The organism is Methylophilus sp. Leaf416, from assembly GCF_001424665.1.
In the GTDB taxonomy this organism is placed as follows: Bacteria; Pseudomonadota; Gammaproteobacteria; order Burkholderiales; family Methylophilaceae; genus Methylophilus.
In genome coordinates this window covers 287697-403039 of record NZ_LMQS01000003.1, presented here as the reverse complement: position 1 = coordinate 403039, position 115343 = coordinate 287697, and the positions used below count along the sequence as shown (strand labels likewise).

Genomic DNA, 115343 nt, shown 5'->3' with positions numbered 1-115343 from the left:
GTTGCTTCTGACAGTAATATTGCCGCGGTAGGTGATATTAATGTGCTAGGTAAGGGCTACATTGTTGGCGCGAGATATATCCACCCATTGCCTCTTTCTGAAGGTTTTTATCATAGCCTGACATTTGGCCTAGATTATAAAATCTTCAAAGAGAACTTGTTCCTGCTCGGGGCGGATACCAGCATAGACACCCCTATTTCTTACTGGGCAACATCCATCGGTTATGACGCCAACATCCAGTCAGGCTATGGACAGACACAGGCCAGTATCGTGCTTAACATGGCGCCGCGTTTGATGGGTAACACCGACGCCGAATTTAACCGTAAGCGTGACCAGGCACAGGCTAACTATGCCTACCTGCGCGCCGATGTGAAACAGTTGTATACCTTTGATTCCGGTTGGGCAATGCAGGGCAAACTGGCGTGGCAGCTGGCCAGCCAGGAGCTTATTTCTACCGAGCAGTTCACCATAGGCGGCGTCGAGTCGGTGCGTGGTTACCTAGAGTCCAGCCGCCTGGGGGACAGCGGCGTTTCCGGTACGCTGGAGTTACGCACGCCACCCTTGGCGCAATATCTCAAGCACTACCAGTTCGCCAACTACATCAAGGATTTTTACGCCTATGCATTTATCGATGCGGGACGCGTTCAGGTCAAGAATCCTGCTGGCCTGGAGCCGCATTATGAATTGTATTCCGCCGGCCTGGGTTTCAAGCTGAAGACCAACAATGGCTGGTTCTCTTACCTGGACCTGGCGCAGGCAATGAATGATGCGCCTGAGGTGGAAACGGGTGATTTCAGACTGCATTTCCGTGCAGGCTATGAGTGGTAAGTGGTAACAATCTGCAAGTGAATGGAGTGAAGAAATGAATCAGGGACTATATAAACTAGTATTCAGTAAGATCCACCGTGCGATGGTGGTGGTGTCCGAGATTGTTTCTTCACGTAGCGGGGATGGGCGCAGCCGCACCCGCCATGCGCGGCGCACAGCTGTCATCTGCCTGGCACTCAGCATGCTGCCCGGGCCATGGATGGTCATGTCTGCCTGGGCCGACCTGCCTGGAGGCATCAGTATTCGTGATATAGTCACTCCGGCGGGAGCTATCAGGGATGCTGCGCAAGTTAACGTTGCAAATATAGTCAGTTCCAGCGCAAATCACCTCAACCTTCAGCAGTTGATCCCTAGGGCCATTATCAATTACAACAAGTTCGACCTGGCTAACGGACAATCCTTTTTCGTTGATATGCAGCCGGGCTGGTCACTGCTGAATCGTGTACATAGTGTAGATCCTAGTTACATCAATGGTAATGTGACTGGCGCTGGCAATATTTATTTTATTAATGCTAACGGTGTCATTATCGGCAAGGATGCGGTATTCAATGTCGGCTCACTCTACGCCGGCACATTAAACATCGCCGATGATTTATTTAAAGCGGGATTTATTAACGACACTGGTTATAACAGTGTTTTTGAACTTGTTGGTGCAATCGATCCTGTAGAAGCCAGCAGAATATATAACGGCGAAGTTCGAGTGGAGTCTGGGGCGCAGATCAATGCCAGTAAAGGTGGTAAGGTGATGTTGTTTGCACCTAACGTGACGGTTGAAAAAGATGCTGTGATCAGGACGCCGGATGGTCAGACCATACTGACGGCAGGCAGGAAGATCTACCTCAAGTCCAGTAAGGATCCGGCAGGCATGCTGGTGGAGGTCGCCTCAGGCGGCACCGCGACCAACCTGGGCAAGATAGTCGCCGAACGCGGCAATATCACCATGATGGGGCTGGCGGTGAACCAGATGGGTACCTTGTCGGCCACAACCTCGGTGCGTGCGAATGGCAGCATCAAGCTGTTGGCGCAAGAAGATGTGAGTGTGACCGGTGGTCAGGAAACACTGAACCGTAACGGTATCGTCACCTTAGGGACTGGTAGTGTGACCGAAGTCAAACCCGATATGACAGATACAGAAGAGGTATTGGCTTCGCTGGCTTTCACGCCTTCGGATATCACGATACAAGGCAGCCTGATCAATATCGATGGCCTGGTCAGTGCCAAAGGCGGCAATGTCAACTTGAACAGCCAGTTTGACGCCGCAGCCGTGCTCAACAGCCCGGTCACACGACGCATACACCTGGGCCAGAACGCCACCATAGATGTATCAGGTGTGGATGCCATTGCGCCTATGTCGCGCAACCAGGTGACGGTGCAGCTGAACTCGGATGCCTTGAGAGACAATCCGATCTTGCGCGGCTCTAACCTGTTTGGCAAGACGGTTTATCTTGATGCGCGTAAAGGCACCAGCCTGTTCAACCTGCAGCCGTATATCAGCGCCACGCGTATGGCAACGGTGACAGAAAAAATGACCAATGCCGGTAAAGTGAACTTGTCAGCCAAAGAAGTCGTGGCTGAAAAAGGCTCGGTGATCAACGTTTCCGGTGGTTCCACCACTTACACCGGCGGTGCCCTGAAAGAATCGCAGGTGCTTTACAACGGCAGACTGGTGCCTATTTCACAGGCGCTGCCCGGCGTACAGTATAACGGCATCGGTGATACGTTGACTGTCACCGACAGGAAATGGGGCACGACAACCACGCTGACCCTGGGCAACCTGAGTTATAACGTAGCCGGCTTTATGGATGCGGCCAATGCTGGCACTATCTCTATCACTCCCAATGCCGGCTCAGATTTTGTACAGAAACTGGTGCTTGATGGCTCACTGTTAGGGAATACCAAAATTGGTGCGCAGCAGTTGCTGGATGGCAGGATTCCTCAGGGCGCTACCTTGCAGGCCAGTGCGCGCAACCTCGACCTGGTCGCTTCAGTACAAAACCTGGCACCTGACTTTGAGTTCGGTGATGTGTTGGCCGATGATGATAATTTTATCTCACGTATAGGCACAGGTTTTCTGCGCCAGGGTTTTAACCACATCAACTTCACAGATGTGCTTGTGCTCAATGTCAATACTGCACTCAACCTGGACCCCAAAGGCGAGATCGCCATGGGTATCTTAGGCGGCACGGTCAATATCAATAAAGATATCATTGCGCGTGGTTCTAATGTGGCACTCAATGCCCAAGTGACCAATATTGCAGATAATGTCAACATTTCCACCGCAGGTAATTTCGTCAATAACCGCACCGGATTGCAAGGTGCAATGACCAAGCAGACCGTAGAAGATGCAGGGGATATCAAGATCGGCCTCGCGGTGTTTGGCAAAGGGGTCAAGCTGGATGCTTCTGCCGGTGCGTATGTGGATAGCAAAGGCGCTTTGCATACTGGTCAGGCTGGAGATATCGGTTTTAGTACCGAAAGCCAGTTACCTGGCGACCTCAGCCTGAGTGCCTACGGTTTCGATAAAGGCGGCGAGCTTAATATTCAGTTTGCTCCGGGCAGACAGTACAACCTCCACATAGGCGCTCCCAGTGTCATCGCCGATGGTTCAAATTTCACGCTGGCAAACAGTTTTTTCAGTCAGGGCGGCTTTTCCAAATATCATCTGGGTGGCTTTAATATCCATGTGGGTGCAGACAATGCCGGCAGCAGCCTGGTGTACGGTGTAGCGCAAACCCTGCAGATGAGGTCTGGGTATGACGTGCTCTCCAGCACAGATAATATATTTGGGCTGACCCGTCTGATCACGCAGCCGGATTATCTGCGGCAAGCAGTGTCATTCGATTTTGCCACTTTTATTGCCAATAGCGCGCTTGGTGTGCTGACAGTACATGAAAACGCCCATATCAAGACCGATGCCGGCGGCAGCGTACAACTGGCTGCGGAAAAACAACTCAATGTGCTGGGCGATGTGACTGCCCAAGGTGGCAACATTACCCTGAAGATCAATGATGTGGATGCCACTCTGCCTGAAGACACTAGCCAAATGGTATTCATAGGGGATAAGGCCAGACTGGATGCCTCAGGTACCAGTTTTGCGCTGCCTGGTTCCCGCGCCGGCCTGCCGCTGAACAAGCTGGTCAATGCCGGCACCATCACTGTCAATAGTACAGAGAATGGTGCCAAAGGTGCGCTAGTGATCAAGCAGGGGGCAGTGTTGGATGTTTCTGCTACTCAAGTAACGACGACTACCCTGACCAACCGCAGCTATCTGACCGAAACCTTGTATGGCGATGCCGGCTTTATCAATCTGTATGGCTATGGCAGCCTGCTGGTAGATGGCACCTTGTCCGGGCACGCGCAGGGCACTGGCCGTGGCGGCAGCCTGTCCATGTTGTTTGAAGGCGTAGATTTTACTTCGGCTGATCCTTATCTCAATGAAAGTGGCCGCTTCCATGTGACCAATCAACTGCAACTGCTGGCTTCGGGTATCCAGGCCGGCACTGCGTTGAAAGATACTAGCGGCCCGATCACGCCTGCCAGTGGTCAGTTGCAACGCGCACAGATCTCTGCGCAACAGATAGAATCCGGCGGCTTTGACAATGTACGCCTGGGCAGCTTTATCAGGAATGCTGATAATAGCAACAGCCGCCTGTCGCTAGCCGCTGATCTTGACCTGGCCATCGCCGGCAATCTGCGTCTCGATAGCGCTGTGCTGCAAGTGCTTGGCAATGGGCATGCCCAGATTAATGCTGGCCATTTGCAACTGTATAGCCGCAAGCAAGCCTTGGATCCTTCAATACTCACCGGTAGTGGTGAACTCAGCCTCAACGCAAACCAGATCTATATTGATGGCCTGGTTGCCACCAGTGGTGTCAACCGTACCAACCTAAATGCCATGCGTGATATCCACGGCCAGGGCGCGACCTCCTTTGCCGAACTGGGCAAGACGGCGTCCGATTCAGGCTTGACTACTCAGGGCGAGCTTAATCTGGTGGCCAGGCAGGTGTACCCGGATACCGGCGCCAAGCTCACATTCAATGCTCAAGGTGCCAATAGCCGTATTAATGTCCGCTCCAGCGGCCTGGCACCAGTCAATGTATTATCCGGTGGCGGTATCCTCACCTTGCAGGCCGATCATATCCAGCAGGATGGTGTGTTAAAAGCGCCGTTCGGCCAGATAAACCTGATAGGCAACCAGAGTCTCACCTTGGGTGCAGGTAGTCTGACATCGGTTTCCGGCAACGGCATGATCATCCCGTTCGGGGTCACCAGATCTGCGGGTGAGGTATTCAACCCGGATGGCGGGGCGACCCGCAACCTTGTAGAAAAAGTAGTCTTGATGAAGGCACCAAACACCCAGACCAATGAGGGCGCCGTCATAGACGCCTCGGGTGGCGGTGACCTTTTTGCCTATGAGTGGATCGAAGGCGGCGTCGGTGGTACCAGAGATATACTGGCTGACCCGAATACCTATGCGCTGATACCCGGCATGGTTGGTGAATACGCGGGCATGGACCGTAACTTCACCAACGAATCCAAAGGGGTGGTAGAGTTCGGCCAGACCATCTATATCACTGGCGTCGCCGGTATCCCTAGCGGCAACTACACCCTGTTGCCTGCGCGTTATGCACTGGTCCCGGGCGCGTTTGTCGTCCAGCGCAGCGATGCCAGCCTGCTACGCGGGCAGACTACCGCCCTGCAGGACGGCAGCATGCTTACTACCGGTTACATGGCTGACCTGAATACCGGTGCTAAAGATGCCAACTGGTCCACTTTCCGCGTAATCAATGGCAATGTGTTCCGCCCGGCAGACGGCACGGTTTCTCAGGCGCCTTCGCAGTATATGCTCACCAATGCCAGCACCTTTTTCTCTGACCCCTTGAACACTAATGGGGTAAATGTGAAAACGACACAGGATGCAGGCACACTCAGCCTGGAGGCGCAACAGCTCACGCTCGCGGCAACCGTAGTGGCCAACAGGATCACCGGTGCTGACGGCCTGATGGTCGACATCAGTTCAGACAATATCCGTGTTGTCAGCGACGTGGACAGTGCCGACAACACCAGCCTGCAATTGAAGGCCAGCCAGCTGAATGCACTCAATGCCGAGAGTATCCTGCTTGGCGGCACGCGTAGCCAGGGTAGTAACGGCACCAACATCACTACCGTTGCCAGTAGCGTCAGCGTGGAGAATGATGCTGACCATGCCTTGAACGTAGTAGAGTTTCTGGCTAGCGCAACCGACAACATTAGCGTGGCTACCGGTGCAGTGATCAATACCGGTGCCGCTAATGCCAATGCCAAAACAGTGAATATCAACACCAGTGGCGATGGCGCTTTCCTCGGCCTTTCATCAGGTAGCACCTTGTCATATACCCGCAGAGATCCAACGCTTAACTCTGTGACCGGCACGCTGAATATCGCCGCCAATGCCCAGCTAGGCGCAGGCAATGCGCTGGTGATGGATGCCAGCCGCACCGTCAGTTTTGCTGGCGATATCACCCTGGCCAGTGGTGCGCACGTCACCCTGGGTTCCAATCGTATCCTGATCGGTAGTGCACCTTCTTCTGTATCCGGCCTGCATGTCGACGACCAGACCCTGGCGCAACTGGATAATGTGTCCAACCTGACCCTGAACAGCTACAGCACAGTGGATACCTATGGCAGTGTCGATTTCGGCAATGACAAGCTGAACCTGACCGTGAACGCTGCCGGTATTGCCGGTCACCTAGCTGATGGCGAAGTCAGTGCCCCGGCTAACCAGAACGTCACTTTCAACACCAAGAGCTTTACCCTGAAAAATACAGTGGATGCCAGTTACACGGCGCCAGCCGACCCGTCAGGCCGTACCCTGCAGATCAATGCAGAAACGGTTTCCCTGCAGGGTGATCGTAGTGCGGTGTTGAATAACAACACCGTTGCCAGCGGTGACCGCAACACCCTAGGCGGTTATAACGCCGTGCGCATTGACACCAAGACGCTGACTGTGGCCGAGCGTGGCGCGCTGGATCTGCAAGTCAACCAGACTACCCTCAATGTCGGCAGGATCAGCGCCGAAAGCAGCGCCAATTACACCGTGGGCAGCAGCGGTACGCTGACCACCAGCCAGGGCAACACCAGCGGTCTTGCCGCCAATAGCAATATCGGCGGTGCATTGACCCTGCAGGCGAATAACCTGCAGGTAAACAGCCGCATAGAGACCCTGGGTGGCCAGGTTAACCTGCAAGGCACCAGCCAGCTGCAGCTGGGTAGCCAGGCGGTTGTTTCCGCCGCTTCCGCCAGCAAGACCTTTGCTGATAAAACCCTTTATGTCGATGCCGGTAAAGTGCAGTTGAACAGCAGTGGCGGCAATATCAGCGTGGATAACGGGGCGGTGGTGGATGTCAGCGCCCGTGGTGATGCCGACGCCGGTAAGGTCAACGTGTCTGCTGCCAACGGCAACCTGCTGTTGCAAGGTCAGCTGGATGGCCGCGCCCATGGTAGCGGCCACGGCGGCGCATTAGCTGTTGATGTGCACAGCCTGCCTTCCATCGCTGCGGTTGACCAGCAGGCGCAGGGTTTCAGCCTAAGTCGCAGTTACCGTGCCCGCACAGGTGATATCGCTATCGATGGCACCGGCAGTCAGGCGCTGACCGCCCAGCAGGTCGCGGTGAGCGCAGACCAAGGCGCAATCACAGTATCCGGCACTATCAATGCCAACAGCTACAAGCAGGGTAGCATCAGCCTGTATGCACATGATGACCTGACCCTGCAAGGTAGCGCGCAACTCACGGCCAATTCCTCCACGGCTGGCGCCGAAGGCGGCAAAGTACTGCTGGCGACCAGCAACGGTGCGCTTAACTTGGAACAGGGTTCCAGCATACAAGTGGCCGCTGGCAGCGGCGGTACCGGCGGTAGCGTACAGTTGCGCGCACCACGCACCGGTGCCGGGTCGGGTAACGGCGTCGCGGTCAACCAGCTGGCTACCAGTATCAATGGTGCACAATCGGTAGTGCTGGAAGCTTTCCGTGTCTACAATAATGTAGACACTATCAGCAGCAGTGGTGGCGCAGCCGGAAGCAATATTCTGGATCACGCCATGCTAGCCACAGATGTGACTGATTTCATGGCTAACCAGGCCAGTATCCTGGCAGCCCTAGGCAAGGGCGGCGATAGCACTTTCCACCTGCGTGCAGGCCAGGAAGTGCGTTCCAGCGGAGACCTCACCATCGATGCCGACTGGGATCTGTACACGACGTCGCGTGCTGGCAATGAGCCGGGCGTACTCACTCTGCGAGCAGCCAATAACTTGTATATGAATGGTTCGCTCAGCGACGGTTTTGCAGGGAGCGACAGCAGCGCAACCATAGGTGAAGGTAATTCCTGGAGCTACCGTCTTGTAGCGGGTGCTGATCTGGCAGCGGCCAATATGATGAACACAGTGCCTTCAGCTGTGGACAGCACCGGTAACAGCGTGACCGGCAAACTGGTGCTGGCTGACGGCAAGCTGATCAGGACCGGTACCGGCGATATCGAGATTGCTACCGGTGGTGACCTTACCATGACAGGCGTCAGTTCCGTGATCTACACCGCTGGGGTACAGGCTGCCACACTAACAGGTTTTACCTTACCAGCTGTAACACAGAAGCCACTCTACCTTGATAACGGTGGCGATATCCGGCTGGATGTAGGAGGCAGTATCTGGGGTGCAGAAACCGATATCAGTGCCGACCGCCAGGTGATCAACCAGTGGCTGTTCCGCCAGGGCTTCAATGGTACGACCGTCGCTTCAATCCGGGATACTTCGTGGTGGGTCAGGCCTGACCTGTTCCAGCAAAGCTTGGCGGCGCTGGGCGGTGGTAATGTCACTATTAACGCCGGTAACAATATTGCCAATTTCTCGGCCTCGGTACCTACTACCGCCCGCTATGACAACTTCGGTGCTGGTGCTACCGCTAACAACATAGTCAACGGCGGCGGAGACCTGGCGATCACTGCTGGCGGCAATCTGATGGGCGGCACCTATTTCATAGGCAAAGGCGCAGGTAGCATTAAAGTCGATGGCAGTATAGATCTGCAGGCAGATAAACAATATGGCACCATACTGGCGATGATGGAAGGTCGCTGGGATGTCAGCGCCGCCAAGGATGTCCGTATCGAAGCCACTATTAATCCTACTCTGCTGCCCCAGTCGAGCACTAATTCAAATACCAGCAATTCCAGCTATTTCAACAGTTACGCTCAATCTGCTGCTGTGCATGTCGAGTCTGTGACTGGTAATGTGCGCTATGCCTACGACACAGACCAGTTGTATAAAGACTCAGGCTTGCATTCGGCAATCGGTGGCCAAAACGTAAACCCGGGTACTCTGGACCTCACTTCAGTGAATGAGGGCATCAGCCTGGGCACAGCTTACCTGGTACCGTATAGCCAGGGTAATGTCTCATTGCTGTCAGAAAAAGATGTGAAAATTGGCGTACTGATGATGTCTGATGCCAACTGGAGCGATATCCCCAGCATTCATAACCCGGTGCGCGCCAGTTTCTTTAACGACGCACAGAGCAATTTGACTAGTCGGGAGTATCAATATTTTAACAACCATGCCACCAGCCTGGTGCATGCCAATGATACGCAGTCATCCTATATTGTTTCCCGCAGTGGCAACATCGAAGGTAATCTCAGTCCAACCGAGCAGACTATAGTGCCCGGATTGATCTATATCCCTGAGAAGAGCCGGATCGTTGCCGGGCAGGATGTGACCCAGGTGAATATCGCCCTGCAGAATAGCCGTAGCAGCGATATCAGCGTGGTGGCTGCCGGTCGGGATGTGAATACTAAGAACATCGTGATTGCCGGTCCCGGTGAGTTGCTGGTTCAGGCCGGCAGGAATATAGACCTGGTTTACAATGATATTACCAATATCCAGGCCACCGGCAACACCGGTACCAGCAATGCGGTTTTCGAATATACGCCGGCCTTACGGGCCAATACCTCGTTGCCTGAGGGCGGGGCCTCCATCAGCCTGCTGGCCGGGGTAGGGCCAGGGGGTAATGTGCAGGATTATATAGATTTGTATATCTCACCCACAGGCGCTGGTCCGGCTTTGTTGGCGGGCAATGGCAGTGGCTTGAGCAGCTACAGGCAGGCTACCGCCGCCTACCTGCTGGCATTCATGCAAAAACTGACGGGTAATGTGAACCTGACAGCCGCCGGTGCTTACACGCAATTCCTTGCGCAGCCGGATGCTATTAAAACCGTGTTCGTCAACCGTCACCTCACCAGTGAGTTGGTGAATTCCGCTGAAGGCTTTGCCAAGGCGGGTAATCACCAACGTGCCTATGATGCGCTGGATACCTTGTACCCTACCAAATATGCTGGCGATATCCTGATGTTTAACTCCAAGATATCCACCAACAGCGGCGGTAGCATAGACCTGATTACCCCAAGCGGCCTGATCAACGTCGGTGTGCCTGGGAAAGGTGGAGACATAGGCGTGATTACCGAAAAAGGCGGTGAGATCCGCGCCATCGCAGATGGCGATTTCTCGGTCAACCAGTCCAAGGTCATTACCCAGTTTGGCAGTGATATCACTATCTGGTCCACTAACGGCACTATTGATGCCGGGCGTGGTTCCAAGGCGGCTACCTCGATACCGGAGCGCATCGTGCAAACCGATGTCTACGGCAATACGCGGGTAGAAGTGCGCGGCGTGGCTTCCGGTAGCGGTATTCGCGCCCAGAACTATGACCCGGATGGGCCGAGTGGCAGGGATACTGGTCCTAATGATGGGAAGGCAGGTAACGTCATCCTGATTGCTCCGGTAGTGGATGCGGGTGAGGCAGGTATTGAAGCAGGTGACTTGTTTATTGTCGCCCCCGTCGTGTTGAACACCGCTAACATTCAGGTGCAAGGTACTTCTTCTGGTGTGCCGGTTGCCGCTGCTAACAGCCTAGCCGGGGTAAGCACCGGATTATCACCCGATTCAGTCAATGCTGCCGCACAAGCGGTCGCTCAGAACGTAGCTAATTCGGCCGCCACCAGCACTTTGTCCAAGCCGGTATTGCCATCTATTATTTCTGTGGACGTTATCGGGATCGGGCGCTAAGTCATTTAGTACTTCAGTCCATAACAAAAACGCCCTCAGTTTAAGTGAGGGCGTTTTTGTTTACTTTAGTGAACCTAAGTAGATAGTGGGTATTTATAAAGTAGCAAATGCCTTGCGCAGTTCACCTATCGCAAACACCTGCGCTTCCCTGGCTTTGGCAACCACATCCGCCATACCAAAAAACTCATGGGTAACACCGGTATAGTGACGGTAAGTCACTGGGATACCATCACTTTCCAGGCGTTCGGCAAATTCTTTGCCTTCTTCATACAGCGGATCAATTTCTGCGGTAATCACTGTCGCTGGCGGCAGGTCTTTCAGTGAACTTGCTTTGTCCGGCAATGCATAGGAACTGTAAGCATCAATGGGTTCACTGTAATGTTTGAAGAACCAGTTCATCATTGCCGCGTTCAGCGGTTTAGCGTTTGCGTTGTCAATGTATGAAGAGTTAAACACATTGTTATTCACCACCGGATAGATCAGTAACTGGTGCAACGGCTGTGTCACATCCTTATCACGTGCCATCAATGATACGACTGCGGCCAGGTTGCCACCTGCACTCTCACCGGCAACGGCGATACGCTTGCGGTCACCATTGATTTCTTCCGCATGTGCCAACAGCCACTGGTAAGCGGCAAACGCTTCGTTCGGCTGAGTTGGGAATTGATGCTCAGGTGCCTGGTGGTAATCCAGTGACACCACTACTGCCTGCACGCCTTGGGCAAGCGCAATGATTGACGCTTCATAGGTTTTGGTATCAGCAATTACAAAACCACCACCATGGAAGTACAGAATTACCGGGAAAGGACCTTCGCCATGCGGGGTATACACTTGTGCAGGCACACTACCCAGTGGACCGCCTGGAATACTGATTGTAGATTTAGTATATAACTGGGTTGGTGACTGATGACCACTTTCAGTCAGCAGTTTTTTCACCGCATCGGTGGGTGTGGGTTGCTGGCGTGCTTCCTGGGGCGATAAAGTCTCAATCGGCTTACCCCCAAGTGTAGCGAGTGCGTCCAGCACTTTTTGCATGTCAGGATCAGCAGCAGGAGGCTCACCGCCCAAGGCTTTTTTGATTGCTTCAACCGGGCCTGATCCCTCAATCGCAGGGAGGATACCCGCTACTTTATTCAGTAAAGTGTCATTGTTGGATGTTGTCGCCATAACTTTTCCTTTCATTGGCTGAGAGTAAATATGCTGAAAACATACCTTAGCCAGTTAGCAACTATGTTCCTATCAGGTATAGCGCCAAATTTATGTAGGAAAAGCTCTACAAGTTAATTTCATCCACTACAGTTCCAGTGACGAAATGCAGGGAGCCAAGATTAATGGCTGCTAATAAAAACTGCAGACGTCAGACTAACTAGTCTGCAAGTCTGGTCGCTGACCTAAAACTGTATTAATCCCATTGCCTTTCAGGCCTGTTCCATAGTCCGACCTACCTAGTTTTGTGGCAGCAAACTTAATAATTTCCCCTCGCTAAATTGCTAAATTAATCAGGCTTTTATTCAAGTCGAAAACTTGCGGAGTCCGAGAAATGAAATTAAAAAAATTACAGTGGTTGCTGGCTTTATCCGGGCTGGTTCAAATGAGCCTGACAGCCCAGGCCGGCGTTGTCATTAGCCAGATTTATGGTGGTCAGGGCAATGTCTTTAACCAGGATTATGTGGAGCTGTTCAACAACGGCAACGCTGCCGTTGATATCAGCGGCTGGTCTGTGCAATACAGCAGCGCCACCGGTACCGGTAACTTTTCTGCCAACGGCGTGACAACGCTGTCTGGCCTGTTGCAGCCTGGCCAATATTACCTGGCGGGTTTAAGAAGTGCTGCCAATGGCTCAGCACTGCCAACGTCTGATACCAGCAATAACGCGACTGACATGAGCGGCACCAACGGCAAGGTGGTGCTGGTAAACAGCAGCACAGGTTTAGCCTGTAACGGTGGTTCAACCGCTTGCAGCCCGGCACAACTGGCACAGATTGTTGACCTGGTAGGTTACGGTTCAGCCAACTTCTTTGAAGGCTCAGCCGCTCCTGCGATCAGCAGCAGCACCGCATTGTTGAGGAAAAACAATGGCTGCCAGGACAGTAACCAGAACAACAACGATTTCTCCACCGGCACACCGGCACCACGTAACAGCAGCAGTGCGGTGAATGTATGTGGCGGCGGTAATCCAGGTAACCAGCCGATTGTGACCTCCTGCCCGGCAGTTACTTTGCAGGTAGGCGAAGCGGGTTCTGTATTACTTCAGGCTTCTGATGCAGACAGTATTGTTAACGCAGCGACGCTGTCTGCCACTGCACCAGCCGGTGTGACATTGAGCAATTTTATCGCAGCAGGTAGCGATGGCCAGCCAGCCAGCGCAAGCTTGCAACTGGATGGCAGCCTGCCAGCCGGGACTTACGCGGTTGACGTGAAGTTTGACAATAACGAAGCGCAAACCGCGACGTGTAGCGTGAGTGTTACGGTGCAAAGTAGCAGCATTACCCGTATCTTCCAGATCCAGGGTAGTGGATTAGGCGTTGCTTCAGTTAGCCCGCTCAATGGTCAGAACGTGACCACAGAAGGCGTAGTGACTGCCGTGTTCCCGGGCTTGAATGGCTTCTATCTCCAGGACGAAGCCGGTGACGGTAACCCGCTGACTTCTGACGGTATTTTTGTTTACCTGGGTTCCGGTGTGACACCGACTGTCAGCAAAGGCCAGAAAGTGCGCTTGAATGCCAGTGTGACCGAGTTCAATACCATTACCGAGCTGATCAATGTCAGTGGTTTGCAGGTACTGAGCAGCAATAAAGTCATTCTGCCAACTGACATTATCTTACCGGAAGTGACTGAAGGTGACCTGGAAGCCTATGAAGGCATGCTGGTACGCATTACCACCCCATTGACCGCTTCCCAGAACTACTTCCAGGGCCGTTATGGTCAGGTGACTCTATCTGCTGAAGGTCGCATGATCAAGCCGACCAATATTCACCCGGCCAACTCAACAGCTGCGGCACAACTGGCTGATGACAATGCACGTCGTCGCCTGGTGCTGGATGACGGCAGCAGCGTGCAAAACCCTAACCCGATTCCATTTATTGGTGAAGACAATACCTTGCGCGCTGGCGACATTGTGGAAAACCTGGTTGGCGTGATTGACCATGGTTTGATCACGGCTTCCAACCCGGGTCCACGTGACTACAAGCTGCATCCAACCGAGCCAGTGCAATTCAGCCGTGAAAATGTGCGTACTGCGGCCCCTGCCAGCGTAGGTGGTAATGTCAAAGTTGCCAGCTTTAACGTGCTGAACTACTTCACAACGTTCACTAACGGCGCAACAGCCAGCGGCCAAAGCGGCCAAGGTTGCCGCCTGGGTAGCAGTGTGTCTGCCTCTAACTGCCGCGGTGCCAATAACCTGATGGAATTCAACCGTCAGCGTAACAAGATCGTACGTGCACTGACAGCGATCAATGCTGACGTGGTTGGCCTGATGGAAATCCAGAACAACGGATCCACGGCTGCGCAAGATCTGGTCAATGGCCTGAATGCAGTGTTGGGTGCCAATACCTACGCCGTGATTGCTGATCCGGCCAACGGTACCGGTACCGATGCGATCAAGGTGGCCATGATTTACAAACCCACTCGTCTGACACCTACGGCAGCAGCTTTATCTGATAACAACAGCATCAATAATCGTCCAACCCTGGCACAAACGTTCCAGGCTGCCAACGGTGAAAAGTTCTCTGTGCTGGTGAATCACCTGAAATCCAAAAGCTGCTCCGATGCAGGGGGTGCAGACGCAGATCAAGGTGATGGTCAAGGTTGCTACAACTCACAACGTCTGGCACAAGCTAACCAGTTAGTGCAATTCATCCAGACCGTGAAAAACCAGGCTAACAATCCAAACGTGATGGTGATTGGTGACTTGAACGCTTACGGCAAGGAAGACCCTGTGCTGGTGCTTGAAAATGCCGGTTTGCAGGATCAGATTGCACGCTTCAATGACCAGGCCGGTTACTCCTATGTGTTTGATGGTGAATCCGGTTACCTCGACCACGCACTGGCAAATGCTGATCTGGCCGCGAAAGTTACAGGCACTGTGCACTGGCATATCAACGCCGATGAACCCTTTGTCATTGATTACAACACCGAGTTCAAACCACAAGACTTGTACACAGACTCACCATACCGGTCATCTGACCATGATCCGGTAATCGTAGGTCTGCAACTGGTGAAATCGATACAAGGTTCTGCTCAGCGCGACACATTGATAGGTACTGCGGGTGATGACGTACTGACCGGCGGTATCGGTGCTGACACCATCACCGGCGGAGCTGGCCGCGACCTGTTCGTGTATCAGAGCATGCGTGATGCGACTGACACCATTACTGACTTTACGCCAAGTGAAGATCAGCTGGATATCCGTGAATTGCTGCAAAGCATCGGCTATCAGGGCGCACAACCGTTCGATGATGGCGTGGCACGCTGGGTCAGCGTTGCCGGCGGGACGCAATTACAGATTTCAGCCAAGCCACTGGTCACCTTAAGAGGGGTGACACCGGCCAGCCTGAATGCGCAGCGCGACGTACGTTGGTAAGTAAGTTTGCGTTCATAAGTCGGCGTGACCCAAGTATCACGCCGACAAACAACAAACCATGAAATAAGCGGTTATTAAAATTTACATTGAGAGAGGATTTATCATGAAAAAAATCAGTTTAATCGTAGCACTGCTACTGTCCACACAAGCTAACGCGGCATTAAATGCCGGTGACATCCTGTTCACGTCATTCAACGCTGATGAAGATGGTCTGTCATTTGTGACTTTAGTTGATATCGCTGCCAACACCACGATCTACTTCAGCGATAACGAGTGGACCGGTAGCGCATTCAACACAGGTGAAAGCTACAACCAGTGGGTTTCCAGCAGCGTTGTGACTGCAGGTACAGTGGTGCGTTTTGCAGAATACGACAAAGCCACTTTGTCAGCCTCAACCGGCATCTTGTCTCGTGCAACCGTTAGCGGCAACAGCAACTGGGGTCTTTCCAACTCAGGGGAAACGGTTTATGCCTATGTAGGGTCTGGCGCCACTGCACCAACGACATTCCTGTCAGCCATCACTAACGGTACCTTCGCGTCGAATGGTCCGTTGACCAACACAGGCCTGATCAATGGTGTGAACGCTATTGAACTGACTGCTAAAGCCGGTGCTTCCAGCGAGCCAGACTATGCAGAATACAACGGTGTACGCAGTGGCTTGAACAATTTTGCTGATTACAAGGCGCAAGTCGCTGATGTGAATAACTGGAATATAGACACTGTGAATAACAGCGTGTCAGCCGGTGTCGTGCCTAACACGACTGCATTCACCATTAACGCAGTGACACCAGTGCCGAAAGCAGACAGCGCAGCGATGTTGCTGGCTGGGTTGGGTTTATTGGGTCTGGTTCGTCGTCAATCACGTTAATACTGAATAAAGAGTGCCGTGATTTTCGCGGCACTCCATGGAGAAGAACATGTTTAAACTGAAACAATTAACTGTATGCGTTGCGCTGGCATTCACTGCCGGTAGCGCCTTGGCAGAAGGCGTGACTGTATTACACGTAGGTGACCAGGAAAGCTGGTTATTGTCTGCACAAGGTAACTTGCGCGATGACGCCGGCCAGGCCATTTCGTTTTACGGTGGCGTTGACCGTCTTGCCTCTGTGATTAAAAATGCCGAAACAGCTGCTGTGGCGCAAAGCCGTACAGTACTGAAACTGAATGCCGGTGATGCATTTTTGCCAGGCCCTCGGTTTACGGCCAGCTTGAATAACCTGGCTAACAGCTTTAGCGATGGAGGCCAGGATTTTTATGATGCGATTGCTTTACGCCAGATTGGTTTTGACGCCATGGTGTTCGGTAACCACGAATTTGACCTCGGCCCGCAAGTGGCTGCGCGTTTTGCGAAAGTATCCGGCAGCACTTATCTTTCCAGCAACCTGAATTTCAATGCCACCTCAGAATTCAGCGCATTGAAAGCCAGCGGCCAGGTAGCACCTTCCAAAGTGATCACCACCACTGCCGGTCATAAAATCGGCTTGGTAGGCGCGACGACACCGTTATTGCCAAGTATCTCATCCCCTGGTGCAGTGAATGTGATTGGCTACGATGCCAGCAATACTGAAGCACAAAACCTGCAAGCGCTGATTCCTATTATCCAGGCCGAAATCACCCGCCTGCGTAGTGAGCAAGGTGTGACGACAGTGATTTTGATGAGCCACCTGCAAAATGCAGCTAACGAGATCAATGTGGTGATTCCGGCGCTGACCGGTGTTGACCTGGTATTGTCTGGTGGCGGCCATGAGTTGATGGTGGACCCTGATGATGCGCTGATCAATGGTGGCGTAGCCGCCACGTTCACTTCACACCCGGTAAATGCTGTGGATGCGAACGGCAAAACAGTGCCGGTATTAACCAGCCACTTTGGTAACCGTTATGTGGACCAGGTCAATTTCACGATTGATGACAGCAATGGTAAATTTGTGTCGATTGAATCCAGCAAAATGATGCGCGTGACTGGTGCTGCTGCCGATGCAGACCGCGTAGCCGGGGATGCAACGATTAAAGCACAGGTAGTGACGCCAGTGCAGAACTATATTTCTGTGCTGAATGCTCAAATCATTGGCACGACAGCGGTTAAGTTGAATGGCCCGACACACACTACTTGTGCTGCTTTGCCATGCACATTTGTGGCCGGTGTTCGTAACGCAGAAACTGGCCTGGGTGACCTGGTTGCCGATGCAATGCGCTTTGCCGGTAAAACCGAGGTCGCGATCCAGAACAGTGGCGGTATCCGTACCAATATTGCTGCCGCTGGTAATGTGTCTGTTGGCGACACGTTCAATATCCTGCCATTTACCAACCTGGTCAAACGCGCACCAGCAGTGAATGCCACGCAATTGAAAGATTTGCTCGAACATGGTTATGGCGACACCAGCCCGACAGGTCGTGCCAATGGCCGTTACCCGCAAATCTCCGGTATGCAAGTGATTTACAACAGTACCAATGTTGCCAGAACGACTAAAGGCACCGGTAACCGCGTGCAACGCGTGGTGTTGGATGACGGCACTGTGCTGATTGATAACGGCGTCGTTGTCAACAACAGTCGTACCTTCTCGTTCACAACGATAGACTTCACTGCCGCTGGCGGTGATGGCTTCCCTTTCGCTGCTAACAACGTGGTATTCGAAGACAGCCCGTTCACCATCACCTACCAGGAAGCCCTGGCCAATTACATTCAATCACCCAAAGCTGAAGGTGGCCTGGGTCGCCTGAATAATGCCGATGGCGATGAAATCACTGTTAACTTCTACGGCCTGGAAAACCAGTATGACAAGGGTGGTCGTCTGATTGACCTGGCGATTGCAAAAACCACGCCTGGCGTGACACGTACTGGTACTGCCAGCCGAGATGTACTGGTGGGCACTGGCGGTGACGACATCATTAATGGCGGTTTGGGCGTAGATACGCTGACCGGCGGCGCAGGTAACGATGTATTCGTCTACAACAGTATGCGTGAAGCTGGTGACACCATCACTGACTTTACCCCATATGCCGACAAATTACAGTTAAGCGCATTGCTGGCTTCGCTGGGTGTTTCAGCCAATGCCGCGATTGCAGACGGATATATCAAGCTGCTGGATGTGACAGGTGGCGTGCAGGTGCTGGTGGATACCGATGGGGCTGCAGGCACGGCTGCCGCTAAAACACTGGTTAGCCTGAAAGGGCTTACCGCCAAGCAGGTTGCTCCTGCCAGAGACTTTATTCTTTAATTTTTGCCGATTAATTCTTTCTAGAGGAACATATGATGAAATCTTTAATTAAAAAAGCAGCACTGGTCGCGCTAATGAGCAGCATGTTACCTGCACAAGCGGCCATCCAGTCCTGGCAAGTATCGGGTGCAGTGGATTCCGGTCATTACAACGGTACCACTTACCAGGGCCAGTTCAGCTTTGATGATGCAGGCCTGTTGTCTTCCGGTACTGAACTGCTCAACCTGAGCAGCCTGCAATTCAACTTTGGCAGCACATTGTTTGATCTGAGCACAGCTGCACTAGCGCCAGCCACTGCAGTATTCCAGGATGGCGTGTTTACCGGTATCGAATGGTCAGTAGATGCTACCAATCCAGCGATTGGTTTCAGTCTGATTGCTGGTCTTTCAAACACCGGCGATGCATTCTTTGCTTACGATACCTCACTGGGTTTATCCGGTGCTGGCAACCTGACTTACACATTGTCAGCAGTGCCTGAGCCAACACAGTCCGGCATGATTCTGGTCGGCCTGGGTCTGATGGGCTACATTGCAGCTCGCCGCCATCCAAAATAAAAGGGTTTAACCTACTTTTACTACGACCTGTGTAACAGGCAGAAACGCCTACCTTGGCCCGGCTTTGCCGGGCTGTTTTTTTATGAAAATAAAAAAACTAGTCCGCCTAGTCCGATCTTAATTTCTCTGCAACATTCGCTCTATAGACTTGCACCTCGAATTAACTCGACTGCGATGGATATGAAGAAGTCTACCCTTGGTTTATTAACCAGCCTCTGTTTGTTGACCCTTGCTTTACCGGTGAAAGCTGCCTGGAATGCAGACTGGGCAACACAACAAAAAATCACGATTGATACCGCCAATATCAAGGAAGCCGTGAACCAGGCACCGGTGCTGGTTCGCCTACATTCAGGTAATTTTGACTTTACCGGCGCCAATGTAGATGGCTCGGATATCCGCTTTATTGCCGCAGATGACAAAACAGAACTCATGTTCTCATTAGAGAAGTATGACGCGGTGAATGAGCTGGCCGTGGCCTGGGTAGTGCTACCGCAATTATCTTCAGCGAATAAAGATCTGGCGATTGGTTTGTATACCGGAAATGAAAGCGCTAAAGCCACCAGTGATGTACAAGCTTTAAATGATCCGGCACTGCTGGCCCGTTTTGCTTTTTCTGATAAAGCCTTATTGAAAGATAGCGGTCCTAGCCAACTGACGGCCAGTGGTAATGCGACCCAGCAAAAAGCAGGCTTGATCGCAGAAAGTGCAACCCTCAATAATAGTCCGCTGACGATTACTTTGCCGGCAGCACCGCAGTTAGCCAATGGCGCCACCTGGTCAGTCTGGTTGAAGCCGGCCAACCTGCCGCAAACCGCAGAAGTATTCAAGAGTGGCAACGTCAGCCTGAAACTGAATGGCAATGCCCTGGTATTACAGGCTGGCGCAGCGACTGTTAACGGCGGGGAGTTGAAGCCAGGTCAATGGCAGCATATCGCACTGGTGTTCCAGGGCGGCCAGGCTGTGCTTTATATCAATGGTCAATCGGTCGGCCAGGCGCCGGCTAATGATGCCCAGGCGGCAGCAACATTGACGGTTGGTGATGCATTGAATGCCGAGATTGATGAATTGCAACTGGCTTCCACTGCACGTAGTGCCGCCTGGTTAAGCCTGGTTGCACAGTCACAAGGTGCCGATGCCAAACTGGTCAAAGTCACACCGGCTGGTGAGAGTGAAGGCGAAGAAGAAGGGGAAGCCAACTATATGGGCATCCTGATCGACAGCCTGACAGTCGATGCCAAGGTGGTGATTGCGATTCTGGCGGTGATGTTCGCTATCAGTGTCTGGGTGATGTTCAGCAAGGCCCGCCTGGTCACTATTACCGACAAGGATAATGCACTGTTCCTCAAACGCTTCCAGCAAGCTTCTACCCAGGATCTGCTGAACCTGGACAAGACTGGCACTTATAAAAACTCCAACCTGTTTGGCCTGTATAAAGCCGGGCTGCGTGAAATCAAGAAGCGTGAGCATGATGGCAAAGTGTCCCTGGGTGGTGCCTCCATCGATGCGATTAAAGCTGCCGTTGATGCCGACCTGGTACGTGAAACGCAGCGCATGAACAGCATGATGGTGTTACTGACCATCGCGATTTCAGGTGGCCCTTTCCTCGGCCTGCTGGGTACGGTGGTGGGTGTGATGATTACCTTTGCCGCGATTGCGGCTGCGGGTGATGTGAACGTCAACGCGATTGCGCCTGGTATTGCGGCTGCGTTGCTGGCTACAGTCGCCGGTCTGGGTGTGGCGATCCCTGCGCTGTTTGGCTACAACTACCTGGCCAGCCGTGTGAAAAACATCACCATCGCCATGCAGATTTTCGTCGATGAATTCATTACCCGTACCGCTGAACTGTACGGTAAGGAATAAGGCCGCGCGATGTCAGAAGGCGTCAAGGAAGAGAACCAGCTTTACGATGAAATCAACATTACGCCCATGCTCGACCTGGCTTATGTTTTGCTGGTGATTTTTATCATCATGACCACCGCGTCAGTACAGGGCGTCAAAGTTGACATGCCACATACCGTGAACTCTGCTGCATTGGCAAAGCCGCAAATGCGTGCCATTACCGTGACCAGTGACGGCAGCGTTTACCTCGATGCTTTTCCGGTAGATATGGCGCAACTGGAACAGCGTCTGGCCGAATATAAAGGCAGCAACCCCGAGTTGCCGGTAGTGCTGAAAGGTGATGCGGCTGCACATTATGAAAAGGTGTCTGAAGTGCTGGAGATCTGCAAGCGGCTGGATATTACTGAAGTTGGCCTAGTGACTAAGAAGGTTGTGGAGTAAGCATGCAAGTCCAAAACGACGCACAACCCTACGACACCATCAACATTACGCCCATGCTGGACTTGGCCTATGTGCTGCTTGTGATTTTTATCCTGATGACGACAGCTGGGGTGCAGGGCCTGACCATGAATCTGCCCAAACCATCCAACAAGCCAAGCACCGAAAAACACGATATGAAGATCGTGCAGGTGCAGCAGGGCGGCACGCTGACCATTAACGGGGTAGGTGTCAGCATGGCGGAGCTGGAAACACAGCTGAACCAGGCCAAAGCGATGGACCCCAAGGTCAACATCATGATCAAGGGCCAGGCACAGGCACCTTATGCCGGCGTGATTTCAGTGATTGACCTGGTCAATCGTCTCGAAATTGAAAATGTCGGCCTGGTCACGGGCAAGATCGGGACCTGATTTATGGATCTGCAAGATTTAAACGTCACGTCTGACCAGGTGCAGGTGTCAACTGCGCGTGTCTGGATCACCCGCATGGCAATCGCCTTGCTGATCCTGGCAATTCTGACGGGCATCGGTTATGGCATCAAGAAATTGCTGGGTGGTGGTCCAGCCCATAAAAAGCAGATCACCACTGTGAAACTGCTGCCGGATACTCCGCCTCCGCCACCACCGCCACCTCCAAAAGAGCCGCCAAAGGAAACGCCAAAAGAGCAGCCCAAGGAAGCACCTAAAGAACCAGAGCCGAAACCCGCTGAGACACCTCCGGCCGAGACTTTAAAAATGGAAGGCGCGGCCGGTGATGGGCCAAGCCCGTTTCAGTCTGGCGCTGTCAATAACGAATACAAAGGTGGCGCGGTAGCGACGATAGGGTCTGATGGAGGTGTCAAATTCCGCTGGTATGCCGGGCTGGTTAAATCACAGATTGAACGTGCCATCGAGCGCGACAAAAAACTGACCCAGGGCCAATACAAAATTGTGGTTAGCGTCTGGTTGAAACCTAACGGCCAATTTGAAAGATTGTCTGTCGACCAGTCTGATACCACGCCAGAAATCGAACAAGGGATACGTGAAGCCCTGAATGATTTACCGGCCATGCAGGACAGCCCGCCTGAAAATATGCCGATGCCTATCCGCTTGCGGATATCGGCAAAAAAAATGGGCTAATTCATGAATACACATTACAAATGTGCCAAACCAAAACACTGTGAGTGAGGATATGCAGACTCTCAATACCCCCTTAAAAAGAACGACCGTTGCCGTTTGGCTGTTTACCCACTTGCTGGCGACAGGGAGTGCGCATGCGGGCGAACGCGAGTCGCTTGAGCAACTGCGTGCTACGACGACTAACCTGATTGAATTGCTGGTGCAGGAAGGCGTGTTATCCAAGCAGAAAGCGGATGCCTTGCTGCAAAAAGCGGCTGCCGATCCCAAACAGGCTACTCAGCAGGCTGAAGTGAGTGATGATGTCAAAAATGAAGTCAACAAGGCCATGGATGAAAAGACCGTGCGTGTGCAATATATTCCGCAGCACGTGAAACAAGCCATGCGTGAGGAAATCGAGCATGACGTGATGGAAAAACTGAACTACAAGACGGGTGAACGCCTGGGTGTGCCTGAGTGGATAGACCGTATCAGCTTCCATGGCGATATCCGTTTGCGGGGTCAGGCGGATGAGTTTGAAGAAGATAACACTGATATCTTCCGTCTCAATGATGTTAACCGGAACATGAATGTGTTGAACTCCACCGACGAGCGTCGTCGTGCCCGTATCCGTGCGCGCCTGGCTGCGGATATGCAGATCAACGACTGGCTGAGCGGCGGCCTGCAGTTCGTCACCGGACAGCAGACCACACCGGTTACTCCCAACCAGACTGAAGGCATCGCCCAAGGCAAATACATGTTCACGCTAGATCGAGCCTTCCTGCATGCCAAGCTGAATGACTGGGCTAGCGTGACAGGCGGCCGTTTTGCTAACCCTTTTATGTATACCGACCTGTTATGGGATCCTGACCTGGCATTTGATGGAGTTGTCGCGCATGTCACCCCAAAATTCAACGAGCGCTGGTCAGCATTCGGTACAGTGGGCGCATTCCCTATTGAAGAAATAGAGTCATCTGTCATTAATAAAGCCAGGGATAAGTGGTTGTATTCCGCCCAGGCTGGTATCCAGTGGACGGCACCTAACAAGTCTTCAGTCAAACTGGGTGCTGCCTACCATGACTTCAAGAACGTTGAAGGTCAGCTGAATACACTGGGCTTGCGTGACTATGATGATACCGCCCCGCAGTGGCGGCAGCGTGGTAACAACACCTTCGATATTAATGCCAATAACCTGGGTGCAACTGATCCTACCATCATTGGCCTTGCTTCCAAGTTCGAACTGGTCAACCTGATGGCACAGGTCGACCTGATGAACTTTGATCCGGTGCATGTCACCTTTACTGGCGATTATGTGAAGAACATCGGTTTTGACAAGGACGAGATCCTGCAACGTACCGGCAATGAGTACAAAGAAGAAAATGAAGGTTATAACTTCAGGATCGATGTGGGCAACACCAGTTTTCTCGGCCCTTATGTACAGAACGTGAACAAACACGAATGGCAGGTATCGTTAGGCTATAAACGCCTGGAGGCCGATGCAGTCATGGATGGCTTCACCGATTCCAACTTCAGGCTGGGCGGTACAAATGCCAAGGGCTGGTATGTGTATGCTAACTATGCCATAGACAAGAATGCCTGGATCGGCGCACGTTATATGAGTGCAGATACTATCAGCAGCCCCACCTCATTGCTGAACCCCGCTAACGACCCGTGGAAATACTCGGTGGATGTGTTGCTGATTGACTTGAATGCACGCTTCTAGGAGGTAATATGAAATCCACCTTATTGTTAATCACCGCTGTCTTTCTCGCGATTATGCAAACTCCGGCCTGTGCGGCCGAAAAACAGGACAAAGCGGCCAAGCGTGCCAACATTCTGATGCAGAAAATGAAGCAGGATATGGAAGCCGAGAAGAGCGCCTTGCAAACGCAGTTCGAGCAGGAAAAGAAAAGTATGTCAGATGCCCTGAATCAGGCACAGAGTGCTCAGCGTTCGCATTCCGTACAGTTGCAAGGGCAAACCCGGCGCAACCAGCAATTGCAGTCTGAGGCACAGAAGCTGACACAGGAAAAAACTGTGCTTTCCGCTCAATTACAGCAGTTGCAGTCGCAACTCGCTGAACAAACGCAACGCCTTGAGAGCATCGAACAACAACTTAAGCTGGCCAAATCTGACCTGGACGTGAATGATCAGCAGCGCAAGAAACTGCTTGCCAATGTCAGCACTGCTCACCAGCAATTAGTCTCATGTGAAGAAAAAAACAGCCGACTGTATGCCTATGGCAATGACCTGATTGGATTGTATGCCGATGCCAGCACTTACCAGAAAATCATGCGTGCTGAACCTTTCTTCCAACTGAAGCGGGTTGAGCTGGAAAATATCCTGCAGGATAAACGGGCGCAACTGATTGAAAATAAAGTTGATACAATAGCGACGCCCTGATCCTGTTTCCAGGTCGGCGTCCTGTTATTTTAAGTATTGGCTAAAGTATGTTTCCCCGACTGCTTTCATTTTTTACGCTGCATGAGCGTGCCCGCATTTATCCGTTTATCGGTTTTATCCTGTTGCTCGCCTGCGAACCTTTGCTTGCCTTAGGCCTCACGTGGCTAGGGCTGGGTACGCAACCAACCTACCTGTTACGCACGCTGGCAGCTGTCGCCTTGCTTCTTTATTACCATCGCCATTATGTTGAGTTTTCGCTGACGCCAACTTTCCAGCAGGTTGTCATCGCCATCCTGAGTGGACTGCTGGTGTTTGTCATCTGGATATTGCCTTATCCAGAGTGGATGGGCGGCTACAGTGCTGGTGATGGTAAAGCCATGCCCATGCACAATGGAATCGATATATTCTGGCTGGTTTGCCGCTGGACTGGCTCTGCGCTGGTTGTGCCCATCATAGAGGAATTGTTCTGGCGCTCGTATTTGATGCGCAGGCTGGAACATAGCGAGTTTATGTCTGTCTCACCAGCCCATGTGGGTACTTATGCAGTGGTGGTAAGTAGCGTATTATTTGCAATTGAACATCAGCTCTGGTTAGCAGGGCTGTTGGCAGGACTGGTATATGCCTGGTTATACCGTCGATTCCAGGTGCTCTGGATACCTGTATTGGCCCATATGATTACCAATGCCGTGCTTGGCGCATGGGTGGTGTTTGGCGGGCACTGGCAATACTGGTAAAAAGAGTGTGTTAACATGCATTGTGAATAATTGAGCATACTTAGATGAAATGAAGATGCTCAGGTGTAGGCGGGGAGAGCCCGGTACGCCAGCAATATAAACACAATAAATACGAATTTATTTTAAAGGGTGATAATGAAAAAAATCGCATTGATCGTACCGGCTTTGATGCTGGTGATGGCAGGATGCAGCAAGCACGAAGAAGCAGGCAAGGGATCTACGCAGGTGGTTGCCAAGGTGAATGGAAATGAAATCACGGTGCATCAGCTAAACTTTGCGCTGTCTAAAGCCGGTAAGATCGACCAGGCGCAACTTAAACCAGCTTCAGAAAAAGTCTTGCAGCAAATGGTAGACATAGAGTTGCTCAAACAAAAAGCAATTGATGCGAAACTTGATCGCGACCCGAATGTGCTACAAGTGCTTGAGGCTACCAAACAGCAGATACTGGCGCAAGCCTATATGCAAAAAGTGTCTGCCAAACAGGCCGCACCTTCAAGTGACGATATCAAAAAGTTTTACGATACCCATCCTGAGCTGTTCAGTGAGCGTAATGTCTATGTAATTCAGGAATTTGTCGTTAAAGACGGCAATCAGCATTCCAGCGAGATTGAAGCCGGTATCAGTGCTGCAAAAACTGCTGACGACCTCGGTAAATGGCTGAAAGACAATAACTATGTATTTAATGCCAATGCCAGCAGAAAAGCAGCTGAACAGTTACCACTTGATTTGCTGAAAAAACTTAATACGCTTAAAACCGGCGATACACTGATTGTCAAAGGACCTGATGCGCTGGTGCTTTTGTTCCTCGCCAAAGTCGACAGACAGCCTGTAGATGTTGAAAAAGCCAAACCGGTCATCCAGCAATACTTGGTGAATTCCGGCCAGCAAACACTGATTAAAAATGAAGTGGCCGCACTGCGCAAAGAAGCCAAAGTGGAATTCTATGGTGATTTCTCAAAACTGACATTGAATAACAGTGAAGCTGCTGTGCCTGGAGCGACTGCCCCAACTGCTGCGAAACCTGAGTTGCCAGTGGCTTCTCCAGCTGCTGAGCCAGCAACCGAGCCTACACACAACAAGGCGATTGAAAAAGGGTTGTCTGGTTTGTAACTGATAGTACTTGATGCCTAAAGCCCTGGTTATGCCAGGGCTTTTTCTTTGTGAGGGCGCTTGGTTAAGATAGGTGCTTAACAAACTAGAGTTATAAACCAGAATTACTGGCTTTCCCAGTGTGAAAATGACCGTATGCATATTGCGGAAGTTTTACTGTGCATCAAGATATTTGTTGCCACAGTAATTCATAGCAAAAGCTAGTGCTGATGCTTCCTGCGCCAGGTGAGCCAGCCTGCCAGGAATAACACTGCCGGCAGGCCAAACTGGAAACCGTTAAACAGGATCATTAACCAGGTTTGTTGAGACGGTAGCAAAATGATGCTATCGCGCAACGGTGCTACAGGCAGGGTGATGCTGGGTTGGTTATTCACGACCCATTGCAAGCTCTGCATGGTAAATGCGAGATTGCCACCTCTTTGCTGCTGCGCATTGCTAAAAAATCCCGCGCTGCCTATCACCATAATTCTTTGCAGCTCGCCTGAGGGGCGCGTTTTTTCCAGGGCCAGGGCAATGGTTGCTGGGCCCTGGCTATCTGTTTCCGAGTTAAAAGCAGGTAACTTTTTGGGCTGTTCAGGATGATAGGTCTTGCTCGTCCAACCACGTTCTGCCGCCGCAACCAGTGGCAAGGTACGCCATGAGTCTTCTGGCTGACGATAGCGCACGATGGCATGTGCCTGGTCAAAAAATGTGCGCAGGGCAAACTCCTGTGTTGGCCCTTGCCCGGAATAGCGTTGCGTACTTAAGGCATGCAAGGGGATATCGAACTGCCTGTTGGCGGGATCTATCACCATGCCTTCACTGATATTAAGTGCCAGGCTTTCTGCTAAAGAGGCCAGGCCCTGTGTGGATGGATTATCTACCAGCCAAATCAGGCTGCCGCCTTTACTGATATGGGATTGAATAGCTTTGACCTGAACCGGTGTGTAGGGATGTGTCGCGCCAGCGAGCACCAGTGTCGGCAGTTTTTTTATAGGAAAATTTTTTGTTGCCAGATTTGTTTCTAACGTTGAATCGTGTTCAAAACCAGTGCTGCTGATTACCTGCAATCCGGCAGCACGCATCGCCTCTGCCAGATGACTGGCACCATTGGCTGCTTCATTATCCAATGCCGTTTCGCCAAACCCGGTGGAGAATAACAATGGCGCACGCTCGCCATGTTGTAGTTGCAACAGCACATTGGTAAAAGCTTCTTCGGTGTATGGCAGGTACATGCGCTTTAGTTGCCCGCGATAGCGGATGATCATTTCGCCTTCTTTTTTGACCTGATGCTCGCGCGCCAATCTCGGCGAAATGGAAGGGTCAATAAACTGCAGATGCATAGCATGGTGAACATGCTGGTAGCGTTGTACCAGCGCCAGAATCGATTTCCTGAAATAGCGGCCTTTGTAAGGGCTATTGCTGCAAAAAGCACTGATTTCTATCGTTCCTGGCAATGCTTGCAACACCTCGATACTTTCTTTGGAAAGCGTGTTGCGGCGATTGTTGGTGTGATCGGTAATGATATTAAAATGCCAGGCCAATATGCCCAGCGCCAGGGTTAGCAGTAGTAATCCCGGCACCACAAGACGATGCTGCCATGCCTGCGTCAGGGATTGCCTGGTTTTGGATAGTCTGGATGAATTAGCCATACAGTCGATCAGCATCTAAACGACGGATAGATAACAGCACAAAAAACGTCGAGAACAGTACAAAAAATAACACGTCGAAACTATTCAACATGCCTAGCGCAAACTGGCGGTAATGCTGCATCAGTGAAAAGTCGTGAAACAGCACCTGGTTATTATCTGCAAAAAACTTGTCCAGCAACAGGCAGATGGTGAGCGCCGACAGGCTACCAAATGCCGCCAGAATCGGGTTGGCGGTCAGGCAGGAGACATACAGGCCAAGCGCACTGCTGGCGACCACTAACAGCCATAACCCGAGCGCGTGCGTGAGCAGATATGGGATATCTATTTCAGCCCATGGCAACATCATGGCAATCATTAGCACCATCGTCACAATCAGCAGGCTCAGATAACTGACGATGCCCAGCAACTTGCCCAGAATCAACTCGCTCATTGATAATGGCGAGCTAATCAGCAAAGCCATGGTTTGGTTTTTGCGCTCTTCACTGATCAATTTCATGCTCACCAGCGGTACGACAAATAGCATCAATATCGCCGCCACGCCAAATACACCTTCTGCCATAAATTGCGTGATGCCAATCCGTTGCACCTGCCATTGTGCGCTCTGCATGATTTCAAAATACTGGTTAAAACTCAGGCTGTAATAAGTGCCGACAATGGCCTGGAAAATAGCCAGCACCAGCCAGCCCATCGGGGTGGCGAATAGACTGCGCAGTTCTTTGCGGGCAATGACCAGAATCATATTGGATATCCAGAAGACGGCGCTACAGGCCTTTGATAATGCCGAAGCGTACCGCGATATGCACCACCTGGCCGGTGGTTTCCACCCCGAGCTTTTGCCGGACATTGGTTTGAATATTGGCCACGGTTTTGTAACCGATATGCATACCCTTGGCGATGGCAGCCAGGGCTTCTCCCTGTGCAATGCGCCTGAACACTTCAAATTCGCGCGGCGACAATCTTTGAATCGGATTTTCCGGGCTCTCCAGGTGATACATGGATAAGCTTTGTGCTAGGTCGTTATTGATGTAACGTCCGCCTTTCAGTATTTTTTGCACAGCTTCCAATACGATTTCCGGTGGCTCTGTTTTAGTCACATAGCCGCGTGCACCGGCCTGGATGGCGCGGGTCGCATAGATGCAATCATCATGCATGCTGAACACCAGCACCCGCATTTGCGGTTTGCGGTGCAATATACGTTTCAGTGTCTCCAGCCCACCTATGCCTGGCATATCCAGATCGAGAATTAATAGCTCGGGATGATGCTTTTCTACCAGAACGCAGGCTTCTTCACCATTCAGCGCATCGGTGGTCACGTCGTGATTAGCCTGCTCAAGCAAGGTACGCAGACCTTGTCTCAGCATGGCATGATCATCAGCAATCATTACTTTTGCCATACGCGCTTATTTCTTGTTGGCAAAGGTAATGTTGACGCACTTGTCATTGGCGAATGTCAGTTCGGCGGTATTGAAGTACTTATTGGGTGCGTACTGGATTTTGCCGCGGTAATACCACATTTCGACATTTTCACCATTGCCTGAAATCGCCTGGCCTTTTTCCTGCAAAATCTGGTCTGCATTGTGCGGCTTGATAGCTGTTTCTTTTTTGACCGGTTTGCCCAAATTTTCTTCTACATACTGGCGTGACCTGCCACTGTAAGCATCAAGAAAAGGGCGCTCTTCGGTTTTTAATTCTTTGGCAGAGACCATCAAAGGCAAAGCCAGCGCAATCAAAGCTAACCATTTAGGATGTGGCATATTCATTTACTCCTGAGTCAGACGGTAAAGTGGCGGGCCGGGACGATGACTGTCTTTGCCCTTGTAACGGAATCAATCCGGTGATCAGCGTGCCGGCATCCAGGCCGCTCATCAGTTTGAAGCTGCCTTGCTGTGACTCAATGCGTTCGCGCATACCAACCAGGCCGACCCCTTCGGTAGATTGCGTGGTATCCATGCCTTTGCCGTTGTCACGAATTTCGATCTGCAGCATAGGCACTTCTTGCCGCTTGATTACCTGAATGTCTATCCATATTTCGCTGGCATGTGCATGACGCGTGATATTGGTCAACGCCTCTTGCACGACACGGAAGGCAACAATATTAATATCTTCGCTCAACACATGCTCGCTGGTGTCCAGTTGCACATGGCATTCCACCTGCGTATTGAGTTTTTTCCAGTCATTAATCAGGCGCTCAACTGCACCGATCAAGCCAAGTGAATCCAGTGCCGGTGGCCGCAGATGCTTGATCAGCACGCGAATGGATTGCTGCACATGCTGGGTATTCGAAGCGATCCTGACGGCAATCACATTGGCTTGCGCCGGGGTACTTTTTTGCAGAGCCAGCGCATCCATGCGTATCGCAGTCAGATACTGGCCGGTTTCATCATGGATTTCACTGGCGATGTATTTGCGTTCCTGTTCCTGTACCTGCATGGCATGGCGCGCCAGGATACGGTTTTCATTCAGGGTGCGTTCCAGATCCAGTTCTACCAGGCATTGCTCAGTCATATCGACCAGGTAACCGTGGATTGCAGCACTATTTTTTTCGCTGGTATTTCCCTCTGCCGGGACATATACAAACCGCGCACCGACATAGCAGGGCAGGCCATCAGGACGCTGGATCTGCAGTTTGCTGAAATTGATTTCCTGATGCTGCTGTAATTGGATGACAAATTCTGCCCAGTCAAAGGCAAACAGGCGGCGGGCATTGCTGTCTGTGTCGAGCAAACGGCAGATACGGTCAAACGCGCGATTATGCATGCCGATATTGCCATTTAAATCCAGCACGACATTGCCGGTTAAATCACCGTCGAATAATGTTTTATACAGCAACTGGCTGTTACTTAATTGCAACTCGGTTTGCTTGCGGCGCTGGATTTCTGCATTAATTTCGCGCATGCGCCGCTGACCAAACCACACACTCAACAGCACAAATACAAATAAAGTCAGCGGGATTTCATCCAGTTGAGCGTATTCATAGGTAAGTAACCACGCATTGATGCGCTCGGCCAAATCAAACTGTGAGGAGAGAAAGAACGTCAGTATCACGCCCGCGATCACGATGAGCGTGTCCTGGCCTGGGCGGCCTAATGTAAACCTGCCCAATGTTGGTGTGGCGATTTTTTGTTTGCCGAATTTATGAGTGACATCAACCACAGGGATAGACCGGTTATAAGAATGCATAACTAAAGGACCAAAGACTTAAAAACTGCGCTGAGAGCATCTTGCTCCCGACTTGCGCAACTATAGACCACATCCATCGCCAGCACCCCGTGAAAAATTCCCGTTAATAGCCAGTCTTCACGAATGAATTCTTGAAGCCATCATAGGGAATCTTTCATCTATTGCCTTTGTTGCAAATTATTAACAATTTCGGTCGTGAACTGCGGCATTCGGGGGGATGCCCGTGACACCACGTAAAACGCATTCTTGAGAGATTAGGAGAAAGTATGAAAGTAAAATCATCTGGCGCCATTATTGGTGCTTTGGTCGGAGGCTTGTTCGCCAGCTTTTCCGGCCTGGCCATGGCAGATGCAGACCTGGACAAGGTGGTGAATACCCCGGGTGCATGGCCGATTGCAACGGGTGGCTATTATAGCCAGCACAACAGCCCACTCGCGCAAATCAACAAATCCAACGTTAAAAACGTAAAAGCGGCGTGGTCATTCTCCACCGGTGTACTGAATGGTCACGAAGGTGCGCCATTGGTCATTGGTGACATGATGTACATCCACTCTGCGTTTCCTAACAATACATACGCATTGAATTTAAGCGACCCGGGCAAAATCGTCTGGCAGCATAAACCCAAGCAAGATGCTTCAACCAAAGCAGTGATGTGCTGTGACGTGGTTGACCGCGGCCTGGCATATGGCGCTGGTCAAATCGTGAAGAAACAGGCCAATGGCCGCTTGCTGGCGCTGGATGCTAAAACCGGTAAAACCAACTGGGAAGTGGAAGTATGTGATCCAAAAGTGGGTTCCACACTGACACAGGCACCATTCGTCGCTAAAGACACGGTACTGATCGGTTGTTCAGGGGCTGAGCTGGGTGTACGTGGCGCTGTGAATGCCTTTGACCTGAAAACAGGTGAGTTGAAATGGCGTGCATTTGCGACCGGTTCTGATGACTCTGTGCGTCTGGCAAAAGACTTCAACAAAGACAATCCACACTACGGTCAATTCGGCCTGGGTACAAAAACTTGGGAAGGCGATGCCTGGAAAATTGGTGGCGGTACAAACTGGGGCTGGTATGCCTATGATCCTAAATTGAACCTGTTCTACTACGGTTCAGGCAACCCGGCACCATGGAACGAAACCATGCGTCCTGGCGACAACAAGTGGACCATGACGATCTGGGGCCGTGACCTGGACACCGGTATGGCTAAATGGGGCTACCAGAAAACACCTCATGACGAGTGGGATTTTGCTGGTGTGAACCAGATGGTGCTGACTGACCAGCCGGTCAACGGCAAAGTGACTCCGCTGCTGAGCCACATCGACCGTAACGGTATTCTGTACACATTGAACCGCGAGAACGGCAGCCTGATCGTTGCTGAAAAAGTGGATCCGGCCGTGAACGTGTTCAAGAAAGTGGACCTGAAAACCGGTACACCAGTCCGTGATCCTGAGTTTGCCACCCGTATGGACCATAAAGGTACCAATATTTGTCCATCAGCGATGGGCTTCCACAACCAGGGTGTTGATTCTTACGATCCTGAAAGCCGTACCTTGTACGCAGGCCTGAACCACATTTGTATGGATTGGGAGCCGTTCATGCTGCCATACCGTGCAGGTCAGTTCTTCGTGGGCGCAACCCTGGCGATGTACCCAGGACCTAACGGCCCGACCAAGAAAGAAATGGGCCAGATCCGCGCATTTGACCTGACGACTGGTAAAGCTAAATGGACCAAGTGGGAGAAATTCGCGGCCTGGGGCGGTACTTTGTACACCAAAGGCGGCTTGGTCTGGTACGCAACACTGGACGGTTACCTGAAGGCTTTGGATAACAAAGACGGTAAAGAACTGTGGAACTTCAAGATGCCATCCGGTGGTATCGGTTCTCCTATGACTTACTCCTACAAAGGCAAACAGTACGTTGGCAGCATGTATGGTGTTGGCGGCTGGCCAGGTGTTGGTCTGGTATTTGACCTGACTGACCCTAGTGCCGGTTTGGGTGCGGTTGGTGCGTTCAAAGAACTGCAAAACCACACACAAATGGGCGGTGGCCTGATGGTGTTCAGTCTGTAATCAGACAGTGAACCTGTTGATGTAGTGTACAGGATGGCCGTCAGACGCAAGGATGGCCGGTCATCCTGTTCTCTAAGTACGGAGAAGAGAGCAAATGTTTCCTGAAGTTGAAAAAAATCGTCGTACCTGGTTGAGCATTTGCCTATCAGTCACACTAAGCGTGTTTGCATTCCCAGCACATGCTGCCAGCGCACTGAATATCTGTGCCGGCAAATCCGAATTACCTTTTTCCAATGACCAGAAGCAAGGCTTTGAAAACAAGATTGCGGCGGTGATTGGCAAATCATTGAATGTCCCGGTTAATTATTTCTGGTGGACCAATCCGCTGACGCTGCAGAAAGACATGGAGGAGGGCAAATGCGATGTATTGATTGGTACCGACCCGAGTGACCCACGTGTATTGACCACTAAACCTTATTACAGCTCCGGGTATGTGTTTATCACCCGCAAAGACCGTGAGATCGATATCACTTCCTGGGACCACCCCTATTTAAAGGAAAAGAATTTCCGTATCGGTGTCATGCCGGATAGCCCTGGCAAAAACATGTTGCTGCAAATCAACCGTTTTGACGATATGTTTGATTACTTCACCGAAATCCAGAATTTCCAGTCCACGCGTAACCGTTACGTGCACGTCGAGCCATCGCGGCTGGTGAATGATGTTTCAAATATGCACCTGCATATGGCGATGTTGTGGGCGCCTGAAGCCGCACGCTACGTGCGCGCCTCTGAAGTGCCATTGAATATGGTGATGGTGGAAGACACTGCCAAAAAGACCAATGGCGAAAAAATTCCCATGCATTACAACGTCGCCATGGGCGTCAGCAAACAGCATCCTGAACTGGTAGAAACCCTCAACCGTGTCATTGACACCCAGGGCGCTGAAATTACCGCCATCCTCAAGGATGAAGGTATTCCGTTACTCAATATTAATTAATCACGTTTTTGGAGTTTGAATTGAAAGAATCTCAACAATCCCCGTCGCAAAGTTCTCAATCATGGCGCGTGAAGCAACAACTGGCGATGACGTTTGGTGTATCGGGACTGGTGATGGCGGCTTTCCTTACCGTTGCTTGCGCCAAAGATGAATCACCTGCCAAGGCGGACAGTGCTGCCAGTAAACCTGCTGCCAAAGTGGTGTTGAAAGATGGCCCGGCACAGGAGTTTCGCGGCACGCTTTCTGGCGATGTGCTGGATCTTTCGCCAATGGAGGGGGAAACCTTTACGCCTGAAGCGAAACACTTTATGGCCACCGGCGATAACCCCTACCGCGGCGATGCGGAAGCAGTGAAAAAAGGCTATACGATTTTCTCCACCGCCTGTTCCGGCTGCCATGGTCATCTGGCCGAAGGCAAGCTGGGCCCGGCGCTGGCGGATGATTACTGGACTTATCCTAAAAACGAAACCGATAAGGGCATTTTTGAAACTATTTATGGTGGCGCTGCCGGCATGATGGGCCCGCAGCAAGGCCGGATGACGGTAGATGAAATTCTGCTGGTGATTGCCTGGATCCGCCACCAGGCCGAAGAAAACGTCAAAAACGGTGGCGCAGCGCCACACGGTTGATCCGATTATCGGATTGTTAGGCTGGTGGGCAATCCGTTAATAGAAAACAATACACCAGCTAATTTGTGATGAAGGAGAAAGTGATGAAACACGTATTAGCATTACTGGCAGTTGCCAGTGTGTTTTCAGTGTCCAATCAGGCTCTGGCTTATGACGGTCAAAACTGTAAAGAGCCAGGAAACTGCTGGGAAGCCAAACCTGGCTATCCGGAAAAAATTGCGGGTTCGAAATATGACCCGAAACATGATCCGGTTGAACTCAACAAGCAAGAGCAGTCGATTAAAGCGATGGATGAACGTAACGCAAAACGACTTGCAAATGCAAAATCCAGCGGTAATTTCGTGTTTGACGTGAAGTAATCTGAAGTCTCCCCCCAAAAAGGAAGTACTGGATAGTTGAGCGAACGTGTAAAGGGCAAAACGCAGCACGCAGAAACCGAAGTGTACTTATCGCAGTTTAGATATAAGTACATGAGGGTTTTGAGTACCGCGCAACGCTGCAATTTGCATCTGTAGCCAATTATTCAGTGTTTCCCCAGACAACTTGCGTTATGTCTGTTGCCAGTTTCATTCCTTGGTATGTGGCAAACCGGTGTCGATTGTATGCAGTCGGCAGTGGCCTGTTTCATTAGAGTTGGTGTGTATGCAAAATAAAATTGAATTACCAGCCTGGCGTGAGCGCGCGTTGGCTTTTGAGCAGGCGTTGAATGCAGTGGTTGTCGGGATGCCGGCACAAATCCGTGCACTGACAATTGCCATTTTCTCGCGTGGACATGTGTTGCTGGAAGGCGATGTCGGCGTAGGCAAAACCACTTTATTGCGGGCGGCTGCGCATCTGCTGGGAGGTGGCTATCAGCGTATCGAAGGGGCCATCGATCTGATGCCCAGCGACTTTCTCTACAACGCGTTCATCAATGAGCAGGGGCAGGCCGCGGTTAAGCCTGGCCCGTTACTGCAGCATGAAGAGGCACTGGCGGTGTTTTTCTTTAACGAGATCAATCGTGCCCGGCCACAGGCGCATGCCTTGTTTTTACGGTTAATGGCTGAGCGGTCAGTCAATGCATTTAACCGTGAGTATCATTTCCCGCACCTGACTGTGTTTGCTGACCGTAACCGGCTGGAGCGTGAAGAAACGTTTGAAATACCAGCAGCGGCGCGTGACCGTTTCCTGATGGAGATTTCGGTGCAAGCACCGGATGAGCCGGAACTGCAGCGAGCATTAATGTTTGATACCCGCTATTACGATGTCGATGCGCTCATCAGTCGGTCACCTTCAGGATTAACGCCTTATGACCAGTTGAACATCGTCGCTGAAGCTGTGCAGGCGTCGGTACGGGCAGAAATACCATTGCAAAACTATGTAGTTGAATTATGGCGTGTACTGAAAGACCCTATGGCAGCAGGTATCCAATTGCCCGATGTCGATATGTCGCGATTACTAGCTGGTGGTGCCAGCCCCCGCGGTATGGCGATGCTGATGCGTAGCGCACGCACACGTGCCTGGCTGGAAGGCCGCGATTACCTCACTCCGGATGATATTCGCGCGGTATGGACTGTAGTGGTCAAGCACCGTGTGTTTTTCAATGGCGCTTATGCTTTGCAACACGAGCGACTTGCGCCACTGCTGCTGCAAGCGGTGCTGGATAAAGTCTCTGCGCCTTAATCGGCTCTGGCTTGTTTACTGGCAGTTTCCCTATGGCTATTTCCACACATTCCACGGCAGATTTTTCAGCGATGCAAAGCCAACCTGCTCGCGTACATGCTGCGTTTGAGCCACGCCAGTTTTTCTACAATATTCACTGGCGCTCACGTACTTATCACGCGGGTGCCAACCTGACTTCCCATCACGGCAATGGCAGTGACTTTGCAGGTTTCGCTAATCTGCTGGCCTGTCCTGACCCGAAGCGGATTGATATTCGCGCCAGTGTACGCACTGTGCCCCAGCAATGGCTGGTCAGGACTTACCTGGAACGCGCTGCCGTTCGCGTATTTGCCATTGTCGATGTGTCCAGCTCGATGTTGTTTCAGGGGGAGGCCAATATGCGTCAGCAGGTCACCGAATTCGTGACTGCACTGGCTTGGTCAGCCAATCGGCAAGGGGATGTTTTTGGCATGGCTGCCGCCAATGATGATGTGCAGTCGTCGTGGCAAATCCTGCCTACTTTTCAAACCGGCACCGCACAAGTCGTGGCAGAAAAAATCACGCGATACTGGCAAAGCAATCATGCCGTGTCCGGGCGCAATGCCTCAGCAATCCCTGCGGCAATTGAGGAGATAGGCGCGCAACGGGCGCTGGTGTTTTTAATCTCTGATTTTTATTGGGATACGGCGCTATTACAGCAAACACTTAAAGCCGCGCAAGCACACGATGTGATTCCTGTGGTGCTACGTGACCAGTCTGCGACGGAAGGAATGCCGGCTTTTGGCTGGGCGAGGTTACGGGATATGGAAAGCGGCGAAGAGCGTAGCTGGATGTTGCGTAAGCATTTGCATCAGCAAATCGGTGCTCACCTAGTACAACAGAAACATATGCTCAATTCACAATTCATGAAAGCTGGCACGCGCTCGCCGTTATGGCTCGCGCCACAGTGGCAGGCCGAAGAGATCAGCCGCCACCTGATGGAGACCATGGCATGAGGGTGTGGATTGATTGCAAAACCATGCAGCCATTGATTGGCGGTCTGTTGTTATGCCTGTGTTTATTCAGCAATGCACATGCTGTGGAAAGTAGTTTCCAGTTAAAGGCCGAAAGCAGCACGCGTGAAGCAGATTACACCCTGGGCAGCATCGCCAGGCAACATATCACGCTGCATGTGCCGCCAGGATTTGAACTCGACCCCGCCAGTTTGCCAGCGCCCGCCCAGAACGAGGCTATTGAGTTAAGGAGCGCACACTGGACGACCACTGACTCAAAAACCGAGCGTGTGATACATCTGGACATAGACTGGCAGATATTCGTGGCTGGTGATTCAGTCAGGATCATGCCTTTAAAAAAATTGCATCTTGAATTCAAGAAAGAACAGCAACGCCTGACCATTGATGTGCCGGCAGATAAAGTCATTGTTTCCAGTCTTTTGCCCGCGCGTATTGATCAGGCGCACGTCCAGCTTTATCCGGATTCGTCATTACCTGAATGGGCACTAGCCAAACAATTATGGATACTGGCTGGCTGGTTAAGCCTGGCAGTGCTCAGTCTGGCCTACATTGCCTGGGTCATGGGCTGGATCCAGTTGCCACAAGAAAAAAACATGCCTTTCCGACAGGCATGGCGCGAGATTCGCAAATTAAAAGGCAATCCACAGGAAGCCGCAAAACAAGCCATGCGCCTGATCAGCCGCGCCATGGACCAGTTTGCCGGCGTCGCGGTGACCGCTGAAAATTTAACCCGGGTGACTTCTACGCATACTGTGCTCACGGTTTATCAACCCCAGTTGCAGGCATTTTATCAGGAGATACAGCAGGCTTTTTTCGCAGGCAAGCCGGTATCGGCATCGTTGGCTGATCTAAAGCAGTTGGCTAAGCAGCTGAGCCAGGTGGAGCTTTCCTGATATGTGGGATGAAGGCTTGCAAACAGCGATACTCGCTTCCGGTTTTGGAGAGCATTGGGGCTTGATGCAGCTCTGGCCACTCATTTTGCTGCCGCTGGCAGTGTTGCCCTGGGTATTACAGGACAAACTGAGTTTCTCGCATCCAGCTTTGCAAGGGTTACCTGCCGACCCTTTGTCCGTCTGGCTGGAGCGTTCCTGGAAAGTGGCTGCCAGCCTGTTCATCCTGGCATTGAGCATGGCACTCACGGGTCCATACCTCAAATCACAAATGATAGAGAAAGTAGGCCGCGGTGCCCACGTCATGATCGTGCTGGACCGCAGTGCCAGCATGAATGAACCATTCGTGAAAAAAGGCGATGTGCAGGCGCGCCTGCCCAAAATGCAGGTCGCCCGCAATGTATTGAAAACGCTGGTTCAGCAGGGCCACGATGATTTGATGGGCATGGTGACATTCAGTACTTCACCGATTCTGGCCGCGCCGTTGGGTACGGACAGGGCGTTTGTGCAGGCGGCGCTGGATGCAACAGAAGCCGGTGGCATGGGGTTTACTGCTGTCGCGCGTGGCCTGGGAATGGCGCTGGATTACTTTGCCGATCAGCCGGTGACCGGTGCGCGCGCGATTGTGCTTGTATCGGATGGCGGCGCGCACCTGGATGGTAAAACGCAGGATATGTTACGGGCCATGGTCATGCGGCAACAAGCTTCCCTTTACTGGATCTACCTGCGTTCTGAAAACGGCGTCAGCCTCAAGCAAAGCCTGGGCGAAGATGAAAATATTGATGCCTATCCCGAATACGCACTGCATGAATATTTCCAGACTTTAAATGTGCCGTATCACATGTATGAAGCCGAAAACCCGGAAGCGGTACTGGCGGCGGTGAATGATATTTCCAAGTTAAAAAATAAACCTACCCGCTACCTGGAACCGGTCTCGCGACAAGACTTAAGCCAGTATGCCTATGCCATGGCGTGGCTGGTAACAGCAGTATTGCTAGGGTTAACCGGACTGGAGTTAAAGCGGTGGCAAACATGAATATTCACTGGCAAAACGGTTTGCGACGCGGCTTGCCCTGGGCGGGATTACTGTTGCTGATTGCAGTCATCATGCTGGTCAGGCAACTGATTGAAATCTACCAGGCGCAGGTGTATCGCGATAGCTTGCAACCGCACGTGCTGGTAGAAAGAAACTTGATGGATGCCAACCAGACGCCACAAGCATTATTTGCCAATGCGGTGTTTTATGACCATCAGCGAAAAACTGAGCAGGCGCTTTCGCAGTATGCCGCGCTTGTCGCTAAAGTGGCTGAAGATGACCCGCTCCGGAAACAGGCGTATTTCAATTCGGGGAATATCTACATGCGCACGGCTGTGCGTTTGCTGGAAGAGCGTGGTTTGCCTGCGTGGGATGAAGCAGGGCCGTTGGTCGCGCTCGCCAAAGAAAGTTACCAGAAAGCCTTGCGTATAGATCCCGGTTGGTCAGAGGCGAAATATAACTATCACCTGGCATTAAGGCTGGCACCGACTACCCATGGCATGTCCGGCCCGCAGCAATATGAGGATGAGCAATTAAAAGCAGAGGATGAGCCCAGCGGCTGGCCCGCGATGCCCGGCAATCCAAGAGGTATGCCTTAAATGCAATTCAGGTTTAATGCCTGGGCCAGGCAGTTGAGGATGCTGGTTGGCGCAGATTCCCGGCTGAATGTTTGGCGCAAACTCTCCCTGATCACTGCATTTTGCCTGCTGACCATTGCTTTGCTCAAACCGCATGCTGAATTACCCAACCGTGTGTACGACTGGTATTTCGTTGTGGATATCACGCAAAGCATGAATGTGCCTGATTACCAGGTGGCTGGCAAAAGCATCAGTCGCTTGCAGATGGCCAAGCAAAGCATACGCAAAACCTTATCGGCATTGCCATGTGGTTCGCAGGTCGCCCTGGGTATGTTTACCGAACGCAATGTGGTGAATGTGGTGGAGCCGGTGGAAGTCTGTGCGCATTTCGCAGCGCTGGATCAAACAGTTGCCAGCATGGACTGGCGCATGGCCTGGGCAGCAGATTCGTTTATCGCCCACGGCTTGTATAACGCGCTGGAACAGGCGCCGCAGCTAGGCAAACAGGTGCGGGTAATGTTTTTTACCGATGGCCAACAAGCGCCACCTGCTAATCCTAAATATATGCCGACCTATGCAGGCAAGCTGGGGGATGTGCCAGGCTATGTGGTGGGCATGGGTAAAACCACGCCCAGCAAAATTCCCAAGCTGGATGAAAAGAATGCAGTCGCCGGTTACTGGGAGCAGGAAGAAGTACAGCGCTTTGGCAATTTCGGCATGGCCGAGACCTTGTCAGTCTTGGCGATGGAACACGGTCAGCATGACCGCAATTCGGGTCAAGGCCCCGGCGCGGAGTTACTTAGTAATGCGCACCTGTCCGCGTTGGATGAGCAGAACCTTAACCGCCTAGCAAATGCCACTGGCCTGCATTATGTCCGTTTAGAGCAGGCTGCGCAAAGCAGCCGCTGGGCCACCGGATTGGGCATGACGGCCTGGCGCTGGGCAGATACCGATCTCAGGCCGTGGTTGGCTGCGCCAGCGATTGTGTGCGGATTGCTGTACCTAGTACTGACGTTTGCCGGAAGCACATGGTACAAGTGGATGGCGCAACGCTGGCCTGGCACCACGCAAGCAATGCGGACGCTAAAGATTTCAAGTAAACAACATGTTTAGTTTTTTCTACAAGGAGCAACAATGAAATGGTCTTTATTACTGATTGGATTAATGAGTGCAAATGTGTGGGCGCATGGCCCGACACCACAGAAAACTGATGAGTCCATTCAGGTGAATACATCGGCAGACGCCGTATGGAAACGTATCAGCACCCCCTGCGGCCTGGCGCAATGGCATCCGCAAGTGACTGCCTGCGAAGCCGTAAATGATAGGCAGCAAAAAATAACACTTAAGAATGGCAAGCAGTTGCTGCAAGAGATTGATGAAGTATCAGCAAGCGATATGACGGTGTCTTACCGTTTGTCCGGCGATATAGACCTGGAAGCACTGCCTGTCAGCTCGCTCAACGGCAAAATAAAAGTAGGCGCAGAGGGCGCCAATGCCAAGGTGGTATGGACCGCACGTTATTACCGCGCCTTCACCGGGAATGAACCGCCGGCAGGACAGGATGATGAATCTGCAAAAAATGCGGTGGATACCTTTGTCAAAGACGGGCTGCAAGGCCTGAAGGATGGTCGCAAGAATACGGCAGCTAATCAAACTGGCTGGCGCAATAAAATTTGTGTGACCATGCGCCCGTTGTTCAAAAGTCTGGGTATGTCAGTCTGCGCTTAAGTGATTGCTATGCACATGCACGCTCATCTGTTGGTTGTATGTTTCATCGGCTTCTGTGGCAGCATGCCAGCACATGCTGCCGTCCCGGAAGCGGAATTGGTCACGCTGGTTGAAACAGATGACTCCCTCTGCCTGGCGCATGGCGGCATGCTGGTGACATTGCAATTGACTGAAGTTGCACGAGAAGGCGCGGTTGAGGTCTGGGTAGACCGCTGGTTTATGCAAGTGCAAACCGCAGACCACACCAAACATATGTTGACCGCGGCAGAGCCCGCACATGAACTTGGATGTTCGCACAGCATTGCCGGGCCACAACACTGGACCATCAGTACCATTAAACATCTGCCTGCGGGCAGCCTGCCACCGCGAAAGGAATGATAATGAGCGCCGAAGCAAACATGGTCATCACGCCAGTAACGATAGAGAGCCAGGCACAGTTTAACCAGCGCGTGACCACGCATGATTTCCTGATAGTGCTGTTTACCGCAAAATGGTGTGATCCGTGCCAGCCCTTTGCACCCGTGTTTGCCGAAGTCGCCGCCCAGTATCCGCACGCCGTGTTTGCGACGGCGGATATTGATCTCGCAGCAGACCTGGCTGCCAATTTTCGCGTCACACAAGTGCCGGCCCTGATGGCGATCCGGGAGCGGGTAGTCATTGATATGGTCAACGGCGCCATGCATGCACACGAACTGAACCATCATGTGCAGATGTGGCAAACGCTGGATATGACCACGATCACGGCACATTTTAATCAGCGTTCGTCGCCAGAACACTGATGCTTTTTGACTTCTCCCGAACTGGCGGTGAAAAATTCCCGGCAGCACGCGGGAGTAAGGCTCAATCCTTTTCTGTTGAAAAAAACTACAGTGCACACATGCATCGTCACGCACACTCAGCATTTTGCAGTCCCTTAAAGCCTTACTCTGTTTAGCTGGCTTTAGCCTGCCACTTTGCGGGCTGGCGGCTAATTATGCCTACATTACCAATCAAGGTGAACATACGGTTTCGGTGATTGATATCGAGCAACAGCAAGTGATTAAAACACTGGCTGTCGGCAAAGCCCCGGTTGGCGTCACCATAGATCAGCAACAGCACAAAGTGTATGTGAGTAACGTAGAAGGGCGCTCGCTCTCGGTGATTGATATGCTGAGCCAGCAGGTGATAAACACGATTCCTTTATCGATTTCGCCGGTAGGTATCACGCTCAATAAAACAGGTGACCGTTTATATGTGGCAGACTGGTATCACGCGAATGTGTTGGTGATTGCCGCAGATTCCGGCAAAACGCTGGTTGAAATTGAGGTGGGCAAAGCACCTGGTGGCTTGCAGTTGAGCAGCGATGGTGCAATGTTGTATATCGCTAACCGGGATAGCAATGACGTCAGTGTCGTAGATACGCATACCAATAAACAAATGCATCGAATCAAGGTCGGCCAGCATCCGTTCGGCCTGGGCTTGAGTCAGGATGGTCAGCAGTTATTTGTCGTCAATGTCTATTCAAACAGCATTCATGTGATTGATACGCGCAGCAATCAGGTAGTGAATACGCTGGCGACCGGTAATCACCCTTATTGTGTGACAAAAGATCGTAGTGGACGCTTGTTTGTGACCAATACCGGGGAGGACAGCGTGAGTGTCATTGATCTTGCCAGTCAAAAGCTCATCCGCAAAATTCGCGTACCGGGTACGCCTGAAGGCATTGCTTACGATGCCGAGCATGAACAGGTATTGGTCGCCAGCTGGATGGACAACGTGATAGCAGTGATTGATAGCCAAAGCCTGACACTCAAAAAAGAGATTAAAGTCGGCTCGCAACCGCGCGCATTCGGCCAGTTTACAGGCAGTTTACGTTAAAAACCGACTGAATTTGGTCGCTTGAAAGGCTGCATAACAAGTAGTTGTCGGGAAGTTTTCCCAGTGAAATCAGGAAGCATCCCGCTATTGATGAAAAACCTGAACGCATAACATGCACTATCAATTTAAATTCTTCAATTTAATTGATTTGCATAAAGTATATCTCCATGTACAGGCCGGTTGTTGCAGCAATCGGCCAATTTTTTTAAAAGGCACTCTATGCAAAAAATACTGCAACAATCTCTCATCGCGGCCACTTTCATCAGCCTCTCTTACTCCATTTTTGCGCAGCCGTTCGCCTATGTGCCTAATGAAAAAGATGGCACGGTGTCCGTCATTGACACCACTACCGATGAAGTCATCAAACAGTTTCCTTCTAAAGGCAGGCTGGGCAAAAAAGTCCAGGCAGCCGCGATTCACCCAACTAACCAAAAACTGTATGTCGTCGTGCGGGATAAAAACGCAGTCGCCGTGGTGGATATTGAAAAAGGTAAACAAACCGCCTTGATTAAAGTGGGTGACGAACCGGAAGGCATAGATATTTCACCGGATGGAAAATTGCTGGCCGCCTGCCTGGAAGAAGAAAATGCGGTGGCGCTGGTGGATTTAAACACTAACAAGGTCAAACACACCATCGCTACCCAAGGCAAGAATCCTGAACACTGTGTATTTTCACCCGACCAGCAATGGCTGCTGGCGAGCAATGAAGAGAGTAATAATGTCGATGTAATTAATTTAAAATCACTGAAATCCGAGCATTTGATTGCCGCGACCAAACATCCACGAGGGGTTGGCTTTAGCCCGGATGGCCAGTGGGCGTATGTCGCAAACGAAGCTGCCAGTTTGCTGGAAATCGTGTCTACTACAGCCTGGACAGTGCAGGCCAATATTAAAGTGGGCCTGCGTTCCAATGGTGTCAAGGTCAATGCCGATGGCAGCCGTATCTATGTTAGTAATGGTGGTGACCATAACGTGAGTGTGATCGATAGCACTACACGGCAAGTGATTGCGACCATTGATGTCGGGCAAAGGCCGTGGAATATGGCACTGACGCCGGACGGCAAAAAACTGTATGTTGCCAATGGGCGTAGCAATAATGTGTCGGTGATCGATACTCAAACCAATACCAGATTAAAAGACATCGCCGTAGGTAATTTACCGTGGGGCGTGGTGATTCATTAACCCCTGCATATTCCGGGCACTTGTGCCAACATCTTGTAAGCGCTTTTTGAGGGTGTGATGGGTAAACTGACCCATCCAGTACCAGCTGCTAGCCCAGCTGGTTAATCCTTAAGCGTACTTCAAGTTCATGCCCTACCATCCTATAATAGGGTGGTTTTCTGTTCATGCCTGCGTATGAATTGGGAAAAACTCCCGATAGATTTTGGGCAATAAACTTTACAATCCGCTGAGCATGATGAAATCCTTCAGTTTACAGTTCAAACTCAACCTGACTATTACCTTGTTATTGCTTGGGTTGCTGTTCACCTGGGCGATTTCCGTGATTAAAAATGCGCGGGAAGATGTCCTGGCAGAAGTCGAGTCAACGACCAACCTGGTGATTCATTTGCTGGACGCGCAAATTGCACATTACATGACCGATTTTGGCTGGCTTGACCGCAGTGAAAAAGGCGAAATCAATATTTTCAAGCTGGAAGAGTTAATGAATATCCGGCATTTGAAAGTGGATTTTCTTGACCCTACCGGCCATTTGCGTGAGTCTAACCGCACGACGCGCGTGGAGCATGATGGCGAAGACCCGCCCAGGTGGTTTGTGAGTTTGCTGGATATTTCCAGTGTGTTGAATGAACCCAAACGCAAAAACATTATTATCAATGGCCGCTTCATTGGGGAGCTGGTCATCACCCCGGACCCCAGTTTTGAGCTGCGGGAAATTTGGGAAGATACTTCCGGCCTGCTGGCGATCGTCGGATTTTTTGGTTTGAGTGTGCTGTTTTTTGTTTATCTGGCGGTGCGCACCACATTTAAGCCAGTGAAGCAGATTATTCATGGTTTAAACCAGATCGAACATGGTGAATATCAAAGCCGCTTGCCCAGTTTTGAGCAGATTGAATTACGCGAGATCAGCGACAAATTCAACAAGATGGCGAGTACGCTGGAGCAGAGTATCCGCAATAATCACCGGTTGACCCAGCAGATTATTCATTTGCAGGAAGAAGAACGTAAAAAGCTGGCGCGTGACCTGCATGATGAAATCGGCCAGTACCTGACCGCGGTCCACATTGATGCCAGCGCGATGGTGGCGGCCAAGAAACTGACGGTTGCGCGTGAAAGTGCCACCGCCATTGCGCAGATCACGCGGCAGATGATGTTCACCATCCAGGATTTGCTGGCCCGTTTGCGGCCACGCGTTCTGGATGAGCTGGGATTAAGCCTGGCACTGGCAGAGTTGATTCACCACTGGCATGACCGTAACCGCAACATCATGGTGGTGAATGATATTTCCAATCACCTGATGCAGCCGGATGAATCGGTAGCGGTGACGGTATACCGCATTGTGCAGGAGTGCCTGACCAATATCAGCAAACACGCTGCGGCCAGCCGTGTCACTATTGAAGTGACTGATACCGACCAAGGTCTTTATTTATTGGTTGAAGATGATGGCCGTGGGTTTGATACCGCTGTACCTAGTCGCGGATATGGTTTGGCAGGCATGCAGGAAAGAGTTGAAGGATTAATGGGCACCATGAACATCACCAGCACGCCTGGCCAGGGTACGCGCATAGAAGTGCGTTTTCATAAAACAGATAAATTCCAGGATATAGCGTCATGACAGTGAGAGTTGTTTTAGTGGATGATCATACTGTGGTGCGCTCAGGCTTGCGGCGGCTGTTGGAAAGCCATAAGTCGATTGAGATTGTGGCCGAAGCGGATACCGGTGAAATGGCCTATCAAATCTATGGCGAGGTAGCGCCAGATGTGGTGTTGATGGATATTTCCATGCCCGGCATGGGAGGCCTGGAAGCCGCCAAACGTATTTTGCAACGTTACCCGCAAGCCAAAATTGTGATCTTCTCCATGCATGAAGCGGTTTCGTTTGCGGCACAGGCATTGAAAACAGGCGTGAAAGGCTATGTGACTAAAACAGGTGCCGCCAATGACTTATTGCAAGCAGTGCTGGATGTCTCCAAAGGTAAAACTTTCCTCAGCCAGGATGTTGCGCAAAAAGTAGCGCTGCAAACCTTGATAGGGGAAAGTAATCCCTTGCAACAACTGACTTCGCGCGAATTTGAAGTATTCCGCCTGTTAGCCGAAGGCAAACGGGTTGAAGATGTTGCAGATATGCTCAAAATCAGCCAAAAGACGGTCGCCAATTACTACACATTAATCAAGCAAAAGCTGTCGGTGAACAGCCCGGTGGAAATGGTCAGGCTGGCGATGAAGCATGGTCTGATTGATACAGAGTAACTTGCCAACTTTGCACAGACTTTAAATTCTCCGATCTCTCATCCCATTTATAGCCTAAAGCGAACGCGCCACTTCTTCAATCAGCGAACGTAGCCAGCGATGTGCCGGGTCATGCCGGTACCTGACATGCCAGGCAATATCAATCGGGAAAGTGCCAAGATCTACCGGCGTGGATAAAATTTTCAAGCGTGTGTCATTGGCCAGGCGCCGGCAAATCTGGTTTGGCAACGTGGTGCAATAATCCGTGACTGAAATCACTTCCGGCACCGACAGGAAGTGCGTGACTGACACCGCCACTTCACGCTTTAATCCTTGTCTGTCCAATGCCTGAAACAAGCCCGCACGCATGCGCCCGGGCGGCAGCACGTTCACATGTTTTAAATGCTCATATTGTTCTTTGGTGATTGTATCGCCTACCGTCGGGTGGTCTGCCCTCACCACGCAAGCCAGGCTATCTTCCATTAAGTGCTGCACGATTAAATTATCAGGCGGGTCGATGATGCGCCCCAACACCAGTGCCGTGGTACCGGAAATGACGCCCGTTTCAGCCAGGTCATTGCCGTAAGGGATAATGCGCAATTTGATTCCCGGCGCCTGTTCCCGTAGTTTTGCAACGATAGCGGGCACCAGGACATATTCGACATAACTGTTAGGCGCGACGGTGAATAGCAGGTTGGCGCTGGCCGGGTCGAATGCCTGTTGCTCCAGTACCAGTTCATCCAATTGCCCAATCGCCAGCATGATGCCCGGTGCCAATGCTTCGGCTTTCTGGGTCGGTTGCATGCCATAGCGTTCCCGGATGAACAGCGGGTCCTGGAGGATATCCCGAAGGCGGCTTAATGCATTTGATAATGCGGGTTGCGTAATCCCCAGTCGATCAGCTGCGCGCGTGGCGCTGCGTTCTTCCATTAAAGCGATGAATACACGTAAAAGATTCAGGTCGTAACGCATGTCAGTTATTCCATTTATGAATAACTAAAATATACATAATAAATTTCATAAATGGAATGAAAGAGATCATTATTCTTTCATGTGATTGCTTAGGTAAAAAAGAAAGCCATTACAACTCAACTTAGCTGGCATTTGAATGCCTTATTATTCTCATCCATCAAGGAGCACTTAAATGAATATATTAATTGTACTGACCTCGCATGACACCCTTGGCGACACAGGCCGTAAAACCGGATTTTGGCTGGAAGAGCTGGCCGCACCCTATTATGTTTTCAAAGCGGCAGGTGCCAGGTTGACACTCGCTTCACCAAAAGGCGGGCAGCCGCCACTGGACCCGAAAAGCAATGAGCCGGATTTCCAGACCGACGACACCAGAAGATTTGAGCAAGATGCCGAGGCCAAAGCAGCGCTGGCTAACACCGTACCCTTACATTCCGTTTCACATCAGGCGTTTGATGCGGTGTTTTATCCCGGTGGACATGGCCCATTATGGGACCTGGCTGAAGATACACATTCCATCAGCTTGATTGAGACTACCCTGAATGCCGGTAAACCGGTTGCACTGGTATGCCATGCGCCAGGCGTGTTGCGCCATACCAAAAAAACCGACGGTAGCCCGCTAGTTGCAGGCAAAAAAGTGACTGGCTTTACCAATTCTGAAGAAGAGGCGGTAGGCCTGACCAATGTCGTCCCTTTCCTGGTGGAAGATGAGTTAAAAAAACTGGGTGGTGATTACGCCAAAGGCGATGACTGGCAATCATATGTGTTGCAAGATGGCTTGCTGATCACCGGACAGAATCCGGCTTCATCTGCACAGGCGGCCACTACATTGATTCAATATTTGCAGGCTAAAAGTACATCATGAGCGCCTATGTAGTCATGATCCGCGAACAAACGCTGGATCAGGTCGAAATGGATACTTATGCCAGCCAGGCCCCTCTCGCCAGGGAGGGGCATCCGGTGACGCCGCTGGTCAGGTATGGCGCATTGAGTATCCTGGAAGGCCCTGCGTTTGAAGGATGCTTGATTCATCGCTTTCCCACAGTCGAGGCCGCTGAGGCCTGGTATCACAGCCCGCAATACCAGCAGATAGTCAAACACAGGCATAAAGGGGCGCAGTATCGGGTATTCATTGTCGAAGGGGTTGACGGCTAGGGTCTTACTTTGTGAGTATGTGGCCCTTACTGAAATGAGCATTCAGATCCTGACTTGTATATAAAGAAAAAATAAATGAGCAATAGCAAAACCTATTTAATGGCCACCATGGCTGCAATTTTCTGGGGAGCAAATTTCAATCTGGCACGTCCGGTGCTGGCTGAAATGAGCCCTTATGTTGCGGGTGCCAGCCGCTATGTTCTGGCGGCCGCGGTCATGGTATTGATTGCGCAGATGAGAAAAGAAGCCACGCCTTTAAGGCACTGGCAGGCGTATCTTACATTGGGTGTGGTGGGCGTTTTTGGTTTTAACCTGTTTTTCTTTCTGGGTATGGAGACTTCCTCAGCGATCAACGGCGCCCTGATCATGGGGTTGAATCCCTTATTGACCGCTATCCTTGGCTATTTGATTCTTGGCGATAAGCCGAGCAATCGCCAACTGGTCGCATTCCCGGTGGGGATAGCAGGGGTTGCAATAGTGGTGCTGGGCGCAGGCGCACAATTGAAGATTTCTGTAGGGGATATCTATCTTTTAATCGCCACCCTGAACTGGGCGCTCTACAATGTATTGGTGAAAAAGATGATGCCAAAGAACGTGAGTGGCATCGCGAATACCGCAGGCATTATGACCGTTGGTGCAATTGCATTGAGCATTGCCGCCTGCCTGCATGGGGATAGTGTTTCCTTGCCTGGCATCCATGCCGGTGCGGCTCTCCTGATGATGTCTTTGGGCGGCGGGGTGTTGGCTTATCTATTCTGGAACGCGAGCATCTCTCATCTCGGACCATCCAAGGCGGCGATTTTTATGAACCTTGTACCAGTGACCACCATGATCATTGCCGCTTTTGAGCATATGCCACCTACGCCTGCCCAGTTGTTTGGGGCGTTTCTGATTATTAGTGCGGTGACTTTTAGCTCTGTTTCATTATCGAAACCGGGCTGACAAAGGCGGGTGAATGAAACCGGATTAACGGCCCGTAGCTAATTAATCTACTTCTAGTAAGTCGTCCCAGCTGGTGGTGTAACGCGGACTCATCATTTCCTGTTTCATTCGCCACGGTTGCTTGATATCCAGGCCCCTGTGTTTTTGCACTCCCTCGCTGGCAAGTTTGATAGTGGCACGGCCCATTTTTTGATTGATGGTATCTATGGTCTGCATCAGCCGCACAGACTTTTCATGGACGCTGGAAGTATCAAACATGTCCTGTTGCTGCGTATGCGTTGTCGCCAGTTCGCGCAATGAAACGCCAGCTTTCATATAATCAAACCCGGGCCGGTAAATCTGCCGTAGCGCCTTGAATGCAGCCTCCACCAAGCGTAAAGTGCTGTTGGTTGGCGTGTGCAGCGGTAGGTTGAACCCATTTTCATATTGCTGCTCGATGTCGCGGAATGGGCTGGTGCGGATATACACATACACACATCCGGCAAACATCTGTCGCTGGCGTAATTTCTCGCCTGCGCGCGTGGTGAGCAGGGTGACCGCTTCTTCCAGAGTTTGCAGGTCACGCACCGTCTGGCCAAAACTGCGCGTGCTGAGGATTTGCTGGTGTGGCCCGCGAATCTGATCCAGTTCCAGGCAAGTCGTGCCATTCAGTTCTCGCACGGTTTTTTCCAGCACCACACTAAATTTTTTGCGCATGGTGGCAGCCTCGCTACGTTTCAGGTCGTAAGCGGTGTAAATTTCAAGGTCATTCATTTTTTTAGATAATCCACGGCCTATTCCCCAAACCTTGCCTACCGGAATGTCGCGCAAATTGGCATCTATATCAGCTTCAGCCATCACATTAAAATTACACACACCATTTAAAGTGAACTGTTGTTTGGCGCAGTGATTAGCCATTTTTGCCAGGGTCTTGCTGCTGCCTATACCTACGCATACCGGAAGATCAGTCCCCTGCAGAACGGTTTGCCGCAGTTTTTGCGCATATTCAGTGAGGTCAACATGCGTGAATCCGCTTAAATCCAGAAACGATTCGTCAATCGAGTAGATTTCCTGGGACGGACTGAATTGCCGCAAAATTGACATTACGCGGTTGCTCATGTCAGCGTAAAGGGCATAGTTTGATGAAAGAACAAACACATTTTCCTGCTCGATAAATTTGCGGATCTTGAACCACGGTGCACCCATCGCAATGCCCAACGCTTTGGCCTCACTGCTGCGGGAAATGACACAACCGTCGTTATTACTCAAAATAACGACTGGCCGGTTGCGTAATTTGAGGTTGAATACGCGCTCACAACTCACGTAAAAGTTATTCACGTCCACGAGGGCGATGGCTCGCGTTGCGGGCTGTTCTGGGCTGGAAGTATTTATTTGCATGAGGGGTGTTTCATGAAATTCTTTAAAGGTTGTTCATGATCTGCAATAGCATATTTTTTAAACCCCGGGCCGATAATACATTCACACCAGCCAGACATGGGGTCGGGTCGGTGAATCAAATAAGGAGATCAACATGTGGACTAAACCAGCTGCTACTGAAATGCGTTTTGGCTTTGAAGTCACTATGTACGTAATGAACAAATAAGTTTGTTTATACGTTCAAGAAACCCGGTGATCTGTTTCGGATACCGGGTTTTTTATTAGCCATACGACTACCTGAAGCGCCGGAACGAGCCAATCACTACTCCCCAGATTTGAAACTGCATAGGCTCCTGGATAATAATCGGAGCATACTTCCCGGAGGCATTGGCCGGTAACAGTTTCGGGCTGCCATCTTTTTGCGCTGCCAGGGTTTTAATGGTAAATCCGCCATCCACCATCGCCAGTACAATATCGCCAACCACTGCTACCTTTCCTTTATCAATCACGGCTTTGTCGCCCGGCATCAAGCCCACTTCAATCATGGATTCGCCCTGGATGGTTACAAAAAAAGTGGTATCCGCCTGGTCAATCAGGTATTCGTTTGGGTCCAGCCGTTTTTCCACATGATCATCTGCCGGAGAAGGGAAGCCGGCCGGGACTTTGGATTGAAATAGCGGTAAGCTGAGAGCCTGCAAATCCTCCGCTGGCTGATCAAATACTTCTACGGCATCCAGGTTTGCTTTCAGCTGGCGAAGGCGTTGCTTTGCAGCATAAGCTTCCATCAGGTTACTCACCACCGGTTTCTGGCTGGCAGGAATGCGGATAACTATGGTTTCTTCCAGGCGCGTGGTGGATCCGGGCTTGCGTCCGGCACCCGGTCTTTTACCTCCTCTTGATTTTTGGCTTTCGTTGCTCATTGATTGATTGTAACAAATAATCAATCTTCACTAAGCCATATTTTTGAGGTTTACTCAAACTTAATTCTTTTAATCTTAAATCTTGCTCACATCAGCATCCCACCATTTTCATGGCTATGCATGAATAGAGTTGAGGCTAGCAGTTATACTGTCTCACTTTGTTGTTGCTGGTGATTTACATGGAGTGGATACAACTTTTTATTGAGCAATACGCATTGCTTTGCCTGATCGGCGTAGTCGTTGGCATCTTGTCCGGTTTGCTCGGCATCGGTGGCGGGATTGTGCTGGTACCTATGTTGCACGCCATTCTTGTCGCAAAAGGATTTTCAGCGGATGCCGCTTTTCATATGGCGCTGGCAACCTCGATGGCGTGTATTGTGTTTACCTCGCTTTCCAGTATTACTGCCCATCATAAAAACCAGAATATCGTTTGGCCATATGTGTGGTCTATGGTGCCTATGGCTTTTATAGGCTCTTTGCTGGCAACTTTGGTGGCGATTCATCTGGATGCGTTTTACCTGACATTATTTTTTGCCGCATTTACTTTTTTCGCCGCCATTCAGCTATTTCTGGACCGCAAACCAACGCAGCACAAAGTGCCCGGTAAGCTTGAAATCAGCCTGGTGTCATTATTGATAGGCATCATCTCTGCTTTGGTGTCTATTGGTGGCGGCACGCTGACAGTACCTTATCTCACCATGCGTAATGTGTCGGTAAAGCAGGCCATCGGTACTTCAGCCGTACTAGGTTTCCCCATCGCACTGGCAAGTACTGTCAGTTATTTGCAGGATGCCATGCGTCAATCCGAACATGCGCCGGATACTTTCGGGTTACTCTACCTGCCCGCAATCATGCTGATTGCGCCATTCAGCGTGCTATTTGCCCCGGCGGGCGTGGCGTTGACCAAACGATTGCCGGTTAAGGTGTTAAAGAGGATTTTTGCTGTCTTCCTGATGGGGGTAAGTGTGAACTTGCTCTGGTCGCAGCTGGCATAAGTTTATTTTCGACAGGCAACAAAAAACCCGCTAAACAGCGGGTTTTTTGTTCAGCCTAAACTTGTAGTGATACAAGCGCTGATTATTTGTTCATTACGTACATAGTTACTTCAAAGCCAAAACGCATTTCAGTAGCAGCGGGTTTAGTCCACATGATAATCTCCTTTGGTTGTTGATGTAAGTGCATCAATGCTGATGTACTTGTATGACTACCACTATACTTGCTTGTTTCAAATTGACCCTGAAGGGATCACGTAAAAGCGGCTCATGATTTTACGTAGTTGGGGCACAGGATTTTTGTTGTTGCCGTACGCTAGCAGCGTAGAATATGGGACACAAATCATCGAAAAATGAGGGTGTGACATGATGCAGCGCTTGCCTCGCTGGGTAGAGTGGGGCGGATTTCTACTGGCCACGAATGCTGGCTTTGTGAATGCAGTCGGTGTGTTGGGCTTCCGCCACCAGGCGGTTTCGCACCTGACCGGAATTTCTACTTTTTTCTCAATTGAAATTATGCGGGGTGACAGCTTGCAAGTGATGCATTTGTTGTGCGTCATGATTTTCTTTGTGCTGGGCGCGATTATTAGCGGCGTGGTGATAGGCCACGAGGCACTCAGGCTTGGCAGGCAATATCATCTTGCATTGTGGATAGAAGCCGGATTGCTGACATTATCCGTGTTATTGCTGAATCACGGCTGGCTTAGCGGGCAGTGGCTGGCTTCTGCCGCCTGTGGGTTACAGAATGCGATGACCAGTACCTTTAGCGGGGCAGTCGTGCGTACGACGCATGTGTCAGGCTTGTTTACTGATATCGGCATTGCCCTGGGCCTGCGCATACGGGGGCAAGCCGTCGATAAAAGGCGGCTTACATTATATTTAATACTGATTGGTGGTTTTGTTACTGGCGGTGTGCTGGGTGCCTGCAGTTTTATGCGTTGGCAATTCAATGCCCTATGGTGGCCTGTGTGCCATATTATCGGCTTGTCAGTGCTGTATTTCAGTCTCCGGCATCGCGCTTGATAAACGCTGGTATTGACCATCCACATAAAACTGTCACTAATTTGTAATACAATCAAGCTTAGAATTTTTAACATTTCAAGAAGCTAAGGCTATGTCGATTCAAACTGTTGCAACCCAACCATTCACTGACCAAAAGCCCGGTACCTCGGGATTACGCAAAAAAGTACGTGTATTCCAGCAGCCGCATTACCTGCAAAATTTCGTACAGAGTATTTTTGACACCCTGGAAATCCCGGCCGGTGCGACGCTGACAGTCGGCGGTGATGGGCGTTTTTATAACAAAGAGGCGATCCAGATCATCATCAACATGGCAGCAGCCAACGGCTTTGCCAAAGTACTGGTTGGTCAAAACGGCATCCTGTCTACGCCGGCTGCTTCCAATATCATCCGCAAATACCAAACCTTTGGCGGCATTATTTTATCGGCCAGCCACAATCCCGGCGGCCCTGATGATGACTTTGGGATCAAGTACAACACCAGCAATGGTGGCCCGGCACCAGAAAAAATCACGGATACGATTTTTTTGAATAGCACGCAAATCCAGGCGTATAAAATAGTCGATGACCTGCCTGAGATAGATTTGTCTTCCGTAGGTATGACCACGCTGGATGGTTTTACCGTAGAAGTCATAGACGCGGTGGCTGATTACGCAGATTTGATGGAGAGCATGTTTGACTTTGCGGCGATCAAGCGCTGGCTGGCAGATGGGCATCGCCTGAAATTTGACGCCATGCACGCAGTGACCGGCCCCTATGCCAAAGAAGTATTCGTAAACCGGCTCGGCGCGCCAGCCACCAGTTTGATGAACTGCGAAGTTTCGGAAAACTTTGGGGGCGGCCACCCTGACCCTAACCTGACTTATGCAGAAGAGCTTGTGGCCATCGCTTACGGCGAGCAAGCACCCGATTTTTCTGCTGCTTCTGACGGTGATGGCGACCGCAATATGATTCTGGGTAACCGTTTCTTTGTCACGCCCTCTGACAGCCTGGCCTTGATTGCTGCTAATGCCAAATTAATTCCAGCCTACGTCAACGGCTTGTCTGGTGTGGCGCGCTCCATGCCTACCAGCGGCGCGGTTGACCGAGTGGCGGCCAAGCTCGGCATTGATTGCTATGAAACCCCCACTGGCTGGAAGTTTTTCGGCAACCTGATGGATGCGGGCAAAGTGACCTTATGCGGTGAAGAAAGCTTTGGTACCGGCAGCGACCATGTGCGCGAAAAAGACGGTTTGTGGGCAGTGTTGTGCTGGCTCAATCTGCTGGCGGCGACTGGCGAAAGCGTAGAGTCGCTGGTACGCAAACACTGGCAGCAATATGGGCGTAACGTGTATTCCCGCCATGATTATGAAGCCGTGCCGACCGCCCCTGCGCAAGCCGTGATGAGCCATGTCAAACAGCAGTTTGAAACTTTGCCGGGCCAGGTGTTTGGCAGTTATACCGTTCACACGGTGGATGACTTCAGCTATACCGATCCTATCGATAGTTCTATCAGCACCGGGCAAGGCTTGCGTATCCTGTTTACTTGCGGCTCGCGTGTTGTGATTCGTCTCTCTGGCACCGGGACTGAAGGCGCAACCATTCGGGTTTACCTCGAGGCATACACTCAAGACGCTGCTCAGCAACAACTGGATGCCCAGGATGCTTTGGCGGAGCTGATTTCAGTCTCCAACCAGATTTCGAACTTGCCATTATTAACCGGCAGGCAACAACCCACTGTGATTACTTAAAGCAATGGCTGCGCACACGATCAGGGTGAGTAAAAATGATTAAAAAAAGCATTTTTTGGCCGGTGTTATTGTCTTTTGCATTGGTCGCTTGCGGCATCAATCCCGTGACCAAGCAGCGTGAGTTCCAGTTCGTCTCGCAAGACAAGGAAATCCAGATCGGCCAGCAAAATTACAGTCCTGCCCGCCAGTCACAAGGCGGCGATTATGTCCTGGATACTGAATTGACCCGTTATGTGCAGCAAGTAGGGCAGAAGCTGGCAGCAGTGTCGGACCGTCCGGATTTACCTTATGAGTTTGTGGTATTGAATGACTCTGTCCCAAATGCCTGGGCCATGCCCGGCGGCAAGATTGCATTCAACCGCGGCCTGCTTTACGAGTTGCACAGTGAGGCCGAGCTGGCTGCCGTGCTGGGACACGAGATTGTGCATGCAGCCGCCCGCCATGGTGCCCAGGGCATGGAACGCGGCATGTTTATGCAGGGGGCAATGCTGGCGGTAGGCCTGGCTACCCGCGATTCCAATTATGCCAACCTGGTGGTGGGTGGTGCGCAATTGGGCGGCCAGCTGATTACCAGCAAGTATGGTCGTGACGCCGAATCAGAAGCTGATACCTATGGCATGAAGTATATGAAACTGGCTGGGTATGATCCGGCTGCGGCCGTCACTTTGCAGGAAACTTTTGTCCGGCTGAGTGAAGGCAAGCGGCAGGACTTTATCAGTGGCCTGTTTGCCAGCCATCCGCCATCGCAAGCGCGGGTCGATGAAAACAAAAAAACACTGGCTGAGCTTGGCCCGGGCGGCGAAATGGGCAAAGAAGTCTATGCCGAGAAAGTCACCAAGTTGATGGCGACGCGTGAAGCGTATAAAGCTTACGACGAAGGCAAAGCAGCTTTACAAAAAGGCGATGCCGATAAGGCGAAATCTTTAGCCAAAAAAGCCATTAGCATAGAGCCCAAGGAAGCCCGCTTTCAGGAGTTGTTGGGCGATATAGCGCTGACGCAAAAGAACACTACCGAAGCCCTGGCTTTGTATGACAAAGCTATCAAGATGCAACCTGACTATTTCAAACCGTATGTACAAAGTGGCATTGCCCTGTTCAACGCAGGTAAAAAGGAACAGGCAGAACCTTTCCTGAAGAAAGCCAATGCCTTGCTGCCAACTGCACCCGGCTATGCCCTGCTGGGGCAAATTGCAGAAGGCCGTGGCGAATCAGCGCTGGCATTGCAACACTATCAATTGGCTGCCAGCTCAGATTCAGACATCGGCAAGGATTCAGCCGCTCGCGCCATGCGCCTTGACTTGCCACGTAATCCGGGACGCTACCTGCCTTCCGGCCCGATTGCCGATAATACCGGCCTGGTATATGCCGCCGTGCAAAACAATAGCAATGTCACCGTAGGTCGCGTCCAGGTCAGGATGCTGCAATACGATAACCGTGGCCGCCTGGTCAATCAGACGCGGTCTATGCTGATCACCGGCGGTATTCCTCCTGGCAAGCGTGGCTCGGTAGAAACAGGGATACGTATCCAGGATCAGGCCTCGTTACAGTTTTTCCGTGTGGTGGTTGAAGGGGCCGAGTTGGCGCGGTAGTGCCTGCTGAGTGGGAAGATTCATGGCGACACAAGATACCTGCTGTTCAGTTGCTCCGTATTTCCAGATCCATCCGGGTAAGGCAGAAGCTTTTCGCGCAATTGCTGAAAAATATGTGCAGTGGTCGGCCCGCGAGCCTGGCTGTTTATATTACGGATTCAGTTTTGATGGCGACTTTGCGCACTGTCGCGAAGGATTCCAGGATGCCAATGCCTTGTTGGCGCATCTGGATAACCTGCGACCTATTCTGCACGAGATGGGTGAAGTGTCCAGCCTGGTGAAAATAGAAATACACGGCGCGGAACAGGAGCTGGCGAAATTGCGTGCGCCTCTGGCAAATATGAATCCGCAATATTTTGTGCTGGAGTTTGGTTTCAGGCGAGGTTAGTGTTTTGCCTGAGTTTCTGTCGAAAGCGTTGTGCTATCTTCACCATCACGGATAGTCATGACACCGCGATAGAGTCTGACATCCATGCGCCCCAGAAAGCTCATTCCCAATAATGCGTCACCTTCCAGCCCGGGCGTAATCGTCGCTGCGACATCGTTTGCCACGATGCCTCCTAACTGCACGGTTTTCAGTCTCACCAGGTAAGAAACTGCATTGCCATTGGCGGTATGGGTATTGATGGCGTCGGTGCTAGCCAACCCCAGCCGGTCTGCCACATGCTGCGAGATGGCTACACCGGTGGCACCGGTATCTACCAGCACACGTACACGCTCACCATTGATCAGCGCTTCAGCACTGTAATGCCCATCTGGCCCGCGTTTAAGTGTCGCTACATTGAGTTTGCCGACTTGCTCCAGCGTATTTGGATGCTGCACGCGGTCTACCAGTAACCAGACAAGTGCGGCCAAACCCAGCCAAAGTACTACATATAGCAGACTCTGGCCGCGGGAATGTAATCGTTGAGAAAGGCGAGGGTAATTGGGCATGTTTTTTCAATGGTGACTTAAAAAGGAATTTTCAAGTCAGGGCGGGCATTCAGTAACAACTCGCGGAAGATATTTTTGATGCGCGCCAGTGCCTTTTGATTGTCTGCTTCAAAACGAAGCACTAACACAGGTGTTGTGTTCGAGGCACGGATCAAGCCAAAGCCATCTGCATACTCTACCCGCAAGCCATCGATATCAATCACTTCAACAGCTGCCGGAAACGCTGCGGTTTCTTGCAGCTGTGCAATCAAGGCATGCGGCTCGCCTTCAGCCATCACTATCTGTAATTCTGGGGTGTTGACACTATCCGGCAAGGCTTCCAGCACTGCGCTGGCATCACTCACCCGACTGACAATTTCAAGTAAACGTGCGGCACTATAAAGACCATCGTCAAAGCCGAACCAGCGTTGCTTGCCTTGTTTTTGATCATTGAAGAACAGGTGGCCGGATAACTCGCCACCAATCGCGGCACTGGTCTCACGAATCTTCGCTTTCATCAAAGAATGACCTGTTTTCCAGATCACCGGTTTGCCACCATGTTTGCGCGTCCACTGGCTCAAATAGCGGGTGGATTTCACATCAAACACAACGCTGCTACCGGGTTGATGTGCTAATACATCTTCAATAAACAGCATCAGCTGACGGTCGCTACGGATGATCTGTCCCGATTTAGTCACCACGCCTAACCTGTCACCATCGCCATCAAACGCCAGTCCAAGTTCGGCATCGCCTGTTTGCAATCTCGCAATCACATCCTGCAGGTTTTTGGCTTCTACCGGGTCTGGATGATGATTGGGGAAATTGCCATCTACCTCACAAAACAAAGGGTCAACCATGCATCCCAGTGCTTCAAACAAAGCTTGCGCATAAGCACCCGCTACGCCATTGCCGCAATCAACTACCACACGCATGGTGCGCGCCAGTTGAATGTCTTCAACAATCGTTTGCTGATAGGCTGGGTAAATATCGTAAGTGGAGGTTTTACCAGGGTGACTACTTAAATAAAACTGCTGCTGGTCTATCTGCTGCCGTAGCGCCTGGATGGCTTCACTGCTCAATGTCTCACCGGCAAGTACCATTTTCAAGCCGTTATACTGCGGCGGGTTATGGCTGCCAGTGATCATCACGCCGCTGGTGCTTCGCGGCAAATAGTGGGTGGCGAAATAAAGCATAGGCGTTGTGACCAGGCCAAGGGAAATAACGTCAACGCCTGTTTGTAATATGCCTTCGGCTAAGGCCCTTGCGAGTGCCGGGCTGGATAACCGACCATCATAACCCACGCAGATGGATTGCTCGCCAAGTGCCTGCACTTGTGTGCCTAGCGCCAGGCCTATCAGCCGGACAATCTCTGCTGTCAGCGTTTCATCAACAATGCCGCGTATATCGTAGGCTTTAAAAATCGAACCGGGCAATGCAGTTGAGGTCATCTACTCTGCTTCTTCTATCCAGGCCAGTTGTATGCCTTCGAGCACTTTTTCGCCGCAACGAGAAATATCATCATCAAAGCCATCCAGCGCCATTACCCACTGCATTAAATCGGTAAAACGTATGGTTTTAGGATCAATATCGGGATACTTGTCATACAGTTCTTCGGCGATGCGCTGGCTATCGGTCCATTTCATTTTAATCACTTCCTGTTTACTGGATTACACATCATTTGATTATAACTGAGTAGTCAGGATTTAGAACTTCGGGCTTTCCTGCGTTACCCTGGTAAAGAGTGCCTTTGACAGAATTATCCTACAGTCTTGTCAGACTTGTAGGACTGGTCATGCCAGTTGAGCGTGGCAACATACCAAGATGAATAATGAAGTGAATAACAAGGCCGTGATCGGCAATTCTCCAACACACACTACAGGCATGCGGACACTGCGCTGGACTGGTGGATTTTTATTGGTGCTGGTCGTGATCATTGTGTGCTGCGAACTTGCCGGCTGGCCTTTTCTACGCCAGCCGATGCAAGACTTTACCAGCAAGACATTGCACAGAGATGTATTAATTGAGCGGCCATTTCATCTGCAATTGCTTGGCGGCATCCGCCTGCAAGTAGGCCACTTGCAGATTTCAGCGCCGCCAGAATTTAAGGTCCCTTATTTAGTGGATGCGCGTGGCTTGGACCTCAAGCTGCGTTACCGTGATTTGTTCCAGCTCGAAGAAGGCCAGGCCTATCGCATTAAAGCTATTCGTGCAGAACAGCTTGATGCCTACATGAAGCGCGATAGCAAGAAAAAAGCCACCTGGGATTTTGAACTGGATGATTCCGGTCCGGCACGCCCTTTCCCGTTTATTGAAGAACTCTCTGTCAACAAGGGGCAGGCCCGTGTCGATGACGCAGTGACCAAAGCTTACCTCGCTACCAGTTTTTACACAGAAGAAGGTGCACATCATAAAACGCCGGAATCCAGTCTAAAGGTTAAAGGCGAGTTTGGTAAACGCCCGCTAGAAGGCGAACTGGTTACCCAGGGCTTCCTCCCGGTGGCTACGCAAGGTAAAGATTCTGCACCTATCAATTCCAAAGGCTGGCTGAAATATGGTGCGGTCAATCTTAAGTTTGATGGGGCTGTCTATGATTTATTCGGTACCCAGCGCGTGAAAGGTAAATTGGATGTCAACGGACCTTCATTAGCAGATGTGGGTGATTTGCTAGACCTGGCTTTCCCTCGCACGCCGCCATTTAAGGTAGCCGCGAAAGTTGAAAAAAATACAGATCAATGGAAGGTCAATGTATCGGATGCGCAAATAGGACGTAGCCGCCTGGCCGGACAGTTTGTCTACGATTATGGTGATTTAAAGCCTATGCTGACCGGCGACGTGAAAGGTCCGTTGCTTGTATTGGCCGACCTGGCGCCAGCCTTTGGTGCGCCAGCCACTAGCACTACTAGCAACAAGAAACCAGCCAAAATATTCCCCGATGAGTCGCTTGATTTTGCAACTTATGACAGGATGAATGCCAATATCAACATTCATTTTGATGCAGTTGATTTGGGTAGTATTTTTAAAGAACGTATTTCGCCACTGGATTTTCAATTAACCTTGCAGGATCGTAAACTGACGGTTGCGAAATTGAATGCCGGAACCGCTCAGGGCAGCCTCTCGGGCGCATTGTTGATTGATGCGCCAGAAGCCAAAAACAAAGATGAATCTGTCAATCCACCAGCACCGAAGTGGGATATTCAACTCGCGCTGAAAAATATTCAGTTAGAAAAGTGGTTAAAGGTGAAGCCGGAAGATCAAGCACCTAAAGACAAATCAAAAGATAAAAAGGATGTAGACAAAGACGCGCCTGCTTACATCACCGGCGAGTTAAATGCCAAGGCCAAGCTAAAAGGTGAGGGCAAATCAACAGCCGCCTTATTGAAATCCTTGGATGGGCAATTGGCATTGATGGTGCGTGATGGCGAAATCTCGCACTTGGTCGTTGAAGCCGCAGGCCTGGATATTGCGCAAAGTGTAGGCTTGTTATTAGGAGGGGACCACTCTCTCCCCATGCAGTGTGCGGCAATGGGCTTGAACGCCAAACAGGGCGTGTTAACGCCTGAAGCTGCCTTGATCGACACGCCAGTCACCACAGTCTACATTCATGGCAATATGGATTTGGGGGAAGAACAATTTAACCTTAAATTGCAGGCTAATCCGAAAAACTTTTCGCCATTCACTGTGCGCTCGCCGATTTTAGTAACTGGTCCATTTGTGAATCCAACCGTATCAATCAGCCCTGGCCCTATCGCAGCGCGGGTCGCTGGTAGCGTCTTGCTGGCCATCGTGACACCGTTTGCCGCGATTCTGCCCTTCCTGGACCCTGGTAGTAGTGATCAACCTGCCAATGAAGGATGCCTGCAAACATTGCAAGAGCTGAAGTCAAAAGGTAAGCGCTAGCTTATTAGCAAACTTTCATAACTGGGGCAAAAAAAGAGCCCAACCGAAGTTGGGCTAGGGAGCGATTTTGGAGATACGCTTACGAATTCTATTTAGCATAACTTGTGCCAGTTTTATAAATTCCATTTAAATCAAATGGATAGCTTAAATTAAAATTAATTATATTGTTGCCAATTAAATAATTGCTTTGTTATGCGCACTTTTTTGGTGCGTTAAGAACAAAGCTGGCGCACATCAGCGGAATATTCAGGCAAAGATTAATTTAATTTGCTGACTAAGGTGTTTGCAAAGCCTGAGTAATTTAGTCGGAAAAATACACCTTAAAAACAAGCCAAGTCGCATCACATAGTCGCATATGTTAAAATCCGGCTTTATTTTTATGAATACGGAAACTTGATCGTCATGTTTAGCTTTTCAAGAAACTTAAATGTTGCCGACCCGGCGTTAGCGCAAATGATTTCGTCTGAAGTCGAACGCCAGCATCAGCATATTGAATTGATCGCTTCAGAAAACTACACCAGCCCGGCAGTGATGGAAGCGCAAGGTTCACAGCTGACCAACAAATATGCCGAGGGTTATCCTGGCAAACGTTTTTACGGTGGCTGTGAGTTTGTTGATCAGGTTGAGCAACTGGCGATTGATCGCTTGAAAGCGCTGTATGGCGCCGAGTATGCCAACGTGCAGCCGCATTCAGGTTCACAGGCCAACCAGGCGGTGTATTTCTCTATCCTGAAACCGGGCGATACGGTCATGGGGATGAATCTTGGTCACGGTGGTCACCTGACACACGGTTCTCCGGCTAACTTGTCCGGTAAATTATTCAATATCGTGCCATATGGCTTGAACGATAAGGAAGAAATCGATTATGACGAGATGGAACGTATTGCCATCGAGTGCAAGCCAAAGTTGCTGATCGGTGGTGCATCCGCTTACGCCCTGCGTTTTGACTGGGCACGTATGGCTGAAATCGCCAAAAAAGTCGGTGCCTATTTCATGGTGGATATGGCGCACTATTCAGGCCTGATCGCTGCCGGCGTGTATCCTAATCCGGTGCCGCATGCTGACTTCGTGACTTCTACTACCCACAAAACCTTGCGTGGTCCTCGCGGCGGTATCATTTTGGCTAAAGCTGAATTTGAGAAATCCATCAATTCCAATGTGTTTCCAAGCTTGCAAGGTGGCCCGTTGATGCATGTGATTGCTGGTAAAGCGACTGCTTTCCTGGAAGCTGCACAACCTGAGTTCAAGGTTTACCAGGAGCAGGTATTGAAAAATGCCAGCGCAATGGCTAAAACATTGGCTGAGCGTGGCCTGCGCATTATTTCCGGCCGCACTGAGTCGCATGTGTTCCTGGTCGATTTGCGCCCTAAAAACCTGACTGGTAAAGCCGCGGATGCTTACCTTGGCCAGGCGCATATCACTGTCAATAAAAATGCAATTCCTAACGATCCGGAAAGCCCATTCGTCACTTCCGGTATCCGTATCGGTTCACCAGCGATTACGACACGTGGCTTTAAAGAGGCCGAAGCTGTGCAAGTCGCTAATTTAATTGCGGACGTGCTGGATAATCCTGAAAGTGCGGAAGTGATTGAAGCGACCAAGGCAAAAGTACATGCCTTGACGGATGCATTTCCTGTTTACGGTAAATAAGCAGAACTTTGACGACGTTGACCTGATATGAAGTGTCCGTTTTGCGGTGCTGATGATACACAGGTAGTGGATTCCCGCCTCAATGAGGAGGGGAATTCCATACGCCGTCGTCGCCGTTGCCAGGTGTGTGACAAACGCTTTACCACCTATGAAACGGCGGAATTGCATCTGCCGCAAGTGGTTAAAGAGAATGGCACGCGTGAAGAGTTCAAACGGGAAAAACTGCGGGTTTCTTTCACTCGTGCTTTACACAAACGCCCGGTGCCAACCGAGTATGTGGACAAGGCGCTGGATAGAATTGTCCAGAAAATATTAGGCCTGGGCGCGCGTGAGGTGCCTGCGCGATTGCTTGGTGAAACCGTCATGCAAGAGTTGAAACAAATGGATCAGGTGGCGTATATCCGCTTTGCTTCAGTCTATAGAAGTTTTTCGGATGTGGATGATTTCCATAATGCCATCCGTGACCTGGACAATTAACCGGTAACAACACTACCCGAAAGGTAAGCGCATGAAACTGATCAGGATATCTGCGATTGTGCTGGCGGTATTTACGGTCATACTCACCATTGTATTTTTCACCTGGTGGGCATTTAAAGACCAGGCCGTGTTTGGCAGTGAAAAATTTGACCAGATGCGCTGGATAGAGTTATCCAATACCGTACAAAAGGATTGTCGGCGCGGTGATATGGCATACGATTTGAAAAGCCACATTCTTATCCGTGGCGCCAAAAAAGAAGCGGTAATGGCTTTGCTGGGCCGTCCCAGCCTGGAAGATGCCAACGCGCTGGAGTATGACCTCGGTAAATGTATGCATGTGTATCACGCATTACGGATTTATTTTGACCAGGATGGCCGGCTGACGCATAGCCAGATTTCCTCACACTAATCATAAGCGCTTGAATAACGCATTATTGTATTGCGCTTTACTGGCTGTATCACGACTTGACTCAAGACAAAAACCCGCAGGCGCGGGTTTTTTTGTATCATTTGGTTATGCAATGGACAACACAAGATTTTGAATGGATGACGCAGGCGCTCAGGTTGGCCGAGCGTGGCTTGTATACAACTTCACCGAATCCACGCGTAGGCTGCGTGATTGTGAAAAATGGACAGCTGATTGGTGAAGGCTTTCATCTCAAGGCGGGAGAGCCTCATGCCGAAGTACATGCTTTGCGGCAGGCTGGTAACCATACTAAAGGCGCCACTGCGTATGTCACATTAGAACCATGTAGCCACTATGGCCGTACGCCACCATGCGCTCACGCACTGGTTGAAGCCGGTGTCAGCCGGGTAGTGATTGCGATGCAAGACCCTAACCCGCTTGTGGCAGGCAAAGGCATTGCGTATTTGCAATCGCATGGCATAGAGGTCACCTCCGGCTTGCTGCAAACGCAGGCGCAAGCGCTTAACCCTGGTTTTATACTGCGCATGACGCAACAACGTCCTTATGTGCGTTTAAAAGTAGCCGCCAGCCTGGATGGTAAAACGGCTTTAGCGAATGGTGCCAGTCAATGGATTACTTCCGCTGCTTCACGTAAAGATGTACATCACTGGCGTGCGCGCAGCTGCGCCATGCTGACTGGCATAGGTACAGTATTGCATGATGACCCTTCGCTAACGGTGCGCGAAGTAGATACGCCCCGGCAACCTTTACGCGTGATTGTCGATAGCCAATTACGTATCCCGTTAAATGCCAGGGTCTTGCATGGTGGCCATGCCGTCATCGCTTACGCACAAGCTCCGCAAGATAAGCTGGCACTATTGCAGGCACAGGGTGTCCAAACGATTGCTTTGCCCGATGCTGCCGGGCAAATAGACACCAATGCTTTACTCAAGACTTTGGCCCAACAGCAAATCAATGAAGTCATGGTTGAAGCGGGCGCCGGGCTTAACGGTGCAATGCTGCAAAGCGGGTTGGTAGACGAGTTATTAATGTATTACGCGCCCAAGCTCATGGGTAATACAGGCGCGGGTATGTTTAACTTGCCGGCTTTTGAGACGATGTCGCAGGCGTTGGATCTAAACATTATTGATGTTCGCCATTTTGGCCAGGATATTCGCATTCAGGCCAAGTGTCGCTAACGCCAAATTTAATCACTGTTAAGTACACCATGTTAATTGACACCCACTGCCATCTGGATGCCGCAGAGTTTGATGCCGACCGTGAAGCGGTCTGGCAATCGGCGCTGGATGCCGGTGTGCGCTCCATCGTTATCCCTGGCGTGCTGGCTGATAACTTCCAGCCGATCATGCAATGGTGTGCACAACACCCTCAGGCTGCATTTGCCTTGGGCTGGCATCCATTGTTTGTAGATCAGGCAACCGATGACGCCCTGGAACATCTGCAACAGACTATCGCAAACGTATTGCAAGGACCGCAGGCGCACCAGCTAGTGGCTATTGGCGAGATCGGGCTGGATTTTTATATCACTCGCGACAACGAAGCGCACCAGATCGCGATGTTTGAAGGGCAATTGCAACTCGCCAGGCAATTTGAGTTACCGGTTATCCTGCATGTGCGCAGTTCTATAGATACGGTACTTAAGTATTTACGCAAGCACAATATTCATCAAGGCATTGCTCATGCTTTCAATGGCAGCCGTCAGCAGGCAGATGCAATGGCTGCACAGGGATTAAAAATGGGTTTTGGTGGTGCCATGACATGGCCGCGTGCACTCAGGATTCGAAAACTGGCTGAAGAACTGCCATTGGAACATATCGTTTTAGAGACAGATGCGCCAGATATACAGCCGGTCTGGATAGGCCATCACCGTCGCAACACCCCTGATCAATTAAAAAAGATAGCTGAGGAAATAGCCTCAATTCGCCGCATTGAAATTTCGCAACTCATTGAAATGACAGGTAAAAATTCTTTGCAAGTTTTGCCTAAATTAGCCCATTTATGCACATGACTTAAAGTGACACATTAAGAATGTGTCCAAAGTGTTTCAATTATAGTGGTGCTATTTAAGTCATTGATTTTAAACAATAAAAAAATAGATTAAAAAATGAACTTTTGGAAAAAACCCTTATAAATTGGTAAGTTACGCTTTTAAGACACAGCAATCCACAAAGTTATCCACAGTTTTTGTGGATGGAAAATTTGAGCTAGTCCTACAAAAAAATGCAAGCTGTTTTACACATATTTTTGTAAATAAAAATAAACCATACTGTTTTTGAAAATCATGAAAATCCGACACCAGCATTACCGAACAATATGGCGTGATGCGCAAACCGTATGCATCATAGATCAAACCCAATTGCCATTTGCATTGGTACTTGAACGCATCAGCACGCATCAGCAAATGTGCCACGCCATTAAGACCATGCAAGTGCGCGGTGCGCCATTAATTGGTGCTGCCGCAGCATATGGCATTGCTTTAGGTGTCCAGCGGAATGCCGATGATGAGAGCCTGCACAATATAGCCAGCCATTTGATTGCTACCAGGCCGACTGCCGTGAATCTGGCCTGGGCAGTACAACGCATGACACAACAACTCTTATCCCTGCCTGATATCCAAAGAGCACACGCCGCATGGGAGTTTGCGCAGGCAATTGCGGATGAAGATGTAGAGCAAAACCATGCCATAGGCCAGCATGGCAAACTATTGATAGCCGAAATAGCCGCAGATTCCACACGGGTAATCAATATCCTTACGCATTGCAATGCAGGGTGGTTAGCCACCGTAGATGGCGGCACTGCACTGGCACCGATTTATGCGGCCCATGATAGCGGTTTGAACGTACATGTATGGGTGGATGAAACCAGGCCACGTAACCAGGGTGCTAGCTTAACCGCCTGGGAGCTCGCCCAGCATGGCGTGCCGCATACGGTTATCACCGACAATGCCGGAGGCTATTTAATGCAGCATGGGCAAGTGGATATGGTCATTGTCGGTGCCGACCGTGTGACTGGCAATGGTGATGTCTGCAATAAAATCGGTACTTATCTCAAGGCGCTGGCAGCTTATGACCAGCAGGTGCCGTTTTATGCGGCGGTGCCAACGCCGACCATAGACTGGCAGTTAGTGCAGGGAACGGATATCGAAATTGAAATGCGTGATGCGGATGAAGTGGCCTATATGCAAGGGCAAAATGAGCAAGGGCAAGTTTGCCAGATCCGCGTTATCCCGCACGAAAGTGCGGCATTGAATCCGGCATTTGACGTCACTCCGGCGCGGCTGGTGACCGGCATAATTACCGAGCGCGGCGTTTTCCGTCCTGAACAATTACAGTCCCTGGAGTTATCGCCGTGAGTACGCCCGCACCAGCCATGCAGCTATTGGAAGCTGCCCGCAACCTGAGTGCTCTTGGCTTGAATAAGGGCACTTCCGGTAATGCCAGCATTAGGCTGTCAGATGGCTTTCTGGTCACGCCTTCAGGTGTGCCGGCCGAACAGCTGTCAGAAGATAGCATGGTGTATATGCAGTGGAATGGGACACCGGAGCCCGGTAAGAAACCTTCAAGTGAGTGGCGCATGCATATGGATATTTTGCAGGCCCGGCCTGAAGTGAATGCCATTCTGCATTGCCATAGCATGTTCGCCACCACCATTGCCTGCCTGGGACGGAATGTGCCGCCGTTTCATTACATGATTGCTGCTGTTGGAGGCGATAATATTCGCTGTGCACCGTATGCACTGTTTGGCACGCAAGCGTTATCCGATACAGCCGTTGTGGCATTACAAGATCGCAAAGCCTGTTTGCTAGCACATCACGGCATGCTGGCGCTAGGCAAGGACTTATCACAGGCCCTGGCCATCGCTGTCGAAGTGGAAAATCTATGTGAGCAGTATTGGCGCCTATTGCAATTGGGCGAACCTAAACTGTTGAGTGCGCAGCAGATGCAGGAAGTGGAAGCGCAGTTCAAAGATTATGGACAGTGGAAAAAATAACAGACTGTTATTGTTATTGTTAGTCAGTGATTGGCTTGAGCGCGTTAAAGCTTGGGAAAAAGCCCTTGTGTGGTTAAGCGCAATAGTTTTCCCGGATCACAAATATATACATGACCAGTCGAAGTCCCCGATTCCGGCGCCGCTAAAATAGCTTCTTTTGGTGCGTAACACTTTAACAATACACCCCCAGACTCTACTGCGTTGAGGCCTTTAGCATAAGTGGTCGCAATCTCTTCAGAGATCGTCCAGCAAAATCCAATCTTATCCTGGTCAAATAAAAACCAGCTTTCGCCGCGATACAAGGTCACGCCATCACCGTTATATCCGGGTAGAGCTCTCCTCAATACCTGAAGAATCAAGGTGTCATCCTTGATTTTGGCGCGCAAGTCACCACCGTAAATCAGCCACAAGGACTGAATTTTTTCTTTTAAGAAGATCGATTCATCATTAACACTGGCGAGGTAAGTGAAAGTCTCGCGCCATAAGGACGCATCGGTTGCGTTCACGTATGTGCCGTTACAAAACTGCCTGGCGAGAGATTGTGGTGTGACTATCATTCAAAAATAATGTATTGAGTAAACAGTTATAGAGTTAATTTCTAGCCGACTGATTCCGCCAGCATCGCTACCAAGAGTGAAACTTGGAAGGTAGGCTAAAAAATCCCAGATAACAATTAATCTTCGACTGGTTGTTGAGGTGTGTCCAATACAAGTTGATAAAACCCTAAATCCAGCCACCGGCCGAATTTGTATGCTGCCTGCGCGATTGTGCCCGCATGTGTGAAACCAAGCTTTTCGTGCAACATTACATTGCCGGTATTAGCAATATCAATTCCACCCACCATTACATGTACTTGGTTTGTTCTCGCTGCTGCTATCAGTTGTTGCATTAGCTGCAAACCCACACCTTTGCCTCTATGGTGTTTATGCACGTAGACCGAATGTTCGACTGTGTATTTGTAAGCTGGCCAGGCACGGAAGGTGCCATAACTGGCAAAGCCCAAGAGTGTGCCATCCGCATCTATCGCGCCAATGACTGGGAAGCGATTATCGTATTTGGTCTGAAACCAGCCTCGCATGGATGCAAGCGTGCGAGGTTTGTAATCATAGAGCGCTGTTGAATGAACAATAGCTTCGTTCAGTATGTCTAGTATGGCTTGCGCGTGAGAGTCAAACTGACAGTGAATGAATTGCAAATGGCTTTCCTGCGGCATAGGCTTAGATTAAATATGCACCCACTCGCCATCGATCAGTTTTTCCTGTGGCTGGAACTGTTGCTTGTAAGTCATTTTTTCGCTATCGGCAATCCAGTAGCCCAGGTAAAGATAAGGCAGCCCTAGCTGCTTTGCCCAGTCGATTTGCCACAGGATACTGTAAGTGCCATAACTGGCTTTATCGTTGGTGTCGTAAAAAGTGTATACCGCAGATAATCCATCAGCCACCAGGTCGACAACACTGACCATCTTGAGTACTTTTTGCTCATCCCGGAATTCGATCATGATACTTTCGACATTGGTCTGACATAAAAACTGCTGGTACTGAGAGGCTTCGTCTTCAAATTCGCCGACATGGTCATGGCCATTAGCGTGCCGTTGCTTCTGGTAAGCGTGGTATAGCGTAAAGTGCTCTTGCTGGTAGCTGGTTTCAATAATGGTGATTTGTAAATTGGCGTGTTTTTTAAACGCGCGTTGCTGGCTGCGGGTGGGTGTGAATTGCTCAACCGGCAAACGCACCGAAATGCAGGCATTGCATTGCTCACAATGCGGCCGGTAAGCAAACTTGCCACTGCGGCGAAAGCCCTGCTGTATCAACCCACTGTATACATTTGCATCCACCAGGTTTTGCGGCGTGGCAATCAGGCTTTGTGCCAGTTTTTTTGGCAGGTAACCGCAAGGGTAGGCAGTGGTCACATAGAACTGCAGTTTCTGCAGCGAGGCATCGTTAGGCAGCGTCATGATTAAGCAATCGTGTCATATCACCAGTTGATTTAAAGTTTCTATAAAACGCGCTCTTGGGATTTCATAAGCGCCAAAACTGGCCAGTAGTGGCGTATGCATCTGACAATCAATCATACCGACTTGTTGCGTGATTAGCCATTGCACCATGTGGGCAAAAGCCACTTTGGATGCATTACTGACATGGTGAAACATGCTTTCACCGTAAAACATGCGTCCGATTTTGACGCCATAGCAACCACCGACCAGAATGTCATCCTGCCAGGCTTCGACACTGTGCGCATAACCAAGTCTATGTAACTCAGAATAAGCTGCAGCCATGTGTTCGGAAATCCACGTGCCATCCTGATGGGGGCGGGCGGTACTTGCACATGCACTGATCACACTTTCAAACGCGGTATTAATACGGATTTCGAATAGTTGCTGCTGGATAACCTTGCGCAGAGAGCGGTTGATGGTAATTTCTGCCGGAAACAGGACCATGCGCGGATCAGGACTCCACCACAGGATAGGTTCGCCGGGGCTGAACCAGGGGAAAATGCCCCGTTGGTAAGCCGCAAGTAGTCGTTCCGCGGTCAGGTCACCACCAATCGCAATCAGCCCGTTAGGCTCAGCGAGGGCATGATGCAATGCCGGGAAGGGCGTGTATTGCTCAAGGATTAACACTTGCCCGCCGGGCAGCGGATAATAACTTTCTTGCATACGCGTCAATCAAACTGATACGGAGAGTGCTTGCTCATCCATTCTACAACTTTGTTGCCCGGCATGGCGCGTGCGATGCCATAACCTTGCGCATAGTCACAGCCCAGTGAACGCAAAATACGCGCTTGCTCGACTTTTTCAACGCCTTCAGCAATCACTTTGCGGCCAAATTCACGGCATAGTGTTACCACACTCCTGATCACGGCCATATCTTCCGGATTGACCAGCATATTGTGCACAAATGACTGATCAATTTTGATGATGTCTACTGGTAATCTTCGCAAATAAATAAGCGAAGAATAGCCAGTGCCAAAATCATCAATTGAAAACGAGACGCCTAGGTCATGGCATTGCTGGATCACACGATTCACACGGGCAAAGTCAGTGATAGCTGCGCTCTCGGTAATTTCAATATGCAGTTGCTGCGGTTTAATGTCAGGATATTTTTGTAGCAAGTTGGTGATGTGATCAGCAAATTGCTTGTGCATTAAATGTAAGGCGGCAATATTGACTGAAACCTGCGTTTCAAATCCTTGTTTTTGCCACTCGTTTAACTGGCGTAAACCTTCTTCGATGACCCAGTAACCGATATCAATAATCAGGGTAGTGTGTTCGACGGAAGCCAAAAAGTCGTTGGGATACAAGAGTCCGCGTAAAGGATGCTGCCACCTCAGCAGCGCTTCAAAACAGAAGATTTCACCCGTTTGCATGCATGCTTGCGGCTGGTAAACCAACCTGATGTGACTATGCTGAATGGCAACCAGCAGATCTTTCAGCAAGGTTTGTTGTTGTTGCGATTGTTGTGCTGAAGCCAGGTCGAACAGATGGTATTGGTGCCCGCCATGTGTTTTGGCATGGTACATGGCATGATCTGCATGCCTGAGTAAGGTATCGGGCGGATGATGATCGAATGGATACAGGGTATAACCGATACTGGCAGAAATCGAAAACTTGAACTTATCGATGGCAAACGGTTTTTCTATTGCCGTTAACAACCGCTTGAGCAAGCGGGTATATTCTGCCTGGGTGTGACAACCGCACAGCAGCATGGCAAATTCGTCGCCACCCAGGCGGGCAATGGTATCAGTAGGCCTGAGCATGCCGGTGAGGCGGCTTGCTAGTTGCGTCAGCAGTTTGTCACCGTACTCATGGCCATACTGGTCATTTACGATCTTGAAATCGTCCAGATCAATGTAGCAGATAGCGATTAAAGATTGCTCACGCTCCGCTTCAATCAAGGCATGCTGCAAGCGCCGCGAGAATAGCACGCGGTTAGGAAGCTGCGTCAGTGCATCATGGTAAGCCAGGTGTTCGAGTTTATTTTGCTGTTCTTTGGCATGAGTAATATCTGAGAACAAGCCAACGTAATGTTCAAAAGTACCGGCTTCATTCATCACAGGAGAGAGCTCGAGTTCGGTCAGATATTCCTGGCCGTGCCTGTGCTGGTTCCAGACTTCGCCTCGCCATTCCTGCACTCTCTGAGGTTTTTTGTAAAACGACTCGAAAAATTCAGGCTCATGACATGCCAGGCCAAATGCCTGTGGCGGTTTGCCGATCACTTCGGTTTGGCTATAACCTGTAATGGCACTAAAGGATGGGTTGCATTGCACAATCAGGCCATTGGCATCCGTAATAAAAATGGCATCGGTAGCATGTTCAAAAACGCTTGATGATATTTTCAGACGATTGGCATTCGTCTGAATCTGGCTCAGCATTTCGCGTAAACGGCGACGCATTTTTACCATGTTGGCAATCAAAGTGCCTGGCTCAGCAGTAGTATTGTCTTCGGCAAAGTCTCCACTTTCGATCCGCATCAGCATTTGTTTGGCAGTTTCAGGTTCGCCTCCCAGAGGATTTAAAACAAAACGCCGCAACCCGCTGATCAATGCGATCAATGCAACGAGCGCCACCACCAGAGTGATGATCAGTACTGGGGAAAGGGCGCCTAGCGCTGACCAGTAAGCCTCACTGGCAGGGTAAACAATATTGATGGTGAAATCCCATTCAGGCACTTCGCGCGTGACCTTTTTCCATTGATCATGTGTGTCATTGAGAGCCTTGCGTGCTTGTTGCTGGCTGACACCTGCGGTCAGGAATCGTATTTTTCCCTGATGATCGGTAATGGCGATAAAGCCTTTTTCCAGGAAACCCCATTGCCTGATTGCCTGGTCAATCGCATTGAAATTAAGTTTATAGCCAACATACCATGCACCTATCAGTTGCCCTTTGTGGTCATGCATGGGTTCATAACGGGAGAGGTAAGCTTCGCCCAAAATATCCACTACGCCGTAAAAGGTTTGATCGTTTAGCAGTTGCTTGATCGCTTTGCCTTTGGTGTCAAGCTCAGTGCCAAATGCATTACTGCCATCTGCTTTTTTTACATTGGTGGCAATGCGGAAAAAATGCTGGTCGTGCTTTACAAAAATGGTGGCTGTGCCGCTGCCAATCCGGGTCACTGAATCTACCAGAATGCTTTTGCCGGTTTGCGGCGTATTCCCGAATAACAGGTTAGGTACCTGTTTATCCTCCAGCGAGGTCATGCCATTAATCGAAGGTTGGCCTTCAAGTGACGCATATTGCTGTAGTAATGCCATACTGGAGAGCACATGTTCACTCACCAACGTTTTGGCGGTAATTAGCAGGTTTGATAGTTTTTGCGTCTCTTCATTTGCTTTTGATTGAATGTTAACCAGGTGTTGATTAAAGATATAAGCAAATGAAATCAGCCCGATAGTCAGGCTGATAGTAGCCAGTGGCAATAGGATTTTTTTGAAAAGTGCGTAGTGTTTCATTGTATATTTGTGTAAATATTATTTAACAAATCCTCCTTTATTCGCATGTTTATACAGACCTTTGCTGGTTGCTGCAATACAAATATGCGCACTAGATGGTGTCTATGCGCATACTAATGATCAGGACACTAAAAGAAAGTGAGGGACGGGTAATCAAGCAGTTTTTTTGAAAAAATGATTTCAAATCAATTGATTAACGCGTAAAATGCGCAGTCCTTAAGCATCGTCGGTCACTCGCGTGGAAACCTACACCTCCCTTACTGCAAAACCTGTCAGCAGCTATCGTCCTTATTGGGCGAAACGCTTTGGCACAGCGCCTGTGCTGCCTATGAGCCGCGCCGAGATGGATACGCTGGGTTGGGACAGCTGCGACATTATTCTGGTCAGTGGTGACGCCTATATTGATCACCCGAGTTTCGGGGCGGCACTGATTGGGCGTTTGCTGGAGGCCCAGGGTTTCAGGGTTGGTATCATTGCGCAACCAGACTGGCAGTCGGCTGAGGCATTCAAGGTATTGGGCAAACCTAACCTGTATTTTGGGGTGACCGCAGGCAATATGGATAGCATGGTTAACCGCTATACCGCCGACCGTAAAATTCGCTCTGATGATGCCTACACGCCGAATGCGGCGTCCGATAAGCGGCCAGACCGCGCGGTGCTGGTGTATTCACAACGCTGTAAAGAAGCCTATCCATCTGCGCCATTAGTGATTGGCAGTATTGAGGCCAGCCTGCGACGTATTGCGCATTATGATTACTGGTCGGATAAAGTCCGCCGCTCGATACTGGTAGATTCCAAAGCTGACCTGTTGCTGTATGGCAATGCAGAGCGCGCGATTATTGAATTGTCCCATAGGCTTGGCCGCGGCGAAGACATTGCCGATATTCAGGATATACGCGGTACCGCCTTTATTCGCAAACAGGTGCCGGACGAATTTGTTGAGGTGCCCTCGACACGCCTGGACCGCCCCGGTGTTGTCGATAAACATGAAGACCCTTATGCCATGAAAATGGGCAAAAGTGACGCCAGTTGCGCTACGGATGATAAGGGTAGTGATGCAGCAGCTGCGCCAACCATCAGCATGCCGCTGCCACTTAAGGCCGCCAAGGTACCGCGTGACCGCCAGGTCATCCGTATGCCTTCTTATGAAGAAGTGGTCAGCGACCCGGTGATGTATGCACATGCTTCACGCGTGCTGCATCTGGAAGCAAACCCTGGCAATGCACGTGCGCTGGTGCAGAAACACGGTAACCGCGAAGTGTGGCTGAACCCGCCGCCAATACCGCTAACGACCAAAGAAATGGACCATGTTTACGATTTGCCATATGCACGTAAACCGCATCCAGCATACGAAGGTGCCAATATCCCGGCTTGGGAGATGATCCGTTTTTCTGTGAATATCATGCGTGGCTGTTTTGGCGGTTGCACTTTCTGTTCGATTACCGAGCACGAAGGCCGTATTATCCAGAGCCGTTCCGAAGATTCTATCCTGCGTGAAATTGAAGAAATCCGCGATAAAGTTGATGGGTTTACCGGCGTCATTTCAGACCTCGGCGGTCCGACCGCCAATATGTACCGTCTATCCTGCAAGTCGGAAGAGATAGAGAAAAACTGCCGCAAACTTTCCTGCGTTTACCCCGGTATTTGTGAAAATCTGAATACGGATCACTCGGCACTGATCCAGCTCTACCGCAAGGCACGTAATCTGCGCGGCGTGAAGAAAATCCTGATTGGCTCCGGTTTACGTTATGACCTGGCGGTGAAATCGCCAGAATATGTCAAAGAGTTGGTGCAGCACCATGTTGGCGGCTACCTGAAAATCGCCCCCGAGCATTCTGAAGAAAACGTACTCAGCAAAATGATGAAGCCAGGCATGGGCGCTTATGATGAATTCAAACGTATGTTTGAAAAATTCAGCGCCGAAGCCGGCAAGAAACAGTACCTGATTCCGTATTTTATTGCGGCGCACCCAGGCTCTACTGATGAGGATGTATTAAACCTGGCGCTATGGCTGAAACGTAATGATTTCAGGCTTGACCAGGTGCAAACCTTTACCCCAACACCGATGGCGATGGCCACCGCCATGTATCACAGCGGCAAGAATCCTTTACGCAAAGTGACAAAGGATTCTGAGATGGTTCCGGTGCCCAAAGCTGGCAATGTGCGCAAATTGCATAAAGCCTTTATTCGCTATCATGACCCGCAAAACTGGCCGATGTTGCGTGAAGCCCTGAAAAAAATGGGCAGGGCAGATTTGATCGGCAATGGTAAAAAACATTTGATACCCGCCTATCAGCCGGCCGTACTCTCCAAAATTGTGCAGTCAGACGGCAGCCGGTTTGTGCCGAAAGTCATGCCTAAAGGCTTTAACCAGACCAAAAGCTACGCCAGCCCTAAAAAGGGTCCCGGTAGCCGCAAGCATTAATCTTAAGTGCTAAACCCTACTGGTTTAGCCTTAAGACAAATCAATCTTCGCATTTGTCAAAGTAGGGGGTCGGTAATCAGCCTGTGCACCCCATTTTGATTTTACTGATGCATCGACAGTGACATTGACTGAACGCATATTGTTTTGTATGACTTCATAAGGCCGGAAAAAGCGGCCGTCGCCCTTGACGAACAAACCTTTGAAAAAGCCATAAATCCCATAAGCAAAGTCCTTATAGGAATCAGTCGGTTTGGTTAAGTAGGCATTGGTGGGCGCTACATAAGGTTTCAGTTTTAAATTGGCATTGCGCGCTTTCTCAAGCATCCAGGCTAGTGACAGTGTCGATAGCGGGTCTTTGCCATAGCCGCCACCGACATTGGCATGCGCACCAATAAACCAGCGTTGCTCCACATCGGTGTTTTCAGGTTTTTTGGTGCCATTTTCATTGGTCCACATGGCAACGTTGTAAGCCTCACGGTTTTCATCCAGTGCCATGGCGTGATAGGCATAGGATACGATTTTGGATAGCTCGGTGTCATGCCAGGAATAAAGCGCCTTTTCGGAAATCATGGTACCTGGAATCCCCAGTGCGCCTACCGTGTCCCATACACCAAGGAAATGCACATTTACTTCCAGGCTGTATGTGTGCCTGAATGCCTGGCATTGATCACTATCAGGATGCGCAGATTTGTCTCGATATAAATCTTCTGCCCGTTGCAATAAATTTGGCGTACTTGTTTTGAGCAAACCACATTTGCGGATCAGCCCAACCATACTCCTGGCGGTATATGCGCCACGGCTAAAACCAAATACCCAGATTTCGTCCCCTTCCTTGTAATGTCTTGCCAGCCAGTCATATCCCTTAAGCAAGTTTTCGCTCAGGCCATAACCAAACAGGCCGCCACGTAATTTGCCACCAGGTGCTGTGCCTACGCCGGGTTCGTAAAAGAAGGTCTGCTTGATCTCATCATCATATTCTTCTATCAAAGTCGATAACTGGAATACATTGGTCAGGTCAGCAGGGTCATTCCAGGTGCCATCAAACAACACAATTAATCTTTCTTTTTTTCTCATCACATTGTCTCCAATCCGAATAAGTGTGAGCAGCAGTGAGCGATCAGCTGCTGTATGTGTCTCGGCCTGGCTTTGTTTCGATGAGGTTTTGGCATGGCAGCCTTTCTAAATTTATCGTTGCTATTATTTAACACATGGTAGCGCTGTCTCATTTATGTGACAACTTCAATGTGCTGATAAGCTTACAAACCTGTGATTGAAAATGAAATGTATGAGAGGATGTCGCAGGTATAGCTCGGCGCACGCTGCGCTTTGGTGATCACTGGAATGAGGAATACGATGCGATGTTTTTGGCTATTAGCCACAATGTTTTTACTGTTTAGTCAGCAGGGAAATACTGCTGAAAAGAGTTTATTCTGGCAGCTGGAATCGCCTGAGGGTCAGGTCAGTTACCTTTTTGGCACTATCCATACCGATGATAATCGGGTGACCAGCTTTTCGCCTTTAGTGCTGCAAGCATTGAAAAGTGTAGATACGTTTATGCTGGAGGTTGCTGACGAGCCGGCAGCCAAGCTGCTGCAATTGCCTCAAGGTGATTTAAAGCAATATTTATCTGAAGCCGAACTCGACCAGGTCGCGCAATTGGCAGATGTACATGTGATGCCGCTGGACAGGGTGCTGAAAATGAAACCATGGTTATTGGCGGTGCTGTTTGACCTGCCAAAACCGCAAACGCCATTTGCCCAGGATTTTTTGTTGAAAGCCAAGGCAGAAGAGATGGACAAAAGGGTCGTTGGCTTGGAAAATCCGCAAGAACATTTCGGGGTGATGGACAGCCTGACCATGGACGAGCAGTTGTTAATGCTGCATGCGGTACTTAAGCGTACCCAAAAACAAAAAGAAAAGGATTTTGAGCAGTTGATGAAAGCGTATCTGGCAGGCAACCCTGACCAGGTAGCAAACATGGACGATGAGATGACGCGCGGCGTGTTACCGGCAGAAGTATGGCAGCGCATGCGGGTCAAACTGCTGGACGAGCGCAATGTGAAAATGGCAGAGCGTGGTCTTGAGCAGGCAAAACAGGGCAGGGTGTTTATCGCCGTTGGGGCCGCGCACCTGGCAGGGAAAACTGGATTGATTCAGGCTTTTAAACAGGCCGGTTTTAAACTGACGCCCTTAAAAAAGTAATGTATTAAAAAGCATTAAACACGGACTTGTGCGACTCCCTGTGCGATGCGGGTGATGTGCATAACAAAATCTGCATCTTCGCCAACCAGCAGTCTCGGCAAATGTTGGCGAAAATCTTCCCGCTGGCACCACTCACGCATGTAATCCTCCCATGACATCCAGCGGCGCAGGCGTTTGCCGCGCATATCCGGGTCATAGGCCAGCAGATAGGCCCGCTCAAATAATGAAATCAGGATTTCGAACATGACCAGTTTTCGTTCTTCCTGCTCGGCTGACATGGCTAGCGGGCCGCTATGCGAACGCAGTTGCAAGTCAGGGTTGGCCATCACCAGCTTGAGGAAATCGGTATAGTTGTCGGCAAGCAGTTGATAGACTTCTTCATCTTCGTTCTCGCGCTCTTTACGTTGCTCAAGCATGAAGGTCATGATCGCCAATGGCAGACCAATGACCGTGACCACATAACTCAGTAACTCCCAGGTGTCTTTGCTTATCACTAAAGAATATCCTCAAAAATACGCGCTGATTGCTGCTTTAGCCTTTGCCATAATGAGCGTTTCTGCCACTCTTGCAACTCAATCTTTTTAGCATTTTTCAAGTCTTCCTGAAAGCGGCTTTCAAGATTTTTGGCGGTTTGATTATCTAAAATGACCACGTCAATTTCAGCATTGATGCCAGCGCTGCGGTAATCAAAATTGGAACTGCCAATCACCGACCACACACCATCAATCGAGATCATTTTGGCATGTAATATCTGATCCTGCATCTCGTAAATTTCTACGCCATGCTTTAACAGGCGCGCGTAGTGCGACCGCTGGACATTAATCGCCAGTATTGAGTCACTTATACTGGGAACTAGCAAGGATATTTTTACGCCACGCTCTGCGGCAGCAACAAGCGCGTCTTCCTGCGCTTCTGTAGGCACAAAGTAAGCCGAGTTCAGGACAATATGGCTTTCCGCATTTTCAATGGCAGCCACCAGGGTCAGGTAATACGGTGAGTCTGTATTTTTACGCTTGGTAGCCGGCGTGGCGATGACCCGCACAAACTGTTCTCCCTGTTTGGAAAGCGGCGGGAAAAAGTTAGCCTCGTCTAACGGCTGTGCCGCGTCCCAATGTTCCAGAAATACTTGTTGAATATTTGCCACCACCGGGCCTGTCACCTGAATATCGGTATCTCGCCAGTCGGCCTGATTGATTTGAGGTAATTTTTGTTTGCTGAAAAAGCGTAATGAACCTTTGCTTTGGTAGGTTTTGCTTAAATTCACACCACCCAAAATGGCTACATTGCCATCGACAACCATAATTTTTCGATGATCGCGCTGGTTAATTAAAGTAATGCTGTCGGCTTTGACAGGATGAAAAACCGTAATCTTTGCACCAGCTTTTTTTAGTGTATCGAATAGTTCAGGAGGCGTGCTAATTGAGCCTATTGCGTCATAGATAATGTGCACATTGACACCTTTTGACAGCCTGTCCAACAGCAGTGCCTTCAGTGTAATACCGCCAAGATCTACATCTTCAAATGTGAAGTACTCCAGATGAATGTGCTGTTTTGCGCTTTCCAGCGCGTTACGCATGCTGGAAAAAGTATCCTCACCGTTGAACAGCAATGTGACTTTGTTATCGGCATATAAACTATTGCCGGCAATGGCTTGCTCTATGCGGAGATGTTCCGCCAGTGATGTGCGAATTCGCTCATCAGGCGATAAATTTTTTAAGACTTTGTTGATTTTTCCACGGGGCAGGGGTTTCTTGGCGCCAACAACTTCTATAGTCTGTGCTTGTGCATTGAGTTCTTCAAGCGTCTGCTTTGAATCCGGGATAGAGGCACAGCCTGTAAGCCATATGGCTATAAAAAATATAGATAGCAGAGACCATTGCTGGCAAAACAGATAAAGCGGTTTTTTAATATAAATGGCTGCCCCAAATGGTGGGTGCATACAGATCTTTGTGGGCATGTTGTCCACTATCGCCATTTCAGGATAGTTAGGAAGGTTGGCTTGCGTGCTGTTGTATTACATCCATACATTCATCAAACTGCAATGACTTATCGAAGAAATAATCAACACCCATATCCTTTGCCAGGTTGCGATAGTAGTTATTACCATGATTAGTCAGCATGACAATATCCGGCATTTTAAAAGGATAGTTTTTTTGTTTTGCATGACGAACCACATCGAAGCCCGTACCTTGGGCTAGCTCTATATCCAGCACGATCATGTCATATTCCGAGGCGTTCAGGAAATCGATAGCTTCATCGCTAGTCGTGGCAATGTCTTCAATTTCCAATTGATCACAGTCTTGGAGCATCTCAAGGATGACATCACGAATCAGTGCAGAGTCTTCAACTAACAATAATTTATACATGATCATTTAACCAATCACTAGCCCGCGATATTGTATAAAAAGTTTCGAAGTCTGACTGTAGAGTGAAATCCTACATTGCCCTACCTGATGAGGTTGATGGTCAAACAGAAAGTCATTTTTTCCAGAAGACTCAACGCTAAAAAACTTTGTTGCGTAAAAACTAGTTGAGTAAACCATATTTGATCGCATAGTAAGTTAAATCAGCATTTGATTTCATCGCCATCTTTTCCAAGATGCGGCTGCGATAAGTGCTCACCGTTTTGATACTGATAAATAATTCGTCTGCGATTGCGGTGGGAGTCTGTCCGGCTGCCAGTTTTACAAATACCTGGAATTCGCGGTCAGACAGGGTTTCATGTAATTGCTTTTCAGAAGGATGACTCAATTCGTTGGTCATCAATTCAGCTAGCTCTGCGGAAATATAGCGCTTGCCAGCGGCTACCGTACGGATAGCCTGAATAATCTCGTCAGAATCCGCATTTTTCGATAGGTAACCTTTACAGCCATTACGCATCAGGTTGAGAGCATACTGATCTTCAGCATAACCACTCAAAACCAGCACAGGTAAAGTAGGGGAAACATGTTTTAATTCATGCAGAGTGTCCACACCATTCTTGTCAGGCATGGAAATGTCCAGCACCATGGCGTCAAATTCCTTATCGCGCACCAGCTGGATTGCTTCAGCCCCGGAACTGGCTTCACCAGTCACTTGTAAATCAGATTCCAATTCAATCAAATTGCGCAAACCATCGCGCACGATACTGTGATCATCGACCAGAAGAATTCTTTTCATTATATTTCTCGTTATCGGGTAGCAGAGCGTATGGTATCAGTATTTGGTGATGTATTTGATTCAGGCGCAGGTTGATCTTCTGTCGGCTGCTCATTCACCATTTCAGTCCTGAATAAATTCCAATCGCTGCTAATCATGGAAATTGAATCTGCAAACAAAGTCTTTTTTTTCCAAACTTTACGCACAGCAAAAAAGGCGATGACGCCGATTAGTATTGGGATTGACATTGCAACACCCAATATCACTGTACGGTTAGGATGTTCCCACAATAGTGAAAACAGCCACATTAGACCTAAAAGTCCAGTAAAGATGAACATTGAGAAGACCACCAGTATCCCGATGACACTGGTGGCTAAACGCTCGGTTTCCCCCAAAAAATCCTGCTTGATCTGGTTGGCACGTTCTTCCGTGTAGTCTGCAACCTGATGACGCATGGTCAGCAAATTATCTGTCAAAGAGGATATTTTGCGATTGAAAAATAACATAGCAGTAAATTTTAGGAGGTTAACCCACATACATATCCCTTGTTAGTCAGGAGTTAATCGCGGCGTTTATTGCCCAATAGGTATCCTAACAGCAAACCTACACCAGCGGCTGCCAAAACAGTACCCAATGGGTGCTCTTGTACTGTATCTGAAGTTCTTTCTTTCACAGTCTGGTAGCCATGGCTAAGCTCTTCCTGTACTTGACCTTTAACTCGGCTAGCACTGGCGCTGATTTTTGAAGCGATAGATGCTGCGGTTTCATCATTGGTTAAACGATCAATATTGGTTTTCAATGTGCGAATCAACTCTTTAGCTTTGTCTTGAGTTGTATCGGCAGTATCTTGCACTGCATCCAGCAAATCATTCGCAGTTGTTTTAACCTGAGCCGCAATCTCTTCAATTGCCTGGTCAGATTGTTGTGCTAAACGGTCAGTTGTTTGTTCAACATTGTCTTTTGAAAAATTAAACATTATTAACTCCTTAATTGATGGTGATCGGAAATTAAAAAACACATTATTACCAAAAGCGTTGTACTTCATTTAACTAAACGCTAAAGATTAGAAAGCCAAGCATCTACAAGGTTTCAGATTTATGCTAACTGATTTTTTGTTATCCAGTTTAGCACCATGTGTTTTCAACATGGAGTCATGGTACCCACGGGCGTATTACATCCCTATCGGTTACACACCTATATGAAAGTCAGAATCGTCTGACAAAGCGCCTGAATGCTGGATGGGCAAATCTTATGCATTGCTGATAACTGATAACACCGCTATGATGCGGTTAATACTTTTTAAATACGTACAACGCAAAAAGGCTCCTGTTGATTGCTGATTGCAACACTGGCAATTATCACACCATGCAAAATCTTAGAACACATCTTCTTGCACTGCTGGATCGAATGGAAAAGGTCGGTGAAACCTTTGGCGGTAATACTGTCGCCCTGTTAACCGTGAGCCTGATTCTGGCCGCCGCTATGCTGGTATTTAATGACCGCCTTATTGTTAATACCAGTGAAAAAACAGATGCGTTGTCCACATTGGACCGATTAATCATGGAAACCTGGCAGACGCGGGCACATCTCGCAATTGCGGAAAGTGCCCAGCGCGGTTACCTGCTAACGCGATCAGATACTTATTTCAGGCCTTATGACGAATCCACCAGTCAGATTACAGCTCATTTGCATAACATTAATAAATTGCTTGATCGTAGTAACCTGACCAGGCATCCGGCCATTCGCACCATCATGACAGAAATGGTAAATAGTATTGCCAAAAAATCTGCCGAGATGAGCGTTACCATTGATCTAGCCAAAAAACGCCAATTTGACAAAGCATTAGCGGTTGTCAAGCTGGATTCAGGCATGAAGGAAAGCCGTAATATAGAAAAGCTGGCACATCAGTTTGAAAAGCAGGTAATGGAATACCGGGCAGAGCTCGCAGAAACCCGCAATAATACGCGGCGCATGATGCGCTGGTTTGTGATGGCTTGCCCGCTGATTTTTGTTTCACTCGTGGTACTGGTGATCAAACGCTTGCTGCGGGAACTGGCTGAAAAAGCAAAATTGCATGAGCGCCTGACCAATGAAAACACCGAATACGAACGCAATGTTCAAACTTTGCGTCATAAGCTGCAAGGCGAAGCATTACTAGCGCAAACCAATGTAGAGAGGGAACGCTATAAGCTTTCCAGGGAGCTGCATGATGAGCTCGGGTCATTGCTCACTGCCATCAAAATGGATATATCCTGGGCGGTTAAACACCTGAAAGACGATTTTCCGCAAGTCACAGAAAAACTCAAAAAAACCAATCAATACCTTGATCGCAGTATTAACTTCAAGCGCGAGATTGTGCAAAACCTCCACCCATCGATGATCAAGACCTTTGGACTGAATGCCTCACTGCAGAATCTGCTCAATGAAGCAGAGAACAGAAACCAATGGCAAATGGATGTTATTCTGCCTGAACAAGATCTGCAGATTAACGAGACCTTGAGTTTGATTATTTACAGGCTGGTGCAAGAAAGCCTGAATAACTGCAGTAAATATGCCGAGGCTACAAAGGTTTCAGTACATTTACTTAATGACGAACAGAATATCAAAGTCGAAATTGGCGATAACGGCATTGGCTTCGACACCAGTAAATTAAAAAGTGCTTCAACCGGCATCAGCGGTTTGCGTAATCGTGTGGAATCTATTGGCGGTCATTACGAAATTTTCAGTTCTCCCTTGCAAGGCGCTAGCACACGCGTGCTTTTACCTTATCTGAGAGACCTATCTGCCCCTTCCTGATCTTATTCAGGCATCATTGTAGTCATATTCTGACATCGAATTCAGTCATCAGACGACTGACCGAATATCTCCTGGTCTCTATTATGGTCACACATAAACCAGAGCTGTGGCTCACTTAAACTAAAAATAGAAAGTAATAGGAGGCAATATGTCTATAACAACATTTAAACATGCAATAATTTTCGGTGGCTTGCTTGCTACAACAATTACATTAAATGCATTTGCATTTGATTTGGATGAAGTTCAAAACGGAGATAAACCTTATCTTCAACAGTTCAATAGCCTGGATAAAAACGCTAACGAGACACTTACATGGTCCGAAGCTAAAGCTGACAAAGGTGTGAAGCATAAAGACTTTAAAACTTTTGATGACGACAATGACGGCAGCTTAACTTATGAAGAATATGCGGAGCTAAAAACCAAAACTGGTCAAAAAGCAATCAAATCCGCCATGTCAGATAGCTGGATTACTACTAAAGTAAAAGCGCGTCTGCTGGAAGAGGAAGCATTGAAATCACTGAAAATCAGTGTAGAAACCCATAAAGGCCAGGTGTTATTGAGCGGGTTTGTATCTGATGCCAGTCTCAAATCTAAAGCTGAAGAATTGGTTTCTGGCGTTGAAGGTGTGAAATCCGTTAAAAACGCAATTGTAGTGAAAGAAAGTTAATTGGAAACACCCTTTGCAAGCTATGTATTCTCTCCCAAAGAAGTAGCTTGCTCTTTTTTTTCGGTGAGTTGCCCAAATAAATATTGCGCACGATTATCCTCTGGAGCATGGGCAGTTTGCCAAATTACGAAAGGACTTAAATCATGAAAAAAACTAATTTTTATCTGACTACAGGTTTATTAATGGCTTCTTTACTAGGTGCCAGTGCTACTGCAACTGCGGCTGATGTAGTGAACAGAAATGAAGCAATGTACAAGTTTTTGCCTAGCGACACTGTCGTGCAAAACGTTAAAACCAGCTTGCAAAGTCATGGTATAGACACTTCAACTTTACAAGTGGATTCTGATGCTAAAGGTGTCGTGCAATTATCTGGTTTGGTTGGTTCCAAACAGGATGCCGAAGTGGCGACTCAAATTGCAAAAGAGTCAGATGGCGTCTATGCGGTGTTAGGTCAATGGCGTTATGAGTTGGCTGCTGTACCAGCAGACTCAGAAGCAGCAATGGAAAAGTCAGCACCTGCTGCTGCCACCGGTTCTGTAGAATCACAGCAATGAACAGATCGGGAGGGACAACCCTCCCGAAGTTCTTCCAAGCAGGAGTTAATGTTGCTGGGGCATCACATGTCGACCGGATTCGTACTCGGCCTGGTTGGCTTGTCGGATGAACAATAGCTTTTCAGTCGCAAATCCAAGCTCTTTTGCCTTCGCTATTAAATGTTGTTTGATTGGGTAGGTGAGTTGGGGTGTGCGTGACAAAATCCATAGATATTCACTGCCGCTACTTACCAGCGCGTAGTTGTAATATGGCTTATCTACGATAAGAATATTGTAATCGCCATAAAAAGGCCCAAAGAAAGATACTTTCAAGCGGCCAGTTCGGCTGCCATCTGCATTGGCCGGATCAATAAATTTGGCTTTGCCTACTGCTTCGCTCCAGTCTTTCTTTTGCGGGTCAAATCCACGATTCACTACTTTAATTGAGCCATCATCCTGCAAGGTATAATTTGCGGTGACCTGTTCGAGGCCCTTTTCAAATCTATTATCCAATCTCGCTATTTCATACCAGGTTCCCAAATATTGGGCTGGGTAAAAACTGCGCACAATAGTTTGTTCCGCTAGCGGCGACATGGGGTGTGAGCAACCGCTCAAATTGATCAATATAAATAAACAAGCTAAAAAATTATTAACAGTCATAAAGCATTATAAAAACCAATAAGTGAAAATAAGTTACAGTTTAAAATAATACACATTGAAACAGGCGATAAGGGATAAAAATGAAACTAACAACGGTATGCATCATCGCACTACTGTCATCACCAGCCATGGCTGGTAACGTGGAAACCGGGCTTGGCGGCGGATTAGGTGCGGCGGCGGGAACCGCAGTAGGCAGTGTACTTGGTGGTAGCACCGGTGAGATTGTGGGTGGTGCAGTTGGCGGTGGATTAGGTGGTGCAGTGACTACAGGCCGTGGTGGTAAAACTGGCGCTATTATTGGTGGGGCCGCGGGTGGTGCAACCGGCGCTGCGGTTGGGCGTACAGTAAGTGGTACAACCGCAGGTGCAGTGGTAGGCGCAGGTTTAGGCGGTGCAGGTGGAGCTGTGATTGGCAAAGAGATCGATGAGCCTGATCCACATGGGAAACGCTATCGTGGTAAAAAGGGCAAGAGACACGGGCATCATGGCCGAGGTCATCGGCATGATTAAGATTTAATTTGCGCAATCAATGTCGCCAGATCAAGGCGGCCAATCAATCTAATCTTAATCAGCTAGCCAGCTTAAGGCCTATCATCCCGGCAATAATCAGCAGCAAGCTGATAATCCGCAACGCAGACACTGGCTCGTTAAATAACAAAATACCTAAAATGACCGTGCCGACGGCACCGATACCGACCCAGATAGCGTAAGCAGTACCTACCGGTAAAGTTTTAACACAAAGCCCTAATAACCAGACGCTAATCACCATCGCCACGATAGTCCACAACGATGGCCAGAAACGTGAAAAGCCATCGGTATATTTCAACCCAATCGCCCAGGCCGTTTCAAATAAACCGGCAACTATCAATATTAACCAGGTCATAAAGCGCTTTCTTATATTAATTTGCTGAGATTTATAGATTAAGGTTTAAGTGCGTCAAGGTCTTGTGCAGTTAACCAGCGCCATTCACCAGGCTGTAAATTCTGTGGTAATTCAAGGCGTCCAATTTTGATACGCTTCAAGTAATCTACCCGGTTTCCAATCGCAGCAATCATACGTTTAACCTGGTGATACTTACCTTCTGCCAAAGTCATGTGAATAATCGATTCTGTCACGCGTGTAATTTCGAGTGCGGCAATCGTTTGATCTTCGTCTATCAGCTTTACGCCTGCAAGCAATCCTTGCAGGTCCTCGTCACTGATGGGATGTTTGCAAGTCACTTCATAGATTTTTGGTACATGGTGCTTGGGTGAACTGATCTTGTGAATAAACTGGCCGTCATCCGAGAGTAAAATCAAACCCGTGGTATCTTCGTCCAGCCGGCCTATGCACTGAATGCCACGCTCAACCAGTGGTAGTGGCAGCAAAGAATAGATGGTGGGGTGAAATTGCGTTTTGTGCGAGCATTCGTGATGTGCCGGTTTGTGCATCATGAGATAACTGTGCTCGCGGTATTCCCAAGGTTCGCCCTCAATGGTGAATTGCAGGTTTTCGAGTTCAAAAGTCGCGTCCGGGTCATTGCACAATTCCCCATTGACGGTCACTTCTTCATTAATAATCAGGATGCGACACATTTTACGTGTGCCGAAGCCTTGTCGTTGCAGAATACGTTCTAAATCAAGTTTCTTAGCCATAGCCTGAATTATACGCGAATCCTGAGGCGACTTTCCCGTAGGTGGTGCCCGCGTCTGTCACTCCATGCGTGACTCACGTACAATGCCGGCATGGCATTTAAACATATCACCTCCCGCGATAATCCCGTCTACAAACACTTGCGCAAGCTGGCCGATAATGCACGCGAACGTAAAAGCAGTGGCTTAACATTACTGGAAGGTGTGCATTTGATCGAAGGCTACCTGCAAACACAAGGTGAGCCGCAGTTGATGATTATTCCTGAGGGGAAAAGCAGCCTGGAAGCATCCAACCTGATGCAGTACCTGGTAGATGTAGACACCATCATGCTACCGACGTTGATGTTTGCCGATCTGACGCCCGTTTCCAGCAGCAGCGGCATCATGGCATTAGTACCTGTACCGGAGATCGCGTTGCCGGAAACAATAAATTTTGCCCTGTTAATTGAAAATATCCAGGATCCCGGTAACCTCGGCAGTATATTGCGTACCGCTGCCGCTGCCGGGGTGCAGGCTGCTTATCTGACGAAAGGCTGTACCGATGCCTGGTCACCAAAAGCCTTACGTGGTGGCCAGGGTGCGCAATTGGTATTACCGTTAGTCGAAAACGTGGATGCTGTGGAAGTGGCCCGGCAGTTCGCCGGTAAAACACTGGCATTGACTATGCAGGGAGAAAACCTCTACGATCAAGCGTTAAGTGCGCCAGTCCTGTTTGCAGTAGGTAATGAAGGCGCCGGTATTTCGGAGGCATTGCAGAATACGGTGAATATATGTGTCAGTATTCCGATGGCGCATCAAGGCGTTCTGGCATTGGAATCACTAAATGCCGCCGCGGCAACGGCAGTCGCCTTGTTCGAGTGCCAGCGTCAGCGAATGGTTGAAGTAAATCATCCGGTGCGCTGATTTAATGCGTCACTCCGTGGTCATCGTTGTCATCAAATAAAGCGAGCGCTTCCTGCTCATCGACCACATATTGCTTGTTACAAAAGTCGCATTGAATCTGAATGCTGCCTTGCTCATCAAGAACGCTGAGTACTTCCGCCAGACCCAGTAACTGCAACATATTGGCCACATTGGCTTGTGAGCAACTGCAAAAAGCACGGATATCACGCGCTTCAAACAAACGGATATCCTCCTCAACAAAAAGGCGCTGTAACAAAGTTTCAGTGTCTAAATCCAGTAACTCGCGATTGGTCACCGTATTAGCCAAATGCTGCACCCGGTTCCAGTGGTCGAGGTCATGCTCTTGTTGTTGCGGCAGTTTTTGCACCAGTAAACCAGCAGCTCTATCACCTTCGGCCGCCAGCCACAATTTGGTGTCGATTTGCTGCGAACGGAGCATGTAGTTTTCAAGCATACTGGCAATGCTGTCACCTTCAATTGGCACAATACCCTGATAAGGCTCGCCTTCCTCCGGCATCAGCGTAATCACTAAATGCCCTTGCTCAAGCCAGTTGCTCAGCGTGTCGCCGTGTAACTCTTCATGCACTTTAGCTGTGGCACGGATATCAAGCTCAGAAGTACATTCAACTACCAGTAACTGCAATGCACCCTGGCTTTGCAATTGCAAAATTAACTTGCCTTGCATTTTTAACGTAGACGTTAATAGCACACTGGCCGCCATGAACTCGCCGATCACTTTTTTCAAGGCGGGTGGTAGTGGTTGGTGTTCAAGCGCATTAAACAGGCTTTGATCAAGGTGCACACAGTTGCCGCGCACCGCGGAGTGATCAAAAATAAAGGGATGCAATAGGTCTTGTTTCATAGGTATTATTTTAACATTGAAGCCATGCCATTCTAAGGTGCAAATAAAAAAGCCCGCTCGAAAGCGGGCTAAAAATGGATTTAATCAGAAATGGTAATTAAGTGTCGCCCGTGCATTCAACGGCGCGCCAGGAGTGATGTTATTAATGTTGTGCGCAAAAAGTGCATAGTCTTTGTTAGTGATATTCTCAATATTGATCTGCGCATCCCATTGTGGGTTTATTTTTGCAAAAATAGCAGCGTCAAAACGGGTGTATCCCGGCAGGATAGTGCTATTGCCTGCTGTAGGTGTTGCTGCGTACATTTCTGAGCGGCTGACTATGCCCAGTGCCACTGCCCACATGTCGTTGATCTGGTACTTGTTCCACAAAGAGAAAGTGCGTGTCGGCGTCATGGCGAGTTGTGCACCTTTGTTAATCACGTTGGCGGCATTTGTATTCGCCTGTCTTTCGGTGATCTCGCCATCCTGCAAAGTAAATCCGCCCATGACTTGCCATTGATCGCTAATTTTGCCAGAAGCGCCAAGTTCCAATCCGGTTGTTTCCTGGCCGTCCAGCAGAATCGAGCTTCCGGTATTGCTAGGATCGATGGCCTGTACATTTTCCCTTTCCAGCTTATATACAGCTGCTGTCAGCGAAAAATTTTGCGTGATATCCCATTTTGCGCCGATTTCCTTATTGATGAATTTTTCTGGTTTAAAAGGTTGTGTGGCGCCAGCTGGTATAGTAAGTCCAATCAACTGGTCGCCGGCGCGTGGCACATAAGAAATACTGTAATTGGCATACAGCGAGCTATTCTCTGTTGGTTTGTAAATCAATCCTGCGCGCGGGGATAACAGATTATTGGATACATCTATGTTGTTGCCAGTCCTCAAATCCGAGTAACGAGTTTCAAGGTGATCGTGGCGTAATCCAATGATGGCTTGCCAATTCGGATTGAATACAATCTGGTCCTGCAGATAGAACGCAGCTACCGTGAAGTCGCTAGTCTGGTCTCTGGAAGTTGTATTGAATGCAACATTCGATGTGGTCGGGTTAGCTACTGAAAAATTTCCAGGAAGGTTTTCACCACCGGCAGGAGTCAGGCGCTTGTTGTCGGTATTTTGTGCAGCAAATTCTGCCCCTGCCAATAATTTATGTTCAACACTACCAGTGTGTGCTGAATAAGTAACATCGGTCTGATTAATCAGGTTTTCGCGTTTTGTATTATCCCTGTAAGCCCCTAACTGAACAGTGCCGCCCGTGGTCACACTGCTCCTGGCATATACGTTTTGATAATACTTGTCGTAATAGGCCAGGCGCGTGCTGTTCTTAACCTGTACGCCATTGTCAAAAGCATGTGTGATGGCGGCATTGAATGCGACCGTTTCAGTTTCAGTCGGGCTTAGTCTTGCATTACCAAAAAACTTGTCATAATCGCTGATACGATATGGCCGATTATTCAGGTTGCTACCATCGGCGCCTATAAACGAAGCTACACCACGATCAGCAATCCGCTCATCTTTAAAGTATTCAGCACTCAGTTCGATCTGTGTCTTGTCGCCTGGTCTGATGGTAAATGTCGGCGTAATACCGTAGCGTCTCAGCTCAACACCATCACGGTAGGAGTTTGAGTTTTCATAAACTGCATTCAGCCTGAACGCCAGTTCATCAGAAAGGCCTTGTCCGTAATCTGCCGCAATGCGGCGATGCTCAAAGCTGCCGTAACTTACGCTGATATCCCTAACTGGGTCCCAACCGGCTTTTTTGCTGACACGGTTAACCACGCCACCTGCACCGCCGCGTCCGAAGATCATGCCATTTGCACCTTTGAGTACTTCGATGCGGTCTGTATTGTAGAGGTCGCGGTAGGTCTGAATATCATCTCTCAAGCCATCTACGAACAAATCTCCGGTGGTCTGGTTGCCGCGCAGCACCAACTGGTCGCGGTTTCCTTCGCCTTGCGCCGCCTGAACGCCGGGAACATAACGCACAGCATCCGCGATACTTTGCATGGATTGGTCCTGAATGAAATCACGTGTGATAACGGTAATGGCTTGAGGGACATCTACAAGCTCGGAATCGGTACGGGTTGCAGTTGTAGAGCGTTTGGCCTGGTAACCTTTAACCGGTTTAGTATCACTTTCTTTTTCTGCGGTGACTTCCACTTCCTTTAATTCCTGGGGGCTAGTTTCCGCTGCGGCCAGACTCGATATTGAAAGAATAGATGAGCTTAAAAGCAAACCTAATGCATTGAGGACTGGCTGAGGAGTTAGCTTAAGCGATGAGGGCGTTTTCATTGTTGTAATCATTTTAAAAAATTATCGAAATAATAATTAAGTTGATAACAATTATCAATCATTAGTGTGCGGTTGGTAATGCTAAGTCACCTTATGCTATCTAAAGGTTGCCAGTTATCCAGTGCCCATTGCCACAAATCGGGAAGCGTTTTAAAGGCTTGGGGATGTGTGGGGAAGTTAGGCAAAAAACGGAAAGCTTTCAGCAACGTTGCAATGACTTCATCTTTAGGCAGTGATTCTGCGAGCGTCTGCTTGCTCAATTTTTGCCCATCTGCATTCAATACCAGCGGGATATGCGCGTACACTGGTGTTGGATAGCCTAACAGTTGTTGCAGATAAATCTGACGGGTGGTGGAATTGAGAAGATCAGCACCGCGTACCACATGCGTGACACCTTGCAGTGCATCATCGACTACGACGGCAAGCTGGTAGCTGTATAAGCCATCGGAACGTTTGATGACAAAATCACCAATTTCCCTGGCCATATTGTGCTGAATTCTGCCTTGAACGAGGTCTTGAAAGCTAATCAGTGATTCGGTTGTTTTCAGACGCCATGCTGCCGTGGAGTCATGTTTTATCGGGTGTGATAAGCAGGTGCCGGGATAAATGACTCCTTCAATACCATGCATGCTGCTGGAATCCGCAATTTCCTTGCGGGAACAGGTGCAGGGGTAAGCCAGGTATTTGTCACGAAGCCGGTTTAGCGCTACTTCATATAATGCGGTTCGCTGGCTTTGATAGGTAATTTCGTCATCCCATACAAACCCATAATGTTCAAGGGTATGGATGATCTCTTCACTGGCACCTGCCATTTTGCGGGTTTGGTCTACATCCTCAATACGCAACAGCCATTTCCCGCCACGGCTTTTGGCATCGCAATAGCTCGCGACCGCTGCGACCAGCGAGCCGAAATGCAAAGGGCCGGTAGGCGAGGGGGCGAAGCGTCCTACAATCATTATTGGGTTGCGTATGGCGGAATATGCCAGGCAACCAGCTGACCGCCGCGTAGTTGTAAATGACAGGCCATGCGTTCAATCCCATGGCTGGAGACATCAAAAGTATAGGTGCGTAGTATCTGTACGCGGCCATTGGTGTCGCGGGCGAAGCCAACACGTGAGCCTGCAACGGTTTCATCGAGAAATTGCAAGTTGCAGCGATCGGCCAGTTGACGGCCGATTTTCAGGGCAATTTCCCGTTTGGAAACAGAGTCCATCCAGAACCAGGCGCCAGCGACTATGAGTGCCAGCAGTGACCATTCAGCCATTCGATTTCTCCTGAGAGCCGGAGCCGCATTTGGGTGTATGATACAAGTGAGTCCGTTCCAAAATCTTCATTTCTTATCCTCAATTCACTACAGTTTGCTATGAGTTCATCACGCGAAACAGACGCTATCCAGGCTTATTATAATTTATTGCATGCCAAGGGAGCAGATGAAGCCATCATGGCACAACGCGATGCAATATTGAGTGAATTGTGCCCAATGCTGGAAAATCAAGAGTCTACCAGTGCGGTTTACCGCAAAGCGGTGGACGATTTTCTCGAAGATCAACCTGCACAGCGTTGGCCTGAGCTGCTTACCATTATCCGCGAGTTTTATCCTTTCTGGCGTGGCGATGTCAAAGCGGTCATGCAGTATGCGGATACTGTCGGCTTTGAGTTACATCTTATCGGCTGGCAACCGGCTGTCATTGATCTGCAATCGGTATGGCCTGCTTTGCAAGCCGAAAAATTTGCCACTTCAGAACTATGGGCACTGAATGGATACGTTAAAGCGCTTAAATCCATGGAGCAAAAACAGGATATGGATATTGAAGTGCGTACACGTATGGCCAAGTTAATGTTGCTGAGGTTACGTGATGCGCCATTGTCAGAGAAAAATGCATTTCGAATTACGGCGGATGCTACTTTGCCCTTATTTAACCTGAAGCATACCCGGCATTTATTTTTGAATGCGGTGCGTGAGTTCTATTACTTCTGGGCCGCACACCCAGATGCCGAAGAGATGTTCAAGCAGCTTCAACCTTCCGAAATCATGTAATCCAAAATCGCACTAAAAAAGTGCAATGCACTTTATAAGGTGCAATAGTGGTGCATTTTTCAAGTGAGCCTAAAACTTTATTCTTTAAAATCAACCATGTAATAATGGTCTGATAATTGCTTATCCACTGCGAATTTTTAAAAAAGGCGTGCCAAAAGGCAAAACGTCATCTTTATATAATTAAATTCGGAGAGCGAAAATGGAAGCATTAGTGTCCGCTAATGACGTCTTGTTTGTATTACTGGGGGCTATCATGGTGCTGGCGATGCATGCCGGTTTTGCATTTTTGGAAGTCGGTACAGTGCGTCAAAAAAACCAGGTCAACGCACTGGTCAAAATCATGGTGGATTTTTGTGTTTCCACCATTGCCTACTTTTTCATTGGCTACAGCATCGCTTATGGCATCAATTTCTTTAGTGGCGCTGATGTCCTGGCAGCTAAAAGTGGGTATGACCTCGTTAAATTCTTTTTCCTGCTGACCTTTGCAGCAGCCATTCCGGCGATTGTTTCCGGTGGCATTGCCGAGCGCGCCAAGTTTAATCCGCAAATGGCAGCAACCTTCCTGATTGTCGGTTTCGTCTATCCCTTTTTTGAAGGGATCGCCTGGAACAACCATTTTGGTTTCCAGGAGTGGTTAAAGTCCAGCTTTGGTGCCAGCTTCCATGACTTTGCAGGTTCGATTGTCGTACACGCGATGGGCGGCTGGATTGCTCTGGCGGCGGTGATGCTATTAGGTGCCCGCAGTGGACGCTATACTAAAGAAGGCAGATTGCATGCTTATCCACCTTCCAATATTCCTTTCCTCGCATTAGGCGCATGGATACTGACCGTCGGCTGGTTTGGCTTTAATGTCATGTCCGCGCAAGCTATCCAAAACATTTCTGGCCTGGTAGCCGTCAATTCGCTGATGGCCTTGGCCGGCGGCACTCTGGCTGCACTCGTACTCGGTAAAAATGACCCTGGCTTTGTGCACAACGGCCCTTTGGCTGGCCTGGTTGCTGTCTGTGCCGGTTCAGATGTGATGCACCCGCTTGGCGCCTTGGTCACCGGTGGTGTAGCTGGTGTAATCTTCGTCTGGGCGTTTACCATGACACAAAACCGCCTGAAAATTGATGATGTATTAGGTGTATGGCCGTTGCATGGTTTATGCGGTGCCTGGGGTGGTATAGCAGCCGGTATTTTCGGCAGTGCCAGTTTAGGCGGTTTAGGTGGCGTCAGCCTGGTAAGCCAGTTGCTTGGTACTATTGCTGGCATCACTGTCGCATTTATTGGCGGCGGTATTGTGTATGGTTTGCTGAAAAAACTTGTCGGCATCCGCCTGGATGCAGAGGCTGAGTTTGATGGCGCCGATTTAAGTATCCATAAAATTCCATCAGTCTCGGCCGATTAAGTGTTTACCCGCAAACACTTAAATTCTTACTAGACTAATAACTGATCGCCTTCCATCTTGTCTCTTCCGCACGGGAGAGATAATTCAAACTTAATTCGAGTTCCTGTCTCTATCAATTAAGACTGATAGAGGCAGGAATATTGTTTTAGGCAATGATTTAATAAATTTTTGCTTGATTCGACGTTTGAATTAATCCACTCTAATGTTGTAAATAAAATCAGATTAAATATAAGACATCACTCAGTGATGCACTTCTTTCAAGGAAGATCCGACTATGGCGACACTGAATATTAATGGCACCACCCACCAGGTGGATGCGCCAGATGACATGCCTCTCCTTTGGGTGATCAGAGATATCATCGGTCTGACAGGGACCAAGTTTGGGTGTGGTATCGCGCAATGTGGCGCATGCACCGTTCATATCGATGGGCAGGCGGCCCGCTCTTGTGTACTGCCTATCTCAGCAATCGGTGACAAGAAAATCACCACCATAGAAGCGGTGGGTGAAACTTCTGCTGGTAAATCTATCCAGAAAGCCTGGCTAGACCTTGAGGTCATGCAGTGCGGTTATTGCCAGTCCGGCCAGATCATGTCTGCATGTTCTTTACTCGGACAACATCCTCATCCCAATGATGAACAGATAGACACCGCCATGGCAGGCAATATTTGCCGGTGCGGGACTTATCCACGCATACGCGCCGCGATCAAAGTTGCCGCGAAAGAAGGAGCCTGATTATGTCGCAAGGATTAATTCAGGGTCTGACCGATAAATATATTGTTGCCAATCCTCCACGCAGAAATTTCCTCAAGTTTGCCGCCTCGGTTAGTGCCACAACAGCGGGAGGTATGGTGCTCAGTATCAGTATGCCCGCCTTGAGCCAGGATAAACAAACACAGTCCTATGATGAGCTTGAGGCCGGCAAGAATGTGTTAGCGCCGAATGCCTTCATCAAGATTGATACGAATGGTGAAGTCACCATGATTATGCCCAAGGTTGAAATGGGCCAGGGTGTTTATACCTCACTGCCCATGTTGCTGGCTGAAGAGCTTGAAGTCGATGTGCAAACGGTGAAGCTGGAGCATGCCCCGCCGAATGACAAGCTTTATGGAGACGCGATGCTGGGTGCACAAGTCACAGGCGGGTCAACCTCTATCCGTGCAATGTGGGATCCGCTGCGCCAGGCTGGGGCTGTTTGCCGCTCACTGCTGGTGACTGCTGCTGCCCAGAAATGGAAAGTAGATGAATCTACCTGCCAAGCCAGGTCAGGGGTGATCTATCATGAAGCGTCAGGTCGGAAATTGGGTTATGGTGAACTGGTAAAAGTTGCCAGTGCATTACCTGTCCTCACTAAAGTTGCTCTCAAAGACCCCAAAGATTTCAAAGTCATCGGTACCTCGGCCAAAAGATTAGATACCCCCGATAAAGTAAATGGTTTGGCCAAATTTGGTATTGATGCGCATCCGGACAAAGTGAAGTTCGCAGTAATCGCCACCAGCCCGGTGTTCGGTGGAAAGTTGATTAGCGTGGATGATAGTCGTGCCTTGAAGATGCCTGGAGTCCTTCAGGTGGTCAAGGTGGATAATGCTGTTGCCGTGATTGGCATTCATACCTGGGCGGCCAAGCGCGGCTTGGGTGCGCTAGAAATCAAATGGGATGAAGGTAAAAGCACTGCAGTGAAAACGGGTGATCTGATCCAGGACTTGCGGGATGCATCCAAAAAACCAGGGGCGGTTGCCAAAAAAGAAGGTAATGCAGCCAGTGCATTTAAAAAAGCCGATAAAACCCTGAGTGTGGAATATGAGCAGCCATTTCTGGCACATGCGACGATGGAGCCCATGAACTGCACGGTAGAAGTCGGTGCTTCAGGTTGCGACATCTGGGTAGGCACCCAGATACCGACTTTTGCGCAGGGAATGGCTGCAAAAACGCTAGGTATTCCCGTTGAAAAAGTCAGGCTGCATAACTTCCTGATTGGTGGCGGTTTTGGCAGAAGGCTGGAGTTCGATGGTGTCGTGCAAGCTGTCAAAATCGCCAAGCAAGTCAAAGGGCCAGTCAAGGTCATCTGGACACGCGAAGAGGATATCCAGCACGATATGTTCCGGCCCTATTACTTTGATCGTATTTCAGCGGGCCTGGACGCGAAAGGCAAACCCGTTTCCTGGTCGCACCGGATTGTAGGTTCTTCAGTCATGGCGAGATTTGCACCGCCAGCAGTCAAAAATGGTGTGGATCCTGATGCAGTAGAAGTGTCTGCTGACCCTCCTTATGAATTGCCTAATCTGTATGTCGATTATGTGCGTGTTGAGCCCCGCGACGTACCCACGGCATTCTGGCGCGGTGTAGGCCCTACCCGAGGTACTTTTGTGGTCGAGAGTTTTATCGATGAACTGGCAGCCCTGGCTAAAGTCGACCCGGTCAAATACCGTCTTGAACTGTTGAATAAAACTCCAAGGCTGAAAAACGCTTTGCAACTTGCTGTAAGCAAAAGTGACTGGGGCAAACCGTTGGCAAAAGGGAAAGGCCGTGGCGTTTCAGTCATGCATGCCTTCGGCAGCTTCCTGGCGATGATAGTAGAAATCACTGTGAACCCACAGGGTGAAGTCAAAGTAGATAAAGTGGTATGCGCGGTGGATTGCGGGTTGACGGTTAATCCCAATACGGTATTAGCCCAAATTGAAGGCGGCGTGATATTTGGTCTCAGTGCTGTGCTCTACAACGAAATTACCATCAAAAATGGACGTGTGGAACAAACCAACTTTAATGACTATCGTGTAATGCGCATCAATGAAACGCCCGTGTTTGATATCCATTTGATTAAAAGCGCCGAAGCGCCTGGTGGCATCGGTGAACCAGGTACGGCGGCTATTGGTGCTGCCCTGGCAAATGCGGTGTTCTCGGCAACCGGAAAACGCATCCGTAAACTGCCAATTGGCAACCAACTACAAGCATAGGAGCCATGATGAAGATAACATCAGGTTTGATGAACATATGCGCCACCATCATCGCTTTCAGTTTTTCCCTGAATGTCTTCGCCATCAGTCCGGCAGACATTAAGAAAGGAGAATACCTTGCGCGGGTGGGCGACTGTGTATCCTGCCATACAGCCCCACATGGTAAAGACTTTGCCGGCGGGCTGCCCATGCTTACCCCGGTTGGTGCTATTTACACTACGAATATCACTCCAGACCCTGAAACCGGCATAGGTAAATATACGGAATCTGATTTTGCCAAAGCGCTACGTCGTGGTGTGGCAAAAGATGGCCACCATCTGTATCCGGCCATGCCGTATCCTTCTTATGCCAAAGTCAGTGATACTGACATTCATTACCTGTATCTTTATTTCAAGCATGGCGTCAAACCTGTGCGGCAGGCAAACAAAGCCAGTGAAATTCCATGGCCCTTGAATTACAGATTTCCGTTGGCAATCTGGAATGCATTTTTTCTGGATAAAGAGACATACAAACCTGATCCTGATAAGGATGCAAACTGGAATCGTGGGGCTTATCTTGTGCAGGGGTTAGGACATTGTGGCGCTTGCCACACTCCCCGTGGCTTGGCATTTCAGGAAAAAGGGCTTACCCATGAATCAGGTAAATTTTTAAGTGGTGAAACACTCGAAGGCTGGTCTGCGACCAACTTACGCGACGACCATAACACCGGCCTAGGCCGATGGTCAGAAAGCGACATTGTTGTTTACCTCAAATCAGGCGCTAATCAGCATAGTTCCGCTTTCGGTACTATGACCCCGGTGATTAATAACAGTACAGAAGGCATGACGCTTGAAGACTTAACCGGAATGTCCAGCTATTTAAAAACAATAAAAGGCTCAGATGATAAAGGCCAAAAGCCTTATAAATACGACCCCTCTGCTACGCTAGCGCAATTCAAAGAACCGGCAAAGCATCCCGGTGCCAAGTTATATCAACAATATTGTGCTGCCTGTCATAGCCAGAATGGTCAGGGTGTCGCTCCTTATTTATCACCGCTTGCCGGAAATCCGGCAGTGATGGATCCGGACCCATCTTCATTGATTAATGTCATCCTGAACGGCTCGCCCCAGCTAAAACCGCAGGGTGTTGCAGCTCCGTACAATATGCCAAAATTCCGCCATATACTGAATGATACAGAGGTTGCCCAGTTGGTGACTTTTATGCAAAAGGGTTGGAATCACAATCTGGATGCGACTGATGCCAAACAGGTGGCCAAAATTCGTAAGATGCCACCTTCTGCCCATTGATGATGACTTTGCTTGAATGAATAAAGCTCAGTGTCGCAAAGGTATGGGGGAGGCATAATCAAGGATGATTCTTACGCGCTTATCAGACTTTTTCTGATAAGCAGCTAACAGAAACTTCCATATCCTGTGTGTAAGGGGAAAACCTCTGACCAATAACCTAGGAGTTAAATATGGCTAATCCAGATATTCTGAATCCAGAAATTATTAATAACCAGGATGGATTTGATTCTAACCTCTTGAGCCCAGAGGTGATCAATAACCCGGATCTGAAATCTACAGCAGACCAGGACAGTGATGATGTCAATACAGATTAAGCTGATATCAATCATCTGATGAAAAAGCCCCGGGAGACCGGGGCTTTTTGCTTATGAACTGAAAGGTGAAAATTTATACTTAGAGCGCTTGGGCTTAGAAGTTGTAGTGCCAGTACAAGCTCAGCACTTCTACACCAGGATTTCTATCATCCAAATCGGCGTTGGACAAGTGGCTGACTGCCAAACCTAGGCTATTTTGTGCATTGATATCTTTTGCAATCTCGAGCTGTGAACGGAACTCAACCGGATGGCCCAAGTCGAGATCACTGCTTCCGCGACTGTAATACCCCAAACCCAAACCAGGCTTCAGGTGCCAGGTATCAGCAAACTGCCAATCATACAACACGCCGCCGCCTAGCCACAGCGAACCATCGGTGGTCGCTTGCACACCTAGCCATGGTTTTAAATGATCGACGATGACTGAAGTATCATATTCATAATCAACACGAAAATCGGTCGCAGAACGGGATCCATCGAAATCATAACTACCTACCGCAAAACCCAGGGTGTCAGCATTAGTATTAAAAGAATTGGTAAGTACAAAAGCGAGTGCGAATAGAGTGATTTTTTTCATTATTTTTTAACTCAGGTTAAGTGTTAATCAATAAGTCTAGGCCTGAACCAGGTTCTGGTAATTTTTATGGGTGCTAGGTTTTTGCCATTGAGACGTGACAACTTCTATAGGGGCTTTATTTTTGATACTAAAGGAACCTGTGATCTTGTTGGAGATATCCAGGTCTTCGAGGCAGACGATGCCAACTAATTCGTAATCCCTGTCTAATACCAGCAAACTTTTGAGCTGCTGTTCAATCATAAAGTTGATGACATACGACGTGGCCTGATCAGCAAACACATATTTCGCCTCAACAGCCATGCACTGCGCAACTTTAGTTTCTTCGAGGGATCGTCCATGGGCAACTGCTTTCATCGCGATATCTCTGATTGAAAGCATGCCGACCAAACGGCCGTTTTCACAAACGGGTATCGCATCGAAATCATTTTCTTCCATGAGTTGTGCAGCAAATTTGAGAGAATCTTGAGGGGAGGCGGTAGCAACCTGAGAGGTCATCCATTGGCTAATCATCATTTTTTTAGTCCTTTTACTATGATATTAATCTGGGCGTACTGTGGACATAGATGCGGTAGCTCCTCAGGAACTACCGCGGTGCCGGTAACCAAACACGGGAATCCTATATAGCTTCCACTTTCGGTCCCAACGGTTGCAGAATAATCAAACAGGATTATTAAATTTATCAGGCATTCACTGCTATTGATGTAGGATTTGTCGGACTTAAATCTTTAGCGGATTGATGGGAAATGAAGGCAATGAAAGCATTAAAATTAGTCATCTTTGATTGTGATGGTGTACTGGTGGACAGCGAGCCCATCACTAATCAAATATTTTTAGATATCTTGCAAGGTTATGGTCTATCCATTCCACACGAAGAGTTTGTCGCCAAATATGTAGGCAGTGGCATGAGCGTAGTCAAAGCGCTTTTATATCAGCATCACAATTTCACACTCCCGGATGACTTTTTCAAATCATTCAATGCCATGAGTATAGAGGCGCTGGAGCGAGATTTGAAAGCAGTCAAAAATGTTGAAAAAGCGATTGATGATCTCAATGTGCCATTCTGCCTGGCTTCAAATAGCTCACCAGAGAAAGTACGTTTGATGCTCAAAAAGACAACACTTTTTAACAGGTTTGATGGAAAGATTTTTACTTCCAGCCTGGTTGCCGCACCGAAACCAGCGCCCGATATTTACTTGCATGCAGCCAAAGCCAATGGCGTGTCTCCCGAAAATGTTCTGGTGATAGAAGACACGCATATAGGCGTCACTGCCGCAGTGGCTGCGGGAATGAATGTGTTCGGTTATACCGGCACTTTCCCTGCCGAGAAACTCATCAATGCCGGCGCCTCAAAAACATTCGGCGATATGAATGATTTAAAAGGGTTAATTGAAAAAACATATGGCTGAGCGGCTTAGCCAACAGTCAATTTAACACTTATTTGAAAACCAATTTAAGCGCTTCCGGGTTATCAATGCTGAGGAAATGACCGGCACCGGCAATTGTCTGCAATGTGGCAGCAGGTAATTGATTGAATGTACGCGATCTTTCCTGCTGGGTTGACCAATCAAACTCGCCATATACCAAAATGACCGGGCATTTCACCTGCGCATAAAGCTCAGATGCTTTAGACCAGCTTCGCCAGTTTTTCAGGATATTTCTGCCAAGAAACTTATAACCTGGCCTGTGACCTGTCTGATCAAATAGTTTCATTAGCCAGGTTGGTATTCTCTTGATATTGGTCACGCCACCATTCATCACCAGGCTCAAGAAAAAGCGGTTTTCTAACGCTGCGAAGATGGCACCATGCACAGGAATGGAATAATTCCACAATATGAAGTTAGCAATAAAGTTGCCACGACGGATGCCATCGGCATACCGGGTTTCATAGTCATAAGTATTGACCGCAAACACCTGCTTGATTTTCTCCGGCAGGGTGGCTGCGATGGTGAGTGCGAGCGTTGCACCGATAGACTCGCCGACCAGCGTCAGGTTGTATAGTCCTAACTGGTTGATGACTTCAATCAATGCATTCCTCAAATAAGGTTCATCATAATTGATTGATTTGTTAATGGATGACAGGCCGTGCCCAGGCAAGTCGACGGCATAAACAGTGTAGTTTTTTGCATAAAATGGGATCATCTCGCTAAAAAACTCAATCTGCGTGCGTATGGTGTGCATCAGTAAAAGCGGTGCGCCCTGGCCGGTTTTTATCACACGTATGGTTTCTCCATTCGCCAGTTTGATGAAGCGTTCTTCACCATTAAATTTCAAGTCTTTTGGTGCATAGTTCATTTAGTTTCCCCTATTGATTGGTTGGTTAATTGCCACGTTGTTGGTAAAGCGTTCGACTGTTAAAAATAGAAGCGTTTGAAAATCACTGACGCATTGACGCCGCCGAAGCCAAAGCCATTGGATAAGGCATAGTCAATGTTCTTGACTAGAGGTTGTTGGCCGACAATAGTCAGTCCACTGGCGCGTTCGTCAGCTTTCTCAAGATTAATAGTTGGCGGGCAATATTGGGTTTGAATGGCTTTAATGGTGAAGATAGCTTCCAGCCCGCCCGCTGCGCCCAATAAGTGACCTGTAGAAGATTTGGTGGCACTGATCACTGGGGCATCCTGAGTTCCAAATACACGCTTGATCGCTGCCAGTTCACCTGCATCACCGACAGGGGTAGAGGTGGCATGTGCATTGATGTGATCAATTGCAGCGGGTGTTAATCCTGCCTGATTCAAGGCTATCGACATTGCTCGCGCCGCACCGGAACCGTCTTCCGGGCTGGAGGTGATGTGGTAGGCATCCGAAGTGGTGCCGTAACCTACCAATTCGGCAATTGGCGTGGCACCTCTTGCCATGGCATGTTCATAAGATTCAATCACCAGAATACCGGCGCCTTCGCCCATGACGAATCCATCCCGGTCCTGATCAAATGGCCTTGAAGCTTGCTCGGGGGTATCTGCATATCGGCTACTCAACGCTTTGGCTGCGGCAAAGCCGCCCAGGCTTACTTTGTCGATACAGGCTTCGGCGCCACCGCAAATGACAATGTCAGCCTCATTCGCATGGATTAGCCTGGCAGCATCGCCAATCGCCTGCACACCCGCTGCACACGCGGTGACCGGTGCGCCCAGCGGCCCCTTGAATTGATGTTTTAGCGCCACCTGACCAGCGGCGAGGTTCACCAGGAATGACGGAATGGTAAAAGGTGATAAGCGCTCAACGCCTTCCTGCTCGCCTTTGCGGACTGCCTGTGCGATGGCCGGAAAGCCGCCAATGCCCGAGGCGATAATCGTGGCGGTGCGTTCGCTTTCAGCATCATTCTTTGGATGCCATTGTGCCTGATGAATCGCTTCTTCTGCCGCAATCAGCGCAAACTGGATAAACCTGTCTATCCTGCGCAACTCCTTGGCGCTGATATGCTGTGATAAATCCAGCCCAAAAACCGGATCAGTCTCTAATGGTTTTACCCAGCCGGCAATATTGACCGGGCTGCCTTCTGCCAAGATATCTGGCAACGTTGAGATGCCGGATTTTCCTTCCAGTAAATGCTTCCAGGCTAATTCAACACCTGTGCCTAGCGGGCTGACCACGCCCATTCCGGTAACAACAATTCTTTTCATAATAATGACCTTAATAACTTTTCAACATTAACGGGTGTCAAATAGTGCCGCTTGTTTTCACTAGTAATTGTTTGGGATGCGTATTGATGGGTAAACACAATAAGCCGGTGATCAGCGCCAGCGTTATATGGATGGCATAGATGCGATGAAAGTCCGCAATCTGTAATTCTGCTTTGGCTAGTAACAGCACGGTCAGCGAAACGCCAATAACTGTGCCTATCTGGCGCACGGCATGATTGATGGCGCTACCTACTGCATAATCTTTGGCGGGTAAACCAAATACGGAGGCTGCGGATAATGAAGGGATCACCAGGCCTACCGATAAGCCGCTCAATATTAATCCTGGTAACCACTCAGTCAGGTAGTCGGGGCTGGCATCCGGTACCAACATGAACCACAAGCCACTCAAGGCATAGGTGATGGTGCCGGTAATCAATAAAGGTCTATGGCCGATTTTTGAGGCAAGCTTGCCTGAAAGAATCGCGGTTGGTACCACCGTTAATGGACCTGGCATGATAGAAGTGCCAGCCATCGACTGGCTAAAGTGCCAGATATTCTTCATCCAGAAAAAGAATGAAAAAAACATAATGGCAAAGGCGATGGCAAATATAAACCCGGCAATATTGGCAAACAGGAAGGTGTCGCTCTTGAACAGGCCTAACTCGAATAACGGCTCAGGATTAGACTTTGCCCAAGGGATGTAACTGAGTAACAGGGCCAGGCCGAGTACTACGATACTGAGCAGTTCTACAGCAGACCAGTGAATAGAGTTAAGCTCGACAAGGCCGAAAGCAATCGCACCGACGCCCGTCATCAGTTGCAGTATGCCTACCCAATCCAGACGTAATTTATCCCTGGGCTGGATCGACTCTTGCAACGAAGAGGCGCTTTGCCAGACACAAAATAAGCCAATCGGGATGTTGATAAAAAATGCCCACTGCCAGCCGCCTATGTCAATAATCAATGAGCCTATCCCTGGACCCAGGGCCGCTGCCAAAGCGCCCACCGCACCCCAGGCGCCCATGACGACCATGCGTTTTTCCCTTGGGAAAGCCTCAAGCACAATGGCAAGCGCAGCGGGGGATAGCAAACATGCGCCTATGGATTGCACTATCCGGGCAACGATCAGAAAGCCGACATTGGGTGAGGCGCCGCAGGCAAATGAGGCGCTGACAAACAGCAACACACCCAGCATAAATATTTTTTTCCTGCCGAATTTATCTGCGATCCCCCCGGCTGGAATGAGCATAGCCGCATATACAATCGAGTAGGCATTCATCGCCCAGGATAAATCGGCGGCGGTTGCGCCCGGGAAGCTACGCAGGATATTGCTGAAGCCTGCATACAGAATGGTGGTATCCAGCGACACCATAAAAATGGCGATACAGGCAATCGCAAACACGCGCCATCCATTATGCGTGGCTTTGTCCGGCGGGCTGTATGTTGCTTCAGTGGTCGTCATATTTTTCTCGTATCCATCATGAATGAAACAAGCCACCACTGCTGGTGGCTTTTGTAATTAATGATTCAGGAAATAGTTGGCTGTGTTAACAAAGCTATCGTGATACTGAAAAATAGAGCCGTGGTTTGAGTCCGGGTAAAGCACTAATTGGGCATTTTTAATGTGTTTGTAGAGTGTGATCGACCCTGCAGTGTCCAACATGGTGTCATTGCTTCCGGTCACCACCAGTACCGGTTGCTGGATGGCGGTAAGTGTTTTGTATTCCGGATCCGGCGTGCTGGTCCATACGATCAGCGCTTTGCCATGCGCATCGGCAATGTCTTTACCACTCTCAGGGTCACGGTCTTTTGTTCTGGCGTAGACGCGGGATAAAAATTCAGCGCCCGCTTTTTTGCCGGCATCGGTTTGAGAGAAGAACAGGTAGTCACGGGGGTCAGGCGCATTGGCTCTCGAAAATGCCTCATTCAGCACCTTCATGAGATTGTTACCACCGCCTTGATGTGTCGTTCCGGCAAGAATGACTTTATGGATGAGTTCCGGATGTTGCGCAGCCAGTTCTTGTGCAACGAACCCGCCCAGTGAAAATCCCAACAGGTCTACTTTTTTGTAACCGAGCGCCTGGATAAAAGCATAAGCGTCAGTGGTCATTTGTGCGACATTGTCAGCAACGACACCATTAGTAGCACCCACGCCCCGGTTGTTAAAGACCACTACCGGCCTTGTTTTTGCAAAGGCATTCACCACAGCCGGATCCCATGCATCCATGGTGCCGGTAAAGTGTTGCAGGAATACTAAAGGCGTTCCTGTTTTAGGGCCTAATGCGCGATAGGAGAATTTAACGCCATTGGTTTCTAAAAATTGGGTAGGAGCAGTTTCCAGTTTGTCTGCTGCCGAGGCAATACCAGGCTCTACAATTGAAAATGTAGTGGCAATTAATAATAATGATTTGATAAATTTGTGCATAAACAGCTCCTTTTTTAATACGATTTTGATAAAGTTTTTTTATTTAATACCGTTTGGTATATAAATAATATTCAGCAACACTTGCCTTGTCAATATTTTTTTGTAACAATTGGTATATTATTTATTTGAAAGGCTTAAGCATGACTACCGAGACCAAAAAATTACGAGGGCGTCCACGGGTGTTTGATATGGATGAGGCACTTGATAAGGCCCTGCAGATTTTCTGGCAAAGAGGTTATGAAGGTGCATCGCTCGCTGAACTGACCGAAGCCTTAGGCGTCAATAAGCCCAGTTTGTATGCCGCCTTCGGTAATAAAGAAGAGTTATTTATGAAGGCATTATCAAAATACACCACGGGCCCGGTGGCTTTTGTGAGGGATGTGATCAATGAACCTACCTCGCATGCTGTGGCTAAGCGTTTTCTATATGAAGCAGCCGATTTTTTAACCCAGCCTTCTCATCCCAAAGGTTGCATGATTGTGCAGGGCGCGTTATCCGGCGGCGAAAGTGCCGAGATGGTGAAAAAAGTGCTTATACAATATAGAAACGCTTATGAAAACTTGCTGACCAAACGTTTTGAGCAGGCTAAACAGGATGGCGACTTATTAAGTGACGCCGACCCGCATGCGTTGGCGAAATATCTTGCAACCTTGCATCAGGGCATGTCGGTGCAGGCGACCAGTGGCGCCTCTAACGACGATTTAAAGGCAATTGCCGACTTGGCTTTAAGTGCCTGGCCAAAAGCAAAGTAATTACATCAATATATGAATCTGTTAAGGTGTGATTAATTATAAATAACCATGCCGCTAACAGATGGATTCCTCTCCACGAACATTCATCAAGCTTGATAGCTCGGAAACGCAGCCTATCCATTTGCAGATATACCATAGGTTTAAAGCGGCCATTGAAAGTAACTTGCTGAATGATGGCGACCGGATTCCTTCTACCAGGACATTGGCGAGCGAACTGAATGTCGCCAGAGGCACGGTTGAAAGTGCTTATGCCATGCTGCTGGGAGAGGGGGTTTTTATCTCCAAAGGTCAATCCGGCACTTATGTCTCCACTTTGTTGCGCAAGCCGGCTGCTAAAAAACTGAGGACTGTTGTACCACCTGTTGCCAAACAACCTGTCTCACAAACAGCTGATATCGAACTGGCAAAATCTGTTTCTCCCATTTATTTACCTGGTTGTCCGGCATTTGATGCTTTCCCCAGAAAAATATGGTCAAGATTAAGTGGTAACCGGGTCCGTGCAATGTCAGCGGAAGAGATGCGTCTCAAAGAGCCTCAAGGGTATGAGCCATTAAGGCAATCCATCGCAGCCTACTTGCGGCTTGCGCGCGGTGTGGTGTGCGAGCCGGAACAGGTTTTCATCACCAATGGTTACCAGGGCGCCCTGGATTTTTTGAGTAAGGTCTTCAAGTTTTACGGTGAGAATATCTGGATGGAAGATCCGGGATTTTTGCTGGCAGCCATGCTGCTCAAGGACCTTGGTGCCAATATCATCCGCGTGCCGATTGATGAACAGGGCCTGATCGTGTCTGCTGGAGTCGACAAATGTCTAGATGCCAAATTGGCCATTGTGACGCCTTCACACCATAGCCCGCTGGGATTGCCACTTTCGGCTGCGCGGAGGATTGAGCTGCTGCAATGGGCAAGTGCTAATGATTCATGGATCATTGAGGATGACTATGATGGGGAATTCCGCTATTCCGGCTATCCGCTGCCTTCATTAAAAAGCCTGGATCAATACGACAGGGTGATTTATGCCGGCAGTTTCAGTAAAACCATTTTTCCTGCATTGAAGATTGGTTATATCGTCGTTCCGTCTGGACTGGTGGATATCTGCAACGAGAAGGCCGCTATCTATCAACGCGGCTTTACCATTACTTCGCAAATGGTAGTGAATGATTTCATTACCGAAGGGCATTTTTCGCGCCACCTGAAAAAGATGCGTGACTTGTATGCACACAGGCGCGAACTGGCCAGCAAGGCGCTGATGGATGTGTTTGAGGACAAAATACAGATCAGCTCGCACAAAAACGGCATGCACTTCGTAGCGTCTCTAGATCATCAGTATTCTGATACTGAAGTCTGTAGCAGCTTTAACAAGCTGGGCTATGGTATTTATCCTATTTCAAAATGGACCATCGATCCCAAATACAACGGTCTGCTGATCGGGTTCAGCAATGTGCCTAACAAGAAAGTCGCCGAAGAAATGGCGATCAAGCTGAAGAATAGTTTCATCATTGAATAGAAATACAACAACACCTTTTTCATCTCCAGGTTGCGTTATATGTCTGGTGTATATATCGCTTCAATAAAATCGTGGGAAATGTTGGGCGGTGTTGTACCGAAGTATCCATATAATCGACTTCCAAACCGGCAAATTTTTGCTTGAGCTGTGCAATAAGATAAGCTGACAGCATCTTGGAACTGGAACCTGTTATTTTCGGTCTGGCGTCTACGTGCATGACTCTCATATCTATCCACCGACACGTAATAATGTGCATGGATACTGGATGTTTAAACCATCATCCAGTATCTGGCTAAGGTTTAGTCGATTGGCAAAACAGGTGCTTTGTTTTTGTCTTTCAACAGTAATACCAGGAATTTTGCAGGTTTTGTTTTGCTGGCGTTACGGCCCACAGTGTGAATATCTTCAGGGCTTTCATAGAAGCTTTGGCCCGCGCCCAGGGTGAGCTCTTTGCCCCCTTTGACTGCCATCACGATTTCACCTTCCAGCACATATACAAAAGCTTGGGCTTCATGTTTGTGCGGCGTTTCGATCTCGCCTGGTTTGTAATTCACGGTAAGCATAATCATTTCTTTGCCGGGAATATTGCTCAGGTCTTTATTCATGATCATGGTCAGCTCCGGGTGATCATGACTGCCCTCATGCGCAATTGCAGCAGTCGTGGTGAATAACGCGATGGAAATCAGTACTGTTTGAATCAATTTCATGATGAGTATCCTTTCAATCAATAAGGGTGTCTTATTTATAAGCTCTGCCAGGATTGCTCAACCACTGGTTAAAGGTTAGGCTGCCAATTAAAACAGGGTGCAGGCTTGGGGTAAGGGTGCCGTCATTGACTGGGAAAGTCTGTACATAAAGGGCGCTTTCATCTGTTACGACATCACGGCCATCCTGCTCAGCAGCAAGTGTTCTGCGGGCAAACTCGCTCATGGCAATCTGTTCCGGGCCGGCGATATCGACAATAGCGTTGTAGGGCGTGCCGGTCGCGATGCCTGCAATTGCCTGAGCCACATCAATTGCAGCAATCGGCTGCATTTTTGCCGAGGGCAAACGCACGATGTCATCTTCAGTCGCAGCTTGCGCAATAAATCTGGCAAACTCGAAAAATTGCGTCGCACGTCCGATGGTGTAAGGAATGCCGGAAACCTTGATCAGGTTTTCCTGTTGTAGTTTTCCCTGGAAATAACCTGAAATTTGCAGGTTCTGCGTACCAACGACTGATAGCGCAATGTAGTGTTTAATGGCTTGGTCTTTGGCTGCGGCAATAATATTGCTGGTAGCTTTCTCAAAAAACTCCCGCGCAATATTGTCCTCAAAACTTGGCGAATCCATGGTGTCGATAATGATATCTGCATTTTGCAGCACCGCATCCAGGCCCTGGCCTGTGTATGCATCTACACCCAGATTGCGTGAAGCAACGATCGCCTCGTGACCTTGTGTGTTCAATACTTCAACTACCTTGCTACCGATTAAACCTCTACCGCCAAAAACGACTGCTTTCATGAAATCTCTCCTCTAAATGCCTGATGATTGATACTAAATGACAGAACGAATGTTATTGGAGACGGCAAGATAGCTACAGAGCCATGATTGTGAGAAATGCATAGGCCATGATCAGCCTTGCAGGTTGAGGAATCTAAATGTGCTTGATACCCGGAAAAAATAAACCTGCCGAATGGCAGGTTTATTGAACAAGAGCGAAGAGGTGCGTATCAGGCCTCTGTCGGGCTTCTGTAACGAGCCAGCCAGTGCGCATATGGTGCAGGCAATACCCAGGCTGCGTTTTCCTGATTCAATGCTTTTGCCGCAAAATAAGGCCAATGCGGGTTTTCCAGATGCGCGCGGCCTATCATGGCTAAGTCCAGTTCTTCATTGCGAATCGCATTATCTGCCAATGTGGGCGCACCAAAACCCCAGGCGGATGACACCGGAATACCCGCTTCATTGCGTACGCGCTGCGCAACCGGTGCCAGGAATGCCGGTCCCCAGGGAATATTCGTTTCCGGAATGGTGAAGCCGACACTGACACTCAGCATATCCAGTCCGCGCTGTTTCCAGGCTTTGACCAGTTGAATGGATTCGCTCAGGGTTTCTTCATCTTTACCATCATATTCAATCACACCAAATCGTGCGGTAAGTGGCAGGTTTTCCGGCCAGACTTCACGAATGGCTTCCAGTGTTTCAATAGTAAAGCGTGAACGGTTTTCAAAACTGCCGCCGTAAATATCCGTGCGCTGGTTAGAGTGTGCTGAAGTAAAGCTTTGACCCAGGTAGCCATGGGCAAAATGGATTTCCAGCCATTCAAATCCTGCATCCAGCGCGCGTTTGGCAGCAGCAGCAAAGTCATTCTTAACTCGGGTAATGTCAGCGATGGTCATTTCTTTAGGCACGCGTGGCAGGTCGCCGCCAAAGGCAATCGGCGAAGCGCCTATGGTTTGCCATGCGCGAGGATCGTTTTCAGGGATATGGTCGTCGCCTTCCCACGGTTTGTTGGCACTGGCTTTACGTCCGGCATGCGCAATCTGGATGCCGGGCACTGCGCCAGCCGCCTTGATTGCTGCCGCGATCTCGCGCAGTTTTTCTGCCTGGGCATCATTCCAGATGCCTAAACATCCCGGCGTGATGCGGCCTTCCGGCGCGACGCCGGTAGCTTCTACAATCACCAGGCCACTACCACCACGTGCCAGGCTGGTGTAATGGGCAAGGTGCCAGTCATTCACTACACCATCTTCTGCCATATACTGGCACATCGGCGGGATGGCAATGCGGTTTCTGAGAGTTACGTCTTTTAACTGGTAGCTTGAAAATAAGTCAGCCATAGGAGTCCTTTTACTTAAGTTTTTAAATGATGTTTATGCTGGTGTTGAATATGTTTTGCCTGAGACTAATTGCATTTCGATCACTGCCAATACCAGCCCAACGAATACGATGCTGGCAGCAATCCAGCCAATTGAGGTCAGCCCAAGGCCATGTGAAATCACCAGTCCGCCTACCCAGGCACCGGCGGCATTACCGATATTGAATGCCCCTATATTCATGGCAGAAGCCAATGTTGGCGCGCCGCTGGCTTTTTCCAGGATCTTGATCTGTAATGAAGGCACCGCAGCAAAACCGGCAACACCCAGCAGACCGACGAGGGTGACTACCGCAATCTGATTGTGCGCGAATAATGAAAACGAAGCCAAAATGGCGATGATGAATATCAATGCGCCTATCAGTGTTTTATCAAGATGAATGTCGGCAAGCTTGGCACCCAGGATATTGCCGATCACCATGCCAACGCCGAATAACAGAAACACTGGTGAGATAGCGGTGGATGAAAAAAGGGCTACATCGGTAAGTATCGGTGCCAGGTAAGTCAGCACGGCAAACAGCCCAGTATCAGCAATAATAGTCAGCAACAGTCCCGCAATGACCTGCGGTTGCAGCAGGGTAGTTATCTCTGATTTCACATCCACTTTTTCAGCATGATGATCTTTAGGCAGCAAGTAAAACAGCGCTGCCAATGCTATAGGACCGATCATGGTTACCGCCCAGAACGTTGATCGCCAGCCCAGCATCTGGCCTAACCAGGTGCCTGCCGGCACACCAACCACATTTGCCACCGTCAGTCCGGTAAACATCAGTGCCAGCGCAAACGCGCGTTTTTCTTTTGGTACGAGGTCGGTCGCTACAATGGCGCCTATGCCAAAGAAAGTACCATGTGCAAATGAGGTGACTACCCTGGCTACCATGAGCGTGGTGTAGTCAGGAGCGATTGCACAAATCAAATTGCCCAAGGTAAATATTCCCATCAGCCACAGCAGCGAATTCTTGCGTGAAAATTTAGTCATTAATATCGACATAATCGGGGCGCCCACAGCAACACCAAGTGCATAACCGGTAATTAATAATCCTGCCATTGGAATGCTGACCATCAGGTCCCGGCTGACTTCCGGCAACAATCCCATAATGACGAATTCGGTAGTGCCTATACCAAACGCGCCCGCCATCAATGCATAGAGGGCGAGGGGAATGCCCTGGGAGGATTTTTCTTTTTTCATATTGCCTGTTTAAAAATGCTTAGATGAAATTCTATTGTTCGAATATAATCGAACAATAGAATAATATCAAGTACTGTGATAAATTTTAGTCATGCGACAAATCAAACATCCAAGTCTGGATCAAGTTGAACTGACGGACATCATGTATGCGCTGTCGGACCCGACACGCCTGGAGATTGTCGGGCGACTGGCGAGTGCTGGCCGCAAGATGACCTGTGGCGAGTTCGACTTGAATCGTCCAAAATCCAGCATGTCACATCACTTTAAAATCCTGCGTGCAGCCGGGCTGGTTGAAACCCTGATTGAAGGCACGGAGCATTTGAATGCACTGAGGGTGAAAGAAATAGAGCAGAAGTTTCCCGGGGTGCTGCAATCGGTGCTCAGGGTCCTAAGTCCCGCCGCTGATACCACGGTTTAAGATTTTTGCAGTTTGAGCTTATGCCAGGTGTGCGATCAGGTAATCGACAAAAGATGCCAGCTTGGGCGTCGTCTGGCGTTCTTTCGGATAAATAGCGTTTACCGGTCTCGGTGACGGCTTGAAGTCCTGAAGCACCTCTACCAGGGCACCGCTTTTGATATCCTGATCGAGCAATAGCCTGGGAGAAAGAATCAAACCCAGACCCTTGATCGCGGCGGTGCGCAGTGACTGGGCATGGTTCGCATCAAAGCGCGAATTTGCCTGCAGGGTGCTATCCAGATGTTTGCTCAGCAGTTTCCATCCGCCATCATGTTTCCAGTTGGTGAAATTCAGGCACTGAAATTGTTTTAAATCATCCGGGTGCTGTGGTGTGCCATATCTTTCCAGGTAAGCAGGCGAGGCGCAGGTAGCCACTTCAAACTCGGTAAGTTTTCTCGCCACATAGGTTGAGTCATCCAGCTCGCCTATCCTGATCGCTACATCAAAGCCTTCATCAATAATATCCACAAACCGGTCCGCTAAAGTCAGCTCTATCGATACTTCCGGGTATTCAAGCAGGAAATCGGCGATCAAGGGTGTCAATGTAATTGATCCAAACCAGATAGGCGCGCTTACCCTGAGTTGGCCTCTGGGCTTGCCGCGCAATATTTCTGCGCCAGCTTCAGCTTCATTGATTTGCTTAAGAATCTCTTTGCAGTTCTCGTAATAATTACTTCCGATTTCGGTAAGCTTCAATGTACGGGTGGTTCTCTTTAACAAAGTAGAGCCAAGCCGCTTTTCCAATGCATTGATGTGTTTGCTGATCATGGAGGGCGAGAGCCGGCATTCAGTCGCTGCCGCAGTAAAGCTCCCAAGCTCTACTACCCTGGTAAACACTTCCATGCTTTCGACTCTATCCATATTGAACACTATAGGTAAATAATATTTTTAATAATAAGCTATTTATCACTTTTGGTGAATAAACCACAATGTCTGTCATCACTTA

Annotated in this window: 108 protein-coding genes (1 of these 108 only partly in view); 65 read left to right on the top strand and 43 right to left on the bottom strand. The window is 49.5% G+C overall.

The genetic code is table 11. From position 1 onward, the window contains the following. Positions 1–828: the 3' portion of a ShlB/FhaC/HecB family hemolysin secretion/activation protein gene (locus ASG34_RS09715; protein ID WP_235559759.1), read on the top strand. Its footprint begins 795 nt before the window's first position; 828 of the gene's 1623 nt are visible here — the last part of the coding sequence; the start codon falls outside the window, past its left edge; it ends in the stop codon at positions 826–828. 34 nt (positions 829–862) lie between these two features. Next, on the top strand, positions 863–10912 hold the full coding sequence (locus ASG34_RS09710) for a filamentous haemagglutinin family protein (RefSeq protein WP_055829954.1): 10050 nt from the start codon (positions 863–865) through the stop codon (positions 10910–10912). Between the two features lie 93 nt (positions 10913–11005). Here the strand turns inward: ASG34_RS09710 and ASG34_RS09705 are convergent, their stop codons facing one another. After that, positions 11006–12079 (bottom strand): alpha/beta hydrolase, encoded by a 1074-nt coding sequence (locus tag ASG34_RS09705; protein ID WP_235559758.1) that lies wholly within the window; start codon positions 12077–12079, stop codon positions 11006–11008. A gap of 373 nt (positions 12080–12452) precedes the next feature. On the opposite strand from ASG34_RS09705, the gene ASG34_RS09700 reads away from it, so the two are divergent. The 12 genes from ASG34_RS09700 (at position 12453) to ASG34_RS09645 (ending at position 26881) form a co-directional block, all read left to right on the top strand. Continuing rightward, positions 12453–15494 (top strand): ExeM/NucH family extracellular endonuclease, encoded by a 3042-nt coding sequence (locus tag ASG34_RS09700; RefSeq protein ID WP_055829952.1) that lies wholly within the window; start codon positions 12453–12455, stop codon positions 15492–15494. A gap of 103 nt (positions 15495–15597) precedes the next feature. Continuing rightward, positions 15598–16362 (top strand): hypothetical protein, encoded by a 765-nt coding sequence (locus ASG34_RS09695; protein WP_055829950.1) that lies wholly within the window; start codon positions 15598–15600, stop codon positions 16360–16362. A gap of 49 nt (positions 16363–16411) precedes the next feature. Further along, complete coding sequence (locus ASG34_RS09690; RefSeq protein WP_055829948.1) at positions 16412–18709, top strand: 5'-nucleotidase C-terminal domain-containing protein; 2298 nt, start codon at positions 16412–16414, stop codon at positions 18707–18709. Positions 18710–18741: 32 nt separating this feature from the next. Then, the gene (locus ASG34_RS09685) at positions 18742–19263 is read left to right on the top strand and encodes a PEP-CTERM sorting domain-containing protein (protein WP_235559757.1); all 522 of its coding nucleotides are present in this window, start codon (positions 18742–18744) and stop codon (positions 19261–19263) included. A gap of 180 nt (positions 19264–19443) precedes the next feature. Then, positions 19444–21123: a MotA/TolQ/ExbB proton channel family protein gene (locus ASG34_RS09680; RefSeq protein ID WP_055830043.1), complete on the top strand. Its 1680-nt coding sequence runs from the start codon at positions 19444–19446 to the stop codon at positions 21121–21123. 9 nt (positions 21124–21132) lie between these two features. Further along, a complete protein-coding gene (locus tag ASG34_RS09675; protein ID WP_055829947.1) occupies positions 21133–21543 on the top strand; it encodes an ExbD/TolR family protein in 411 nt (136 codons plus the stop codon). Positions 21544–21545: 2 nt separating this feature from the next. Beyond that, positions 21546–21950 (top strand): ExbD/TolR family protein, encoded by a 405-nt coding sequence (locus ASG34_RS09670; protein ID WP_055829945.1) that lies wholly within the window; start codon positions 21546–21548, stop codon positions 21948–21950. Positions 21951–21953: 3 nt separating this feature from the next. Then, positions 21954–22658, top strand: coding sequence for a TonB C-terminal domain-containing protein (locus tag ASG34_RS09665; protein ID WP_055829942.1), 705 nt, complete (start codon positions 21954–21956; stop codon positions 22656–22658). A 52-nt stretch (positions 22659–22710) separates the two neighbouring features. Then, positions 22711–24357 (top strand): putative porin, encoded by a 1647-nt coding sequence (locus tag ASG34_RS09660; protein ID WP_055830042.1) that lies wholly within the window; start codon positions 22711–22713, stop codon positions 24355–24357. Between the two features lie 8 nt (positions 24358–24365). Beyond that, positions 24366–25037: a hypothetical protein gene (locus ASG34_RS09655; protein WP_055829941.1), complete on the top strand. Its 672-nt coding sequence runs from the start codon at positions 24366–24368 to the stop codon at positions 25035–25037. Positions 25038–25084: 47 nt separating this feature from the next. Further along, the gene (locus ASG34_RS09650) at positions 25085–25771 is read left to right on the top strand and encodes a CAAX prenyl protease-related protein (RefSeq protein ID WP_055829939.1); all 687 of its coding nucleotides are present in this window, start codon (positions 25085–25087) and stop codon (positions 25769–25771) included. Positions 25772–25906: 135 nt separating this feature from the next. Continuing rightward, complete coding sequence (locus tag ASG34_RS09645) at positions 25907–26881, top strand: EpsD family peptidyl-prolyl cis-trans isomerase (RefSeq protein ID WP_055829937.1); 975 nt, start codon at positions 25907–25909, stop codon at positions 26879–26881. Positions 26882–27081: 200 nt separating this feature from the next. On the opposite strand, the gene ASG34_RS09640 is transcribed toward ASG34_RS09645, so the two are convergent. The 5 genes from ASG34_RS09640 to ASG34_RS09620 are packed head-to-tail and all read right to left on the bottom strand — an operon-like array spanning position 27082 to position 31692. Next, entirely contained in the window at positions 27082–28512 is a 1431-nt protein-coding gene (locus ASG34_RS09640) for a DUF4350 domain-containing protein (protein WP_235559756.1), read from the bottom strand. Further along, positions 28505–29251, bottom strand: a complete 747-nt coding sequence (locus tag ASG34_RS09635) for an ABC transporter permease (protein ID WP_055829932.1) — start codon at positions 29249–29251, stop codon at positions 28505–28507. Before ASG34_RS09635 ends, ASG34_RS09640 begins: the two co-directional genes overlap by 8 nt. Positions 29252–29273: 22 nt before the next feature. Next, positions 29274–29906 carry a response regulator transcription factor gene (locus tag ASG34_RS09630; RefSeq protein WP_055829931.1) on the bottom strand — a complete coding sequence of 211 codons (633 nt, stop codon included), beginning with the start codon at positions 29904–29906 and terminating at the stop codon, positions 29274–29276. Between the two features lie 6 nt (positions 29907–29912). Next, positions 29913–30272, bottom strand: coding sequence for a hypothetical protein (locus tag ASG34_RS09625; protein WP_229006865.1), 360 nt, complete (start codon positions 30270–30272; stop codon positions 29913–29915). Beyond that, positions 30253–31692, bottom strand: a complete 1440-nt coding sequence (locus ASG34_RS09620; protein WP_082504861.1) for a sensor histidine kinase — start codon at positions 31690–31692, stop codon at positions 30253–30255. The genes ASG34_RS09625 and ASG34_RS09620 overlap by 20 nt, the downstream gene beginning before the upstream one ends. A 266-nt stretch (positions 31693–31958) precedes the next feature. Between ASG34_RS09620 and ASG34_RS09615 the strand changes: the two genes are divergently transcribed. The 17 genes from ASG34_RS09615 to ASG34_RS09535 all read left to right on the top strand — a co-directional run bounded on the left by ASG34_RS09615 (position 31959) and on the right by ASG34_RS09535 (position 47493). Beyond that, a complete protein-coding gene (locus ASG34_RS09615) occupies positions 31959–33755 on the top strand; it encodes a methanol/ethanol family PQQ-dependent dehydrogenase (protein ID WP_055829926.1) in 1797 nt (598 codons plus the stop codon). Positions 33756–33849: 94 nt separating this feature from the next. Next, on the top strand, positions 33850–34692 hold the full coding sequence (moxJ, locus tag ASG34_RS09610; protein ID WP_055829924.1) for a methanol oxidation system protein MoxJ: 843 nt from the start codon (positions 33850–33852) through the stop codon (positions 34690–34692). A 20-nt stretch (positions 34693–34712) separates the two neighbouring features. Continuing rightward, a complete protein-coding gene (gene moxG / locus ASG34_RS09605) occupies positions 34713–35321 on the top strand; it encodes a cytochrome c(L), periplasmic (RefSeq protein ID WP_229006867.1) in 609 nt (202 codons plus the stop codon). 83 nt (positions 35322–35404) lie between these two features. Beyond that, positions 35405–35680: a methanol dehydrogenase [cytochrome c] subunit gene (locus ASG34_RS09600; RefSeq protein WP_055829919.1), complete on the top strand. Its 276-nt coding sequence runs from the start codon at positions 35405–35407 to the stop codon at positions 35678–35680. A gap of 283 nt (positions 35681–35963) precedes the next feature. Continuing rightward, on the top strand, positions 35964–36983 hold the full coding sequence (locus ASG34_RS09595; protein ID WP_055829917.1) for an AAA family ATPase: 1020 nt from the start codon (positions 35964–35966) through the stop codon (positions 36981–36983). Between the two features lie 32 nt (positions 36984–37015). Further along, positions 37016–37957 (top strand): DUF58 domain-containing protein, encoded by a 942-nt coding sequence (locus ASG34_RS09590; RefSeq protein ID WP_235559755.1) that lies wholly within the window; start codon positions 37016–37018, stop codon positions 37955–37957. After that, positions 37954–38868, top strand: coding sequence for a hypothetical protein (locus ASG34_RS09585; protein WP_055829915.1), 915 nt, complete (start codon positions 37954–37956; stop codon positions 38866–38868). The genes ASG34_RS09590 and ASG34_RS09585 overlap by 4 nt, the downstream gene beginning before the upstream one ends. A 1-nt stretch (position 38869) precedes the next feature. Next, a complete protein-coding gene (locus ASG34_RS09580; protein WP_055829913.1) occupies positions 38870–39901 on the top strand; it encodes a vWA domain-containing protein in 1032 nt (343 codons plus the stop codon). Then, a complete protein-coding gene (locus ASG34_RS09575) occupies positions 39898–40500 on the top strand; it encodes a hypothetical protein (RefSeq protein WP_055829910.1) in 603 nt (200 codons plus the stop codon). Before ASG34_RS09580 ends, ASG34_RS09575 begins: the two co-directional genes overlap by 4 nt. Continuing rightward, a complete protein-coding gene (locus ASG34_RS09570) occupies positions 40501–41592 on the top strand; it encodes a vWA domain-containing protein (protein ID WP_055829908.1) in 1092 nt (363 codons plus the stop codon). It abuts the gene before it with no gap. Positions 41593–41613: 21 nt separating this feature from the next. Next, on the top strand, positions 41614–42207 hold the full coding sequence (locus tag ASG34_RS09565; RefSeq protein WP_055829907.1) for an SRPBCC family protein: 594 nt from the start codon (positions 41614–41616) through the stop codon (positions 42205–42207). Positions 42208–42222: 15 nt separating this feature from the next. Continuing rightward, the gene (locus ASG34_RS09560) at positions 42223–42585 is read left to right on the top strand and encodes a hypothetical protein (RefSeq protein WP_055829906.1); all 363 of its coding nucleotides are present in this window, start codon (positions 42223–42225) and stop codon (positions 42583–42585) included. A 2-nt stretch (positions 42586–42587) separates the two neighbouring features. Beyond that, a complete protein-coding gene (locus ASG34_RS09555) occupies positions 42588–42986 on the top strand; it encodes a thioredoxin family protein (RefSeq protein WP_235559754.1) in 399 nt (132 codons plus the stop codon). A 124-nt stretch (positions 42987–43110) separates the two neighbouring features. Further along, the gene (locus tag ASG34_RS09550) at positions 43111–44064 is read left to right on the top strand and encodes a YncE family protein (protein WP_235559753.1); all 954 of its coding nucleotides are present in this window, start codon (positions 43111–43113) and stop codon (positions 44062–44064) included. Positions 44065–44283: 219 nt separating this feature from the next. Beyond that, positions 44284–45246 (top strand): beta-propeller fold lactonase family protein, encoded by a 963-nt coding sequence (locus ASG34_RS09545; protein WP_055829902.1) that lies wholly within the window; start codon positions 44284–44286, stop codon positions 45244–45246. A 232-nt stretch (positions 45247–45478) separates the two neighbouring features. Beyond that, the gene (locus ASG34_RS09540) at positions 45479–46858 is read left to right on the top strand and encodes an ATP-binding protein (RefSeq protein ID WP_055829900.1); all 1380 of its coding nucleotides are present in this window, start codon (positions 45479–45481) and stop codon (positions 46856–46858) included. Then, a complete protein-coding gene (locus tag ASG34_RS09535; RefSeq protein ID WP_055829898.1) occupies positions 46855–47493 on the top strand; it encodes a response regulator in 639 nt (212 codons plus the stop codon). The genes ASG34_RS09540 and ASG34_RS09535 overlap by 4 nt, the downstream gene beginning before the upstream one ends. A 54-nt stretch (positions 47494–47547) precedes the next feature. Here the strand turns inward: ASG34_RS09535 and ASG34_RS09530 are convergent, their stop codons facing one another. Then, the gene (locus ASG34_RS09530) at positions 47548–48444 is read right to left on the bottom strand and encodes a LysR substrate-binding domain-containing protein (protein ID WP_055829896.1); all 897 of its coding nucleotides are present in this window, start codon (positions 48442–48444) and stop codon (positions 47548–47550) included. A gap of 172 nt (positions 48445–48616) precedes the next feature. On the opposite strand from ASG34_RS09530, the gene ASG34_RS09525 reads away from it, so the two are divergent. From ASG34_RS09525 to ASG34_RS09515, 3 genes are all read left to right on the top strand, one after another. Continuing rightward, the gene (locus tag ASG34_RS09525) at positions 48617–49309 is read left to right on the top strand and encodes a type 1 glutamine amidotransferase domain-containing protein (protein WP_055829894.1); all 693 of its coding nucleotides are present in this window, start codon (positions 48617–48619) and stop codon (positions 49307–49309) included. Next, complete coding sequence (locus ASG34_RS09520) at positions 49306–49599, top strand: DUF1330 domain-containing protein (RefSeq protein ID WP_055829892.1); 294 nt, start codon at positions 49306–49308, stop codon at positions 49597–49599. Before ASG34_RS09525 ends, ASG34_RS09520 begins: the two co-directional genes overlap by 4 nt. A gap of 75 nt (positions 49600–49674) precedes the next feature. Next, entirely contained in the window at positions 49675–50541 is an 867-nt protein-coding gene (locus ASG34_RS09515) for a DMT family transporter (RefSeq protein ID WP_055829890.1), read from the top strand. Positions 50542–50583: 42 nt separating this feature from the next. On the opposite strand, the gene ASG34_RS09510 is transcribed toward ASG34_RS09515, so the two are convergent. Beyond that, a complete protein-coding gene (locus ASG34_RS09510; RefSeq protein ID WP_055829888.1) occupies positions 50584–51918 on the bottom strand; it encodes a Y-family DNA polymerase in 1335 nt (444 codons plus the stop codon). A gap of 133 nt (positions 51919–52051) precedes the next feature. On the opposite strand from ASG34_RS09510, the gene pqqA (ASG34_RS14225) reads away from it, so the two are divergent. Then, complete coding sequence (gene pqqA / locus ASG34_RS14225; protein WP_081624291.1) at positions 52052–52123, top strand: pyrroloquinoline quinone precursor peptide PqqA; 72 nt, start codon at positions 52052–52054, stop codon at positions 52121–52123. A gap of 67 nt (positions 52124–52190) precedes the next feature. Here pqqA (ASG34_RS14225) and ASG34_RS09505 read toward each other — a convergent pair whose 3' ends face one another. Beyond that, positions 52191–52817 carry a LexA family protein gene (locus tag ASG34_RS09505; RefSeq protein WP_055829887.1) on the bottom strand — a complete coding sequence of 209 codons (627 nt, stop codon included), beginning with the start codon at positions 52815–52817 and terminating at the stop codon, positions 52191–52193. A gap of 179 nt (positions 52818–52996) precedes the next feature. Between ASG34_RS09505 and ASG34_RS09500 the strand changes: the two genes are divergently transcribed. Beyond that, positions 52997–53812 (top strand): sulfite exporter TauE/SafE family protein, encoded by an 816-nt coding sequence (locus ASG34_RS09500; RefSeq protein ID WP_055830036.1) that lies wholly within the window; start codon positions 52997–52999, stop codon positions 53810–53812. An 82-nt stretch (positions 53813–53894) separates the two neighbouring features. Here ASG34_RS09500 and pqqA (ASG34_RS13855) read toward each other — a convergent pair whose 3' ends face one another. Further along, on the bottom strand, positions 53895–53966 hold the full coding sequence (gene pqqA, locus ASG34_RS13855; RefSeq protein WP_081624291.1) for a pyrroloquinoline quinone precursor peptide PqqA: 72 nt from the start codon (positions 53964–53966) through the stop codon (positions 53895–53897). Positions 53967–54175: 209 nt separating this feature from the next. Between pqqA (ASG34_RS13855) and ASG34_RS09495 the strand changes: the two genes are divergently transcribed. The 4 genes from ASG34_RS09495 (at position 54176) to ASG34_RS09480 (ending at position 58535) form a co-directional block, all read left to right on the top strand. After that, the gene (locus tag ASG34_RS09495; protein ID WP_055829885.1) at positions 54176–54832 is read left to right on the top strand and encodes a YoaK family protein; all 657 of its coding nucleotides are present in this window, start codon (positions 54176–54178) and stop codon (positions 54830–54832) included. A gap of 91 nt (positions 54833–54923) precedes the next feature. Further along, complete coding sequence (locus ASG34_RS09490) at positions 54924–56558, top strand: alpha-D-glucose phosphate-specific phosphoglucomutase (RefSeq protein ID WP_055829883.1); 1635 nt, start codon at positions 54924–54926, stop codon at positions 56556–56558. Between the two features lie 35 nt (positions 56559–56593). Then, positions 56594–58147, top strand: a complete 1554-nt coding sequence (locus ASG34_RS09485) for a M48 family metalloprotease (protein ID WP_055829881.1) — start codon at positions 56594–56596, stop codon at positions 58145–58147. A gap of 22 nt (positions 58148–58169) precedes the next feature. Continuing rightward, the gene (locus ASG34_RS09480; RefSeq protein ID WP_055829879.1) at positions 58170–58535 is read left to right on the top strand and encodes a putative quinol monooxygenase; all 366 of its coding nucleotides are present in this window, start codon (positions 58170–58172) and stop codon (positions 58533–58535) included. Here the strand turns inward: ASG34_RS09480 and ASG34_RS09475 are convergent. Genes ASG34_RS09475 through iscX form a run of 3 tightly spaced genes read right to left on the bottom strand, consistent with a single transcriptional unit; the run spans position 58532 to position 60702 of the window. Next, positions 58532–59080, bottom strand: a complete 549-nt coding sequence (locus tag ASG34_RS09475; protein ID WP_055829877.1) for a retropepsin-like aspartic protease family protein — start codon at positions 59078–59080, stop codon at positions 58532–58534. The genes ASG34_RS09480 and ASG34_RS09475 overlap by 4 nt on opposite strands. Positions 59081–59097: 17 nt before the next feature. Then, positions 59098–60507 carry a phosphomannomutase/phosphoglucomutase gene (locus ASG34_RS09470; protein ID WP_055829875.1) on the bottom strand — a complete coding sequence of 470 codons (1410 nt, stop codon included), beginning with the start codon at positions 60505–60507 and terminating at the stop codon, positions 59098–59100. Continuing rightward, on the bottom strand, positions 60508–60702 hold the full coding sequence (gene iscX, locus ASG34_RS09465) for a Fe-S cluster assembly protein IscX (RefSeq protein WP_055829873.1): 195 nt from the start codon (positions 60700–60702) through the stop codon (positions 60508–60510). 178 nt (positions 60703–60880) lie between these two features. Here iscX and ASG34_RS09460 point away from each other — a divergent pair, with 178 nt between their 5' ends. From ASG34_RS09460 to ASG34_RS09425, 8 genes are all read left to right on the top strand, one after another. Further along, positions 60881–62956 (top strand): AsmA family protein, encoded by a 2076-nt coding sequence (locus tag ASG34_RS09460; protein ID WP_235559752.1) that lies wholly within the window; start codon positions 60881–60883, stop codon positions 62954–62956. 402 nt (positions 62957–63358) lie between these two features. Further along, a complete protein-coding gene (gene glyA / locus ASG34_RS09455) occupies positions 63359–64606 on the top strand; it encodes a serine hydroxymethyltransferase (protein ID WP_055829871.1) in 1248 nt (415 codons plus the stop codon). A gap of 27 nt (positions 64607–64633) precedes the next feature. Further along, positions 64634–65083 (top strand): transcriptional regulator NrdR, encoded by a 450-nt coding sequence (nrdR, locus tag ASG34_RS09450; protein ID WP_055829868.1) that lies wholly within the window; start codon positions 64634–64636, stop codon positions 65081–65083. Between the two features lie 31 nt (positions 65084–65114). Beyond that, positions 65115–65492 carry a hypothetical protein gene (locus ASG34_RS09445; RefSeq protein ID WP_055829867.1) on the top strand — a complete coding sequence of 126 codons (378 nt, stop codon included), beginning with the start codon at positions 65115–65117 and terminating at the stop codon, positions 65490–65492. 107 nt (positions 65493–65599) lie between these two features. After that, positions 65600–66688 carry a bifunctional diaminohydroxyphosphoribosylaminopyrimidine deaminase/5-amino-6-(5-phosphoribosylamino)uracil reductase RibD gene (ribD, locus tag ASG34_RS09440; RefSeq protein ID WP_055829864.1) on the top strand — a complete coding sequence of 363 codons (1089 nt, stop codon included), beginning with the start codon at positions 65600–65602 and terminating at the stop codon, positions 66686–66688. A 29-nt stretch (positions 66689–66717) separates the two neighbouring features. Then, positions 66718–67518 carry a TatD family hydrolase gene (locus tag ASG34_RS09435; protein WP_055829863.1) on the top strand — a complete coding sequence of 267 codons (801 nt, stop codon included), beginning with the start codon at positions 66718–66720 and terminating at the stop codon, positions 67516–67518. A gap of 273 nt (positions 67519–67791) precedes the next feature. Next, entirely contained in the window at positions 67792–68862 is a 1071-nt protein-coding gene (mtnA, locus tag ASG34_RS09430; protein ID WP_055829861.1) for an S-methyl-5-thioribose-1-phosphate isomerase, read from the top strand. Then, positions 68859–69500, top strand: coding sequence for a class II aldolase/adducin family protein (locus ASG34_RS09425; protein WP_055829859.1), 642 nt, complete (start codon positions 68859–68861; stop codon positions 69498–69500). The genes mtnA and ASG34_RS09425 overlap by 4 nt, the downstream gene beginning before the upstream one ends. 44 nt (positions 69501–69544) lie before the next feature. On the opposite strand, the gene ASG34_RS09420 is transcribed toward ASG34_RS09425, so the two are convergent. The 5 genes from ASG34_RS09420 to ASG34_RS09400 all read right to left on the bottom strand — a co-directional run bounded on the left by ASG34_RS09420 (position 69545) and on the right by ASG34_RS09400 (position 74948). Further along, the gene (locus tag ASG34_RS09420; protein ID WP_235559748.1) at positions 69545–70006 is read right to left on the bottom strand and encodes a hypothetical protein; all 462 of its coding nucleotides are present in this window, start codon (positions 70004–70006) and stop codon (positions 69545–69547) included. A gap of 167 nt (positions 70007–70173) precedes the next feature. Next, positions 70174–70695 carry a GNAT family N-acetyltransferase gene (locus ASG34_RS09415; RefSeq protein WP_200934490.1) on the bottom strand — a complete coding sequence of 174 codons (522 nt, stop codon included), beginning with the start codon at positions 70693–70695 and terminating at the stop codon, positions 70174–70176. A 27-nt stretch (positions 70696–70722) separates the two neighbouring features. After that, positions 70723–71454, bottom strand: coding sequence for an arginyltransferase (locus ASG34_RS09410; protein WP_055829852.1), 732 nt, complete (start codon positions 71452–71454; stop codon positions 70723–70725). A 15-nt stretch (positions 71455–71469) separates the two neighbouring features. Further along, on the bottom strand, positions 71470–72156 hold the full coding sequence (gene aat / locus ASG34_RS09405) for a leucyl/phenylalanyl-tRNA--protein transferase (protein ID WP_055829850.1): 687 nt from the start codon (positions 72154–72156) through the stop codon (positions 71470–71472). 5 nt (positions 72157–72161) lie between these two features. Continuing rightward, a complete protein-coding gene (locus ASG34_RS09400; protein WP_088178554.1) occupies positions 72162–74948 on the bottom strand; it encodes a bifunctional diguanylate cyclase/phosphodiesterase in 2787 nt (928 codons plus the stop codon). A 238-nt stretch (positions 74949–75186) separates the two neighbouring features. On the opposite strand from ASG34_RS09400, the gene ASG34_RS09395 reads away from it, so the two are divergent. Further along, entirely contained in the window at positions 75187–77373 is a 2187-nt protein-coding gene (locus ASG34_RS09395; protein WP_055829848.1) for a YgiQ family radical SAM protein, read from the top strand. Positions 77374–77403: 30 nt separating this feature from the next. Here ASG34_RS09395 and ASG34_RS09390 read toward each other — a convergent pair whose 3' ends face one another. Continuing rightward, on the bottom strand, positions 77404–78447 hold the full coding sequence (locus tag ASG34_RS09390; protein WP_055829845.1) for a DUF2235 domain-containing protein: 1044 nt from the start codon (positions 78445–78447) through the stop codon (positions 77404–77406). Positions 78448–78726: 279 nt separating this feature from the next. Between ASG34_RS09390 and ASG34_RS09385 the strand changes: the two genes are divergently transcribed. Beyond that, on the top strand, positions 78727–79575 hold the full coding sequence (locus ASG34_RS09385; RefSeq protein ID WP_200934489.1) for a TraB/GumN family protein: 849 nt from the start codon (positions 78727–78729) through the stop codon (positions 79573–79575). Between the two features lie 14 nt (positions 79576–79589). Here the strand turns inward: ASG34_RS09385 and ASG34_RS09380 are convergent, their stop codons facing one another. The 6 genes from ASG34_RS09380 to ASG34_RS09355 form a co-directional block, all read right to left on the bottom strand. Next, on the bottom strand, positions 79590–80069 hold the full coding sequence (locus ASG34_RS09380) for a hypothetical protein (protein WP_055829841.1): 480 nt from the start codon (positions 80067–80069) through the stop codon (positions 79590–79592). After that, a complete protein-coding gene (locus ASG34_RS09375) occupies positions 80069–81514 on the bottom strand; it encodes a phospholipase D-like domain-containing protein (protein ID WP_235559747.1) in 1446 nt (481 codons plus the stop codon). Before ASG34_RS09375 ends, ASG34_RS09380 begins: the two co-directional genes overlap by 1 nt. A gap of 46 nt (positions 81515–81560) precedes the next feature. Further along, positions 81561–81941, bottom strand: coding sequence for a response regulator (locus ASG34_RS09370; RefSeq protein ID WP_055829838.1), 381 nt, complete (start codon positions 81939–81941; stop codon positions 81561–81563). A gap of 160 nt (positions 81942–82101) precedes the next feature. Further along, a complete protein-coding gene (locus ASG34_RS09365; protein WP_055829836.1) occupies positions 82102–82734 on the bottom strand; it encodes a response regulator in 633 nt (210 codons plus the stop codon). A gap of 11 nt (positions 82735–82745) precedes the next feature. Continuing rightward, the gene (locus tag ASG34_RS09360) at positions 82746–83249 is read right to left on the bottom strand and encodes a hypothetical protein (RefSeq protein ID WP_055829833.1); all 504 of its coding nucleotides are present in this window, start codon (positions 83247–83249) and stop codon (positions 82746–82748) included. A 23-nt stretch (positions 83250–83272) separates the two neighbouring features. Next, positions 83273–83689 (bottom strand): glycine zipper domain-containing protein, encoded by a 417-nt coding sequence (locus ASG34_RS09355; protein WP_055829831.1) that lies wholly within the window; start codon positions 83687–83689, stop codon positions 83273–83275. A gap of 389 nt (positions 83690–84078) precedes the next feature. Between ASG34_RS09355 and ASG34_RS09350 the strand changes: the two genes are divergently transcribed. From ASG34_RS09350 to ASG34_RS09340, 3 genes are all read left to right on the top strand, one after another. Further along, positions 84079–85509: a sensor histidine kinase gene (locus ASG34_RS09350; RefSeq protein WP_055829829.1), complete on the top strand. Its 1431-nt coding sequence runs from the start codon at positions 84079–84081 to the stop codon at positions 85507–85509. 148 nt (positions 85510–85657) lie between these two features. Further along, positions 85658–86176: a BON domain-containing protein gene (locus ASG34_RS09345; protein WP_055829827.1), complete on the top strand. Its 519-nt coding sequence runs from the start codon at positions 85658–85660 to the stop codon at positions 86174–86176. A 143-nt stretch (positions 86177–86319) separates the two neighbouring features. Further along, positions 86320–86730: a BON domain-containing protein gene (locus ASG34_RS09340; protein WP_055829826.1), complete on the top strand. Its 411-nt coding sequence runs from the start codon at positions 86320–86322 to the stop codon at positions 86728–86730. 45 nt (positions 86731–86775) lie between these two features. Here ASG34_RS09340 and ASG34_RS09335 read toward each other — a convergent pair whose 3' ends face one another. Beyond that, positions 86776–87303: a lipocalin family protein gene (locus ASG34_RS09335; protein WP_055829824.1), complete on the bottom strand. Its 528-nt coding sequence runs from the start codon at positions 87301–87303 to the stop codon at positions 86776–86778. Positions 87304–87449: 146 nt separating this feature from the next. Here ASG34_RS09335 and ASG34_RS09330 point away from each other — a divergent pair, with 146 nt between their 5' ends. Continuing rightward, positions 87450–87878 carry a glycine zipper domain-containing protein gene (locus ASG34_RS09330; protein WP_055829822.1) on the top strand — a complete coding sequence of 143 codons (429 nt, stop codon included), beginning with the start codon at positions 87450–87452 and terminating at the stop codon, positions 87876–87878. Positions 87879–87936: 58 nt separating this feature from the next. Here ASG34_RS09330 and sugE read toward each other — a convergent pair whose 3' ends face one another. Continuing rightward, the gene (gene sugE, locus ASG34_RS09325) at positions 87937–88251 is read right to left on the bottom strand and encodes a quaternary ammonium compound efflux SMR transporter SugE (protein ID WP_055829820.1); all 315 of its coding nucleotides are present in this window, start codon (positions 88249–88251) and stop codon (positions 87937–87939) included. A gap of 38 nt (positions 88252–88289) precedes the next feature. Continuing rightward, positions 88290–89003, bottom strand: coding sequence for a pseudouridine synthase (locus ASG34_RS09320; protein ID WP_055829818.1), 714 nt, complete (start codon positions 89001–89003; stop codon positions 88290–88292). A 90-nt stretch (positions 89004–89093) separates the two neighbouring features. On the opposite strand from ASG34_RS09320, the gene ASG34_RS09315 reads away from it, so the two are divergent. Next, positions 89094–89903 (top strand): TrmH family RNA methyltransferase, encoded by an 810-nt coding sequence (locus ASG34_RS09315; protein WP_055829816.1) that lies wholly within the window; start codon positions 89094–89096, stop codon positions 89901–89903. Between the two features lies 1 nt (position 89904). Here the strand turns inward: ASG34_RS09315 and hslO are convergent, their stop codons facing one another. From hslO to ASG34_RS09295, 4 genes are all read right to left on the bottom strand, one after another. Further along, positions 89905–90765 carry an Hsp33 family molecular chaperone HslO gene (gene hslO, locus ASG34_RS09310; RefSeq protein WP_055829814.1) on the bottom strand — a complete coding sequence of 287 codons (861 nt, stop codon included), beginning with the start codon at positions 90763–90765 and terminating at the stop codon, positions 89905–89907. A gap of 84 nt (positions 90766–90849) precedes the next feature. Beyond that, positions 90850–93042 carry a TonB-dependent receptor gene (locus ASG34_RS09305; RefSeq protein ID WP_055829812.1) on the bottom strand — a complete coding sequence of 731 codons (2193 nt, stop codon included), beginning with the start codon at positions 93040–93042 and terminating at the stop codon, positions 90850–90852. A gap of 86 nt (positions 93043–93128) precedes the next feature. Next, a complete protein-coding gene (gene gluQRS / locus ASG34_RS09300) occupies positions 93129–93998 on the bottom strand; it encodes a tRNA glutamyl-Q(34) synthetase GluQRS (RefSeq protein WP_055829806.1) in 870 nt (289 codons plus the stop codon). Beyond that, positions 93998–94306: a DUF3301 domain-containing protein gene (locus ASG34_RS09295; RefSeq protein WP_055829802.1), complete on the bottom strand. Its 309-nt coding sequence runs from the start codon at positions 94304–94306 to the stop codon at positions 93998–94000. Before ASG34_RS09295 ends, gluQRS begins: the two co-directional genes overlap by 1 nt. Positions 94307–94405: 99 nt before the next feature. Between ASG34_RS09295 and ASG34_RS09290 the strand changes: the two genes are divergently transcribed. The 6 genes from ASG34_RS09290 to ASG34_RS14005 all read left to right on the top strand — a co-directional run bounded on the left by ASG34_RS09290 (position 94406) and on the right by ASG34_RS14005 (position 101022). After that, positions 94406–95080 (top strand): hypothetical protein, encoded by a 675-nt coding sequence (locus tag ASG34_RS09290; protein WP_055829800.1) that lies wholly within the window; start codon positions 94406–94408, stop codon positions 95078–95080. 199 nt (positions 95081–95279) lie between these two features. Next, a complete protein-coding gene (locus tag ASG34_RS09285; protein WP_055829798.1) occupies positions 95280–96470 on the top strand; it encodes an ammonium transporter in 1191 nt (396 codons plus the stop codon). Between the two features lie 274 nt (positions 96471–96744). Beyond that, complete coding sequence (locus ASG34_RS09280) at positions 96745–97203, top strand: (2Fe-2S)-binding protein (RefSeq protein ID WP_055829796.1); 459 nt, start codon at positions 96745–96747, stop codon at positions 97201–97203. Between the two features lie 2 nt (positions 97204–97205). Then, positions 97206–99422, top strand: coding sequence for a xanthine dehydrogenase family protein molybdopterin-binding subunit (locus ASG34_RS09275; protein ID WP_055829794.1), 2217 nt, complete (start codon positions 97206–97208; stop codon positions 99420–99422). Between the two features lie 5 nt (positions 99423–99427). Further along, the gene (locus ASG34_RS09270; RefSeq protein WP_055829793.1) at positions 99428–100708 is read left to right on the top strand and encodes a cytochrome c; all 1281 of its coding nucleotides are present in this window, start codon (positions 99428–99430) and stop codon (positions 100706–100708) included. A gap of 170 nt (positions 100709–100878) precedes the next feature. After that, entirely contained in the window at positions 100879–101022 is a 144-nt protein-coding gene (locus ASG34_RS14005) for a hypothetical protein (protein ID WP_156376473.1), read from the top strand. Between the two features lie 94 nt (positions 101023–101116). On the opposite strand, the gene ASG34_RS09265 is transcribed toward ASG34_RS14005, so the two are convergent. Together ASG34_RS09265 and ASG34_RS09260 are read right to left on the bottom strand one after the other, a co-directional pair. After that, complete coding sequence (locus tag ASG34_RS09265) at positions 101117–101596, bottom strand: acyloxyacyl hydrolase (protein WP_055829791.1); 480 nt, start codon at positions 101594–101596, stop codon at positions 101117–101119. Between the two features lie 36 nt (positions 101597–101632). Continuing rightward, entirely contained in the window at positions 101633–102109 is a 477-nt protein-coding gene (locus ASG34_RS09260) for a CBS domain-containing protein (protein WP_055829788.1), read from the bottom strand. A gap of 239 nt (positions 102110–102348) precedes the next feature. Here ASG34_RS09260 and ASG34_RS09255 point away from each other — a divergent pair, with 239 nt between their 5' ends. Further along, positions 102349–103002 (top strand): HAD family hydrolase, encoded by a 654-nt coding sequence (locus tag ASG34_RS09255; protein WP_055829786.1) that lies wholly within the window; start codon positions 102349–102351, stop codon positions 103000–103002. A gap of 28 nt (positions 103003–103030) precedes the next feature. Here the strand turns inward: ASG34_RS09255 and ASG34_RS09250 are convergent, their stop codons facing one another. Genes ASG34_RS09250 through ASG34_RS09235 form a run of 4 tightly spaced genes read right to left on the bottom strand, consistent with a single transcriptional unit; the run spans position 103031 to position 107641 of the window. Next, positions 103031–103888 (bottom strand): alpha/beta fold hydrolase, encoded by an 858-nt coding sequence (locus tag ASG34_RS09250; RefSeq protein ID WP_055829784.1) that lies wholly within the window; start codon positions 103886–103888, stop codon positions 103031–103033. 59 nt (positions 103889–103947) lie between these two features. Beyond that, positions 103948–105216 (bottom strand): beta-ketoacyl-ACP synthase II, encoded by a 1269-nt coding sequence (fabF, locus tag ASG34_RS09245; RefSeq protein WP_055829782.1) that lies wholly within the window; start codon positions 105214–105216, stop codon positions 103948–103950. Between the two features lie 37 nt (positions 105217–105253). Further along, a complete protein-coding gene (locus ASG34_RS09240) occupies positions 105254–106678 on the bottom strand; it encodes an MFS transporter (RefSeq protein ID WP_055829780.1) in 1425 nt (474 codons plus the stop codon). A 57-nt stretch (positions 106679–106735) separates the two neighbouring features. Then, positions 106736–107641 carry an alpha/beta fold hydrolase gene (locus tag ASG34_RS09235; protein WP_055829778.1) on the bottom strand — a complete coding sequence of 302 codons (906 nt, stop codon included), beginning with the start codon at positions 107639–107641 and terminating at the stop codon, positions 106736–106738. A 140-nt stretch (positions 107642–107781) separates the two neighbouring features. Between ASG34_RS09235 and ASG34_RS09230 the strand changes: the two genes are divergently transcribed. Both ASG34_RS09230 and pdxR read left to right on the top strand, forming a co-directional pair. Continuing rightward, positions 107782–108393, top strand: a complete 612-nt coding sequence (locus ASG34_RS09230) for a TetR/AcrR family transcriptional regulator (protein WP_055829776.1) — start codon at positions 107782–107784, stop codon at positions 108391–108393. A gap of 61 nt (positions 108394–108454) precedes the next feature. Beyond that, a complete protein-coding gene (pdxR, locus tag ASG34_RS09225) occupies positions 108455–109897 on the top strand; it encodes a MocR-like pyridoxine biosynthesis transcription factor PdxR (RefSeq protein WP_055829775.1) in 1443 nt (480 codons plus the stop codon). Positions 109898–110196: 299 nt separating this feature from the next. On the opposite strand, the gene ASG34_RS09220 is transcribed toward pdxR, so the two are convergent. From ASG34_RS09220 to ASG34_RS09205, 4 genes are all read right to left on the bottom strand, one after another. Then, positions 110197–110604: a cupin domain-containing protein gene (locus tag ASG34_RS09220; protein WP_055829774.1), complete on the bottom strand. Its 408-nt coding sequence runs from the start codon at positions 110602–110604 to the stop codon at positions 110197–110199. A 31-nt stretch (positions 110605–110635) separates the two neighbouring features. Further along, complete coding sequence (locus tag ASG34_RS09215) at positions 110636–111400, bottom strand: SDR family oxidoreductase (protein WP_055829772.1); 765 nt, start codon at positions 111398–111400, stop codon at positions 110636–110638. 209 nt (positions 111401–111609) lie between these two features. Further along, positions 111610–112716 carry an NADH:flavin oxidoreductase/NADH oxidase gene (locus ASG34_RS09210; protein ID WP_055829770.1) on the bottom strand — a complete coding sequence of 369 codons (1107 nt, stop codon included), beginning with the start codon at positions 112714–112716 and terminating at the stop codon, positions 111610–111612. Positions 112717–112749: 33 nt separating this feature from the next. Continuing rightward, positions 112750–113940, bottom strand: a complete 1191-nt coding sequence (locus ASG34_RS09205; RefSeq protein ID WP_055829768.1) for an MFS transporter — start codon at positions 113938–113940, stop codon at positions 112750–112752. Between the two features lie 91 nt (positions 113941–114031). On the opposite strand from ASG34_RS09205, the gene ASG34_RS09200 reads away from it, so the two are divergent. Next, positions 114032–114358: an ArsR/SmtB family transcription factor gene (locus tag ASG34_RS09200; protein WP_055829766.1), complete on the top strand. Its 327-nt coding sequence runs from the start codon at positions 114032–114034 to the stop codon at positions 114356–114358. 18 nt (positions 114359–114376) lie between these two features. On the opposite strand, the gene ASG34_RS09195 is transcribed toward ASG34_RS09200, so the two are convergent. Then, positions 114377–115258, bottom strand: coding sequence for a LysR family transcriptional regulator (locus ASG34_RS09195; RefSeq protein ID WP_055829764.1), 882 nt, complete (start codon positions 115256–115258; stop codon positions 114377–114379). Between the last annotated feature and the right edge of the window lie 85 nt (positions 115259–115343).

Coding starts and splice junctions, on each gene's coding strand:
- ASG34_RS09710 (WP_055829954.1), top strand. CDS start 863: ATGAATCAGGGACTATATAAACTAGTATTCAGTAAGATCCACCGTGCG.
- ASG34_RS09705 (WP_235559758.1), bottom strand. CDS start 12,079: ATGGCGACAACATCCAACAATGACACTTTACTGAATAAAGTAGCGGGT.
- ASG34_RS09700 (WP_055829952.1), top strand. CDS start 12,453: ATGAAATTAAAAAAATTACAGTGGTTGCTGGCTTTATCCGGGCTGGTT.
- ASG34_RS09695 (WP_055829950.1), top strand. CDS start 15,598: ATGAAAAAAATCAGTTTAATCGTAGCACTGCTACTGTCCACACAAGCT.
- ASG34_RS09690 (WP_055829948.1), top strand. CDS start 16,412: ATGTTTAAACTGAAACAATTAACTGTATGCGTTGCGCTGGCATTCACT.
- ASG34_RS09685 (WP_235559757.1), top strand. CDS start 18,742: ATGATGAAATCTTTAATTAAAAAAGCAGCACTGGTCGCGCTAATGAGC.
- ASG34_RS09680 (WP_055830043.1), top strand. CDS start 19,444: ATGAAGAAGTCTACCCTTGGTTTATTAACCAGCCTCTGTTTGTTGACC.
- ASG34_RS09675 (WP_055829947.1), top strand. CDS start 21,133: ATGTCAGAAGGCGTCAAGGAAGAGAACCAGCTTTACGATGAAATCAAC.
- ASG34_RS09670 (WP_055829945.1), top strand. CDS start 21,546: ATGCAAGTCCAAAACGACGCACAACCCTACGACACCATCAACATTACG.
- ASG34_RS09665 (WP_055829942.1), top strand. CDS start 21,954: ATGGATCTGCAAGATTTAAACGTCACGTCTGACCAGGTGCAGGTGTCA.
- ASG34_RS09660 (WP_055830042.1), top strand. CDS start 22,711: ATGCAGACTCTCAATACCCCCTTAAAAAGAACGACCGTTGCCGTTTGG.
- ASG34_RS09655 (WP_055829941.1), top strand. CDS start 24,366: ATGAAATCCACCTTATTGTTAATCACCGCTGTCTTTCTCGCGATTATG.
- ASG34_RS09650 (WP_055829939.1), top strand. CDS start 25,085: ATGTTTCCCCGACTGCTTTCATTTTTTACGCTGCATGAGCGTGCCCGC.
- ASG34_RS09645 (WP_055829937.1), top strand. CDS start 25,907: ATGAAAAAAATCGCATTGATCGTACCGGCTTTGATGCTGGTGATGGCA.
- ASG34_RS09640 (WP_235559756.1), bottom strand. CDS start 28,512: ATGGCTAATTCATCCAGACTATCCAAAACCAGGCAATCCCTGACGCAG.
- ASG34_RS09635 (WP_055829932.1), bottom strand. CDS start 29,251: ATGATTCTGGTCATTGCCCGCAAAGAACTGCGCAGTCTATTCGCCACC.
- ASG34_RS09630 (WP_055829931.1), bottom strand. CDS start 29,906: ATGGCAAAAGTAATGATTGCTGATGATCATGCCATGCTGAGACAAGGT.
- ASG34_RS09625 (WP_229006865.1), bottom strand. CDS start 30,272: ATGAATATGCCACATCCTAAATGGTTAGCTTTGATTGCGCTGGCTTTG.
- ASG34_RS09620 (WP_082504861.1), bottom strand. CDS start 31,692: ATGCATTCTTATAACCGGTCTATCCCTGTGGTTGATGTCACTCATAAA.
- ASG34_RS09615 (WP_055829926.1), top strand. CDS start 31,959: ATGAAAGTAAAATCATCTGGCGCCATTATTGGTGCTTTGGTCGGAGGC.
- moxJ (WP_055829924.1), top strand. CDS start 33,850: ATGTTTCCTGAAGTTGAAAAAAATCGTCGTACCTGGTTGAGCATTTGC.
- ASG34_RS09600 (WP_055829919.1), top strand. CDS start 35,405: ATGAAACACGTATTAGCATTACTGGCAGTTGCCAGTGTGTTTTCAGTG.
- ASG34_RS09595 (WP_055829917.1), top strand. CDS start 35,964: ATGCAAAATAAAATTGAATTACCAGCCTGGCGTGAGCGCGCGTTGGCT.
- ASG34_RS09590 (WP_235559755.1), top strand. CDS start 37,016: ATGGCTATTTCCACACATTCCACGGCAGATTTTTCAGCGATGCAAAGC.
- ASG34_RS09585 (WP_055829915.1), top strand. CDS start 37,954: ATGAGGGTGTGGATTGATTGCAAAACCATGCAGCCATTGATTGGCGGT.
- ASG34_RS09580 (WP_055829913.1), top strand. CDS start 38,870: ATGTGGGATGAAGGCTTGCAAACAGCGATACTCGCTTCCGGTTTTGGA.
- ASG34_RS09575 (WP_055829910.1), top strand. CDS start 39,898: ATGAATATTCACTGGCAAAACGGTTTGCGACGCGGCTTGCCCTGGGCG.
- ASG34_RS09570 (WP_055829908.1), top strand. CDS start 40,501: ATGCAATTCAGGTTTAATGCCTGGGCCAGGCAGTTGAGGATGCTGGTT.
- ASG34_RS09565 (WP_055829907.1), top strand. CDS start 41,614: ATGAAATGGTCTTTATTACTGATTGGATTAATGAGTGCAAATGTGTGG.
- ASG34_RS09560 (WP_055829906.1), top strand. CDS start 42,223: ATGCACGCTCATCTGTTGGTTGTATGTTTCATCGGCTTCTGTGGCAGC.
- ASG34_RS09555 (WP_235559754.1), top strand. CDS start 42,588: ATGAGCGCCGAAGCAAACATGGTCATCACGCCAGTAACGATAGAGAGC.
- ASG34_RS09545 (WP_055829902.1), top strand. CDS start 44,284: ATGCAAAAAATACTGCAACAATCTCTCATCGCGGCCACTTTCATCAGC.
- ASG34_RS09540 (WP_055829900.1), top strand. CDS start 45,479: ATGATGAAATCCTTCAGTTTACAGTTCAAACTCAACCTGACTATTACC.
- ASG34_RS09535 (WP_055829898.1), top strand. CDS start 46,855: ATGACAGTGAGAGTTGTTTTAGTGGATGATCATACTGTGGTGCGCTCA.
- ASG34_RS09530 (WP_055829896.1), bottom strand. CDS start 48,444: ATGCGTTACGACCTGAATCTTTTACGTGTATTCATCGCTTTAATGGAA.
- ASG34_RS09525 (WP_055829894.1), top strand. CDS start 48,617: ATGAATATATTAATTGTACTGACCTCGCATGACACCCTTGGCGACACA.
- ASG34_RS09520 (WP_055829892.1), top strand. CDS start 49,306: ATGAGCGCCTATGTAGTCATGATCCGCGAACAAACGCTGGATCAGGTC.
- ASG34_RS09515 (WP_055829890.1), top strand. CDS start 49,675: ATGAGCAATAGCAAAACCTATTTAATGGCCACCATGGCTGCAATTTTC.
- ASG34_RS09510 (WP_055829888.1), bottom strand. CDS start 51,918: ATGCAAATAAATACTTCCAGCCCAGAACAGCCCGCAACGCGAGCCATC.
- ASG34_RS09505 (WP_055829887.1), bottom strand. CDS start 52,817: ATGAGCAACGAAAGCCAAAAATCAAGAGGAGGTAAAAGACCGGGTGCC.
- ASG34_RS09500 (WP_055830036.1), top strand. CDS start 52,997: ATGGAGTGGATACAACTTTTTATTGAGCAATACGCATTGCTTTGCCTG.
- ASG34_RS09495 (WP_055829885.1), top strand. CDS start 54,176: ATGATGCAGCGCTTGCCTCGCTGGGTAGAGTGGGGCGGATTTCTACTG.
- ASG34_RS09490 (WP_055829883.1), top strand. CDS start 54,924: ATGTCGATTCAAACTGTTGCAACCCAACCATTCACTGACCAAAAGCCC.
- ASG34_RS09485 (WP_055829881.1), top strand. CDS start 56,594: ATGATTAAAAAAAGCATTTTTTGGCCGGTGTTATTGTCTTTTGCATTG.
- ASG34_RS09480 (WP_055829879.1), top strand. CDS start 58,170: ATGGCGACACAAGATACCTGCTGTTCAGTTGCTCCGTATTTCCAGATC.
- ASG34_RS09475 (WP_055829877.1), bottom strand. CDS start 59,080: ATGCCCAATTACCCTCGCCTTTCTCAACGATTACATTCCCGCGGCCAG.
- ASG34_RS09470 (WP_055829875.1), bottom strand. CDS start 60,507: ATGACCTCAACTGCATTGCCCGGTTCGATTTTTAAAGCCTACGATATA.
- iscX (WP_055829873.1), bottom strand. CDS start 60,702: ATGAAATGGACCGATAGCCAGCGCATCGCCGAAGAACTGTATGACAAG.
- ASG34_RS09460 (WP_235559752.1), top strand. CDS start 60,881: ATGAATAATGAAGTGAATAACAAGGCCGTGATCGGCAATTCTCCAACA.
- glyA (WP_055829871.1), top strand. CDS start 63,359: ATGTTTAGCTTTTCAAGAAACTTAAATGTTGCCGACCCGGCGTTAGCG.
- nrdR (WP_055829868.1), top strand. CDS start 64,634: ATGAAGTGTCCGTTTTGCGGTGCTGATGATACACAGGTAGTGGATTCC.
- ASG34_RS09445 (WP_055829867.1), top strand. CDS start 65,115: ATGAAACTGATCAGGATATCTGCGATTGTGCTGGCGGTATTTACGGTC.
- ribD (WP_055829864.1), top strand. CDS start 65,600: ATGCAATGGACAACACAAGATTTTGAATGGATGACGCAGGCGCTCAGG.
- ASG34_RS09435 (WP_055829863.1), top strand. CDS start 66,718: ATGTTAATTGACACCCACTGCCATCTGGATGCCGCAGAGTTTGATGCC.
- mtnA (WP_055829861.1), top strand. CDS start 67,792: ATGAAAATCCGACACCAGCATTACCGAACAATATGGCGTGATGCGCAA.
- ASG34_RS09410 (WP_055829852.1), bottom strand. CDS start 71,454: ATGACGCTGCCTAACGATGCCTCGCTGCAGAAACTGCAGTTCTATGTG.
- aat (WP_055829850.1), bottom strand. CDS start 72,156: ATGCAAGAAAGTTATTATCCGCTGCCCGGCGGGCAAGTGTTAATCCTT.
- ASG34_RS09400 (WP_088178554.1), bottom strand. CDS start 74,948: ATGAAACACTACGCACTTTTCAAAAAAATCCTATTGCCACTGGCTACT.
- ASG34_RS09390 (WP_055829845.1), bottom strand. CDS start 78,447: ATGAGAAAAAAAGAAAGATTAATTGTGTTGTTTGATGGCACCTGGAAT.
- ASG34_RS09385 (WP_200934489.1), top strand. CDS start 78,727: ATGCGATGTTTTTGGCTATTAGCCACAATGTTTTTACTGTTTAGTCAG.
- ASG34_RS09375 (WP_235559747.1), bottom strand. CDS start 81,514: ATGCACCCACCATTTGGGGCAGCCATTTATATTAAAAAACCGCTTTAT.
- ASG34_RS09370 (WP_055829838.1), bottom strand. CDS start 81,941: ATGTATAAATTATTGTTAGTTGAAGACTCTGCACTGATTCGTGATGTC.
- ASG34_RS09365 (WP_055829836.1), bottom strand. CDS start 82,734: ATGAAAAGAATTCTTCTGGTCGATGATCACAGTATCGTGCGCGATGGT.
- ASG34_RS09360 (WP_055829833.1), bottom strand. CDS start 83,249: ATGTGGGTTAACCTCCTAAAATTTACTGCTATGTTATTTTTCAATCGC.
- ASG34_RS09355 (WP_055829831.1), bottom strand. CDS start 83,689: ATGTTTAATTTTTCAAAAGACAATGTTGAACAAACAACTGACCGTTTA.
- ASG34_RS09350 (WP_055829829.1), top strand. CDS start 84,079: ATGCAAAATCTTAGAACACATCTTCTTGCACTGCTGGATCGAATGGAA.
- ASG34_RS09345 (WP_055829827.1), top strand. CDS start 85,658: ATGTCTATAACAACATTTAAACATGCAATAATTTTCGGTGGCTTGCTT.
- ASG34_RS09340 (WP_055829826.1), top strand. CDS start 86,320: ATGAAAAAAACTAATTTTTATCTGACTACAGGTTTATTAATGGCTTCT.
- ASG34_RS09335 (WP_055829824.1), bottom strand. CDS start 87,303: ATGTCGCCGCTAGCGGAACAAACTATTGTGCGCAGTTTTTACCCAGCC.
- ASG34_RS09330 (WP_055829822.1), top strand. CDS start 87,450: ATGAAACTAACAACGGTATGCATCATCGCACTACTGTCATCACCAGCC.
- sugE (WP_055829820.1), bottom strand. CDS start 88,251: ATGACCTGGTTAATATTGATAGTTGCCGGTTTATTTGAAACGGCCTGG.
- ASG34_RS09320 (WP_055829818.1), bottom strand. CDS start 89,003: ATGGCTAAGAAACTTGATTTAGAACGTATTCTGCAACGACAAGGCTTC.
- ASG34_RS09315 (WP_055829816.1), top strand. CDS start 89,094: ATGGCATTTAAACATATCACCTCCCGCGATAATCCCGTCTACAAACAC.
- hslO (WP_055829814.1), bottom strand. CDS start 90,765: ATGAAACAAGACCTATTGCATCCCTTTATTTTTGATCACTCCGCGGTG.
- ASG34_RS09305 (WP_055829812.1), bottom strand. CDS start 93,042: ATGAAAACGCCCTCATCGCTTAAGCTAACTCCTCAGCCAGTCCTCAAT.
- gluQRS (WP_055829806.1), bottom strand. CDS start 93,998: ATGATTGTAGGACGCTTCGCCCCCTCGCCTACCGGCCCTTTGCATTTC.
- ASG34_RS09295 (WP_055829802.1), bottom strand. CDS start 94,306: ATGGCTGAATGGTCACTGCTGGCACTCATAGTCGCTGGCGCCTGGTTC.
- ASG34_RS09290 (WP_055829800.1), top strand. CDS start 94,406: ATGAGTTCATCACGCGAAACAGACGCTATCCAGGCTTATTATAATTTA.
- ASG34_RS09285 (WP_055829798.1), top strand. CDS start 95,280: ATGGAAGCATTAGTGTCCGCTAATGACGTCTTGTTTGTATTACTGGGG.
- ASG34_RS09280 (WP_055829796.1), top strand. CDS start 96,745: ATGGCGACACTGAATATTAATGGCACCACCCACCAGGTGGATGCGCCA.
- ASG34_RS09275 (WP_055829794.1), top strand. CDS start 97,206: ATGTCGCAAGGATTAATTCAGGGTCTGACCGATAAATATATTGTTGCC.
- ASG34_RS09270 (WP_055829793.1), top strand. CDS start 99,428: ATGATGAAGATAACATCAGGTTTGATGAACATATGCGCCACCATCATC.
- ASG34_RS14005 (WP_156376473.1), top strand. CDS start 100,879: ATGGCTAATCCAGATATTCTGAATCCAGAAATTATTAATAACCAGGAT.
- ASG34_RS09265 (WP_055829791.1), bottom strand. CDS start 101,596: ATGAAAAAAATCACTCTATTCGCACTCGCTTTTGTACTTACCAATTCT.
- ASG34_RS09260 (WP_055829788.1), bottom strand. CDS start 102,109: ATGATGATTAGCCAATGGATGACCTCTCAGGTTGCTACCGCCTCCCCT.
- ASG34_RS09255 (WP_055829786.1), top strand. CDS start 102,349: ATGAAAGCATTAAAATTAGTCATCTTTGATTGTGATGGTGTACTGGTG.
- ASG34_RS09250 (WP_055829784.1), bottom strand. CDS start 103,888: ATGAACTATGCACCAAAAGACTTGAAATTTAATGGTGAAGAACGCTTC.
- fabF (WP_055829782.1), bottom strand. CDS start 105,216: ATGAAAAGAATTGTTGTTACCGGAATGGGCGTGGTCAGCCCGCTAGGC.
- ASG34_RS09240 (WP_055829780.1), bottom strand. CDS start 106,678: ATGACGACCACTGAAGCAACATACAGCCCGCCGGACAAAGCCACGCAT.
- ASG34_RS09235 (WP_055829778.1), bottom strand. CDS start 107,641: ATGCACAAATTTATCAAATCATTATTATTAATTGCCACTACATTTTCA.
- ASG34_RS09230 (WP_055829776.1), top strand. CDS start 107,782: ATGACTACCGAGACCAAAAAATTACGAGGGCGTCCACGGGTGTTTGAT.
- pdxR (WP_055829775.1), top strand. CDS start 108,455: ATGGATTCCTCTCCACGAACATTCATCAAGCTTGATAGCTCGGAAACG.
- ASG34_RS09220 (WP_055829774.1), bottom strand. CDS start 110,604: ATGAAATTGATTCAAACAGTACTGATTTCCATCGCGTTATTCACCACG.
- ASG34_RS09215 (WP_055829772.1), bottom strand. CDS start 111,400: ATGAAAGCAGTCGTTTTTGGCGGTAGAGGTTTAATCGGTAGCAAGGTA.
- ASG34_RS09210 (WP_055829770.1), bottom strand. CDS start 112,716: ATGGCTGACTTATTTTCAAGCTACCAGTTAAAAGACGTAACTCTCAGA.
- ASG34_RS09205 (WP_055829768.1), bottom strand. CDS start 113,940: ATGAAAAAAGAAAAATCCTCCCAGGGCATTCCCCTCGCCCTCTATGCA.
- ASG34_RS09200 (WP_055829766.1), top strand. CDS start 114,032: ATGCGACAAATCAAACATCCAAGTCTGGATCAAGTTGAACTGACGGAC.
- ASG34_RS09195 (WP_055829764.1), bottom strand. CDS start 115,258: ATGGATAGAGTCGAAAGCATGGAAGTGTTTACCAGGGTAGTAGAGCTT.